Source organism: Streptomyces sp. ME19-01-6 (assembly GCF_033793745.1).
Lineage (GTDB): Bacteria > Actinomycetota > Actinomycetes > Streptomycetales > Streptomycetaceae > Streptomyces.
The window spans coordinates 288,358-400,386 of record NZ_JARAXF010000002.1 but is presented as its reverse complement, the minus strand read 5'-3'; the positions used below and the strand labels follow the sequence as shown (position 1 = coordinate 400,386).

General features: G+C 70.1%; 109 protein-coding genes and 6 pseudogenes (2 of these 115 cut by a window edge). 59 read left to right on the top strand and 56 right to left on the bottom strand.

What is annotated here, in order from left to right:
• From PV419_RS05520 to PV419_RS05505, 4 genes are all read left to right on the top strand, one after another.
• Positions 1-2,576: the 3' portion of a SpoIIE family protein phosphatase gene (locus PV419_RS05520; protein WP_319686517.1), read on the top strand. The gene continues 160 nt to the left of window position 1, outside the view; only the last 2,576 of its 2,736 coding nucleotides appear in the window; its start codon lies beyond the left edge, outside the window; the stop codon is at positions 2,574-2,576.
• Between the two features lie 124 nt (positions 2,577-2,700).
• The gene (locus PV419_RS05515; RefSeq protein WP_319686516.1) at positions 2,701-4,251 is read left to right on the top strand and encodes a sugar ABC transporter ATP-binding protein; all 1,551 of its coding nucleotides are present in this window, start codon (positions 2,701-2,703) and stop codon (positions 4,249-4,251) included.
• Positions 4,248-5,399 (top strand): ABC transporter permease, encoded by a 1,152-nt coding sequence (locus tag PV419_RS05510; RefSeq protein WP_319686515.1) that lies wholly within the window; start codon positions 4,248-4,250, stop codon positions 5,397-5,399. The genes PV419_RS05515 and PV419_RS05510 overlap by 4 nt, the downstream gene beginning before the upstream one ends.
• 83 nt (positions 5,400-5,482) lie before the next feature.
• Positions 5,483-6,640 (top strand): substrate-binding domain-containing protein, encoded by a 1,158-nt coding sequence (locus tag PV419_RS05505; protein WP_319686740.1) that lies wholly within the window; start codon positions 5,483-5,485, stop codon positions 6,638-6,640.
• Positions 6,641-7,086: 446 nt separating this feature from the next.
• On the opposite strand, the gene PV419_RS05500 is transcribed toward PV419_RS05505, so the two are convergent.
• A complete protein-coding gene (locus tag PV419_RS05500; protein WP_319686514.1) occupies positions 7,087-7,545 on the bottom strand; it encodes an SRPBCC family protein in 459 nt (152 codons plus the stop codon).
• Positions 7,546-7,664: 119 nt separating this feature from the next.
• On the opposite strand from PV419_RS05500, the pseudogene PV419_RS05495 reads away from it, so the two are divergent.
• Positions 7,665-7,796, top strand: a pseudogene (locus PV419_RS05495) (helix-turn-helix domain-containing protein); the annotation flags it as partial.
• 107 nt (positions 7,797-7,903) lie between these two features.
• On the opposite strand, the gene PV419_RS05490 reads toward PV419_RS05495, so the two are convergent.
• Positions 7,904-8,281 (bottom strand): hypothetical protein, encoded by a 378-nt coding sequence (locus tag PV419_RS05490; RefSeq protein WP_319686513.1) that lies wholly within the window; start codon positions 8,279-8,281, stop codon positions 7,904-7,906.
• A gap of 120 nt (positions 8,282-8,401) precedes the next feature.
• Here PV419_RS05490 and PV419_RS05485 point away from each other — a divergent pair, with 120 nt between their 5' ends.
• Complete coding sequence (locus PV419_RS05485) at positions 8,402-8,926, top strand: hypothetical protein (protein ID WP_319686512.1); 525 nt, start codon at positions 8,402-8,404, stop codon at positions 8,924-8,926.
• Positions 8,927-8,968: 42 nt separating this feature from the next.
• Here PV419_RS05485 and PV419_RS05480 read toward each other — a convergent pair whose 3' ends face one another.
• The 5 genes from PV419_RS05480 to PV419_RS05460 all read right to left on the bottom strand — a co-directional run bounded on the left by PV419_RS05480 (position 8,969) and on the right by PV419_RS05460 (position 15,194).
• Complete coding sequence (locus PV419_RS05480) at positions 8,969-9,517, bottom strand: hemerythrin domain-containing protein (protein ID WP_319686739.1); 549 nt, start codon at positions 9,515-9,517, stop codon at positions 8,969-8,971.
• A gap of 61 nt (positions 9,518-9,578) precedes the next feature.
• The gene (locus PV419_RS05475; protein WP_319686511.1) at positions 9,579-10,781 is read right to left on the bottom strand and encodes a hypothetical protein; all 1,203 of its coding nucleotides are present in this window, start codon (positions 10,779-10,781) and stop codon (positions 9,579-9,581) included.
• Positions 10,782-11,122: 341 nt separating this feature from the next.
• Entirely contained in the window at positions 11,123-11,416 is a 294-nt protein-coding gene (locus PV419_RS05470; protein ID WP_319686510.1) for an antibiotic biosynthesis monooxygenase family protein, read from the bottom strand.
• 37 nt (positions 11,417-11,453) lie between these two features.
• Positions 11,454-14,012, bottom strand: a complete 2,559-nt coding sequence (locus PV419_RS05465; protein ID WP_319686509.1) for a GH32 C-terminal domain-containing protein — start codon at positions 14,010-14,012, stop codon at positions 11,454-11,456.
• A 219-nt stretch (positions 14,013-14,231) separates the two neighbouring features.
• Positions 14,232-15,194, bottom strand: coding sequence for a carbohydrate kinase (locus tag PV419_RS05460; RefSeq protein ID WP_319686508.1), 963 nt, complete (start codon positions 15,192-15,194; stop codon positions 14,232-14,234).
• Between the two features lie 250 nt (positions 15,195-15,444).
• Between PV419_RS05460 and PV419_RS05455 the strand changes: the two genes are divergently transcribed.
• From PV419_RS05455 to PV419_RS05435, 5 genes are all read left to right on the top strand, one after another.
• Positions 15,445-16,464: a sugar ABC transporter substrate-binding protein gene (locus PV419_RS05455; protein WP_319686507.1), complete on the top strand. Its 1,020-nt coding sequence runs from the start codon at positions 15,445-15,447 to the stop codon at positions 16,462-16,464.
• Between the two features lie 106 nt (positions 16,465-16,570).
• Positions 16,571-17,566, top strand: coding sequence for an ABC transporter permease (locus PV419_RS05450; protein ID WP_319686506.1), 996 nt, complete (start codon positions 16,571-16,573; stop codon positions 17,564-17,566).
• Positions 17,563-18,396 (top strand): ATP-binding cassette domain-containing protein, encoded by an 834-nt coding sequence (locus PV419_RS05445; protein ID WP_319686505.1) that lies wholly within the window; start codon positions 17,563-17,565, stop codon positions 18,394-18,396. Before PV419_RS05450 ends, PV419_RS05445 begins: the two co-directional genes overlap by 4 nt.
• A 68-nt stretch (positions 18,397-18,464) precedes the next feature.
• Positions 18,465-19,496, top strand: a complete 1,032-nt coding sequence (locus PV419_RS05440; RefSeq protein ID WP_319686504.1) for a LacI family DNA-binding transcriptional regulator — start codon at positions 18,465-18,467, stop codon at positions 19,494-19,496.
• Positions 19,497-19,644: 148 nt separating this feature from the next.
• A complete protein-coding gene (locus PV419_RS05435) occupies positions 19,645-19,767 on the top strand; it encodes a hypothetical protein (protein WP_319686503.1) in 123 nt (40 codons plus the stop codon).
• An 83-nt stretch (positions 19,768-19,850) separates the two neighbouring features.
• Here PV419_RS05435 and PV419_RS05430 read toward each other — a convergent pair whose 3' ends face one another.
• From PV419_RS05430 to PV419_RS05420, 3 genes are all read right to left on the bottom strand, one after another.
• Positions 19,851-20,195 carry a helix-turn-helix transcriptional regulator gene (locus PV419_RS05430; RefSeq protein WP_319686502.1) on the bottom strand — a complete coding sequence of 115 codons (345 nt, stop codon included), beginning with the start codon at positions 20,193-20,195 and terminating at the stop codon, positions 19,851-19,853.
• A gap of 881 nt (positions 20,196-21,076) precedes the next feature.
• Entirely contained in the window at positions 21,077-21,391 is a 315-nt protein-coding gene (locus tag PV419_RS05425) for an AzlD domain-containing protein (RefSeq protein ID WP_319686738.1), read from the bottom strand.
• 14 nt (positions 21,392-21,405) lie between these two features.
• Entirely contained in the window at positions 21,406-22,089 is a 684-nt protein-coding gene (locus tag PV419_RS05420) for an AzlC family ABC transporter permease (RefSeq protein WP_319686501.1), read from the bottom strand.
• Between the two features lie 68 nt (positions 22,090-22,157).
• Between PV419_RS05420 and PV419_RS05415 the strand changes: the two genes are divergently transcribed.
• Positions 22,158-22,727: an XRE family transcriptional regulator gene (locus PV419_RS05415; protein WP_319686500.1), complete on the top strand. Its 570-nt coding sequence runs from the start codon at positions 22,158-22,160 to the stop codon at positions 22,725-22,727.
• Positions 22,728-22,764: 37 nt separating this feature from the next.
• Here PV419_RS05415 and fabG read toward each other — a convergent pair whose 3' ends face one another.
• From fabG to PV419_RS05370, 9 genes are read right to left on the bottom strand one after another with little or no spacing between them, the layout of a single operon-like run.
• A complete protein-coding gene (gene fabG / locus PV419_RS05410) occupies positions 22,765-23,481 on the bottom strand; it encodes a 3-oxoacyl-[acyl-carrier-protein] reductase (protein WP_319686499.1) in 717 nt (238 codons plus the stop codon).
• 52 nt (positions 23,482-23,533) lie between these two features.
• Positions 23,534-24,616 carry a branched-chain amino acid aminotransferase gene (locus PV419_RS05405; protein ID WP_319686498.1) on the bottom strand — a complete coding sequence of 361 codons (1,083 nt, stop codon included), beginning with the start codon at positions 24,614-24,616 and terminating at the stop codon, positions 23,534-23,536.
• A gap of 36 nt (positions 24,617-24,652) precedes the next feature.
• Positions 24,653-26,230 (bottom strand): acyl-CoA carboxylase subunit beta, encoded by a 1,578-nt coding sequence (locus PV419_RS05400; protein ID WP_319686497.1) that lies wholly within the window; start codon positions 26,228-26,230, stop codon positions 24,653-24,655.
• On the bottom strand, positions 26,227-27,117 hold the full coding sequence (locus tag PV419_RS05395) for a fumarylacetoacetate hydrolase family protein (RefSeq protein WP_319686496.1): 891 nt from the start codon (positions 27,115-27,117) through the stop codon (positions 26,227-26,229). The genes PV419_RS05400 and PV419_RS05395 overlap by 4 nt, the downstream gene beginning before the upstream one ends.
• A 1-nt stretch (position 27,118) precedes the next feature.
• Complete coding sequence (locus PV419_RS05390) at positions 27,119-27,541, bottom strand: thioesterase family protein (protein ID WP_319686495.1); 423 nt, start codon at positions 27,539-27,541, stop codon at positions 27,119-27,121.
• Positions 27,542-27,556: 15 nt separating this feature from the next.
• Complete coding sequence (locus tag PV419_RS05385; RefSeq protein WP_319686494.1) at positions 27,557-29,398, bottom strand: acyl-CoA dehydrogenase; 1,842 nt, start codon at positions 29,396-29,398, stop codon at positions 27,557-27,559.
• A gap of 60 nt (positions 29,399-29,458) precedes the next feature.
• Entirely contained in the window at positions 29,459-30,682 is a 1,224-nt protein-coding gene (locus PV419_RS05380; RefSeq protein ID WP_319686493.1) for a beta-ketoacyl-ACP synthase II, read from the bottom strand.
• Positions 30,682-30,921 carry an acyl carrier protein gene (locus PV419_RS05375; RefSeq protein ID WP_319686492.1) on the bottom strand — a complete coding sequence of 80 codons (240 nt, stop codon included), beginning with the start codon at positions 30,919-30,921 and terminating at the stop codon, positions 30,682-30,684. Before PV419_RS05375 ends, PV419_RS05380 begins: the two co-directional genes overlap by 1 nt.
• 34 nt (positions 30,922-30,955) lie before the next feature.
• On the bottom strand, positions 30,956-31,975 hold the full coding sequence (locus PV419_RS05370) for a beta-ketoacyl-ACP synthase III (RefSeq protein WP_319686491.1): 1,020 nt from the start codon (positions 31,973-31,975) through the stop codon (positions 30,956-30,958).
• Between the two features lie 157 nt (positions 31,976-32,132).
• Here PV419_RS05370 and PV419_RS05365 point away from each other — a divergent pair, with 157 nt between their 5' ends.
• Positions 32,133-33,509 carry an FAD-binding oxidoreductase gene (locus PV419_RS05365; protein ID WP_319686490.1) on the top strand — a complete coding sequence of 459 codons (1,377 nt, stop codon included), beginning with the start codon at positions 32,133-32,135 and terminating at the stop codon, positions 33,507-33,509.
• 167 nt (positions 33,510-33,676) lie between these two features.
• Here the strand turns inward: PV419_RS05365 and PV419_RS05360 are convergent, their stop codons facing one another.
• Positions 33,677-33,949 carry a hypothetical protein gene (locus PV419_RS05360; protein WP_319686489.1) on the bottom strand — a complete coding sequence of 91 codons (273 nt, stop codon included), beginning with the start codon at positions 33,947-33,949 and terminating at the stop codon, positions 33,677-33,679.
• Positions 33,942-34,274 (bottom strand): hypothetical protein, encoded by a 333-nt coding sequence (locus PV419_RS05355; RefSeq protein ID WP_319686488.1) that lies wholly within the window; start codon positions 34,272-34,274, stop codon positions 33,942-33,944. The genes PV419_RS05360 and PV419_RS05355 overlap by 8 nt, the downstream gene beginning before the upstream one ends.
• 197 nt (positions 34,275-34,471) lie before the next feature.
• Between PV419_RS05355 and PV419_RS05350 the strand changes: the two genes are divergently transcribed.
• A complete protein-coding gene (locus PV419_RS05350; RefSeq protein WP_319686487.1) occupies positions 34,472-35,104 on the top strand; it encodes a helix-turn-helix domain-containing protein in 633 nt (210 codons plus the stop codon).
• Here PV419_RS05350 and PV419_RS05345 read toward each other — a convergent pair.
• The 3 genes from PV419_RS05345 to eno form a co-directional block, all read right to left on the bottom strand.
• A complete protein-coding gene (locus PV419_RS05345) occupies positions 35,082-35,999 on the bottom strand; it encodes a LysR substrate-binding domain-containing protein (protein ID WP_319686486.1) in 918 nt (305 codons plus the stop codon). The two genes, PV419_RS05350 and PV419_RS05345, sit on opposite strands and share 23 nt — an antisense overlap.
• Before the next feature lie 104 nt (positions 36,000-36,103).
• Entirely contained in the window at positions 36,104-36,253 is a 150-nt protein-coding gene (locus tag PV419_RS05340; RefSeq protein ID WP_319686485.1) for a hypothetical protein, read from the bottom strand.
• A gap of 132 nt (positions 36,254-36,385) precedes the next feature.
• Positions 36,386-37,669, bottom strand: coding sequence for a phosphopyruvate hydratase (eno, locus tag PV419_RS05335; protein ID WP_319686484.1), 1,284 nt, complete (start codon positions 37,667-37,669; stop codon positions 36,386-36,388).
• A 102-nt stretch (positions 37,670-37,771) separates the two neighbouring features.
• On the opposite strand from eno, the gene PV419_RS05330 reads away from it, so the two are divergent.
• Positions 37,772-38,638, top strand: coding sequence for a winged helix-turn-helix transcriptional regulator (locus PV419_RS05330; protein WP_319686483.1), 867 nt, complete (start codon positions 37,772-37,774; stop codon positions 38,636-38,638).
• A gap of 41 nt (positions 38,639-38,679) precedes the next feature.
• Here PV419_RS05330 and PV419_RS05325 read toward each other — a convergent pair whose 3' ends face one another.
• Positions 38,680-39,633 (bottom strand): right-handed parallel beta-helix repeat-containing protein, encoded by a 954-nt coding sequence (locus PV419_RS05325; RefSeq protein WP_319686482.1) that lies wholly within the window; start codon positions 39,631-39,633, stop codon positions 38,680-38,682.
• 112 nt (positions 39,634-39,745) lie between these two features.
• Positions 39,746-40,846 (bottom strand): helix-turn-helix domain-containing protein, encoded by a 1,101-nt coding sequence (locus PV419_RS05320; RefSeq protein ID WP_319686481.1) that lies wholly within the window; start codon positions 40,844-40,846, stop codon positions 39,746-39,748.
• 86 nt (positions 40,847-40,932) lie between these two features.
• Between PV419_RS05320 and PV419_RS05315 the strand changes: the two genes are divergently transcribed.
• The 4 genes from PV419_RS05315 to PV419_RS05300 all read left to right on the top strand — a co-directional run bounded on the left by PV419_RS05315 (position 40,933) and on the right by PV419_RS05300 (position 44,216).
• The gene (locus tag PV419_RS05315) at positions 40,933-41,130 is read left to right on the top strand and encodes a hypothetical protein (protein WP_319686480.1); all 198 of its coding nucleotides are present in this window, start codon (positions 40,933-40,935) and stop codon (positions 41,128-41,130) included.
• A 184-nt stretch (positions 41,131-41,314) separates the two neighbouring features.
• On the top strand, positions 41,315-41,941 hold the full coding sequence (locus PV419_RS05310) for a transcriptional regulator (RefSeq protein WP_319686479.1): 627 nt from the start codon (positions 41,315-41,317) through the stop codon (positions 41,939-41,941).
• Complete coding sequence (locus PV419_RS05305) at positions 41,938-43,599, top strand: pyruvate, phosphate dikinase (protein WP_319686478.1); 1,662 nt, start codon at positions 41,938-41,940, stop codon at positions 43,597-43,599. Before PV419_RS05310 ends, PV419_RS05305 begins: the two co-directional genes overlap by 4 nt.
• A 29-nt stretch (positions 43,600-43,628) precedes the next feature.
• Positions 43,629-44,216: a histidine phosphatase family protein gene (locus PV419_RS05300; RefSeq protein ID WP_319686477.1), complete on the top strand. Its 588-nt coding sequence runs from the start codon at positions 43,629-43,631 to the stop codon at positions 44,214-44,216.
• A gap of 95 nt (positions 44,217-44,311) precedes the next feature.
• On the opposite strand, the gene PV419_RS05295 is transcribed toward PV419_RS05300, so the two are convergent.
• The 4 genes from PV419_RS05295 to PV419_RS05280 form a co-directional block, all read right to left on the bottom strand.
• Positions 44,312-45,859 (bottom strand): methionine--tRNA ligase, encoded by a 1,548-nt coding sequence (locus tag PV419_RS05295; protein ID WP_319686476.1) that lies wholly within the window; start codon positions 45,857-45,859, stop codon positions 44,312-44,314.
• Between the two features lie 208 nt (positions 45,860-46,067).
• Complete coding sequence (locus PV419_RS05290) at positions 46,068-46,514, bottom strand: MarR family transcriptional regulator (protein ID WP_319686475.1); 447 nt, start codon at positions 46,512-46,514, stop codon at positions 46,068-46,070.
• Entirely contained in the window at positions 46,511-46,993 is a 483-nt protein-coding gene (locus PV419_RS05285; protein WP_319686474.1) for a MarR family winged helix-turn-helix transcriptional regulator, read from the bottom strand. The genes PV419_RS05290 and PV419_RS05285 overlap by 4 nt, the downstream gene beginning before the upstream one ends.
• Positions 46,994-47,043: 50 nt before the next feature.
• On the bottom strand, positions 47,044-47,508 hold the full coding sequence (locus tag PV419_RS05280) for an SRPBCC family protein (protein ID WP_319686473.1): 465 nt from the start codon (positions 47,506-47,508) through the stop codon (positions 47,044-47,046).
• Between the two features lie 45 nt (positions 47,509-47,553).
• On the opposite strand from PV419_RS05280, the gene PV419_RS05275 reads away from it, so the two are divergent.
• Positions 47,554-48,180: a TetR/AcrR family transcriptional regulator gene (locus tag PV419_RS05275; RefSeq protein ID WP_319686472.1), complete on the top strand. Its 627-nt coding sequence runs from the start codon at positions 47,554-47,556 to the stop codon at positions 48,178-48,180.
• Between the two features lie 290 nt (positions 48,181-48,470).
• Here PV419_RS05275 and PV419_RS05270 read toward each other — a convergent pair whose 3' ends face one another.
• Genes PV419_RS05270 through PV419_RS05260 form a run of 3 tightly spaced genes read right to left on the bottom strand, consistent with a single transcriptional unit; the run spans position 48,471 to position 51,681 of the window.
• Positions 48,471-49,646 (bottom strand): MFS transporter, encoded by a 1,176-nt coding sequence (locus tag PV419_RS05270; protein WP_319686471.1) that lies wholly within the window; start codon positions 49,644-49,646, stop codon positions 48,471-48,473.
• The gene (locus tag PV419_RS05265; RefSeq protein ID WP_319686470.1) at positions 49,643-50,500 is read right to left on the bottom strand and encodes a carbohydrate kinase family protein; all 858 of its coding nucleotides are present in this window, start codon (positions 50,498-50,500) and stop codon (positions 49,643-49,645) included. Before PV419_RS05265 ends, PV419_RS05270 begins: the two co-directional genes overlap by 4 nt.
• Positions 50,497-51,681, bottom strand: coding sequence for a hypothetical protein (locus PV419_RS05260; RefSeq protein ID WP_319686469.1), 1,185 nt, complete (start codon positions 51,679-51,681; stop codon positions 50,497-50,499). The genes PV419_RS05265 and PV419_RS05260 overlap by 4 nt, the downstream gene beginning before the upstream one ends.
• 30 nt (positions 51,682-51,711) lie before the next feature.
• On the opposite strand from PV419_RS05260, the gene PV419_RS05255 reads away from it, so the two are divergent.
• A complete protein-coding gene (locus PV419_RS05255) occupies positions 51,712-52,137 on the top strand; it encodes a helix-turn-helix domain-containing protein (RefSeq protein ID WP_319686468.1) in 426 nt (141 codons plus the stop codon).
• 151 nt (positions 52,138-52,288) lie between these two features.
• Here PV419_RS05255 and PV419_RS05250 read toward each other — a convergent pair whose 3' ends face one another.
• Together PV419_RS05250 and PV419_RS05245 are read right to left on the bottom strand one after the other, a co-directional pair.
• Positions 52,289-52,552, bottom strand: coding sequence for a transcriptional regulator (locus PV419_RS05250; protein WP_319686467.1), 264 nt, complete (start codon positions 52,550-52,552; stop codon positions 52,289-52,291).
• 407 nt (positions 52,553-52,959) lie between these two features.
• Positions 52,960-53,970: a DMT family transporter gene (locus PV419_RS05245; RefSeq protein ID WP_319686466.1), complete on the bottom strand. Its 1,011-nt coding sequence runs from the start codon at positions 53,968-53,970 to the stop codon at positions 52,960-52,962.
• A gap of 142 nt (positions 53,971-54,112) precedes the next feature.
• Between PV419_RS05245 and PV419_RS05240 the strand changes: the two genes are divergently transcribed.
• From PV419_RS05240 to PV419_RS05210, 7 genes and pseudogenes are all read left to right on the top strand, one after another.
• A complete protein-coding gene (locus PV419_RS05240; RefSeq protein ID WP_319686465.1) occupies positions 54,113-54,565 on the top strand; it encodes an Lrp/AsnC family transcriptional regulator in 453 nt (150 codons plus the stop codon).
• 172 nt (positions 54,566-54,737) lie between these two features.
• Positions 54,738-55,346 carry a hypothetical protein gene (locus PV419_RS05235; protein ID WP_319686464.1) on the top strand — a complete coding sequence of 203 codons (609 nt, stop codon included), beginning with the start codon at positions 54,738-54,740 and terminating at the stop codon, positions 55,344-55,346.
• Between the two features lie 267 nt (positions 55,347-55,613).
• Positions 55,614-55,832: pseudogene (locus PV419_RS05230) on the top strand (MFS transporter); the annotation flags it as partial.
• A gap of 343 nt (positions 55,833-56,175) precedes the next feature.
• A complete protein-coding gene (locus PV419_RS05225; RefSeq protein ID WP_319686463.1) occupies positions 56,176-56,817 on the top strand; it encodes an MFS transporter in 642 nt (213 codons plus the stop codon).
• A gap of 74 nt (positions 56,818-56,891) precedes the next feature.
• Positions 56,892-58,343, top strand: a complete 1,452-nt coding sequence (locus PV419_RS05220; RefSeq protein WP_319686462.1) for a VCBS repeat-containing protein — start codon at positions 56,892-56,894, stop codon at positions 58,341-58,343.
• Between the two features lie 488 nt (positions 58,344-58,831).
• The gene (locus PV419_RS05215; protein WP_319686461.1) at positions 58,832-59,362 is read left to right on the top strand and encodes a GNAT family N-acetyltransferase; all 531 of its coding nucleotides are present in this window, start codon (positions 58,832-58,834) and stop codon (positions 59,360-59,362) included.
• A gap of 247 nt (positions 59,363-59,609) precedes the next feature.
• Positions 59,610-60,326, top strand: coding sequence for a phosphotransferase (locus tag PV419_RS05210; RefSeq protein WP_319686460.1), 717 nt, complete (start codon positions 59,610-59,612; stop codon positions 60,324-60,326).
• A gap of 948 nt (positions 60,327-61,274) precedes the next feature.
• Here PV419_RS05210 and PV419_RS05205 read toward each other — a convergent pair.
• From PV419_RS05205 to PV419_RS05190, 4 genes are all read right to left on the bottom strand, one after another.
• Positions 61,275-62,234, bottom strand: a complete 960-nt coding sequence (locus PV419_RS05205; protein ID WP_319686459.1) for a PDR/VanB family oxidoreductase — start codon at positions 62,232-62,234, stop codon at positions 61,275-61,277.
• A complete protein-coding gene (locus PV419_RS05200; protein ID WP_319686458.1) occupies positions 62,231-62,401 on the bottom strand; it encodes a hypothetical protein in 171 nt (56 codons plus the stop codon). The genes PV419_RS05205 and PV419_RS05200 overlap by 4 nt, the downstream gene beginning before the upstream one ends.
• On the bottom strand, positions 62,398-63,483 hold the full coding sequence (locus tag PV419_RS05195; RefSeq protein ID WP_319686457.1) for an aromatic ring-hydroxylating dioxygenase subunit alpha: 1,086 nt from the start codon (positions 63,481-63,483) through the stop codon (positions 62,398-62,400). The genes PV419_RS05200 and PV419_RS05195 overlap by 4 nt, the downstream gene beginning before the upstream one ends.
• 116 nt (positions 63,484-63,599) lie before the next feature.
• Positions 63,600-64,016, bottom strand: a complete 417-nt coding sequence (locus tag PV419_RS05190; protein WP_319686737.1) for a MarR family winged helix-turn-helix transcriptional regulator — start codon at positions 64,014-64,016, stop codon at positions 63,600-63,602.
• A gap of 224 nt (positions 64,017-64,240) precedes the next feature.
• Here PV419_RS05190 and PV419_RS05185 point away from each other — a divergent pair, with 224 nt between their 5' ends.
• Together PV419_RS05185 and PV419_RS05180 are read left to right on the top strand one after the other, a co-directional pair.
• Complete coding sequence (locus PV419_RS05185; RefSeq protein ID WP_415925230.1) at positions 64,241-65,719, top strand: aldehyde dehydrogenase family protein; 1,479 nt, start codon at positions 64,241-64,243, stop codon at positions 65,717-65,719.
• 48 nt (positions 65,720-65,767) lie between these two features.
• Positions 65,768-66,874, top strand: a complete 1,107-nt coding sequence (locus tag PV419_RS05180; protein ID WP_415925229.1) for an NAD(P)-dependent alcohol dehydrogenase — start codon at positions 65,768-65,770, stop codon at positions 66,872-66,874.
• Positions 66,875-66,902: 28 nt separating this feature from the next.
• Here PV419_RS05180 and PV419_RS05175 read toward each other — a convergent pair whose 3' ends face one another.
• A complete protein-coding gene (locus PV419_RS05175) occupies positions 66,903-67,709 on the bottom strand; it encodes an IclR family transcriptional regulator (RefSeq protein WP_415925240.1) in 807 nt (268 codons plus the stop codon).
• Positions 67,706-68,197, bottom strand: a complete 492-nt coding sequence (locus tag PV419_RS05170) for a MarR family winged helix-turn-helix transcriptional regulator (protein WP_319686455.1) — start codon at positions 68,195-68,197, stop codon at positions 67,706-67,708. Before PV419_RS05170 ends, PV419_RS05175 begins: the two co-directional genes overlap by 4 nt.
• Before the next feature lie 183 nt (positions 68,198-68,380).
• On the opposite strand from PV419_RS05170, the gene PV419_RS05165 reads away from it, so the two are divergent.
• The 5 genes from PV419_RS05165 (at position 68,381) to PV419_RS05145 (ending at position 72,739) form a co-directional block, all read left to right on the top strand.
• Positions 68,381-69,322, top strand: a complete 942-nt coding sequence (locus PV419_RS05165; protein ID WP_319686454.1) for an SDR family NAD(P)-dependent oxidoreductase — start codon at positions 68,381-68,383, stop codon at positions 69,320-69,322.
• A 5-nt stretch (positions 69,323-69,327) separates the two neighbouring features.
• A complete protein-coding gene (locus PV419_RS05160; protein ID WP_319686734.1) occupies positions 69,328-70,224 on the top strand; it encodes an amidohydrolase family protein in 897 nt (298 codons plus the stop codon).
• A 68-nt stretch (positions 70,225-70,292) separates the two neighbouring features.
• Positions 70,293-71,795 (top strand): long-chain fatty acid--CoA ligase, encoded by a 1,503-nt coding sequence (locus PV419_RS05155; protein WP_319686453.1) that lies wholly within the window; start codon positions 70,293-70,295, stop codon positions 71,793-71,795.
• 50 nt (positions 71,796-71,845) lie between these two features.
• Positions 71,846-72,301 carry a MaoC family dehydratase gene (locus PV419_RS05150; protein WP_319686452.1) on the top strand — a complete coding sequence of 152 codons (456 nt, stop codon included), beginning with the start codon at positions 71,846-71,848 and terminating at the stop codon, positions 72,299-72,301.
• 132 nt (positions 72,302-72,433) lie between these two features.
• A complete protein-coding gene (locus PV419_RS05145) occupies positions 72,434-72,739 on the top strand; it encodes a helix-turn-helix domain-containing protein (RefSeq protein ID WP_319686732.1) in 306 nt (101 codons plus the stop codon).
• Here the strand turns inward: PV419_RS05145 and PV419_RS05140 are convergent.
• The gene (locus PV419_RS05140; protein WP_319686451.1) at positions 72,736-73,614 is read right to left on the bottom strand and encodes a LysR family transcriptional regulator; all 879 of its coding nucleotides are present in this window, start codon (positions 73,612-73,614) and stop codon (positions 72,736-72,738) included. The genes PV419_RS05145 and PV419_RS05140 overlap by 4 nt on opposite strands.
• 50 nt (positions 73,615-73,664) lie before the next feature.
• Here PV419_RS05140 and PV419_RS05135 point away from each other — a divergent pair, with 50 nt between their 5' ends.
• On the top strand, positions 73,665-74,612 hold the full coding sequence (locus PV419_RS05135; protein WP_319686450.1) for a nitrilase-related carbon-nitrogen hydrolase: 948 nt from the start codon (positions 73,665-73,667) through the stop codon (positions 74,610-74,612).
• Between the two features lie 9 nt (positions 74,613-74,621).
• On the opposite strand, the gene PV419_RS05130 is transcribed toward PV419_RS05135, so the two are convergent.
• On the bottom strand, positions 74,622-75,923 hold the full coding sequence (locus PV419_RS05130; RefSeq protein ID WP_415925239.1) for a cytochrome P450: 1,302 nt from the start codon (positions 75,921-75,923) through the stop codon (positions 74,622-74,624).
• A gap of 405 nt (positions 75,924-76,328) precedes the next feature.
• Between PV419_RS05130 and PV419_RS05125 the strand changes: the two genes are divergently transcribed.
• The gene (locus tag PV419_RS05125) at positions 76,329-77,093 is read left to right on the top strand and encodes an SGNH/GDSL hydrolase family protein (RefSeq protein ID WP_319686448.1); all 765 of its coding nucleotides are present in this window, start codon (positions 76,329-76,331) and stop codon (positions 77,091-77,093) included.
• 14 nt (positions 77,094-77,107) lie between these two features.
• Here PV419_RS05125 and PV419_RS05120 read toward each other — a convergent pair whose 3' ends face one another.
• On the bottom strand, positions 77,108-77,311 hold the full coding sequence (locus PV419_RS05120; protein WP_319686447.1) for a hypothetical protein: 204 nt from the start codon (positions 77,309-77,311) through the stop codon (positions 77,108-77,110).
• A 711-nt stretch (positions 77,312-78,022) separates the two neighbouring features.
• Between PV419_RS05120 and PV419_RS05115 the strand changes: the two genes are divergently transcribed.
• Complete coding sequence (locus tag PV419_RS05115; RefSeq protein WP_319686446.1) at positions 78,023-78,211, top strand: hypothetical protein; 189 nt, start codon at positions 78,023-78,025, stop codon at positions 78,209-78,211.
• A complete protein-coding gene (locus PV419_RS05110) occupies positions 78,208-78,720 on the top strand; it encodes a hypothetical protein (RefSeq protein WP_319686445.1) in 513 nt (170 codons plus the stop codon). The genes PV419_RS05115 and PV419_RS05110 overlap by 4 nt, the downstream gene beginning before the upstream one ends.
• 81 nt (positions 78,721-78,801) lie before the next feature.
• Here the strand turns inward: PV419_RS05110 and PV419_RS05105 are convergent, their stop codons facing one another.
• A complete protein-coding gene (locus PV419_RS05105; protein ID WP_319686444.1) occupies positions 78,802-79,584 on the bottom strand; it encodes a TIGR03084 family metal-binding protein in 783 nt (260 codons plus the stop codon).
• Between the two features lie 220 nt (positions 79,585-79,804).
• Here PV419_RS05105 and PV419_RS05100 point away from each other — a divergent pair.
• Positions 79,805-80,218: pseudogene (locus PV419_RS05100) on the top strand (transposase); the annotation flags it as partial.
• Positions 80,219-80,312: 94 nt separating this feature from the next.
• The gene (locus PV419_RS05095; protein WP_319686762.1) at positions 80,313-80,816 is read left to right on the top strand and encodes a hypothetical protein; all 504 of its coding nucleotides are present in this window, start codon (positions 80,313-80,315) and stop codon (positions 80,814-80,816) included.
• Here the strand turns inward: PV419_RS05095 and PV419_RS05090 are convergent.
• The 3 genes from PV419_RS05090 to PV419_RS05080 all read right to left on the bottom strand — a co-directional run bounded on the left by PV419_RS05090 (position 80,813) and on the right by PV419_RS05080 (position 81,567).
• Entirely contained in the window at positions 80,813-80,998 is a 186-nt protein-coding gene (locus tag PV419_RS05090) for a hypothetical protein (protein WP_319686443.1), read from the bottom strand. The genes PV419_RS05095 and PV419_RS05090 overlap by 4 nt on opposite strands.
• A 114-nt stretch (positions 80,999-81,112) precedes the next feature.
• On the bottom strand, positions 81,113-81,469 hold the full coding sequence (locus PV419_RS05085) for a hypothetical protein (protein ID WP_319686760.1): 357 nt from the start codon (positions 81,467-81,469) through the stop codon (positions 81,113-81,115).
• Positions 81,424-81,567 (bottom strand): GrpB family protein, encoded by a 144-nt coding sequence (locus PV419_RS05080; protein ID WP_415925238.1) that lies wholly within the window; start codon positions 81,565-81,567, stop codon positions 81,424-81,426. Before PV419_RS05080 ends, PV419_RS05085 begins: the two co-directional genes overlap by 46 nt.
• Between PV419_RS05080 and PV419_RS05075 the strand changes: the two genes are divergently transcribed.
• Together PV419_RS05075 and PV419_RS05070 are read left to right on the top strand one after the other, a co-directional pair.
• Entirely contained in the window at positions 81,514-81,927 is a 414-nt protein-coding gene (locus PV419_RS05075; RefSeq protein ID WP_319686758.1) for a hypothetical protein, read from the top strand. The genes PV419_RS05080 and PV419_RS05075 overlap by 54 nt on opposite strands.
• 11 nt (positions 81,928-81,938) lie before the next feature.
• On the top strand, positions 81,939-83,012 hold the full coding sequence (locus PV419_RS05070) for a protein kinase family protein (protein ID WP_319686442.1): 1,074 nt from the start codon (positions 81,939-81,941) through the stop codon (positions 83,010-83,012).
• Between the two features lie 166 nt (positions 83,013-83,178).
• On the opposite strand, the gene PV419_RS05065 is transcribed toward PV419_RS05070, so the two are convergent.
• The 3 genes from PV419_RS05065 to PV419_RS05055 all read right to left on the bottom strand — a co-directional run bounded on the left by PV419_RS05065 (position 83,179) and on the right by PV419_RS05055 (position 84,687).
• Positions 83,179-83,607: a DUF4267 domain-containing protein gene (locus PV419_RS05065; RefSeq protein WP_319686441.1), complete on the bottom strand. Its 429-nt coding sequence runs from the start codon at positions 83,605-83,607 to the stop codon at positions 83,179-83,181.
• Positions 83,608-83,843: 236 nt separating this feature from the next.
• Positions 83,844-84,230, bottom strand: coding sequence for a VOC family protein (locus tag PV419_RS05060; protein ID WP_319686440.1), 387 nt, complete (start codon positions 84,228-84,230; stop codon positions 83,844-83,846).
• Between the two features lie 106 nt (positions 84,231-84,336).
• Entirely contained in the window at positions 84,337-84,687 is a 351-nt protein-coding gene (locus PV419_RS05055; protein WP_319686439.1) for an antibiotic biosynthesis monooxygenase family protein, read from the bottom strand.
• A 244-nt stretch (positions 84,688-84,931) separates the two neighbouring features.
• On the opposite strand from PV419_RS05055, the gene PV419_RS05050 reads away from it, so the two are divergent.
• Positions 84,932-85,513 (top strand): TetR family transcriptional regulator, encoded by a 582-nt coding sequence (locus tag PV419_RS05050; protein WP_319686438.1) that lies wholly within the window; start codon positions 84,932-84,934, stop codon positions 85,511-85,513.
• 158 nt (positions 85,514-85,671) lie between these two features.
• On the opposite strand, the pseudogene PV419_RS05040 reads toward PV419_RS05050, so the two are convergent.
• Positions 85,672-86,736: pseudogene (locus tag PV419_RS05040) on the bottom strand (DUF4158 domain-containing protein); the annotation flags it as partial.
• A gap of 451 nt (positions 86,737-87,187) precedes the next feature.
• Here PV419_RS05040 and icmF point away from each other — a divergent pair.
• Positions 87,188-90,445 carry a fused isobutyryl-CoA mutase/GTPase IcmF gene (gene icmF / locus PV419_RS05035; RefSeq protein ID WP_319686435.1) on the top strand — a complete coding sequence of 1,086 codons (3,258 nt, stop codon included), beginning with the start codon at positions 87,188-87,190 and terminating at the stop codon, positions 90,443-90,445.
• Positions 90,446-90,466: 21 nt separating this feature from the next.
• Here icmF and PV419_RS05030 read toward each other — a convergent pair whose 3' ends face one another.
• Complete coding sequence (locus tag PV419_RS05030; protein WP_319686434.1) at positions 90,467-91,234, bottom strand: FadR/GntR family transcriptional regulator; 768 nt, start codon at positions 91,232-91,234, stop codon at positions 90,467-90,469.
• Positions 91,231-92,691 (bottom strand): amidase, encoded by a 1,461-nt coding sequence (locus PV419_RS05025; RefSeq protein WP_319686433.1) that lies wholly within the window; start codon positions 92,689-92,691, stop codon positions 91,231-91,233. Before PV419_RS05025 ends, PV419_RS05030 begins: the two co-directional genes overlap by 4 nt.
• Before the next feature lie 150 nt (positions 92,692-92,841).
• Between PV419_RS05025 and PV419_RS05020 the strand changes: the two are divergent.
• From PV419_RS05020 to PV419_RS04980, 9 genes and pseudogenes are all read left to right on the top strand, one after another.
• Positions 92,842-93,540 (top strand): annotated as a pseudogene (locus tag PV419_RS05020) (isocitrate/isopropylmalate family dehydrogenase); the annotation flags it as partial.
• A gap of 28 nt (positions 93,541-93,568) precedes the next feature.
• Complete coding sequence (locus PV419_RS05015) at positions 93,569-93,835, top strand: isocitrate/isopropylmalate family dehydrogenase (protein ID WP_319686730.1); 267 nt, start codon at positions 93,569-93,571, stop codon at positions 93,833-93,835.
• Positions 93,823-95,343 (top strand): ABC transporter substrate-binding protein, encoded by a 1,521-nt coding sequence (locus PV419_RS05010; RefSeq protein WP_319686729.1) that lies wholly within the window; start codon positions 93,823-93,825, stop codon positions 95,341-95,343. The genes PV419_RS05015 and PV419_RS05010 overlap by 13 nt, the downstream gene beginning before the upstream one ends.
• A gap of 16 nt (positions 95,344-95,359) precedes the next feature.
• On the top strand, positions 95,360-96,310 hold the full coding sequence (locus PV419_RS05005; RefSeq protein ID WP_319686432.1) for an ABC transporter permease: 951 nt from the start codon (positions 95,360-95,362) through the stop codon (positions 96,308-96,310).
• A complete protein-coding gene (locus PV419_RS05000) occupies positions 96,307-97,185 on the top strand; it encodes an ABC transporter permease (RefSeq protein ID WP_319686431.1) in 879 nt (292 codons plus the stop codon). The genes PV419_RS05005 and PV419_RS05000 overlap by 4 nt, the downstream gene beginning before the upstream one ends.
• Complete coding sequence (locus tag PV419_RS04995) at positions 97,182-98,252, top strand: ABC transporter ATP-binding protein (RefSeq protein WP_319686430.1); 1,071 nt, start codon at positions 97,182-97,184, stop codon at positions 98,250-98,252. The genes PV419_RS05000 and PV419_RS04995 overlap by 4 nt, the downstream gene beginning before the upstream one ends.
• Positions 98,245-99,147, top strand: coding sequence for an ATP-binding cassette domain-containing protein (locus tag PV419_RS04990; protein WP_319686429.1), 903 nt, complete (start codon positions 98,245-98,247; stop codon positions 99,145-99,147). Before PV419_RS04995 ends, PV419_RS04990 begins: the two co-directional genes overlap by 8 nt.
• Positions 99,144-100,646 (top strand): aldehyde dehydrogenase family protein, encoded by a 1,503-nt coding sequence (locus tag PV419_RS04985; protein WP_319686428.1) that lies wholly within the window; start codon positions 99,144-99,146, stop codon positions 100,644-100,646. The genes PV419_RS04990 and PV419_RS04985 overlap by 4 nt, the downstream gene beginning before the upstream one ends.
• Before the next feature lie 5 nt (positions 100,647-100,651).
• The gene (locus tag PV419_RS04980; RefSeq protein WP_319686427.1) at positions 100,652-101,449 is read left to right on the top strand and encodes an SDR family oxidoreductase; all 798 of its coding nucleotides are present in this window, start codon (positions 100,652-100,654) and stop codon (positions 101,447-101,449) included.
• A gap of 293 nt (positions 101,450-101,742) precedes the next feature.
• On the opposite strand, the pseudogene PV419_RS04975 reads toward PV419_RS04980, so the two are convergent.
• Positions 101,743-101,892 (bottom strand): annotated as a pseudogene (locus PV419_RS04975) (hypothetical protein); the annotation flags it as partial.
• Positions 101,893-102,015: 123 nt separating this feature from the next.
• Between PV419_RS04975 and PV419_RS04970 the strand changes: the two are divergent.
• The 5 genes from PV419_RS04970 (at position 102,016) to PV419_RS04950 (ending at position 110,724) form a co-directional block, all read left to right on the top strand.
• Positions 102,016-103,830: an ABC transporter ATP-binding protein gene (locus PV419_RS04970; RefSeq protein WP_319686426.1), complete on the top strand. Its 1,815-nt coding sequence runs from the start codon at positions 102,016-102,018 to the stop codon at positions 103,828-103,830.
• 545 nt (positions 103,831-104,375) lie between these two features.
• On the top strand, positions 104,376-104,588 hold the full coding sequence (locus PV419_RS04965) for a type A2 lantipeptide (RefSeq protein WP_319686425.1): 213 nt from the start codon (positions 104,376-104,378) through the stop codon (positions 104,586-104,588).
• Between the two features lie 175 nt (positions 104,589-104,763).
• Positions 104,764-105,570 (top strand): HlyD family efflux transporter periplasmic adaptor subunit, encoded by an 807-nt coding sequence (locus tag PV419_RS04960; RefSeq protein ID WP_319686424.1) that lies wholly within the window; start codon positions 104,764-104,766, stop codon positions 105,568-105,570.
• Positions 105,571-105,704: 134 nt separating this feature from the next.
• Positions 105,705-107,849: an NHLP family bacteriocin export ABC transporter peptidase/permease/ATPase subunit gene (locus PV419_RS04955; RefSeq protein ID WP_319686423.1), complete on the top strand. Its 2,145-nt coding sequence runs from the start codon at positions 105,705-105,707 to the stop codon at positions 107,847-107,849.
• A gap of 1 nt (position 107,850) precedes the next feature.
• A complete protein-coding gene (locus PV419_RS04950) occupies positions 107,851-110,724 on the top strand; it encodes an NHLP bacteriocin export ABC transporter permease/ATPase subunit (RefSeq protein ID WP_319686422.1) in 2,874 nt (957 codons plus the stop codon).
• Between the two features lie 7 nt (positions 110,725-110,731).
• Here PV419_RS04950 and PV419_RS04945 read toward each other — a convergent pair whose 3' ends face one another.
• Positions 110,732-112,029, bottom strand: partial view of a short-chain fatty acid transporter gene (locus PV419_RS04945; RefSeq protein ID WP_319686421.1) — the 3' portion only. Its footprint extends 376 nt past the window's final position; 1,298 of the gene's 1,674 nt are visible here — the last part of the coding sequence; its start codon lies beyond the right edge, outside the window; it ends in the stop codon at positions 110,732-110,734.

The following is a 112,029-nucleotide window of genomic DNA, read 5'->3' as shown; positions in this document are numbered from 1 at the left end:
GGATCATCCGCGCAGCCGTGCCGGTGCTCGACCGGCTGCAGTCCAGGTTCGCCGGCAGCGCGGTGAACATCTCCGTCGCCGATGCGAACGGGACGGTTCTCCTGCGCCGTTTCGGTGAGGCGTCGCTGGCCAGAAGCCTCCCGGCGATCCAGAGCGTCCCGGGGTTCGTGTTCGCCGAGCAGGTCGCCGGTACCAACGGCATCGGCCTCGCCCTGGCGGAGCGGCAGCTCATCCGGGTTTACGGTGCCGAACACTTCGCCGAGCGCTCCCAGGCCAGCGCCTGCCGCGCGCTTCCCGTTCGCGACCCGCTCAGCGGCCGCATCGAGGGCGTCCTGTGCCTCGGCTATCCGCGCAGTGTCGACGACCCGGCGCTGGCCACCGTGGTGCGCAAGGCGGCCGGGGCCATCGAGCGGCGGCTGTTGGGGCAGAGTTCCGCGCGTGAGCGCGCTCTGCTGCGGGCGTATCTGGCCACCGGAGCCGAAGCCGCCGTCGGCCTTCGCTTCGGGGTCGACGGGCCGGCCCTCGAGTTGCACCCCCGTGACCGGGCCATCCTCATGGAGAAGGCCGCCGAGCTGATCTCCCGCGCGCAGCGGGCCGCGGTCGAGGTGCCCCTCTCCGACGGCCGGCAGGTCACGCTCGTGAGCCGCCCGATGACGAGTGCCTCCGGAGTGGAGGGCGTCGTCATCGAGGCCGTGCTGCACGGCCCCGCACCGCTCGAGCCCTTCGCCCTCCCGCGCCGGATCGAGCAGCCGTCGCAGCAGCCGCCGGAGCAGCCGCCGGGCTTCCCCGCCGAGCCCGCCGTCGTCCCCGTCTCCCCGCGGTCCGTGGCCACGACGGACGATCACCTCGACTCCCCACCGCCCGCCAGGGGGCTCGTCCTGGTGGGGGAGCCGCACGTCGGGACGTATGCCCTGGCCGCGCGGCGCCGCCTGGAGCTGCTGTCCGAGGCCAGCGCCCGCATAGGCACCACCCTGGACGTGGGCCGCACGGCCCAGGAGCTCGCTGAGACGGCGGTGCCGGGACTGGCCGACTACGTCACCATCGATCTGTCCGAGGCCGTACTGCGCGGCGAGGAGTCCGCCGATCCCCGCGGTGACCTGCGCCGTACGGTGGTCCACGGCATCCGGGACGACTGTCCCTTCATGCCGGTGGGCAAGCAGATGGACTATGGTCCGGCCACGCCCGCGCTGCGGAGTCTGATCAGCGGGCAGGCAGTGCTGGAGCCGGACCTGACGGCGGCCTCGGACTGGCTCGCGTACGACCCCGAGCACTGCGGACGGCTGCTGGACCTCGTCCACTCCCTCATCGCGGTGCCCTTGGTCGCCCGCGGCGTCGTCCTGGGCGTCGTCCTCTTTTACCGCGCGCGGGCGCAGAACCCCGCCCCCTTCGGGGACGACGACCGTTCGCTGGCCCAGGAGCTCGTCAGCCGCGCCGCGCTGTCCATCGACAACGCCCGGCGCTACACGCGCGAACGCGCCATGGTCCTGGCCCTGCAGCGCAGCCTGCTCCCGCACGGTCTGCCGGACCTGGACGCCGTGGAGGTCGCCCATCGCTACCTGCCCGCCGAATCCGACGTCGGGGGAGACTGGTACGACGTCATCCCCCTGTCCGGCACCCGTGTCGGCCTCTTCGTCGGCGATGTCGTCGGCCACGGCATGCTCTCCGCCGCCACCATGGGCCGGCTGCGCACCGCCGCACGCAGCTTCGCCGAACTCGACTTCCCTCCGGACGAAGTCCTCAGCCATCTCGACAACCTCGTGGGACGCCTGGACCGGGAGGACCCCACGTCCGACGGCGGAGGCATCATCGGCGCGACCTGTCTGTACGCCGTCTACGATCCGACCACGCAGCAGTGCACCATGGCCCGCGCCGGACACCCCCCACCCGCCCTGGTCCGTCCCGACGGCGCCGTGTCGTTCCCCGACCTGCCCGCCGGACCCCCTCTCGGCCTCGGATGCCTGCCTTTCGAGGCCGCCGAGATCCACCTCCCCCCAGGGAGCCAGCTGGTCCTCTACACCGACGGACTCATCGAGGACCGGCACCGCGATCTCGACCTGGCCCTCGACCAGCTCGCCCGCGCCCTGGCCCACCCGGAGCGCACACCCGAGGAGACCTGCCAGGTGGTGCTGGACACCGTGGCGCCCGCCCACCCCGGTGACGACATCGCCCTTCTCGTCGCCCGCACCCACGCCCTCGACCCCCAGCGGATCGCCACCTGGGACCTGCCCGCCGACCCCGCCCTGGTCAGCGAAGTCCGCGCCGCCGCCCTCCGGCAGGTGGCCGACTGGGGACTCGACGAGGCCGGGTTCGCCACGGAACTGATGCTCAGCGAGCTCGTCACCAATGCCATCCGGCACGGGGCCGGGCCCATCCGGGTGAGGCTCCTCCATGACCGCGCCCTGATCTGCGAGGTGTCCGACACCAGCAACACCGCCCCGCACCTGCGCCGCGCGGCGGCCACCGACGAGGGAGGACGCGGCCTGTTCCTCGTCGCGCAGCTGGCGCAGAGCTGGGGGACCCGTTACAACCCGCAGGGCAAGGTCATCTGGGCGGAATGCGGGCTCAGCGGCGTCTGAGGCGGTCCACTGATCCGTTGGGGTCACGGCGAGCGGCGGAATGTCTGAAATATTGTGATATCAGCCGCTAGTATCGCTGATGCCAGTCGGGAAGAGCTCGCCAGTCCGACCCCCGGAGATGTCCGTGCACGACGCTCACGACACCTCTGCTCAAGCGGTCCCGCCCGCCGCGGCGGAACCTCTGGTTCGTATCCGCGGGCTCGGCAAGCGGTTCGGCGGGACCCTCGCGCTGGCCGGGGTCGACCTCGATATCCACGCCGGCGGCGTCCTCGCCCTCCTCGGCCCCAACGGAGCCGGAAAGTCCACCCTCATCAAGGTGCTCGCCGGCGTCCACCACGCCGACTCGGGGCGGATCACGGTGGATGGGCACCCGCTCGGCACTCATGCCGCCTCCCGCCGCATGTCCTTCATCCACCAGGATCTCGGTCTGGTGGAGTGGATGACGGTCGCCGAGAACATCGCCCTGAGCACCGGATATCAGCGCCGCGCCGGACTCATCTCCTGGCGGCGGACCCGGGAGCGCTGCACCGAGACCCTGCGGACCGTCGCCGGACATCTCGATCCCGACACACCGATCGCCTACCTCGCACCGGCCGAGCGTTCCCTGGTCGCCATCGCCCGGGCGCTCGCGTCGCGGGCGAAGCTCATCGTCCTCGACGAGCCGACCGCCCGCCTCCCCGCCGCCGACTGCGCCCGGCTGTTCCGCGTCCTGCACGCCCTGCGCGACCGGGGACACGGCATCCTCTATGTCAGCCACCGCCTGGACGAGGTGTACGAGGTCGCCGACACCTTCGCCGTCCTGCGCGACGGCCACCTCGTCAGCCACGGCCCGCTGGCCGGCCACAGCCCTGCCCGCCTGGTGCACGACATCCTCGGTGAGGAGCCGGCCGGCCACCGCCGGGCCGCCGCGGCGACGCCCGGCGGCCCGGCCGTCCTGACCGTCGACCGCGTACGGACCACCGGCGCCGGACCGGTCAGCCTGGAAGCCGGGGCCGGCGAGGTCCTGGGCCTGGTCGGCCTCTCGGGTGCCGGACACATGGACCTGGGCCGAGCTCTCGCGGGTTCCGGGCCCCTCCTCGGCGGACGGGTCCTCCTCGGCGACCGCCCGTACCGTCCCCGTACGGTCGCCGACGCCGTCGGACTCGGTGTCGCCCTCGTGCCCGGCGACCGACAGCGGGAAGGCTGCCTGGCCGAACTGACCGTACGGGAGAACCTCCTGGCCAACCCCCGCGCGGGAGGCCGGCCGGCACTGCGCTGGATCAGCCCCCGCCGCGAACGCGCCGAGGCCGCCACCCTGATCGCACGGTTCTCGGTGCGTCCCCGCGACAGCGAGGCCCCCATCGCCACCCTCTCCGGCGGAAACCAGCAGAAGGTCGTGATCGGCCGGTGGCTCCGGGCAGGCCTGCGCCTGCTGATCCTCGAGGAGCCGACGGCGAGTGTGGACATCGGCGCCAAGGCCGCGATCCACCGCCTGCTCGACGAAGCGCTGACCGCCGGCCTCGCGGTCCTCCTCATCTCCACCGACTTCGAGGAGGTCGCGGGCGTGTGCCGGCGCGCCCTTGTCTTCGTCCGCGGATCCGTGACGACCGAGCTGAGCGGTCCGGACCTCACGGTCGCCGGGCTCACCCGGGCGGCTTCGGCCATGCCCCCCTCCGGAACCGCGACGAACCCGTGACCGCCTCGCCCTCCCCGTCCTCGCCCCGGCCACGGTCGCGTCGACGGGGCCCCCTGAGCCGACTCGGCCGACGGGCCGGGCCGGGCCGCCCGGCCCGACCGCGCGGCCCGGGCGGGCACCTCATCGGCGCTTACGGCCTCCTGGCCCTCACCGCCCTGCTCTTCCTGCTCTTCTCCGTCACCCTGCCGCGCACCTTTCCCACCCTGGCCACCGTCGACTCGATCCTGTCCACCCAGTCGATCCCGGCCGTCCTCGCGCTCGCCGCCATGGTCCCCATCGTGACCGGCGCGTTCGACCTCTCCCTCGGCTACGGCCTCGGCCTGGCACACGTCATGGTGATGCAGCTCGTCGTCAACAACGGGTGGCCCTGGCCGCTCGCCTGCCTCGCGGTGATCGTCGGAGGGGGCGTCGTCGGCGTCCTCAACGGTGTCATCGTCGAGTTCGGCCGGATCGACTCCTTCATCGCCACGCTCGGGACCGGCAGCATGCTGTACGCCGTGACAGGCTGGATCACCGGCGGCGGTCGGATCGTCCCCGGCCCGCGCGGCCTCCCCGACGCCTTCACCGACATCTACGACTCCACGTTCCTCGGCCTTCCGGTCCCCGCCTACTACGTGCTCGCGCTCGCGGTCGCCCTCTGGGTGGCGCTGGAGCGGATGCCGCTCGGCCGGTACCTGTACGTCATCGGGTCCAACCCGCGCGCCGCCGACCTCGTCGGCATCCCGACCCGCAGATACACCGTCTACGCCTTCGCCGCATCAGGGCTGATCGTCGGCTTCGCCGGAGTGCTGCTCGCGGCCCAGCAGCAGATCGGCAATCCGAGCGTCGGCCTCGACTACCTGCTGCCCGCCTTCGCGGGCGCCCTCCTCGGCTCCACCGCGATCAAACCCGGCCGGCCCAACGCCATGGGCACCCTCGTCGCCGTCGCCGTCCTCGCCGTCGGCCTCACCGGCATCGCCCAGATGGGCGCGGACTTCTGGACGGTCCCGTTGTTCTACGGCGGCACCCTGCTTCTGGCCGTCGGCCTGGCCGGCTACTCCGCTCGCCGCCGACTGCGCACCGGTGCCGTCGCGGCCCGCGACGCACCCGCCGCGTCAGCGGAGCCGCCGTCCTCCCAGGACGGCGGCACGGCGGGCAGCACTCCATGACCCAGCCGCGCGCGTCCCCACCGCGCCCAGCCGCGGCCGCGCCGTCGCGCTCACCCCCCCCGCGAGGAGCTTCTGTGCACCACATGCACCGCAAGGCCACCCCCGGCGTCCTGGGGCCCCGGTCCGCCGCCACCGCCCTGCTCGTCGCGGCAACCGTCATGGCAGGCTGTGAACGCGGCTCGTCGAGTGGCCCGGGGGCCTCCGCCTCGGCGCCGAGCGGCTGCCCCATGGCCCACGCGAGGGCCCAGGCCGCCATCAGCCGGGCGGAGCGGACCGACGTCCCCTGGAACGGACCGACCAGCGGCCCCACGGGGGTGGGAGGCAAGACCATCGTCTACGTCGCCCAGACCATGACCAATCCCGGGGTCGCGGGCGCCGCCGACGGCGTGCGGCAAGCGGCACGGGTCATCGGCTGGAAGGTCCGGGTGATCGATGGCGGCGGTACCCCCGCAGGCATCCAGGCGGCGATGAGCGAGGCCGTGGCCCTCAAGCCCTCGGGCATCGTCATCGGGGGCTTCGACCCCGGATCGACCTCGCAGCAGGTCGCGCGGGCCAACGCGGCACGCATCCCGCTCATCGGCTGGCACGCGGTCGCTTCCCCCGGCCCCAGCCGGCGGCCGAAGCTCTTCACCAACATCACCACCAGGGTCGAGGACGTTGCCAAGGCCAGCGCGCAATGGGTCATCTCGAGCTCCCACGGCAGAGCCGGGGTCGTGCTCTTCACCGACGCCTCGATCCCCTTCGCCAAGAACAAGTCCGAACTGATCAGGAAGGAACTCGCCACCTGCTCGGGCGTGAAGCTGCTGGCGTATGAGAACATCCCGATCCCGGACGCGAGCAGCCGCACACCCCGGGAGATCTCCTCGCTCCTCACCCGCTTCCCCAGCCAGTGGACGTATTCCGTCGCCATCAACGACCTGTACTTCGCCGATGCCGCCCCGGCCTTCCGCGCCGCGGGCAGGAAAGGCCCCGGGCCGCCCTTCAACATCGGCGCCGGGGACGGCGACCCGTCCGCCTTCCAGCGCATCAACGGCAAGCAGTACCAGGCGGCAACCGTCCCCGAGCCGCTGTCCCTGCAGGGCTGGCAGATCGTCGACGAGTTCAACCGCGCCTTCTCCGGCCGTCCCGCCAGCGGATATGTGGCCCCCGTCCACGTCACCACGGCTGACAACAGCCACGGTGCCACGACCTGGGACCCGTCGGGCTACCAGCAGGCGTACCGGAAGATCTGGGGCAAGTGACAGTCGCCCTGACGGCTCGCTGAACGGGCCGCAGACCACGCCGAATGATCCGATCCGATCACGAGAGACAAGGACACCCATCTCAGCACCCGCTCCCGCGGCAAGGACGTCTACTACCTCCACGGCGGCAAGCGCGAGACCTTCTGCCGCTTCGCCCGACGAGCCCACCCGCCCCGGGCCTGGGCGCCGCACCCGAGCGGGGCGGCGCCCATCCCGAGGATGGAACGCACCCTCGAGGAGCGCGCCCGCGCCGAAGGCCGAGACCGCCGCAATGCCGGGGTTCGCCCAGGTCGCAGCCAAGCCATGCCACTGCCCGGATCGCGCGGAGCGCCAGCCAACTTCTGCTTTGCGGTTCTCAAGATCCTTCTCAGCGCCGAGGCTGATCCGATCCGCGCTTCGCCCTCGACACAGTGGAGTTGGACACAGGCGGGTTATGCGCCGCCCGGTCAGCCGGGGGTGATCCGGCCCCGCCAGCCGCCCTCCTCCTCGCCGCGGTGTTCGATGAATTCCTTGAACCTGCGCAGGTCGCCCTTGACCCGCCGGTCGAGAACTCCCAGCATGTCGGCGGCCTTCTCCGCCACGCCCGTCGGCCGGAAGCCCATCGTCACGTCGACGCGCGTATGGGATTCGTCCAGGGGCTGGAAGGTCACCAGGCCCTTCTGCTCAATGTCACCCGAGGTCGTGCGCCATGCGACCCGCTCGTCCGGGAGCTGGTCAATGATCTCGGTATCGAACTCCCTGCGGGCGCCGGCGAGGCTGGTGATCCAGTGGCTGTGGCGGTCGTCCACCTGCTGGACTCGCTCCACGCCCTCCATGAACCGTGGAAATTCTTCGAAGAGCGTCCACTGGTTGTAGGCGGTTCGCACCGGTACCTCTACCTCGACGGACTCCTGCACCGTGCTCATCAGTGACTCCTCTCGACGTGTTGCCACGCCGGCGGGCTCCGGACGGACCGCACCGGCGCAGCGTCGGGTCCCCGTGCTCCACTGCGCCGAAACACTCCGGGTCGGCCCGGGCGACGCTCCCGTCGGCCACGGGGGAGCCGGAAACGGGCGCGGGCACACGCCGCGTACCAGGGCTGCGCCGCGAGGAGGTCGCTCAGCTCGCCGGCGTCAGCACCGACTACTACACCCGGCTGGAACAAGGCCGCCACCCGCACGTCACGTTCGGAGCGGCACCTGCACCGTCGGCGTCGCCCCAGCGTGAATTACGGTCAGGGTGGTGGGGCGGCGACCTGACACACCGCCCCATGAGATGCGCTCGTCATGGGCGGTGTCGGGAATGCTTCCACCAGGCGATGAGCCAACCGGCCTCGATGGCCGCATCGGCGATATGAGCACGACGAGCATGCCCTGTCGGGACGTGGATGACGTCGCCGAGTAGAAGTGTCACGGCCGTACCGACCCCTGTGCGGCGTGCCTGGGCCAGGCACTGGGGCGTCGAGGGGGTGCGCAGTTGATTCACGCCGTTGGAGACCAGCAGACCGGCTACTGTGCGCACCAGCCAGTCCTGCTCCCGCTTCTTCCGCTTGGGCCCGAAAACACATTCGAAGCTGGGCAGGTGCAGCAGCGGCCATGCGCCGCTCGCCACGTTGAACACTCCCTGCGCCCGGGCCAACGACAGCGCATTCATGGAGTTCATGACATAGACCACTTTACCTCTGCACGCATTGGGATATGTTGATTGCTCCTTTCTGTGTTCCGCCTCGGTCCCAGAGCCGGGCGGGCACCAGGCCGTACCGCTCGGGAGGAGCAGCTTCGTTTGTTCGTGTACCTGTCATCCATCATCGCCGCCACCGCTCAATGGCTGATACGGGCCTATCCGCCGGCCGGAGGAGCGATGAATGCCGCGCTCGCCGAGGCGCAGGCCCGGCAGGCCGTGACGGTGGCTGCCTGGCTTCGGTATCCGACGGCGACGGAGGCCGCACTCGTGGCGATGGCGGGACCGGGCGGCTCCGCCCGGCTGGAATGGATGCTGGGCGGAGATCTGCACGAGCTGGATGAGGAGGACTTCGCCTGGCGCACCTGGGTCGACGAGGTCGTGGCGAGCTGGGCGGCGGCGCTGCTCACCTCGCCCGCCCTGGCCGACGCGGCCGTGGCGGCGCTCGCCGCCTGCGAGCACACCGCCGCTTCGCCGGTCGACTTCCGGCGTCTGACGGCCCCCGACGACTACGACCGGAAGGCGACGCCGCTGCTGCGCCACCCGGATCTGCTGGCGCCGGTCGCGGACCTGCACCATGCGCAACTGCTCGAGCGTCTGCACAGCGATCATGTGGGCGCCGGCTGACGAGGCACTGAGGGGTCGCGCACGCCTTTGCGGTCCGCCTGGTCAGCCGTCCTTGCCCATGGTCTTGCGGATGGTGTCACGGGCGCGGTCGATCAACGCCGCCATCGGGCCGACCACGATGTTCTTCGTGGCGGTCTCCACCCCCGGATGCGGACGAGTGGGAGCCACGGCCTCGGCGGCCTTGACCGCCTTGGCGATGATGGCGAGCTGCCCGGCACCGGTGCGCCGCCGCAGCTGAACGAATTCATAGCGCTCCTCGGCGCGGGCGTGTGCCATGACCTCGGTGCGCAGCTCCCTCAGCAAAGGCAGGAACCGGGGGTCCGCGGTGTCCAGCCCATCGAGGCGGCTGAGCCTTTCCTTGGCCTGCCGCTCTTCCCGCAACCGGTCCTCGACCACACCTTCTCCGCCCTCGAAGGACCGGCGGACCACGGGGTGCACCACCTCCTCCTCAGCCGTCTCGTGGACGGCCAGCATCCTGACCAGGCGTCGAAAGGCATCCCGCCGGTCATCACCCGTGGCCCGTTCCACCTCGTCGAAGAGGCTGCGGATCTCGCCGTGCTGACGCGTCAGGAGCGCCACCACATCGTCCATGCCATCGGCAGCGTGGCGCTGAGCATCATCGGTCACCAGATCCTCCAGGGGGCGGGGCGGGTCAGTCACGGGAGCGCTGCGACTGCGCGGGGTGCTCGCCCTCGGTTTCCAGCCGGTACTCCCGGCCGAACATCTCGCGGTGCTGCGTCATCACTCGTTTGCTCGGCGGCGGGCCGCCGTCGTTGAGCCGGGCCTGCATGGCCTCGAAACGCTCATGGGCCTCGCGTACGTAGCCGGTGCCGAGAGTCGTGAGGTCCATCTGGGTGGCCAGCAGCTCACGGAGATATCCCTTGTTGGGTTCGAAGGTGAGCACGTTCGGCAGCTGTGGCGCGACGACCTCTTCGGGCTCGCGATTGTCGTTGCGGCGCATCAGATCGCAGGCGATGCGCAGGTGCTCCAGCTCCATGTTCAGGTGCAGTTCCCAGATGGCCTTCACCTTCGGGTCGGGCTCCTGCTCCATGAAGGAGTGATAGAGGTAGCACTCGTTGTACTCGTGGATGACGAGTCGTTCCCACCAGGTCTCGCCGGGATCGACCAGGGACTCGTAATGAGTGACGTGCTCTTCCTCGATGAGCCCGATTTCCTGGTAGAGCTGGCGTGCGATCGGCTCCATGTACTGCGGGCCGACGTTCATGTAGAAGTTCATGGTCTGCTGCTCCGCCGCCATAATCGTCAGGGCGTGGAGCTTGGAGAGCGGGCTGGCCTGAGTCCGGTCGTACGGCTCGCGGACGTTGTCCGCCGGATGGCGGTGATGGCGTTCCGTCGGGCGGCCCGGCATGACCTCGGTCAGCCCCTGGACGATCTCCTCGGCCTTGCGGTGTTCGATCATCTCGTACAGATTCGCGTACCGGTACAGATGATCGAAGTCCTCCAGCACACCGAACTGATACGCCTGCGTGAGATACGGATCGGGCTCCATGCGGGCCACCCAGGCCGTGAGGTCCACCGCCACCTGCTCGTAGGCGATCGTCGTCTCCAACACCGAGGCGACCCCCGGCAGCAGCCAGTTCACCGCCTTCTGCTGCTGCGCCTCGACGTAGCGGGTACGAGCCAGCTCGCGTTTCACGTCGAGGTCCGGGCAGTGGCGGGCCATCTGGTGGCTGAACAGGATTGCCTCGACCTCGATGCCGTTCATCGCGATGATGCGGCACCGGGTGTACGGATCGCAGTGATCCGGATCGATGGGGGTCATGTCCAGCTCACGCCAGGTGCGGACCTGACGGTCGAGGGGGATACCCCGCTGTTCCAACGGGTTGAACGACATACGGGCTCCTACAGGCGACGCGAATTCGTTCCGCACCCCGGCGGGGTTTCCGGACCACGAGCATCGCGTACGGATCGGCGAGGCGCCTTTCGGCCGTGTCGTCCGAGGGACAGTTATGTGTCGCAGACGTCGCTGTCGCAGGCGGTCCGGGTGTTGGAGCGTGATCTGGGGACCGAGCTGTTCCATACGACGCCGGCCCGTTCCTGCACCGCGCGTTCGATGCCTCCGGACCCGGTGACACCACCCCCCGGATCATGAACAACAAGGGGGGAAGTCATGCCGGACCCGAAGGCCGGAGGCCCCATTGCGGAGCCACGAAAAAGGTAACGGAGGGCCGGGGATCAGGCAGCCGGGTCGAGGAACGTCAGCACGGAGGCGTCTTCTTCGATCAGCGGCGCGAGAGCGGCGTTGAACGGGCCGCCGTACGGGGCGTTCAGGTGCGCTTGGAAGGCGTCCTCGTCCCGGTACACCTCGAAGATCCAGTAGGCGCGTGGGGCGGATGCCTTGGTGTAGACGTCGAAGGTGAGGTTGCCTTCTTCCTCGCGCACCTTCCGGGCGTAGTCCAGCAGCAGGCGGGCGACCTCGTCCTCCGATCCCTCGCGGGCGGTGAACTCGGCGAGCAGGGTCTTCTTCACGGTTTCCGTCCTTGCGTGGTGAGGTGTGGTCGGTTGGTCATTCGCGGTAGGAGCCGAGGTGCCAGACACGGGCCTGGTCCAGCTTCACCGATCCGTGTTCGGCGAAGACCCGCACTCCCTGGCTGTCGGGGTCGGGGAATATCTGGTCGGTGATCACGGCCTCGCCGCTGCCGCCGAAGACCTCGACGGATGACCAGTCGACCAGGATCCGCAGCTTCACCTTGCCGTTCCTGGCCTCCAGCGGTGCGGTCTGGACCCCGGGGAAGGTGCTGCCCAAGTCCACGGCGCCGGAGCGGGTGCGGTCGACGTACAGCTCCTGCGTGGTGGTGTCGTACCCGATGACGGTTTCCTGTCCGGCGCCGGTGCGCACCTTCAGGCCGAACCGTTCGGCGTCCTCGAGGGAGAAGGTGGCCTCGATGTCGAGTGTCCTGCCCTCTGCCGCGGGGCCGATCAAGGGCTGTGAGGTGTTCTTGACGGTGGCCCCGGCCGCCGTCTCCGGGCGCCGCTCCCGCAGGGATGTCAGGCTCTTCACCGGCTGGCTGGTCAGCCGGATCCGGCCGTCGATGGTGCGCAGGGCCATCTCCCGGGGGATGCTCTGCGCGCTCCGCCAGGGCGAGGTGGGGATGGCGCCCGCGTAGTCCCAGTTGTTCATCCAGCCGATCATGTACCGCTTGCCGCCCGGGGCGTTCTCCCAGGACACCGCCGCGTAGTAGTCCTTGCCGTAGTCGGCCCAGTCGGCGCGCTGTACGACGGACTTGGCGGGGGCGTCGGCGGCGGTGAACTGGTCGGCGAGGAGGTGGCCCCAGCCGGCGGTGTTCATGTCGACGATCTGGAGCTGGGCCTTCTGGCCGGCGTAGGGGCGCATGTCGAAGGAGGCCCAGTCCAGGGTCTCGCTGCCCGCGCCGGTGGCGCTGCGGACGACCTTGCCGTCGACGATCAGGTTGACGGACGTCTCCTGGGAGACGGGCTGGGCCTGGGTGTCGGAGAGCATGATGTGGTCGACGTTGAGGTGGCCCCAGCCGCCGGTGTTGTCGTCGACGATCTTTATCCGCGCCGTCTCGCCGGCGAGGTCTCGGACGTCCCAGGAGGCCCAGTTCAGTGCCTCGCCGTCCTGTCCGGTGGTGCTGCGGACCACCTTGCCGTCGACGAGGAGTTCCACGGCGGTCGGATTGTCGGAGCCGGCGGGGTGGTTGCCGCCGCCGATGAGGAAGTTGACGTGGTCCTTGTCGATGGTGAACTCGGGCGAGGTGAGGGTACCGGTGCTGGAGTCGCCGTTCAGGTACGTGTTGACCAGGCCTTCTCCCAGCCAGCCGGAGACCTCTTGCTGGTTGGGGAGGGTGCCGGTGGCCGGAGCGGTGCCGAAGGCGTCGCCGGTTGTCGTCCAGTCGCCGTAGGTGCCGCCTTCGAAGTCGGCGAGGACCGTGCCCTCGGGCGGAGGTCCTTGCTCCATGACGGTTCCGGGCACATGCGGGTGCCGTCCGCCGCCGATCTTGAAGTTCAGGTAACGGCTGTCGACGGTGAACTGGGGGGAGGTGAGGGTGCCGGTGGCGGCGTCGCCTGCGTGGAAACTGTTGGCGAGGCCCTTGCCGTCGAAACCGTCGACCGTGCCCTGACCGTCCACCGCCCCGGCTGCCGGCGCCTGGCCGAAGGCGGTGCCGGTGGTCGTCCACGAACCGAAGTCGCCGCCCTCGAAGTCCTGCATGACCTGGCCGGTCGGCGGGGTGTAGGTGCCCTTGCCCTCCGGGGTGAACTTCCTTCCGTCGAAGTCGCCGATGAAGTACTGGGCGGCCGAACCGCCCGCGATGCCCCCGGGGCTGATGTTGACGACCAGGACCCACTTGATGTTGTTCTCGTCGCCGTCGACCGCGAGGGGGAACAGATCGGGGCACTCCCATACGCCGCCCGTGGCGCCGGCCGGACCGAACTCGCTGAGCTGCTTCCAGTCCTTGAGGTTCTTGGACGAGTAGAACCGCACCTTGTGCTCGGTGGACAGCGATACCGTCATCAGCCAGCTCTTGGTGGGGGCGTACCACTGCACCTTGGGGTCGCGGAATTCCTTGGAACCGATGTCGATGACGGGATTGCCCTGGTACTTGGTCCAGGTGCGCCCTCGGTCGGTGCTGTAGGCGAGCGATTGGGCCTGTTTGCCGCCGTCCTTGTAGGCACTGGTGTAGACCGCCACCATGGGCGGGTTCTTCTTGGTACCGAAGCCGGTGGTGTTGTTCCAGTCGACGACGGCGCTGCCGGAGAAGACCATCTCCTTGTCGTCGTGCGACAGGGCGAGCGGCAGCTGCTTCCAGTGCACGAGGTCCGTGCTCACCGCGTGTCCCCAGGACATGTCGCCCCAGGAGTTGCCGCCCGGGTTGTACTGGTAGAAGAGGTGGTATTCGCCCTTGTAGTACACGAGGCCGTTGGGGTCGTTCATCCAGTTCTTCTCCGGTGTGAAGTGGAACTGGGGGCGGTAGGTCTCGGAGTACGGCGGGGTATCGGCAGCGACGGCCTGGGGAGCGAGCGGGGCGGCGGACAGGGCGCAGACGGTCGCCACCGCCGCGATCAGCCGTGTGTGGGCATGCCGGGGTACACGTCCAGAGCTCATGGTGTCTCCTGTGCTGCGGCCGTCCACGCGGCGGAGTCTGCCGCTCGGCATGGACGGACCAAAGAGTGACACCTTGCGGTGCCGTCGTCCACGGCGCCGACGAGGAGTGTCGGCGTCGACTTATGTCATCGATGACATCGGGTGGCCCGATGATGAGCGCAATCCGGCCAACACGTCAACGGTCCGGGCGCGATTGCTGCGGCGTGGCAGGTCTGCCACTCAGGCGCCGCCGACTGCCGCGAACTGGGCCAACTCGCTCTGCCACGGCGGGTTGGGACCGGCGACCGAGCAGGTCAGGGCCGCGACCTGGGTGGCGAACAGACACGCTTGGGCGACCTCGCCGAGGCCGAGGCCGGTCAGCCTGCCGCCGAGAAATCCGCGGGCGCCGAGGTAGTGCAGCAGGCCGGCGGTGAAGGAGTCCCCTGCCCCCACCGTGTCGACCACCCGCGTCGCCACCGCGGGCACCCGCAGCCGTTCACCGTCGAGGGAGGCCAGGGCGCCGTCGGCGCCGCGCGTGATCACCACAAGCCGCGCTCCGGCGGTATGCCAGATATCGCACGCGCGCTCGGGTGATGTTCCGGGCAGCAGGAGTTCCAGGTCGTCCTCGCTCAGCCGCAGCACGTCGGCAAGGCCACACCAGTGCTCCAGTCGGGCGCGGTAGACCTCGGGGCGCACCAGCAGCGGCCGGACGTTGGGATCGATGCTGATGGTGGCCTGAGGAGTGGCCGTTGCCAGGAACTCCTCCACCACCGCCGCCCCGGGCTCCTTGACCAGGGCGAGCGATCCGGTGTGCACACAGTCGGTGGTGGACAGGTCCACTCCGGCCAGTTCCGCGTGTGTCCACTGCCAGTCGGCGGTGGCTTGCGCGTGGAAGGAGAACGCGGCCTGGCCCTGGGCGTCCAGCTCGGCCACGGCCAGCGTGCTGGGCTCGGCGGCCGCGACAGAGTCCGCCAGATCCACGCCGGACGCCTCCAGGCGGGCCCGGAAGAGGCGGCCGAAGACGTCACCGGACAGCCGCGCGAGGAAGCGGGCCGGGGTGCCCAGCCGGGCCAGCGCCACCGCCGTGTTCGCGGGGCCGCCACCGGGCAGCACGCGCAGGGCCAGCTCATGCGGGTCGCGTGCGGGTTCGGTGAAGGCGTCCGCGACGCACTCTCCCAGGACGGTGATCTTGCGCAGGCTCATGAGCTGCTCTTCTCTCCGGACGGTATGGGGGAACGAAGCACGTCGCGGCGCGGGCCGCTGATGGGCGGCGGGTCGGCGGCGGCCGCGGACGTTGCCGATTTGTGACGAGGGCAAGGCATTGACGTTGCCGGGAAACGGAGTCCATCATCCTCGGCAAGCAGTGTCAACGATGACATAAGTCAACGATGTCACCAGGAGACGGCATGCTCCGATCCCGGCCGCGCCGCCCGCAATCCCGCAGGAGTCGTTCATGTCCCGCACCACTCGTCTGACCCCCTCCGTCCTCCGAGTCGCCGCATGCACGGGCATCGCAGCCCTCACCCTGACCGCTTGCGGATCCGGATCGGGCTCCGCGAGCACCGGGTCGGGCAAGGGCGTCAAGGTCGGTCTGATCACCAAGACCGACACCAACCCGTTCTTCGTGAAGATGAAGGAAGGCGCCGAGAAGGCCGCAAAAGAAAACGGCGTCCAACTGACCACCGCTGCGGGCAAGTTCGACGGTGACAACGCCGGGCAGATCACCGCCATCGAGAACATGGTGGCCTCCGGGGTGAAGGGCATCCTGATCACCCCGAGCGACTCCAAGGCGATCGTGCCCGCGATCGAGAAGGCCCGTGCCAAGGGGGTCCTGGTCATCGCCCTGGACAGCCCGACCGAGCCGCAGAGCGCGGTCGACGCCCTCTTCGCCACCAACAACTTCAAGGCCGGCCAGCTGATCGGCGAGTACGCCAAGGCTGCCATGAAGGGCAAGCAGGCCAAGATAGCCACCCTCGACCTCGCGCCGGGCGTCGCGGTCGGCGTCCAGCGGCACGACGGTTTCCTGAAGGGCTTCGGCGTCGGCGAGAAGGACCCGTCCGTCGTCTGCTCCCAGGACACCGGTGGTGACCAGGCCAAGGGGCAGACCGCCATGGAGAACTGCCTGCAGAAGGCGCCCGGCATCAACGTCGTCTACACCATCAACGAACCGGCGGCCCTGGGCGCCTACACCGCGCTGAAGGCCAAGGGCCGGGAGAAGGACGTTCTGATCGTCTCCGTCGACGGCGGCTGCACCGGCACCAAGGCGGTCAAGGACGGCAAGATCGCCGCCACGTCCCAGCAGTACCCGCTGAAGATGGCCGCAGAGGGCGTCAAGGCCGTCGCGACGTACGCCAAGGACGGCAAGAAGGCATCCGGCTATACGGACACCGGCGTCACCCTGATCACCGACAAGGCGCAGGCAGGGGCCGCGTCCAAGGACACCGCGTTCGGCCTGGAGAACTGCTGGGGCTGACCCCCGGATGACCGTTTGACACCGCCTCCCCTCAGCGGGGCGGCCGGCCCCGGATCCTCCCCGGCCAGGGGCCGGCCGTCCCCTTGTCTTCCGACGAGGATTTCGTATGACTGCCACGTCCACGCCGTACGCCGAGCTCAAGGGACCGACCACGGCCCGCAGACTGCTCACGGCACCGACCACCGGCCCGCTGGTCGCCCTGCTTCTGGCCTGTGTGTTCTTCTCCCTGTCGTCCGATCAGTTCCTGACCGGCGGGAACTTCTCCCTGATCGTCCAGCAGGTCATGGTCGTCGGCACCCTCGCCATCGGTCAGACCCTGATCATCCTCACGGCGGGCATCGACCTGTCGTGCGGGGCCGTAATGGCGTTCGGCAGCATCGTGATCGCCAAGATGGCCGCCGAGGGCTCCCTGCCACCGCTCCTCGCCATCGCTGTGGGTGTGGTCGTCTGTGGCGGCTTCGGAATGGTCAACGGGCTGCTGGTGGAGAAGATCCCGCTGCCGCCGTTCATCGTGACCCTCGGCATGCTCAACGTGGCGTTCGCCCTGACCCACATCTACTCCGAAGAGCAGACCATCACCACCCTGCCCGCACCGCTGACGGCGCTCGGGCGGACCTTCCCGCTCGGCCACACCGACATCACCTACGGCTCTCTGGTCACCATCGGCCTGTTCCTCCTGCTCGCCTATGCGCTGAGCAACACATCCTGGGGCCGTCACGTCTACGCCCTGGGCAACAGCGCCGAGGCCGCCCGGCTCAACGGCATCCGGAACTCCCGGCTGACCATCGGCATCTACACCACCGCCGGCCTCCTGTACGGAATCGCCGCCCTGCTGCTCATCTCCCGCACCGGAGTCGGTGACCCCCAGGCGGGGCAGACCGACAACCTCGACAGCATCACCGCCGTGGTCCTCGGCGGCACCAGCCTCTTCGGCGGACGCGGATCGGTCCTGGGCACCTTTATCGGCGTGCTCATCGTCGGCGTCTTCCGCAACGGCCTGCAGCTGATGGGCGTCGCCTCCATCTACCAGACCCTGATCACCGGAATTCTGGTGATCCTCGCGGTGACCGTCGACCAGATCTCCCGGAAGAAGGCCCGATGACCACCACCTCCGCCACCCCCGTTCTGCAGGCCCGCGGTCTGGTCAAGCGCTACGGCCACGTCACCGCCATCGACGGCGCCGACTTCGACCTGCTCCCCGGCGAAGTCCTCGCCGTCATCGGCGACAACGGAGCCGGCAAGACCAGCCTCATCAAGGCCCTCACCGGCGCCCTGGCCCCCGACGCGGGCGAGATACGCCTCAATGGCGAACCCATCCAGTTCTCCGGGCCGCAGAGCGCTCGCAGCCACGGCATCGAAACGGTCTACCAGGACCTCGCCGTGGCCGCCTCCATGGACATCGCCTCCAATGTGTTCCTCGGCCGCGAGCTGCGCCGCCCCGGCATCCTCGGCAGCGCCTTCCGCATGCTCGACAAGAAGCGCATGCGTCAGGAGGCCGCCGAGCACATGGCCGACCTGAAGATCGGCCTGCGTTCGCTCACCCAGGCCGTCGAGACCCTCTCCGGCGGACAGCGCCAGGCCGTCGCGGTCGCCCGCGCCGTGGCCTGGGCCCGTACCGTCGTCGTCATGGACGAGCCCACCGCCGCCCTCGGCGTCAAGGAATCCGGCCAAGTCCTGGACCTCATCCGCCGCGTCCGCGACAGAGGCATGCCGGTCGTGCTGATCAGCCACAACATGCCCCACGTCTTCGAGATCGCCGACCGGATCCACGTCCACCGGCTGGGCCGGCGCGCCGCCCTGATCAAGCCCTCCGACTTCTCCATGGCGGAGGTCGTCTCCATCATGACCGGCGCGCTCACCCTCGATGAGGCCGGAGGTACTGTCGTAGCGGACTCCGAGGCCGCGAAGGCCGCCGGAGTCCAAGCCAACTGACAGCACTCGCGGGTTCCGGCCGGTGTCACGGCCGGAACCCGCGAGCACACAGGAAGCGGTTTTCCTCCATGGCAGCGAGCCGCCGCCCCACCCTGGCCGACGTCGCCCGAGAGGTGGGCGTCAGCGCCAAGACGGTCTCCCGTGTCCTCAACGAGGACGGACCCGTCTCCGCACAGACCAGGGAACAGGTTCTCGCCGCCGTGGCCGAACTCGGCTTCCAGCCGAACCTCATGGCGCGCAACATCCGCGTCGGTGGACCCGACACCACCATCGGCCTGGTCGTCCCCGACCTCGCCAACCCCTTCTTCGGAGCCGTGGCCAGCGGCATAGAGGACACGGTGCGCGACCGCGGCCTGACCCTGCTCATGGGCTCATCCGCGGACGACCCCGAACGCGAGCGCGCGCTGACGGAGAAGTTCCTCGCCCGCCGCGTCAGCATTCTCATGGTCGTGCCGTCCGTCGGCGCCGACCACTCCCCGCTGAAAGCACATCGCGCCGCGGGGCTGCCCGTGGTCTTCGTCGACCGTCCGGGAGTCGGTCTGTCCACGGACAGCGTCGTCAGCTCCAACCGCGCGGGTGCCCACGACGGTGTCGCGCATCTGGTCGCCCACGGCCACCGGCGCATCGGGTTCATCGGCGACCTGCCCGTCAAGTTGTACACACGCCGCGAACGCCTGGCCGGATACCGCTCGGCCCTGCAGGAAGCCGACCTCCCCTACGACCGCTCCCTGGTCACCAGCGCCCACGACCCGCGCGCTGCCGCCACCGCGACCTCCCAGCTGCTCAACCAGGCGGACCCGCCTACGGCCCTGTTCGCCGGCAACAACATCATCGCGCTGGGAATCGTCGCCGAACTCTCCCGCAGCAAGCGGAAGGACATCGCCGTCGTCTCCTTCGATGACCTGCCGCTCGCCGAGGCGCTCGAACCGGCCCTGACCGTCGTCGCCCAGTACCCCGAAGAAATCGGCAGGACAGCCGCGACCACCGCCCTGGCACGCCTCGACGGCGACCGCACCCGCACCCGCACCATCACCGTCCCCACCCGGCTGATCGTCCGTGGCTCGGGCGAGCACCCCGCCCCTGCGACGCAGAAGGCCTGAGTCTGGACGGGGCGCCCGCGGCCACATCGCTACCGCCCGGGTTGCCGACGCGCTCATCGAGGGAAATCCGCCCACCCCGGAGCAACGTGCGAAGGGCGAGCAGCGGGTCGTCCAGGCGGGCCGCGACCACGCCGCCGGGTCGACGGCGATGATCCCGATCAACCGCACGCGGGACAACCGCCTCCTCGACCACCTGGAGCGCGGCGACCTCGTGGAGTTCGACTGGATCGCGGCGTACGCCTCCTGGCGGCCACCGGGACGTACGAGATGACCTCCCGCTTCTACGAGGCGATCCCCGCTTGGATCGCCGGGTTCGCGGTGACCACGGCGGAAGGGCGGTGAGGAGCCGCGTCGTCAACGAGTACCGCTATGTCGCTCGACCAGGAGCGATGACTTTTCGAGAACGACAGGTCGGGGGTGCGGCGGGTTGTGACCCGCTCTCGTGAAGATCTGCCAGGCGAAGCCGGTGATCCCGGCCTGGAGCCGTGATTCCACGCCTAATTTGGCTAATATCCGTGCCACATGGGCCTTGGCAGTGCGCTCGGTAATGGCGAGCCGGGTCGCGATGGTCCGGTTCGACGCTCCTTTCGCAAGTAGCTGGAAGACGTCGAGCTCGCGCTCGGACAGCAGTGGCACGCGTGCCATGGCCGCGCCCCAGGCATCGTGCGGGGCCAGGGACTCCACCTCTACGATATTCATACCAGTATCTCAGAGCTCCTTGGGTTATTCCGTGGGCTGTGCCGCAAGCGCGGTGCGATGAGAGGGGAAGGAGCCCACCGGGACGAAGTTCCGGGGCAATATGTTCCGGAGCAGGGCTGCGGCAGCTCCGCGCGCAGCGTCCGCACGTCCAGCTCCGCTGACGGTTCCGTCCCGGCGAACGAGGTACGCAACCGGCGCCGTCTGCCCGTTGGCACCATCCGCGTCCAGGACAGCCATCACCGCGTCGGCAATGGGCAGGTTGACGCGCGGTCCGTGTTCGCCGTCCCTGAGCCCGATCCAGATCCTGTGGATCTTCACTTGGGCATCCGCCTGACGCGCCACGGCCGACCGGTTCCCCGCAGTGTGCGAAGGAATATCAAGGGCAAGCGCGGGTCATAATTTTTTCGGGCGCTCGCAGAATGTTCCCGTGAGTATCCCGCCAGGTCACTTATGGACGCCAACGGAATTACGGCGGGTGAATTTTCCGGAAGTCCAGCTTCCCGCGGAGCGGGTGTGCTGCAAGTCGGTCAGAGGAAAGGATGCAACGCTCTCATTCACGATACGCCCCCGAACATCTCGACAGAACGAACATCCGAACGAAGGTCAGCCGTCGTGCGCGAGCTGACTACCTTTCGAAGTCACTCACCTCGGCCCACGCTACGTGACTCATTCTGGGGCGAGCAATCCCGGGTCCATTATTTGAGATGGTTTTGGCTCAAACTTGCCAAAGCGGCCCGAATTCCTTGCTTGTGTCGTTGTGTAATATCAAGAGGAAACGGAGTGTCCGGTAAGTGAAGTAATCGGGGGCCGGAAAGAAGTCGGGCGACTGAAGCGGAACGCCCGCTCGGAGGGATCGGCGGGGCGCGGCGCGTCCGGCCGCGTCATGGAACGCCGGCGAGTCTCAGTAGCGCCGCGGTGCCCGCTGCCGCGAGCACCACCACAAGGAACGGTGCCTTGCGCCAGGCGAGAACTCCGCCGACCAGGACCCCGATCGGCCGGGCGGGGCCGACGAAGTCGTCCCCCTCGGTGAGTGCGGCTGTGGCTGTCAGTGCGGCGAGCAGGACCACCGCCGAGACCTCCAGCAGCTTCTCGACCCGCTCCGGGAAGGTGATCTTGGTCCGCAGGAAAGGCCCCGAGAGGCGCAGCAGGAAGGTCCCGACCGCCAGGGCCAGCATCGCCGCCAGCGTCGGCAGCATCGGCACGGCGTCGCTCAACGCGCGGCTCCTTCCGCCGCCTTGGCGGTGAACAGCGGCAGCGCGGCCAGGGCGGCCAGTACCGGCAGCCCGGTCGGCAGGAACGTGGTGGCGGCCAGCGCCAGCGCGGTGCCGGCCAGCGCGGTCCGCCGCAGTGCCCGCTCCTTCATCGCGGGCAGGATCAGCGCCAGGATCACCGCGGGGAACATGGCGTCCAGGCCGAGACTCGCGGTGTCCTCCACGACGCTGCCGAGCAGCGCGCCCAGCGCGGCGCCGGCGGGCCAGCAGAGCAGGATGCCCAGACCGCAGGTCCAGTACGCGGCCCGCTTGTTCGACAGTTCGTCCTGGGCGATGGCGAAGACGACCGTCTCGTCGTTCATCAGGTGGGTGCCGAGCAGTCTGCGCCAGCCTCGCCCGAGCACATCGGGAACCGCCAGGCCGAACGGCAGGTGACGGGCATTGACCAGGAGTCCGGCCAGCAGGGCGGCGATCGGGCTGCCCCCGGCGGCGAGGATCCCGATGAACAGGAACTCGGACGACGCGGCCAGGACGAGCGCCCCCATCAGGACCGGGAACCACCATGCGAAGCCCGAGGTGACCGCGACGGCGCCGTACGACAGGCCGATGACCCCGACGGCCAGGCAGACGAGCGCGATGTCGCGCAGCAGCCCTCCATCCAGGGATCTCCATAACGAACGCATGGAGTTTATGATGAACGGAGCCTGAATGTTCGTCAAGCCGAACGATCGACCATTGGAGCGAACGATCCGTGTCCGACGCCGACCCCGCACTCAAGCCACCGCTCGAAGTGATCGCCGCGTCCCTGCGGGCGGAACGCATCCGGGCGGAACTCTCCATTACCGAGGTCGCCCGCCGGGCCGGGCTTGCCAAGTCCACGCTCTCCCAACTGGAGTCCGGCACCGGAAACCCCAGCCTGGAGACGCTGTGGGCGCTCTGCGTGGCCCTGGAGATCCCGTTCTCCCGGCTGCTGGCCGTCTCCCGGCCGCAGGTCCAGGTGATCCGGGCGGGGGAGGGGCCGGCCATCGGATCCGCCCAGAGCGATTACCGGGCCACCCTCCTCGCCGCCTCCCCGCCCAGGGCCCGACGGGACGTGTACAGCATCGCCGCCGAGCCCGGTCCGCAGCGCTCCTCGGCGCCGCACTTGCCCGGAGTCGTGGAGCACGTCGTGATCAGCGCGGGCCGGGCCCTGGTGGGCACCGCCGACGAGCCGGTGGAACTCCACCCGGGCGACTACATCTGCTATCCGGCCGACGTCCCGCACGTCTTCCAGGCGCAGGAGCCCGGCACTCGCGCGGTGCTCGTCTCGGAGCATCACTGAGCGCCGGGCTCCGTCCGTACGTCCGGTGGTGGTGGCTTCAGTGCCCCATGCCCAGGCCGCCGTCCACCGGCAGGACGGCCCCGGTGATGTAGGCGGCGTCCTCGGAGGCGAGGAACCGCACCGCCGCCGCCACCTCCTCCGCCTGGGCGCTGCGCCCCAGGGGCACCTTGCCCAGCAGGGCGGCCCGCTGTTTGTCGTTCAGCGCCCTGGTCATGTCCGTCTCGACGAACCCCGGCGCCACCACGTTGCAGGTGATGTCCCGTGAGCCGAACTCGCGCGCCACGGACCGGGCGAAGCCGATCAGTCCGGCCTTCGAGGCCGCGTAGTTGGTCTGCCCGGCCGCGCCGAGCAGACCGACCACCGAGGAGATCAGCACGATCCGCCCCCGCCGCGCCCCGACCATCTCCTCAGCGGCCTGCTTGACCACCCGGAAGACCCCCATCACGTTGGTGTCCAGCACCTCCGAGAAGTCCTTTTCGGTCATCCTCAGCAGCAGCTGGTCCCGGGTGATGCCGGCATTCGCCACCAGCACCTCCACCGGTCCGTGTGCTGCCTCCACCTCCTTGTACGCCCGCTCCACCTGCGCGGCATCGGTGACGTCGCAGGGGACGGCGAGGCAGCCGAGCCGGGTCGCGGCCCGCGGATCGCCCGTTCGGTAGGTCAGCGCGACCCTGTCGCCGGCCTCCGCGAAGGCACGGGCGACCGCGAGGCCGATGCCCCGGTTCCCCCCAGTCACGAGGACCGAACGGCTCATGATTCTTAACGCTCCCTTCTCCACAGTGAATCCGGACCTGGTCCTACGCCGGTCAGGCGATCTTGTGTACCCAGCCGAACGGGTCCGGCCGCACCCCCGCCTGAATGCCCGACAGCTCCACTTGCAGCCGCGAGGTGACCGGGCCGGGCGCCCCGCCGCCCATCGTCCACTCGCCGTCCGCGCTGTTGACGAAGCCGACCGGCGTGATCATCGACGAGGTGCCGCAGGAGAACACCTCGGTCAGCGCCCCCGACTCGGCGTCGGCCCGCCACTGTTCCGCGCTGATCTTCCCTTCCTCGGCCTGGTAGCCGAGTTCGGCCGCCAAGGCCAGCACCGAGTCCCGGGTGACGCCGGCGAGCAGGGTCCCCGACAGCTCCGGGGTGACCAGACTTGTGCCGTAGACGAAGAACAGGTTGCTGGTGCCCATCTCGTCCACCCAGCGGCGTTCCGCGGAGTCCAGCCACACCACCTGGTCGCAGCCCTTCTCCCGGGCCTGCGCCTGGGCCACCAGGGTGCCCGCGTAGTTGCCGCCGCACTTGGCCTCGCCGGTGCCTCCGGGAGCCGCCCGCGTGTAGTCCTGCGAGAGCCACACCGTGAGCGGTTTCGCCCCGGCGTTGAAGTAGGAGGCCGCCGGTGAGGCGATCACCATGAACCGGTAGGCGCCGGAGGGCCCGTAGAACCCGATGGTGTGCTGAGTGGCAATCATGAACGGGCGCAGGTACAGGCTGTGGCCGGGCCGGTCCGGGACCCAGTCCCGGTCGGTCGTGACCAGCAGTTCCAGGGACTCCACGAAGGTCTCCTCGGGCAACTGCGGCATCGCCATCCGTGCGCAGGAGCGGTTCAACCGGGCCGCGTTGGCGTACGGGCGGAAGGTCACCACCGAGCCGTCGGGGCGCCGGTACGCCTTCATGCCCTCGAACACCTCCTGACCGTAGTGGAAGACCTGAGCCGAGGGGTCGAGCACCAGCGGCCCGTACGGATGCAGCCGGGCGTCGTGCCAGCCCCGCTCCCGGTCCCAGTCGATGCTGATCATGTGGTCGGTGAACACCTCGCCGAAGGCAGGCGCCTCCAGCAACGCCGCCCGCTCCGCGGCGGGCAGCGGGACGGCGGTCTCGGTGGTGAAGGTGATGGCCATGAGCGCGCTCCAAGGCAGGGGATACCGGGCTACAGGTCACAGGGGGGTGTTGGCGTGCTTGCGGGACGGCTGCTCCGCATGCTTGTCCCGCAGCATGCGGAAGGCGCGTGCCAGCACCGACCGGGTCTCGGCGGGATCGATCACGTCGTCGACCAGCCCGCGCTCGGCCGCGTAATAGGGGTGCATCAGCTCCGATCGATAGTCCTTGACCATCCGGGCCCGCACGGCTTCCGGGTCGGCCGCCTCTGCGATCTGCTTACGGAAGATGACGTTCGCGGCGCCCTCGGCACCCATCACCGCGATCTCGTTGGTCGGCCAGGCGTAGGACAGATCGGTGCCGATCGAGCGGGAGTCCATCACGATGTACGCACCGCCATATGCCTTGCGCAGGATCATCTGTACCCGGGGCACCGTGGCCTCGCAGTACGCGTACAGCAGTTTCGCCCCGTGCCGGATCACCCCGCCGTGCTCCTGGTCCACCCCGGGCAGGAAGCCCGGCACGTCCACCAGGGACAGCAGCGGAATGCTGAAGGCATCGCACATCCGCACGAATCGGGCCGCCTTTTCGCTGGCCCTGATGTCCAGCACCCCGGCCAGGGCGATCGGCTGGTTGGCGACTGTGCCGATCACTTGGCCGCCGAGCCGGGCCAGCCCGCACAGGATGTTGGGGGCCCACCGTTCATGGACCTCCAGAAAGTCGCCGTGGTCGACGATCTCCTCGATCACCCGGCGCATGTCGTACGGCAGCCTGCCCTCCGCCGGGACCAGGCCGAGCAACGCCTCGGTACGCCGGTCGGTCGGGTCCGTGGTCTGCGCGAAGGGCGGGTTCTGCTGGTTGTTGGACGGCAGCAGGGACAGCAGGTAACGAACCTCGCTCAGGCAGGTCCACTCATCCTCGTACACGAAGTGCGACACACCCGACAACTCCGCATGCATGTCGGCGCCGCCGAGCCGCTCCTGGGTGACGTCCTCGCCGGTGACGGCCTTCACCACGTCCGGGCCGGTGATGAACATCTGCGAGGTACCGCGCACCATGAACACGAAGTCGGTCAGCGCGGGGGAATACGCCGCACCGCCTGCGCACGGCCCCAGGATGACCGATATCTGCGGAATCACCCCGGAGGCCCGCACATTGCGCTGGAAGATCCCGCCGTAGCCGGCCAGGGCCGAGACGCCCTCCTGGATCCGGGCACCGGCCCCGTCGTTGAGCGAAACCAGTGGCGCACCGGCCGCGATGGCCATGTCCATGATCTTGTGGATCTTCTCGGCGTGCGCCTCCCCGAGCGCCCCGCCGAAGATCCGGAAGTCATGCGCGTAGACGAACACGGTGCGGCCCTCGACCGTGCCCCAGCCCGTGATCACACCATCCGTGTGCGGTTTGCGCTCCTCGATCCCGAAACCGACCGCCCGGTGCCGGCGCAACTGCTCCACCTCGGCGAACGATCCCGCGTCCAGCAGCAGGTCGATGCGCTCGCGGGCGGTCAGCTTGCCCTTGGCGTGCTGCGTCCGGGTCGCGCGGTCGCTCGGACCGTGGCGGGCCGACTCCTTGGTCGCGTGCAGTTCGGTCACCCGCGCCCGAGTGTCGCCCCCGATGAGGTCCCGCTGGACGGTCATCTGCTCCTGCTCCCCTGGATCTCTGCCGGGACCGCCGCGCGGCAGCGCTGCCGGTGCGCGCCCAGCCCCGCCACCTCCGCCTCCACCACGTCACCGGCCCGCAGGTACGGCTGGTCGGGGCGGCCCAGCGCGACCCCGCCGGGCGTCCCGGTCAGCACCACGTCACCGGGGTGCAGCACCATGAACTGGCTCAGATACCAGATCAGATGGGCCACGTCGAAGACCATGTCGGCGGTCGACCCGTCCTGCATCAGCCGGCCGTTGACCCGGCAGGTCAGCCGTAGCCGCTGTGGGTCGCCGGCCTCCTTTGGGGTGACCAGGTACGGCCCCAGCGGACTGAAGGACTCGAACGACTTGCCCTTCACCCACTGACCGCCGCGCTCCAGCAGCCAGCTCCGCTCGGACACGTCGTTGCCCGTGGCGAAGCCCGCGACATGGGCCCGCGCGGCGGCGCGGTCCGGCAGATACTGGGCGCGCCGCCCGATCACCACAGCCAGCTCGACCTCCCAGTCGGTCTTCTCCCCGCCCGGCGGCAGCAGCAGGTCGTCGTGCGGGCCGACCAGAGTGGACGGTGCCTTGCTGGAGACGATCGGCTCGTCCGGCAGCGCCAGACCCGCCTCGGCGGCGTGCATACGGTAGTTGAGCCCGATCGACAGCAGGTGCCCGCCGGGACGGACGGGCGGCCCGACCCGCTCGGCGGCCGGGTCGACCGCCGGCAGCCCGACGGCCTCCCGCTCCAGCCGTGCCCGCAGCTCCCGCAGCGCGTCCGGGTCCAGGGCCGCGTCCGTCCAGTCGGGAACCCACGCCGACAGGTCCCGGACGACCCCTCCGGGGCCCACGGCGCAGGGCCGCTCCCCGCCCGGCGTACCGATCCGCAGCAGCCGCATGTCAGCCGACCGCCGGGGTGTTTTCGAGGTACTTCTCGAAGAAGCGGGCTTCTTCGTCGGTCAGCCGTCGGGGCCGACCCGCCGTGTAGTCGAACGGCGCCATCGTGGTCGAGGCGGTGGCGTACACGGTGTTGCCATCCCTGACCAGGTAGTCGATGGCCACCGTCGCCGACTGCAGGTCGGAGACCCACATCTCGATCTCGACCGGCTCGTGCCGGTGCACCAGCTGCCGCCGGTAGCGGATCCTGTGCTCCACCACCACCGAGCCGTCCCGGAAGAAGGCATCGCCCTCGGTCGGCGCCATCCGGAAGATGAAGTCGACCCGGGCTTCCTCCAAGTAGCGCAGGAACGAGACGTTGTTGACAATCCCGTAGATGTCCATGTCCGACCAGCGGATCGGGCAGAAGTAGCTGTGTCGTGCCACCCCGCTCAGCTCCCCTCAGCTTCCGTTGGCGGACCGGGCGGCGGCCGGGCCGAAGGCGCCGGTCCGCCGCTGGAAGGCGGCCACGTAGTCGTCCGCCGCGATCGGCGCCCGCAGCAGTTCCGGAGACAGGTTGAACCCACTGATCAGCGTGTCGGCGTACGGTCGGATCTCCGCGCACAGCGCGTCTGCCTCCAGCGGTAGCCGCTCCACCTGCTCGGCCGTCAGCGCGCCGCGCGCCAGGAACCAGTCGGCGGCCCGCCGCACCTCGGTCAGCCCGTACAGAGCGGCCAGCAGGCCGAGCGCCGCCCGCGCCGTCTCGTCCCGCGCCGCGTCCACCGCGGCCGTGAAGCACTCCAGCGCGGTCCGCACGCCGCGCGCCCGGGCCATCTCGAGACCGGCGTTGATGGTTCCGTTCCACGCCTCGAAGTACGTCCGGTCCTGGGAGTCGTCTGTCATGGCCGCCCGAGCCGCTCGGAGCAGCTCCCGCTCCCGGTGGCGCAGAGCCGCCACCAAGAACGCCGGATCACGCAGGCTCCGGCCCCGCGGATCGGGGACGGCGTCCGGCTCCACGCCGTCGCCGCCCTGCGCGATGATCTGCCCCGCCGTGGTGGCCAGCAGCACCTGGTTGTCGCCCTCCGCGGTGACCAGGCCCTGCAGCAGCGACCCGTAGTCCGCGATCCGGTTGACACTGAAAATGCCCTGGGCCCCGCAGCGCTCCCGACAGGTGGCGACCACCTCGGTCATCTCCCAGGTGGACAGCGCCTTGGTGATCGACACCAGGTGGTTGAGCTCGGTCGGCGCGGAGTCCCGCGGCGTCTTGGTGAACTCCCGCTTGGCGTGGTTGAGCAGCAGCGTCATCGCGTACGTCTTGGCCAGCGCGGTGAACAGCGCGAGCTGGTGGCTGCGGTACTCGATAACCGGCAGATCGTTGCGGCCGGGCGCGTTGGTGAGCCGCTGCGCCGCGTACCGCAGGGCGATGTACACGCCGGCCCGGCCCGCACCTGTCGCCGCGCTGGAGACGCACAGCCGACCGGGCAGGATCCGGCTCATCGCGCGCAGGAACCGCTTGCGCTGGTTGCCGGAGGCCGGGCGGAACACGCCGTTCTCGTCGAAGCCGCCCATGTCGCCGTGGAGCAGGTTGCGGCGCGGGACACGTACGTGGTCGAACCAGGTGAGGCCGTTGTCCAGGCCCTGCACCGGCTTCTGGGGGCACGGCGCCGCGTGCACACCCTCGCACAGCCCGCCCCGGTCGCTGATCCGGACCAGGAACGGGAACACGCCGTGGTCCTTGCCGTCCGCCTTCAGCCGGGCCATGACCACGGCCAGCTTCGGGATGTCCTGGAACCCGCTGTACGACATGTACTTCTGCGCGAGCGCGTCGGGGGTGTTCAGTACGAACGTCCCGGTCTCGGCGTCGTACACGGCCTCGGTGCGCAGCGCGGCCACGTTGTTGCCGTAGCCCAGCTCGGTGGCCATGTACGGGCTGAACGAGTCCAACCGGTCCAGCTCGTCGAACAGGTCCTTCAGGTCGTCCCGCGCTCCGTGCTCCACGACCGTGCCGAAGGCCAGGTTGTAGTGCACCATCAGCAGGGAGAACGTGGAGACGTCCACCAGCGACGGCCACTCGGCCAGCGCGAACAGCCGCCACGGGTCCGCCAAGATCTCCCGTGGGCGCTCAAGACCGGCGTGCACGGCCCGCGACCGCTCGTAGGCCAGCTTCCCGGACTCGGCCATGTTCAGCCCCTCACGGGGGTCGAACACGGGGTCCAGCAGCAGCTCATGGAGGTCCTGGTGCGTCTGCTCGTACCTGCCGTCGAAGAGCAACCGGGACAGGTCGGCGGAGACCGACGGGGTCATCTATGGGTCCTTTCCTGCGGTTCGGTTCGTGATGACCGGCAGAAGGGCGGGCCACTACGGTCAGGCGGACGCGATCAGCAAGGCGGCGTTCTGGCCGCCGAAGCCGAAGGAGTTGCTCAGGGCCACGTCCACGCGGCCGCTGCGGGCCGCACCGTGTACGACGTCCACCCGCACCCTCGGGTCGACCTCGGTGGTGCTCGCCGTCGGCGGTATCACACCGTGCTGCACGGTGAGCGCCGCGAACGCGGCCTCGATGGACCCGGCCGCGCCGAGCGGATGTCCGGTGACCCCCTTGGTGGAGCTGATTTGGACATCCGGTCCGGCCACACGGTGGATCACCCCGGCCTCGATGACGTCGTTGAGCGGAGTGGAAGTGCCGTGGGCGTTGACGTACCCGATGTCCCGGCCGGTCAGCCCGGCATCCGTGAGAGCCGCTCGGACGGCCAGCTCGGCGCCCTTGCCCTCGGGGTGAGGGGACGTCACATGGTGCGCGTCCGCGGAGGCGCCGTACCCGATCACCCGGGCCACCGGCCGCACGCCCCGGGCCCGCGCGCGCTCCTCGGACTCCAGGACGACGACCCCGGCGCCCTCACCGAGCACGAACCCGTCGCGGCCCGCGTCGAACGGACGGGACGCGGTCCCGGGGGCGTCCAGCCGCCGCGACAGCGCCCGCATCCTGGCGAACGAGGACATGTACAGCGGAGTGATCGGCGCCTCGGCGCCGCCGGCTACGACGACGTCGGCCAACCCCGACCGGATCAGCTCCCGGCCCAGGCCGATCGCGCTCGCCCCGGCGGCACACGCCGTACACGGCGCCATGCAGGGTCCGTTGGCGCCGATGTCGATCGCCACCTGGCCCGCCGCCATGTTCAGCAGCCCCATCGGCAGGGTCATCGCGGATACCTCTGACGGCCCCTCCTCGATCATCACCCGGTGCTGCTCCTCCAGCGTCGCGGTGCCGCCGGCGCCCGAGCCGAGGATCACGGCCACCCGCGAGCTGTCCGCCCACGCGCCGGGGCTGAGCCCGGCCTGTTCCAGGGCCTCGCGCGCGGCGACGATGGCGAACTGGGAGTAGCGGTCCCACTGCCAGGCGCCGCGCAGCCCAAGACCGGCCGGATCGAAGTCGGGCACCTTGCAGGCCATGGTCACCGGCAGGCCGTCCAGGTCGGCGTGGTGCGCCGCCGTCGGTCTCCCCTCGACCACACGGTCCCAGTTCTCCTTGACCCCGATACCGGCGGGCGTGATGAGCCCGATTCCGGTGATGGCGGCGGCGAAACCGGTCATCAGACCGCGGCGCCCTTCCGCTCGGCGATGGCGATGATGTCCCCGACGACGGCGATCTCGGACAGTTCTTCGTCGGTGATCACTATGCCCAGGCGTTTCTTCAGCGCGGTCGCCAGCTCGATCTGCGACAGCGAGTCGAGGCCGAGGTCGTCGAAGGTGGCCTCGGGCACCACCGTCTCGGGGTCGAGATCGAAGCGGGCGACGAAGACCTCGACGACAGAGTCGTGCAGGGAACTCATGGCGTTTCCTCCTGGAACAGTTGAAGGACGAAGATCAGCTGACGGGTTCGGCCGTGATGTCCGGCCAGAGCAACGTGGTCGAGCCCCAGGACAGGCCGGCCCCGAAAGCGGACAGCAGCACCCGCTGACCCACCTGAAGGTCACCGCGGGCGGCATAGTCGTTCAGCAACAGGGGCACTGACGCCGACAGGGCGTTGCCCACCCGGTCGATGTTCACCGCGACCCGCTCCTCGGGGAGCTCCAGCTCCTCGGCGACCGCCCGCACGATGCGGAGGTTGGCCTGGTGACCGACGAACCAGTCGACATCCGCCACCGACCGGTCCGCGCGCTTGAGGACCGTCTGCGCCGACTGCGTCATCCGCGCGACGGCCTGCGTGTACAGCGGACGGCCCTCCATCCGCAGGTACCAGTCACCCGTCGCCACCGTGCCGTGTCCGAGCCCGCCGTCCGCGGAACGCTGCCGCGAGCCGCCGGCCGGAATCGCCAGCAGGTCGGCCAGCGCGCCGTCGCTGCCGAGGTCGAACGGGCCCAGCGCGCCCGGCTCGTCCGGCTCGCCACGGCGCAGCACCACCGCGCCCGCCCCGTCGCCGAAGATCGGCGCCGTGGTCCGGTCCGCCTGGTTCACCAGCGTGGTGAACGCCTCCGACCCGATGAGCAGCACGGTGTCGGCGGTGCCGGAGCCGATCAGGCCGGACGCGGTGGCGAGCCCGTACAGGAACCCGCTGCACGCCGAGGTCAGATCGAAGGCGGCCACCGTGCCGAGGCCCAGCCGGGACGCGACCTCCGGCGCCACCGCCGGGCAGAGCCGCTCGGGCGAGGTGGTCGCCACGACCACCGCGTCAACCCCGGTCACCCCCGCCGACCGCATGGCCCGAGCGCCGGCCGCCACGGCCAGCCCCCCGGTCGACAGGCCGTCGGCGACGACCCGGCGCTCCCGGATCCCGGTCCGGGTGCGGATCCACTCGTCCGTGGTGTCCAGAGTGCGCGAGAGGTCGTCGTTCGTGACCACCCTGGGCGGGAGAAAGCCCCCGATTCCCGTGAGCACCGCCGTCATCGACTCACCCTCCTGATCGCCGCGTGCACGGCCTGGCCTGGCGTTGGACCAGGCTTGCCGACGCCTGGACAGGGGGCAATTGGCCCTTGGTACACCCGGCGGAGCGTGTACCAAGGGCCAATTGCCCCACTCCCGGCCCGGTGCGAATCTCGCGGACATGACCACGACACCCTTTGATCTCGGAGGGCTCCTCCCGGTCGAACGTTTGATCACCGACCCGGCCCGGCTGGCCTCCTTCGCCCACGACGAGGCCGCCGGTGCGCCGTACGCCCTCCCGGTGGCCGTCGTGCGACCCCGCGACACCGGCGAGGTCGCGGCCGTCGTGGCGTACTGCGCCGAACGAGGAGTGCCCGTGGTCGCCCGCGGTGCCGGCACCGGCCTGTCCGGCGGCGCCAACGCCGTCGACGGCTGTGTGGTTGTCTCGTTCGCCACGATGGACCGCATCCTGCGCATCGACCCGGACGAGCGCCTGGCCGTGGTGCAGCCCGGCGTCGTGAACGACGACCTCCGGGCCGCATGTGCGGCCAAGGGCCTTTGGTACCCGCCCGACCCCGCCAGCGCCCCGTGGTCCACCATCGGTGGGAACGTCGCCACCAACGCGGGCGGCGTGTGCTGCGTGAAGTACGGCGTGACCCGCGACTACGTGCTCGGCCTGGAGGCGGTCACCGGCCGCGGCGAGGTGGTCCGGCTGGGGCGGCGAACCGCCAAGAGCTCGGCCGGCTTCGAACTGGCCGGCCTGCTGGTGGGCTCCGAGGGCACCCTGGGCCTGGTCACCGAGATCACCCTGCGGCTGCGCGGCGAGCGCGCCCCGGAGCACACCGTCGTCGGCTACTTCGACGACCTGCCCAGCGCCGGTCGGGCCGTCGCCCACGTGGTGGCCTCCGGCGTTGTCCCCAGCGCCCTCGAACTCGTCGACCGCTACTGTCTGCGCGCCGTCGACGAGTGGAAGAACATGGGCCTCACCGACGGCGGCAACGTGCTGCTGTTGGCCCGCTGCGACGCGCCCGGAGCGGCCGGCGTCCAGGAGGCCGACACGGTGCTGGCCTGCTTCGAGGCCGCCGACGCCGCCTGGAGCGCCCGGTCCGGCGACCCGGCCGAGGCGGACGCCCTGTTCGCCGCCCGCCGCTTGGTCTACCCCGCACTGGAACGCCTGGGCATGGTACTCAGCGAGGACATCTGCGTCCCCCGCACCCTCGTCCCCGAGATGCTCGCCCGCCTGGAGCGCACCGCTGAGCGGAACGGCGTACGCATGGCCGGCCTCGCCCACGCCGGGGACGGCAACCTGCACCCCATGCTGGTCGTGCCGCGTGGCGACGAGCGGGAACTGGCCCGGGGCCGGGAGGTGTTCGAGGAGGTCGTCGACCAGGCGATCGCACTGGGCGGTACGGTCACCGGCGAACACGGGGTGGGCCTGCTGAAGATGCGCGGCCTGGCCAGGGAGCTCAGCCCGGCCGTGTTGGACCTGCACCGCGGCATCAAGCAGGTGTGGGATCCGGTGGGGATACTCAACCCGGGCAAGGTCTTCACCGCATGACTACTGCCACCGCTGACCTGCCGACGACGAGCCACCGTCGCTGCCGCTCCGTGAGCAACGGCAGCGCCGTGTCAAAGTCCCCTTCATCCTTGGGCTCAGGCGGGTCCCGCCGTGGTCGATCGCCAGGGCCTCGGAGTCGAGTGAGCCTGGGCCCGGTCCAGGGACCGTCAACGGCAACGCGCAGTGAGCAACCACGCGAGATCGATCACCGCGATCACGCCCCAGATCCAGCAGACTACGGTGCCTCCGGTCGGCGCCAGCACCGTGGCGAGGGTGCCCAACCCGATCGTGCCCAGCACTACCCCGGCGCTGCGCCTCGATGCAAGTGATGTGCGCAGTGGCCCGGGTTCGGCCAGCCGGTCGGCCAGATAGGCGTCAAATGCCTCCGCGACCTGGTCGTCGATCTCGTCCCGCATCCGGGCATCCAGCGAGTCAGACATGGACGGCCCCCCGTCGAGCAGCGGCCGCCCGGGCGGAAACCACCACCAGCGGCCGCAGCGCGACAACAGCGCACAGCGCTGCCAAAGGCAGCTCCAGAGTGCAGGCCAGTACCAGTGAGAAGACCACGTCACGCCCGGCCGTCATGACGTCGAACCAGGCGTCGACCAGCAACAACACAGCCGTCGCGATCGACGCCAGCGGCGCCCGGTGGTCACCGCGCCGCAGCAGGACCGCCGACGTCAGCAGACCGGCGATCTCCAGCATGTCGAGACCGACCCAGGCGACCCGCCAGTGCTGTGCCGGATAGGAGTCCGGCAATGTCATCCAGAGGATTGCGAGCCAGGGCACCAGCGCCATCCCCGCGGCTGGCAACAGCCTCCCGGCCAGGTCTCTCCGCATCTCAAACCCCCATGTGTCCCGGCACCCGCCGGCGCCGTTCAAAACCAAGGTAGTGATTGCAGAGATATTCTGCAAATACTCTCTGCGGTACTGCAGAGAGTCTCTGCAGTACGCTGATCGGCATGGTTGAGCGCCCCGAGACGAGAGTGCTCACCGGCCAGGACCTCAAGGCCTTCTACAAGGCACTGTCCAACCCGGTGCGCCGCGACATCCTGAGCTACCTCGGAGAGCATGGCGAAGCGAACTCCACCAGCGTCGCCAAAGCGCTCGGCGAGAGCACCGGCACCACCAGCTACCACCTGCGCAAGCTCGCCGCCCTCAAGCTGATCGCCGAGATCGAGGAGCGGTCCACGGGCCGGGAGCGCTGGTGGAGATCGCTGATGACGGACATCTTCACGCCGCCGGGCCTGGAGATGACGGCAGACGAACGCGAGGCTGCAACAAAGATCGGCGCGCTCAAGATGACCCATGACCTGAACCTGGTCGTGAGCGCATACGCCGGATACGACACCTCGGCAGGCTGGAATCAGATCTACCGCTCCGGGCTGCGGATGACGAAGGAACAGGTCGCCTCATTCGTCGAGGAGTACCAGACGCTGCTGCGCAAATACGTGACCGAGCCCGGCGACCACCCACCCGACTCACGGCACATGGCCGTACGCCTGGTGGTGCTGCCCGACGAAGGCCCCCGGCCTACCCTGCCGACCGAGCCGGACGACGATCAGCGCCGCGTCAGGCAACAGAACCCTGGCTGACCGCCCGCTGGAGGGCGTTCCGGCATGCCTGGATGGCGGGGTGCCGGCTGCGGCCGCGGCGAACGACGGTGAAGATGCGGCGCGTGCGTTGACCGCGGGGGAGTTGTCGCAGGGTGACGGTCGGGGGTTGTCCGCTCCAGACGAGGCCGGGCAGGAATGCCGCGGCGTGCTTCTGCTCGACGAGGCGGAGGTGGAGCAGGAGGTCGGTGGTCTCGAACCGTACGTCGGGTTCGAAGCCGACGTTGCGGCACAGGGTCATGGCCCAGTGCCGCGCGGCTGTGCCTTCTGGCTCCATCACCCACGGGTGGTCCGCCAGTGAGCGCAGCGCCGCCATCGAACCCGCGGTGTCCGATCCGTCGGCCGGCCTCGGCAGTGCTAGGTGGAGGGCGTCGTCGAGCAGGTCTTCCTGTTCGAGTTCGACGGGCCGCGGGTTGGGGTTGCCGGGGTATTCCTCGGCGAGGACCAGGTCGAAGTCGCGGGCTTGCAGGGCGGGAAGGGCCTTTTCCGGCTCCGCGTGCGTGACGTGGACGCGCAGCTGCGGGTGCAGCTCGCGCAGCAGGCCGAGCGCGGTCGGGACCAGGGCCAGGGCGGCCGTCTGGAAGGAGGCGATGCGCAGCGTGCCGGTCAGATCGGTCAGGGAGGCGGCGATCTCCGCTTCCGCGCGCTCCAGCCGCTCGAGGACCGCTTCGGTGTGGGCGACGAGGATCTCGGCCTGCTCGGTCAGCCGCACCCGCCGTCCGACCGGTTCCAGCAGCGGGACGCCGACTTCGGTTTCCAGCTGCGAGAGCTGCTGGGAGACGGAGGAGGGGGCGTAGGACAGGGCTGCGGCGACGGCCGCCAGGGTGCCGCGGTGCTTGAGTTCGCGCAGCAGGCGCAGTCGGTGCAGATCGAACATCGCCAGATCGCTCTTCTCGCCATAGCGGAGGGACCGCGGAATAGTCGGTTTCTTCGATGAGTGTAGGTCGAAAGCATTCGTGCGACCGATCGTCGCACGTCCGGTCAGGCTGTCGTCATGACGGATTCGATGCTGCGGTGCCTGGCGGCGGCGCCCTGCGCGCAATCGGGTACGGCTGACGTGCCGCCCTCGCGCAGGGCGTCCAGGAACTGCCGGTAGGCGTGAGCGACCGCGTAGGCCGACGCGTGCGACACCGGACGCCAGGCCATCACCACCGTGCGCCCCGGCCTGGACGCCGCGGTGCGCCGCCACCTCACCGACAAGCTCTCCGCGCAGGAGTGGAGCCGGGCGAACCGGCCGCGCGACCCACCTGGACGGGGCCGGTGTCAGCGGCGCAGCCCCAGGGCTTCCCGGCCCGCGTAGCGGGCCTGGGTGCCCAGGTCCTCCTCGATGCGGACGAGCTGGTTGTACTTGGCGGTGCGGTCGGCGCGGGAGAGGGAGCCGGTCTTGATCTGGCCGCAGCCGGTGGCGACGGCGAGGTCGGCGATGGTGGTGTCCTCGGTCTCGCCGGAGCGGTGGGACATGACGACGGTGTAGCCGGCGCGGTGGGCGGTGGCGACGGTGGCCAGGGTCTCCGTGAGGGTGCCGATCTGGTTGACCTTCACCAGGATGGAGTTGCCGATGCCGTCGCGGATACCGGCGCGCAGCAGCGTCTCGTTGGTGCAGAAGACGTCATCGCCGGTGAGCTGGCAGCGGTCGCCGAGCCGGGCGGTCAGCGCGCGCCAGCCGTCATGGTCGTCCTCGGCCATCGGGTCCTCGATGGAGGCGACGGGGTAGCGGTCGACGAGGGTGGCGAGGTAGTCGGTGTGTTCGGCGGGGGTGCGGCGGATGCCCTCGCCGGTGTAGTCGTAGACGCCGTCGCGGAAGAACTCGGAGGTGGCCGGGTCCATGACGAGGGTGATGTCGGTGCCGGGCTTGTAGCCGGTCTGTTCGATGGCCTGTACGACGAAGTCCAGGGCCTCCTCGGCGGTGCGCAGGTCGGGCGCGAAGCCGCCCTCGTCGCCGACGTTCACGCTGTGGCCGGCGGCGATCAGGTGGCCGCGGAGGGTGTGGAAGACCTCCGAGCCCATCCGGACCGCCTCGGCGAAGGTGGCCGCGCCGATGGGGGCGATCATGAATTCCTGGAAATCGAGCGGGTTGTCGGCGTGGGCGCCGCCGTTGACGATGTTCATCATCGGCACCGGCAGCAGGCGGGCGTCGACTCCGCCGACGTAGCGGTACAGCGGCAGGCGGTGGGCGGCCGCGGCGGCCTTGGCGGTGGCCAGGGAGACACCGAGCAGGGCATTGGCGCCCAGCCGTGACTTGGTGCTCGTACCATCCAGCTCGATCATGGTGCGGTCGACGGTCGCCTGGTCCTCGGCGTCGAGTCCGATCACGGCGTCCGCGATGGTCTCGTTCACGGCGTCCACGGCCCGCCGTACGCCCTTGCCGTGGAAGCGGGCGGGGTCCTCGTCGCGCAGCTCGACCGCCTCGCGGGCGCCGGTGGAAGCGCCCGACGGGACGGCCGCGCGGCCGAGCGAGCCGTCCTTGAGCTCTACGTCCACTTCGACGGTCGGGTTGCCCCGGCTGTCGATGATCTCCCGTGCGACGACCCGGCTGATGGCGGTCACGGTGCACTCCTCATGCTGGGCCCGCGTCACGGCGGGCGGTAAGTTCCAGTAAGTTCCATCGAGAAACAAAGTGAGTCCCGAAAGGGAACTTACTATGGGCGTATGAGGATGCACAACGCTGACGAGACCTGTGGCATCGCCCAGGCGGCCCTGGTCCTGGGGGACTGGTGGAACGTGCTGGTCCTGCGGGAAGTCGCCCGCGGGTACGTCCGTTTCGACGCGCTGGCCGCCGAGATCGGCCTGTCCCGCAAGGTGCTCACCGAGCGGTTCGGCCGGCTCGTGGCCCAGGGCGTCCTGCGACGCAGCCTCTACCAGCGGCGTCCGGTGCGTTACGAATACCTGCTCACCGACGCGGGGGTCGCGCTGCTGCCCCTGCTCGTCGCGATGCAGGACTGGGGCGACCGGTGGGTGCTGGGTGACGGCAGTGTCACCGCGACGGCCGCCGAGGACGGCGCCGAGCACGCCCGGGTGCACGCCCTGGCCGGCACCCGCCTGCCGGACGACCTCGACCTGCCCGGCACGCAGGGCACCGGCCTCCCCGTCGTCTCGCGGGACGCCGCCGCGACCGTGCTGTTCACCTACCCCGGCACGGGGATCGAATGGGGCGAGCAGATTCCCGGAGCCGTCGGCTGCACGCTGGAGAACCGGCTCTTCAGGGACGCCTGGCCCGACTTCCGGCGGGCGGGCGTGGACGTACGGGGTGCCAGCACCCAGCTCACCCATGAGCAGGTAGAGTTCGCCCGCGTGGAGCAGGTCCCGTACCCCCTGCTCTCCGACGCCCGCCACCAACTGGCCGCAGCCCTGAGGCTGCCCACCTTCCGCGGCGCGGGCCGATTGCGGCACAAGCGCCTGATCCTCGTCGTCGACGCCGAACGGACCGTACGACACGCGCTGTTCCCGGTCGTCGACATCCCGCACGCGGTCAACGAGAGCCTGCGTCTGGCCGCGGACTGCGTCCGGATGGCTTGAACATGCGGGCGCTCGGGTGCCCTCGTCGGCAGATGGCCGGATCAGGGGTTCTTGCGTACAACGGCACGCGGAGTGCACGGGGGCTTCGTCCTGTCGTCGGCTCCGTCCAGCACGGTGGGGATGGTCGTGTTCTTGTAGCTCTTGGAAAACCTGACCGTGGTGTAGAAGACATTGCCGTGCGAACACCTGGTGTTGCGCCGGAGCCGCCACGCGGAGAAGACCGCCTTGGTGCCGGTCCTGCTGTAGCGGCCACCCCGTACTTTGTTGCCGTTGCTGTAGTCGGCCGCCCGGATCGCGTCCCCGCTGATCTTGGAGAACGTTCCGCCGCTGACGGTGTTGTTGTTGCTCTGTTCGGCGAAGTACACCGCGTGCATACAGCCGGGGCAGTCCCTGTTCACGAGATTGCTGAAGGTGTTCCCCGTGATCGTGGTGTTCCGGGCGTAGTTGAGATGGACCGCCGCGTAACCGGACTTGGCGCCGCCGATGTTCGTAAACCGCATTGCCTTGATGGTGGCGCCGATGACCCTTCGGCTGTCGGCCGTACCGGTGCCGCGGAGCATGATCCCGCCCGTGGTGTACCGGCTGAGCCTCAACCCGGTGAAGGTGAGCTTCGTCCTCGTCGGATCGACGACGAGCCAGTACTTCTGCTTCTTCGCGCCGTCGAAGACCGGGGCTCCGGTGCCGGGCTGCGGCTTGAACGTGACGCTCTGCGCCGACCAGTCCCCCCACCTGTACTGGGGGAGCTTGTAGGTGCCTCCCTTGAAAAGCACCGTCACCGTCGGTGGGTTCTGCCGTGCGGCGAGGACTTTGCGCACGTCAGCGAGGGTTCTCACGGGCTTGCTCTGTGTACCGGGATTACCGCTCTTGCCCGTGGGGCTTACGTAGACCACACCGCTTCCGGCGGCGGTGGCCGGTACGGCGAGGATGCCGCCCGCGGCGACGAGGGCTCCGGTGACCAGGGTGCCGCAGACTCCGGTGGTGAGGGTGTGACGCATGGCCGGCTGCCTTTCGGATCGTCGATTTCTCCGAGCGTGCGCCGCCGGGGTTGGGTAAACCTTGTAGGAACCTTGCCGGGCTGATGTGGTGTCGCGAGGCGATGACTCGACCTCACGCGCGGTGCAGCGCCCTGGCGCGCTGTGGCCGGATGCCTGCCACGGCGTGGCCGGCGCCGCGTCCGTCCGCGTGCGCCACGATCAGCCCGCCACGCACCCGGATCGCGACCTCGGTGAGGTCGTCGACCGAGGTCCGGCCGAGGGCTGCGGGAACCGTGCCACCGTCGTCGAAGACGATGCGCGGCCGCGGTAGTCCCTCGGCTGAGAACACCCGTCGCAGGCAGCCGACGAGATCGACGATGCGGAGGCGGGCCAGCCGACCGGTCTCGGCCGGGTCGCTCGTGACGACGACGATCGTCACCGCGTCGCGTGGCCGCGCCGCGCGAACCGCCTCCTCGGCCGCGGACAGACGGCTCACGCCCAGCACGACGACCACACCGTCGTCAGCGAGGTCGACCGCGCGGCCGGTGATCTCGTCGGCGAGTCCTCGGGGTGCCGCCCACGGGTCTTCCGCCGGCTGTGCCGGGGCGATGAAGGGCAGGTGCGGCGGCTCCGCGTCGTCGATGCGGGCGATGTCGGCCAGGTGCTCGGCGGCGCGGGCCAGGTCGAACGGATCGCCGACCCCGGGGGCGTTCTCCGCGAGACCGGCCGCTCCGTGGAGGAGAGTCAGCGCCAGCTCGGCCGGTCGCACCATCCGGCCGCGCACCGCAGGGCGCGACTCGAGTGCCAGAGCGAGCAGCAGGGCTTCGAACCGGACGAGTTCGGCCAGCGCGGTCCTGGCCGGCTCGGTGTCGAGTACTCCGGACAGCGACCGCAGCTGAAGATGCCCGCTCCCCGGTGTGTCGCCGGCCAAGGGCAGTCGTTCGAGCCAGACCCGGGCGAACGAGCCGAGCGCTCGCCCGACGGAGTCGGGCGATTCCACCGGCGGTTCGGCGAAGGCCCTGGCCCGTTCGGCGGCGTCGGCGAGCACCGCGAGATAGAGCGCGCGTTTGCCGGTGAAGTTGGAGTAGACCGCGCCCCTGGTCAGTTCGGCCCGCTCGGCGATCCGGTCGACCTTGGCCTCGGCGTAGCCGTGCTCGGCGAACTCCTCCCGAGCCGCGACCAGCACCGCCGCGCGGGTCCGCTCCTGCTGCTGCGCGCGCGTCAGCCTCGCCATCGTGTCCCCTTCCGCTCCCGTGTCATGATACAACCAACATCCAGATGATGACGTCATCGGGAAAATGCGAGCATTGGAGATTCGTCGTGGCTGACAAAGGGTTCGAGGTCGACGAACTGGTCAGGAGATTCGGCCGGACGACCGCGGTTGACGGAGTGAGTCCGTCGGCTCGGCGCGGGCACGTGCTGGGACTGCTGGGGCCCAGCGGCGCCGGAGAGACGACCGTCGTCCGCATGCCGGCGACCCTGCTGCGTCCCGTGCCCGCCTACGGTCGACAGGAGTGACGATGCCGACGGACGGCACCCAGCCGGAGCGCATCAGTACCACGAGAGCGCACGCCGCGAAGGAAGAGCGTGGACTGCGATCGCGACAGTCCTGGGCGTGTCGAAGCAGTCCGTACACAAGAGATTCGCGCCGCGAGTCACTGACAGCCTTCCCGCGACCGAACCGCAACCCAGGGGACATGACATGACCTGGTCCGAAACTCCCGCGACGGACACCAACCTGCTGGTGCTGCACGCCCTGCGTTGCGCCGGCGCCGCCAGCCTCGCCCGCCTCCACGCGGTCACGGGACTCGACGAGCCCAACGTCGAGTCCGAGCTCATCGATCTCGGGGCCGAGGGCCTCGTCACGCGGATGTCAGGCGACATGCCCTTCTGGCTGCTCACGGACGTCGGCCGCGCCGCGGACGCCGAGCGAATCACCGACGAACTCAAGTCGGCCAACGCCCGCGGAGCCATTGAGGCGGCATTCGACCGGTTTCTCGTTCTCAACCCGGAGCTGCTCGACCTCTGCACGGCATGGCAACTCCGAACCGTCGACGGCGTCGTGAACGCCAACGACCACAGCGACCCTGCCTACGACTCCCGGGTCCTCGACCGATTCGCCGATCTCGACCGGCGCGCCGCCCCTGTCTGCGCCGAGCTGTCCGCGGCACTGCCGCGATTCGGTCGTTACCGCGACCGCCTCGCCGGAGCCCTCGATCGCGCCGCCTCCGGCGCGCTGGAGTACGTGACCGACAGCACCGCCTCGTACCACACCATATGGGCGGAGCTGCACGAAGACCTGCTCGCCACCCTCGGGATGCGGCGATGAGATGGATTCGCGCGATCTCCGCCCAGGTCGAGGAGGCGGCGGACACGCTGGGTGGCAAGGCACTCGGCCTGGTCCTCCTGCACCGTCTCGGGTTGCCGGTGCCGGCCGGGTTCGTCGTCACCACGGAGGCATGCCGTGCCTTCCTACGGGAAGGACGTCTGCCTGACGGACTCGACGACGAGCTCGCGACGGCCATCGCCGCCCTCGAACTCTCCACCGGGCGCGCCTTCGGCGGACCGAGGAGGCCGCTGGCGGTCTCCGTGCGCTCCGGGGCCGGCGTGTCGATGCCCGGCATGATGAGCACGATCCTCAACCTTGGCCTTACGACCGAAGCCACGGCGGGCCTTGCCGTCGAGACGGGCGACCGGCCGTTCGCCCTGAACTCGCGGCTGCGCTTCCTGTCGAGCTTCGCCTCCGCGGTTACGAACGCGGTCACGAACGCGGTCACGAACGCGGACGCGGGCGTCGTGGGAGCCGTCCACGGAGGAACTCCCGGGCGAGGAACCAGGGACGAGGAGGCGCGCCTCACCGATGCGATGAAGGCGGTCGAGGACTTCGTTCGAGATCAGTGCGGACAGCCGATCCCTGATGACGCCACCCGCCAGTTGACGTGGGCGGTCGAGGCCGTGTTCTCGTCCTGGGACGCACCACGCGCACGAACCTACCGCGCGTTGCACGACATCCCGCACGACCTCGGAACGGCCGTGATCGTCCAGATGATGGTGTTCGGGAACCGCGACGACCACAGCGGCACCGGAGTCGCGTTCAGCCGCGATCCCAACACCGGCGAGAACCGCCCATTCGGCGACGTCCTGTTCGGACACCAAGGAGAAGACGTCGTCTCCGGCCGATCGATGATCCGGCCGCTGCGCGAACTCGCCGAGCGGGAGCCGGCGGTGTGGGCGGAGCTCCTCGACGCCCTGAGCCGGGTCGAAGGACACTACCGCGACGCCTGCTACGTCGAGTTCACGTTCCAGGCCGGCGAGCTGTGGCTCCTGCAGGTCCGACCCGGCCGGTTCGTCGGAGGTGCCGCGGTGCGCGTGGCCACCGAACTCGCTGACGAGCGGGTCATCGAACGGCACGAAGCGCTGCTCAGGGTCTCGCCGAGACATCTGCGGCATGTCCGCACGCCACGCATAGCGTCATCCGAGGAGGCCGACATCCTCGCCCGGGGCCTCGGCGCCTGCCCCGGTGTCGCGGTCGGCCAGGTGGCGACCACGCCGGACCGAGCGGTACGCATGGCAAAAGGCGCCCCGGTCATCCTGGTGCGGCCGGAGACCTCTCCCCATGACATGCACGGCCTCGCCGCAGCCACGGGAATCGTCACCGCCCGTGGCGGGCCGGCCAGCCACGCCGCGGTCATCGCACGAGCCATGGGAAAGCCCGCGGTCGTGGGCGTCGCCGACCTGAGCGTCGATGTCGGCCACGGCACCGTGACGGCCGGCGGGCGCACCATCGGCGACGGCAGCCTCATCACCATCGACGGGACCAGTGGCGAGGTCGCCCTCGGCAGTCCCCGCGTCGTGGCGAACGCGGCCGAGGAGCACCTTTACCGACTGCTCGCATGGGCCGACGACATCGCGGGGGACCACTCCGAACGCGACGAATCCCAGCGGCTCGAAGCGGCCCATGCCGCACTGCGGTCCTCTGGCACCTGACGACAAGGCGAACTGAAAGGAGATCGGCGATGCCGACGCGACACGTGTACGTGGTACGGCACGGAGCGGCGGACCCGTTCGGCGAGCTGACCGATGTCGGGCAGCGGCAGTCGGAGCTGCTCGGGCGGCGCCTGGCCGCGCTTCCGATCGACGCGGTATGGCATTCCCCTCTACCCAGGGCGGTGCGGTCCGCGCGGATCATCGGCAGGCACCTTCCGCACGCCACCGTGCGGGAAGCGGCCGAGCCGGTCGATCACGTACCGCGCGTACCGGACGACGCGCCACCGGCGTGGGCGGCGTTCTTCGACGGGTACGACGCCGAAGAGGCCGCGGCGGGAGCACGCCTTGCCGATGCCCTCACCGGCAGGTTCGCGCGCCCCGCCGAATCCGAGACTCACGAGGTCCTGGTCACCCATGCCTATCAGGTGGCCTGGCTGCTCCGGCACGCACTCGACGCGCCACCGGTGCGATGGCTGGGGCTGAACTGTGGGAACACGGCACTGACGGCGATCGAGTACCGCGACGGCATGGCGCCGACGGTGCTGCTGTACAACGACATGGGCCACCTGCCGGCCGATTTGCGGTGGACGGGGTTCGGGAACGGCACGCGGCCATGAGCGGTTGCGTGCCATGACGCACGCGTGACAGGCACGTTCGTGATCGCCGCGCGGAGATCGAGAGGTGGGCGACCGGGTTCATGGAGCACCGGATGTCACGCCGGCTGCGTCTCCTCCGTGTTCTCCGTGTCCTCCTGAAGGCGAGGGAAGAGCGGCTGTGCTGCGGGCAGACGGCCCTCGACCGGTGTCAGCTGTCCGGTGATGCGCGCGGCGGCATCGGGGATGAAGGGGCGTAGTTCGTCGGCCAGCACGTGGCATGCGGTGACCAGTGTGCCGAGGGCGGTGTCGAGACGCCGCGCCGCTTCGCTGTCGCCCTGCCGCTCTGCTCGGGCCAGTTCCCAGGGCCGGGTGGCGTCAACGTATCGGTTGGCTTCCTCCACGATGTTCCAGACGGCGCGGGTGGCGCGCCGGAAGTCGAAGTCGGCCAGCCCGGCATCGACGAGGCCGGGAGTTTTCCGGTAGACGTCCACCAGCGTCGGCACACTGGAAGGCTCGGGGGCGGCGGTGGGGATGGTTCCGCCGCGAAACCGGTGGACCATGGTGACGATGCGGTGGACGAGGTTGCCCAGTCCTTTGGCGAAGTCCGCATCCGCGCGGGCGGTCAGGCGGTCGGGAGTGAAGTCCGCGTCCCCGACCCGGGGCACGTCGCGCAGGAGCCACCAGCGCACCGCGTCGGTGCCGTAGGCCGCGGCCAGTGCGGTCGGGTCGACGGTGGTTCCGGCGGACTTGCTGATCTTGCGGCCGTCGACGGTGAGGTAGTCGTGGACCAGGATGTCGGTGGGCAGCGGGAGTCCGGCTGACAGGAGCATGGCCGGCCAGTACACGGCGTGAAAGCGCACGACTCCCTTGCCGACCAGGTGGACGCGGCGCTCGCTGGTTGCCCACCACTGGGCGTACGCGGTGTCATCGGTGCCGTATCCGAGGCTGGTGACGTAGTTGCCGAGCGCGTCCCACCACACGTAGACGACCTGGCCCGGGTCGTCCGGCACGGGGATTCCCCACCCGCGGGCGCGGCTGTGGGAGCGGGAGACGGAGAAGTCGTGCAGGCCGCCTTCGACGAGAGCGAGGACCTCGTTGCGGCGGGCGAAGGGCTCGATGCGCAGGTCGCCGCTCGAGATCAGCTGATGGAGGCGGTCGGCGTAGCGGGACAGCCGGAAGAACCAGTTCTCCTCCGCGACGAGCTGCGGTTGGGTGCCGTGCTCGCGACACCGTCCATCGACCAGTTCGCCAGGGGTGTAGAACTGCTCGCAGCCGACGCAGTACAGGCCTTCGTACTCTTTGCGGTAGAGGTCGCCGGACGCGGCGCACTGGCGCCACAGCCGTTCGACTCCGACGCGGTGACGCGGATCGCTGCTGGTGCGGATGAAGTCGTCGAGTGAGAGCGCCAGTGGACCGCGCAAGGCGGCGAACGCGTCGGCGTTGCGGTCGACGAACGACTGCACGTCGACGCCGGCCGCTTCGGCGGCCAGGACGTTCTTCAGGGAGTTGTCGTCGGTTCCGCTGAGCAGCCGGACCTGCTCGCCTCGGTGGCGGTGGTGACGGGCCAACGTGTCCGCCTGGACGAGCTCCAGGGCGAAGCCCAGGTGCGGGCGGGCGTTGACGTAGGGAATGGTCGTGGTGATGTAGCGGCGTCGTGCGGTCATCGGTCCTCCTACCGGGTAGCGAGGCCTGATCGCACACCATCCGAGGCCCCGTCCCGGGGCCTCGGATTCGGTACGCGTCCGTTCTCAGCAGCCCCGTCGGCGGGGCATCATCCTGTGCTGAGGCGAAAGCGTGATCATGCGCCCGAGCGTAGCAACAGAGCGTCGTCGCAGCACGCCATTTCCGCCCCTTCACGACCCAGCTGCAGCCTCAGGCGCCGGCCAACTCAGCGTTTGCCCGCTCCGTGACCAGTGCCAACACGCGGCCCCCGATCGCCAGGTCCTCGGCCGGAATGCCGGCGTACAGCCGGGCGGAGATCTCGGCGGTCTCAGCGACGGTGCTCTCGTACAGCTCCCGTCCGGCGTCCGTGAGCCGCATCCGGGACGCCTCCGCCGGGTCCTCTTCCAGCAGCTTCGCGGCCGCCAGCTCCTCGATTACGCCGCGAACGACCGACTCGTCCGTCTTCAGCGAGCCGGTGACGTCGGCGACGAGCTCGTCGCGACCGATGGAATCGCCCGCGACCACGACGGCCCGGAGCGTCACGCTCTGGTGGAACGTAGCGCCGCGGCGGGTCAGCACGCCCTCCAGGAGAGCGCGCCCGGCATAGTGCGCCAAGGCGATGGCCCGGCCATTGACCGTGGGTGCGGTGGTGGTCATGACTGCTCCTTCTCGTTCTCGGTGTGTGGATCAAGAGGTGCGTCGAGCAAGGTCGCCAGCTCGCGGGTGAACTGCCGTGTGCGCGCGCTGTCCTGCCCCCCGAGCGGCTCCAGCAACTGGTCCAGTAGCCCCTGGATCACCTCGATCGCGCGGCGGGTGACGTCGCGCCCTTGCTCGGTGAGTGACAGTTGCATGGCGCGCGGGTCGTTCGGGTCCCGGGCGCGGGCGATGAGTCCGGCGCCCTCCAGGGCGCGGGCGAGCTTGGAGACGTACAGTGGTTCGAGCCCTGTGTGGTCGGCGAGCTGACGCTGGCTGGGCCGCAGTCCGGAGCGCCGCATGCCGTACAGCGACGCCATCAACGCGTACTGGGCATGGGTCAGGCCCAGCGGCGCGACCGCCCGGTCGACGGCTACCCGCCACTTCGTCGACAAGCGCCAGACCAGAAACCCCGCCGTGGCGCTCTCAGCTGCTGAACTCATGGCGAATACAGTACATGGCTACTGTGTATATGGCTACTATTTTGGGGCTGTCAGGAATCGGCGGTGGACACGTGGCGAGCCAACTCGGTGGCCAGACGTCGCATGACCGTGCGGTTGGCGCGCCGCATCGTGACCCGGACGACGGGTGCCAGCAGGCGGTCGGCGAGAGGGGCGCGTACCCAGGTGTACGTGAACGAGATGTGGCTCCCGCCGGTTCGTAGCGGTTCGATGGCGTAGGTGCCGTGGGCCAGGCGTCGGCCGGCCGCGCTGACGTTGCGTTCGACGATGCGCCGCGGTGCGTCGGCCTCGACGACCTCGATGGTGACGTCGGTCTTCGTGCCGCCCAGCGCGGCGGTGACCGTGGCGCGCGACCCGATGCCGTGGCCGGGGCCGCTGTAGCGCCAGTCGGTCAGGTAGTGGTTGGTGAATCGCTCGTGGTGAGCCATGACATCGAGGAAGTCGTAGACCTGCTCGGGTGTCTGCGGTACGTCGATCGACACGGTGACAGACTTCATGTACCACACGGTACATGCTCATGTACCAGTTGGTACACTCGCGATGTGGTGAAGGTGAATACGGGCGACTCGCATCCCGAGGACGAGGACGAGGGCGAGGCCGGGCACGGCACGGAGGGCGACCGGCGCACACAACTGCTGGACGCGGCTGCCGACCACGTCGCGGCGCACGGCATCGCGGATCTGAGCCTGCGCCGCCTGGGCGCCGCGATCGGCGTCAGTCACCGCATGCTGATCCATTACTTCGGTTCCAAGGAACAGCTGCTCATCGAGATCGTCAGGACGTCGGAGCGGCGCCAGCGCGATCTGCTGTCCCGGCTCCGCCTGGAGCCCGGCCTCGCGCCTGCCGAAGTCGCGCGGATGCTGTGGCAGCAGCTGACGGATCCTCGGCTGGCCGGTCAGGAGCGGCTCTTCTTCGAAGTCTGCGGGCACGCTCTGCGGGGCCGCCCCGAGGCCGTCCCGGTCCTCGAAGGGCTTGTGACGGACTGGCTGGAGCCGCTCGTGGCCGCCGAGATCGGCGCAGGGGCGGACCCTGCCGTGGCCCGGAATCGCGCCAGGCTGGGACTTGCCACCGTCCGCGGTCTGTTGCTCGACCTGCTCGCCACCGGTGACCGCGCCGGCGTCGACGCGGCGATGGAGGAGTTCCTGCGGCTGTATTACGGCTCGGAGTGACGGAGCCGCCGATCGTTTGCCCGGGGCCCGGCCGAGCTGGCCGAGCTGGAGTCATCCGGGGCCGGGTGGTGGTGGCCGAGTTGCGCTGCGCCGGGTGGCTTGAGTGGCTGGAGGACTGGGCGCGCAGCGGGCGGCAGGAGTATAAGGACCCGAAGCAGTCGGCGGCGTTCGCCGAATTCCTCCCCCGTCAACCCCCGGTCGGCGAGCAGTAAAGGGCTGGTTCGCCGCCAGAGATGGCGGAGCGAAGGGCCGCGGCCGGGGCGGCCCGGGGCGGCTTCCCGGCTGACGGCTCAGGGTGGGGCGGGGCGGCGGCGCAGGAGGAGCGCGGCCAGCGCGGCACCGGCCAGGACCAGCGCCCCTGCCGTGGCGTAGGCGCTGTGGACGCCCAGCACCCCGGCCAGGGGCGGCAGCGCCCCCTTCGCCCCGCCCAGGGAGACGCGGTTGGCCGTGGTCAGCAGGGTCTTCATCCGGCCGCGCATGCGCTCGGCCGCCAGCAGTGACACGAAGGTCACGGCCAGCACTCCGACCACGTTCGTCGCCGCTCCCTCCAGCACCTTGGCGGCGAAGGCCACCGGCGGCGAAGTCGTCGCGGCGGCCGTCAGCAGGCAGCCGCCCAGCAGCAGCACCGCGCCGGTGGCCACGGCGGGAATGCGCTCGGGCCGGCCCAGGCGGCCGGAGGCGATGAGGGCCGCGGCGGCGGTCTCCCCGGCGAGGGCCGCGGCCCCGTACGGGCCGGCCCACACGTGTGCCGGCAGGCCCAGGCGTTCGTCGACGTAGGCGACGTAGAGGGTGTCCTTGGCCCCCCAGGCGATGCCCGCGACGGTGTACAGCGCGGCCGTGTAGAGGGCCAGCGGCCGCCCGTGCAGGTAGCGCAGGCCCTCGCGGAACTGGCGGGCCACGCTGGATCCGGTGCGCAGGGCGGTGGCCGGGGCCGGCAGGCGCAGCCTGCGGAAGGCGACGGCGGTGACGGCGAAGGTGGCCGCGTCGGCCACAAAGACGGCCGGTCCCAGCGTCTCGGCGAGGAAGGGGCCGGCGGCGACTCCGGCGGCGGTGGCCAGCCGGCCGGTGAGCGACATCGTCCCGCCAGCCTTGGCCACGGGCACGGCGGCGCGGGCGGCGGCGGCCGGCAGGAGGCGGGTCAGGGCCCCGGAGAGGGCGACCTCCCACGGGGTGCGGACGGCCAGGATCAGGGCGTACCACCAGGCTCCGTAGTGGAGCATGAGGGCGGTGAGGGCCGCCAGCACTGTCGAGGAGGCGATCAGGGCACGGCGGGCGTCGTGGCGGTCCACCAGGACGCCGATCCACGGGGCGCACGCGACGGTGGCGGCCAGCGGGATTCCCTGCACCAGGCCGAGGGCGGGGACACCGGAGCGGACCGTCACCAGGTAGGCCACCGCTGCCGCGTTGATCCCCGAGCCGGCCAGCGACACCGCCTGGGCCGCCACCAGCACACGCAGCCCCGTCATCGCTGCGGCTCGTCGCGGGTGAGGTGGGAGGCCGCGTAGGCGGTGGCGGCGCGGACGGCTTGCCGGGCGGGCAGGCGCAGGCCGTGGAGCGCATGGGTGAGGGCGGCGGTGAAGGCGTCGCCCGCCCCGGTGGTGTCGGGAACCGGGCCGACGTCCATGGCCGGGGTGCGCCAGCAGTCGGTGTCGTCGGGCGTAAGGGCGAGGCTGCCGTCGGCACCGAGGGTGAGGACGAGCAGTAAGGCGCGGGAGCGGGAGCGCAGCGCACGCAGGAAGCCGGGCAGGTCCTGGCCCGAGAGGCGCTCGTGGCTCATGACCAGGGTGTCGGCGGCGAGGAAATCCTGATCGTAGGGGTTGTCAGGGCCGCGTACATCCTGCAAATCCACCACCACCGGCACACCCAGCCCCCGGGCGGCGGGCAGCAGTGGGCGGGAGAAGTCGAGGTTGCCCAGGACGCACACGTCCGCCCCAGCGGCGGTGGCGCGGAACGCGGCTGGGTCGAAGGAGACGGCCAGGGCCCCGCCGAGGTCGGTGTTGACCTGGCGACGGCCCGCGGCGTCCACGAGGATGACGGACCGCGGGGTGCGCTCCAGGGACCGGGTGCACAGGCCGGTGCCGACGCCCAGGCGGCGTGCTGCGGCCAGCACCGCCTGCCCTGGCGCGTCGTCGGCCAACGGGGCGACGAGGTCGACGGCGGCCCCCAGCTGCGCGAGGGCCGCGGCGACGTTGAAGCCCACCCCGCCGACCGCGTCCTCGATCCGGCCGGGCAGGTGACGCGCGGGGCTGTAAGGGTGGGGGAAGCCGTTCACCGGCAGCCGGGTCTGCTGGTTGGCGATGCCTGCGACGACGGCCCTCATCCGCTCGCCTCCAGCTCCCTTTCTTTCGTCGCCCCCTCCTCCCCTTCTCCCTCCTGCGGACCCGGTACGGCCAGGTCGAGCAGCTCGTACAGCGCGCCGCGGGTGCGGGGCGCGGCCTGACCGGGGTGGCTGACGAACTGGGGCGCGAGGTCGGCAAGTCCCGGCGGCACCCCTGTCTCCAGGGCGAGTTCGAGCGCCTGCGGCAGCGAGGGCTCGGCCAGCACGGGCGTCATGGCGCGCAGCGCGTCCATCGGGGAGCCGGGGGTGACGGCACTCGGTCCGGCGGGAACGGCGACCATCGGCCTGGGCCGCAGGGCGAAGCGCAGGGCGAGTGAGCCGAAGTCGTACACCGCCAGGTCGGCGGCGGCGTACGCGCCCATCCAGGACTGCCACTGCGGGACCAGGCAGACCGTCTCCGGGGCCGCGGCGAGGGCGCGGGCGAGGTGGGGACGGGGGCGTCCGCGCTGGTCCCAGTTGTGGGGGTGTGGCTTGAGAACGACCCGGACGTGCCCGGGCAGCCGACGGGCGCTCTTCAGCAGGCCGGGACCGTGCCAAGCGAGCATTCCGGCATCGCCCCAGGTAGCCGAGAGCAGAACCAGGAGGTCCTCGGGGCCGGCACCCAGCAGGGCGCGGGCGGTGGCGCGGCGCGCAAGGATGGCGAGGAACTCGTCGGTCTCCAGGTCACCGACGACCCGTATCCGCCCGGCGAGCCGAGGGGTGGTGTCTTCGGCCCGCTCCCGCCCTTCCTCGCTCGCTTCGAACATGGCGGTGTAGATCGGCTCTCCCGAGCGCAGGACGAAATCTGGGCCGTAGGTGAAGTCCTGGCCCATGACCTGCTTGCCCGCGCCCACCCCGTGCGGGACGAACACCCGGGCCCCGGCCCGGGTGAACAGGTGGGCTCCGCCGTGGTTGGCGAAGATCGCCAGATCCCACGGCTCGGCGGTCGCGGCCTCGAACGGCACCAGGGGCAGGCCCCAGCGGCCCACCTCCGCCTCGCAGCCCCGCCCGAAGTGGTCCGGGGCGAGCGTCGCGGCGAAGGACAGGCGGCCGTCGCCTGCCAGGAGCCGGTGCACCCGGCGCAGCGTCTGCAGGGAAACCCGGTTGTGGACGATGTAGAGGACGGCACGTGCCTTCCCCGCGGCGCGGACGGACGGGGGTCTGGCTCCGGGGAGTAAACCCACGCGTGTTCCTCTCAGCGACAGGGCGGTCAGATGAGAAGGAAGAGATTACAACAATCGCTCGATACGGGTTCAACTCCGTTGCCATTTTTGGAATTTCCGGTGGCAGAACACCGGGGATGCGGCGCTCGGCGAATCTCGCAAACAGGTCATCATTGGGGCACCGGTGTCGAAGGCTTGAAGGCGTTTGAAAAGCCTGCAAATCGGGCTGATCTTGCCTGGTGGTGCAGGAGAAGCAGCGTCTGCGCGCACTTTCGGATTACATCACTCACCCGCGACGGCCTGATCACGCGAACGGCCTACGCCGAAGTGCCGCCTCGAGTCGAATACGAGCTCACCCCGCTGGGCCGATCGCTCAGCGACACCGTCGCGCATGTCGTGCGCTGGGTGCAGGAACACCAGGTGGAGATCGTCCGAAACCGCGAGGTGTTCGAAGGAGCCGATCCCACGGCACGGTGAGGGGTTCGTACCGGCGGGCGCGGCGACGGAGGCACCTCCGACCAGGCCGCCGTCGAGGCGGTCGCGGAAGGCATCAAGTTCGCGGCGCGAGTGGCGCGAAAGCCAGGAAAATTTCGAGCGGTAACCTACCCGGCGCGGCGGAAGTGGTTTTTCAAGTCTTGGCAGACGAGAGTGAAGAGTCCGGGAAAGCGCGCTTCGAGATCACCGGCGCGCAAATGCGGTAATTTCTGTGACCTTCGTGGCGCAGGCGGAAGACACCGCTTTCGCGTAGGACCCTCCGGCGGTGGGGCAGGGTGGACTTCGGAGCGCCGGTCTCGATAGCGCCGCAGTAAGTTTCCTGCCCCGAGGCGGGTGCGCGGACGATCTTCATCAGCACCGGATGTCCGGGTGCGGCCAACACATTCTCGAGCGTCATCTGCCCGCGGGTCGGATGCATTCGTGCATTCGTGCATTCGTGCATGACCAGGGGGAGGGCGTTGTGCCTGGCGCAGTGTCCGACGCCGAGCCGGCACGTTCGCTGGAGGGCGGCTTCGTCAGCTGCCACGCCGAGGTCGACGGGGTTCGCCTGCATGACGAGGCGGGCGGCGACGGCGGTCCGCTGCTGCTGTTGGGCGGGTGGCCGCAGACGCGGTGGCGGTTCCACAAGGTCATGCCCTCGCTGACCAGCACTTCCGTGTCATCGCCGTCGACCTGCGCGGTATGGGCGGCTCGGACAAACCCGCCGACGGGTTCGACAAGAAGACCATGGCCGCGGCCGCTGGTACGCCGAGCGGACACGGCTGCTGTGTTTCAGCGCCGCCGGCTTCCACGTGGCTCCGTCGACTACGCCCTGGGGGTCGGTACAGCGACTTCGGACTCGTCCGGCACAGGCCCGGCCTCTGCCGCGGCATGTGCGGTCGCGGTCCCGGAAGGCCCGCTTTCCCCCGCGCCCGGCTTCGCCGTAGCTCCCTGCCCCCGCTCGATCATGCCCAGCGCCACCCCGACGATGATGATGACGCCGCCCGTCGCCTGAGCCGGCCGGATCGACTCCCCATTGATCACGACGGCCCCGATGACACCGAAGACCGGGACCAGGTTGAGGATGTTCACAGCGACGCTCGACGTCATCCTGCGCAGGCCGTAGTTGTAGAGCAGGAAGCCGCCGACCGAGCACGCCACGGCCAGGTAGACCAGCAGCGACGAGGCGGTCGCGCCCGGCATCCGCCAGTCGCCGATCTCCAGCAGGGAGGCAAGGAGGAATCCGGCCGCACCCGCCAGGGTCTGGTAGTAGGTGACGCTCACGGCGTTCTGGCCGGCACTCGCGCGCTTGCCGAGCACGTTGTAGCCGGCCCAGGCCAACCCACCGAACAGCAGCAGGATGTCTCCCATCCACCGCGCACTTCCGCCGACCTGGGCTCCGTTGCGTACGACGAGGAAGGCGCCGACGGCGGCCAGCAGCACGCCGGTCACACGCAGCAGCGGCATCCGGGTACGGAAGACCATCAGTTCCAGCAGCATCGTCATCAGCGGGTACGTGGCCACGATCAGTGACGCGTCGGACGCCGTGGACAGATCGACGCCGATGTTCTCCAGCACGAAGTAGACGGTGATGCCGAGGAATCCGCTCACGTAGAGCAGCCGCCGCTGCCGCGCGTCCGGCCGGGCCGGGCGGAGCCGGTTCAGCCTTACCATCACGCAGAGGAGCAAGGCCGCGAGGGTGAACCTGATGGCGCCGATGCTGAGCGGGCCGACATCCTCCAGCACCTGCTTGGTCACCGCGTATGAACTGCTCCAGAACAGCGAGGCCGCCACAACCGCGCACACCGCCCCTATGCCGGGGCCTCGTTCACGCATCCGAAGTCGCCTCTCTCCGCACTACCGCCGAACACTTCGTGGCCGAACGAACGTCAGCCAACGAGGGGGGAGGCTAACAAGACCATCGAAGGTGATGCGTAAAATCCGAATTACCTTCGGAATCCTGCAGGGTGAGGCAAGCGTGGACGAACTAGATTCGGCGTTGGTGCGAATGCTCCAGGAGAACGGTCGGCGCACCAACCGGGACATGGCCCAGGCACTCGGTATCGCCCCGTCCACCTGCCTGGAGCGGATCCGATCGCTACGCCAGCGCGGCATCCTGACCGGGTTTCACGCGGAGGCCGACCTCGCGGCGATCGGCCGCGGGCTGCAGGCTGTGATCGCCGTGAGGGTCCGCCCGCCGACGCGTGCGGTGATCGAGGCGTTCCAGGCCTTCCTCGAGCGGATGCCCGAGGTGATCTCGATCTTCGTCCTCACCGGAAACGACGACTTCCTGGTGCACGTCGCCGTCCGCGACACCGACCATCTGCACGCGGTGGTCCTGGACAAGCTGACGAAGCGTCCGGAGCTCGCCGACGTACGGACGTCGGTGGTCTACGGGCACATGCGCAGGAAGGTCATCGGGCCGACGTGACATCGGTGCGGCCTCCTGGCGGGCGGGTCACCGAGCCGGCTCGACGCCCTGGCGTACAACGAGTCGCGCGGGGGGTGTCGGCCACCATCCCCCGAAGGTACGGTGAAAAGCCGCCCGCACACGGCCCTGGCCGCGCTGCGCACCCGGCTCCACGAGACGGAGGTGGTCCACGGTGGCCGAACCGGCCGAGACTGAGCAGGCCCGGCTGCGGCGGGCGCTCGCGCTGACCGGGGAAGAGGCCGGTCGCCCCGGCCCCGCCGCGGCCCCCACGCCGCCGCCCCGTGCGGCCACCGCGGCTCACCCGCCGCGCCCGCGGCGGCGTATCCGGGCAGCATCCGCCGTTGCGGCGGCCGCCTGCGCCGCGGCCATCGCCATGGCGGTGGCCATCGCCGCCGACAGCGGGTCCGAGACCGGTTCCGGAGCCATGGACCGAGGGCAGACCTTCCCGGAGGCGCTGGCCTGCGCGACCGCGATCGTGGAAGGCGACCTCACCTCGGTGCGCCCGGCCGGCCAGGATCGGTTACAGGTGACCGTGTCCGTGGACCGATGGTTCAAGCCCGGCACGGGGCCCAGCACGGCACGGTTCGACCTTGCCGATCCCACCATCGCGGACCCCGCTGAGGCATACGCCTCCGGCGACCACCTCCTGCTCCTCGTCCCCCGGCGAGCAGGGCAGATCGCCGACGCCTACCAAGGCAAGGAGGTACGCCCAATGCGTGACCGGATCACCCGCACCCTGCCGGAAGCCGCCCGCGCTACCTGCCCCGCCGCGTTCCGCTGAGGGGCGTGGGGCAACTGTCGGTGGCGCGGCTCCACGCCCCTCAGCCAACCGCCAACCGCTCCGACGTCTCACTGGGCGATCCGGCGTGATGTCGCAGCCCTGAGGCGCCCCGCCATGGCCCTGATCCAACACCAGGTCCGTATGAGCAGCCTGACTCCTGCGACGCGGGGCATATGTCCATTAATGTGGCGTTTCGTGTAGCGCCTCCGTGGACGGGATGGAGTTGGGGCCGTGGCGTTCGCGCAGTCGGCCGGTGGCGGTGAGCCCATGCCCTCTCCCGAGTCGGCCCCGCAGCCCGAGGGACAGTCCTGGGCGCCGCTGCTGGCGGTGTGCGCCGGGTACTTCATGGTGATCCTGGATGTGACGGTCATCAACGTCGCCGTTCCGGTGATCGGCCGGGAACTGTCGGCCTCGCTCACCGGCATCCAGTGGATCACCGATGGGTACACCCTGGTCTTCGCTGGGTTTCTGCTGACCGGTGGCGCGCTGGGCGACCGGCTGGGCAACCGTCGGATCTTCTGCTCGGGCGTGGCGGTGTTCACGCCCGCGCGCCCCCTTCCTGGTTGCGGCCCGGCTGGTGGAAGGGCTCGGCGCGGCGCTGATCGTGCCCTGACGCTGCGGCACCTGGCACGCTCGCCCCGGCGCGCCGACCGGGCCCTGGACTGGCCGGCGCAGTGCGCGGTCGTGGCGGCGGTGGCGCTGCTGACCGCGGCGCTCAACGAGGCCGGGCGGCGGGGCTGGTCCGATCCGGCGGTACTCGCCGGGGTGGGCCTGGCCATGCTGGCCGCCACGGCGTTCGCGGTGCGCGAGCGCCGCCACGGCGTTCGCGGTGCGCGAGCGGCTGGCCCGCTCTCCTGCCCTCCCGCTGAGCCTGCTGCGCTCTCGTGCGATGAGCGGCGGAGCCGCCATCGGCCTGCTGTTCAACTTCGGCTTCTACGGCATGGTGTTCACCGCCAGCCTGGAATTCCAGCACCAGCGCGGCTTCAGCGCCCTCGGCACCGGGCTGGCGCTGTTCCCGGCGGTGGCGATGACCATGTTCGCCTCCGCCCTGTCCGGGCGGCTGACCCGCCGCACCGGCGATCGTCCACTGGTGATCTCCGGCATGCTCCTGGCCGGACTGGGGCTGGCGGGCTGGGCCGCGGCGGGATCCGACCCCGCCTACCCGCTGCTGGTAGCCCCGATGATGGCCGCGGGATTCGGTACCTCCTTCGCCCTCACCGGCGGGGCCGCCACCGTGATGGGTGCGGCACCCCCGGCGTACTCAGGGGCCGCCTCCGCCCTGTTCAACACCACCCGCCAGATCGGCAGCGCCACCGGCGTCGCGCTCGGCGGCAGCCTGCTCGCCACAGCCACCGACTACAACACCGGGCTGCGCACCAGCATGGCCATCGGCGCGGTGGCGTACCTGACCGCCGCAGGCATCGCGTGGCTGTGTGTGCCGGCGAAGTCCAAGGGGCGTCCGAAAGCTTAATCAAGATCACGATCGCAATCCGGCTCTGACCCGGCCGTTACGGGTTTGTGAGCTGTGTCTCGCAGACTTGCGCCATGCACCGTCGCCCCCGCCACCTTGCTGCTCTGGTCTGCCTCTGTGCAGCCACGCAGCTGTTCACGGCCTGCTCGGGCGAGGACGGGAAGGCGGCGCCATCGTCCCATTCTGCTTCGCATCCCGCCTCGAAGCGGAAGGGCGGCGCGGTCAACCGGGACGATGTCAATGGTGACGGGCACGCTGACGTGGTCGTCAATGGCTGGTACAGGGTCTTCCCGAAACTTGGGGTGGAGTGGCACCGCAAGCGTTTCGTCGCTCTCGCCGCGCCCGGTGGGCCGGAGCCGGGCACGGCATTCCGCCTCCCGGAGCGCTTGCCCAGGGTGGACCAGAGGATCAGCAGCGGGCCGGTCGGGCACGACCAGTCGACTCAGTTCACCGGAGATCTGGACGACGACGGCTACGCCGACGTCGTGGCAGGCGACGTGGTGCCTGATTCCAGCGGGAAGTACGCGCCCGATCAGCGCATCGTCTGGGGTGGCCCCGACGGCCCCAGGGGCGACACCAAACTGCCCGCCGGCGTCCTCGGGGCCACCGCCTGCGGGGACTTCGACGGCGATGGCGCCCTGGACCTGCTGACCCTCGCGACGCCTTCCTTCAGCGAGTCCGCCACGGAGCCGCAGCCCGCCACCGTCCTGTACGGCCCGCTCCGCCGCGACGGCGCGGTGCCCCGCACCACCTCGACCACCGACGTGGGCTACCAGGGCAAGGTGTCGGTGGCCCACACGGTCGTCGGCGATTTCGATGGCGACGGCCGGGACGATGTGGTGACGAAGGGCGAGTACGACGAGGAGGACGCGCGCATCGAGGAGGGCCTGCCCGAAGGCGTCACCGACGCCACGTTCTACCGGGGAACGGCCAAAGGACTGAAGCCCGCCGGGTCCGTACCCGGCATCACGGGCACGGCCGGCTCCATCCCTGTTGCCTCCGGGGACTTCGACGGCGATGACAAGCAGGACCTCCTCGCCAGGGGCCAGGGCCACGATCGGGCCGTTGCCGTCTACGGGAGCAGCAAGGGACCTGGCCGGGGCAAGGCGCGCGCCGGCGGACTCGGGACGCTGAAGGTGGGCCTCGATGTCGCGGTCGGCGATATCAACGGCGACGGCTACGACGACACCGCAACCCAGTCCCGTGGCGACGACGACCGGGTCGGCCAGGTGATGGTGGTGTTCGGCGGCAAGGGCGGGCTCAGCGCGGCCCGTGCGGTAACGATCGACCGGTACGCGATCGGCCTCGGCGGCTCCCCCCGGAGCCCGGGGGACCGTGACTACTTCGGGTGGGACCTGTACCTGGCCGACCTCGACACCGATGGCCGCGACGAGCTGCTCATCGGCACGTTCGGCTTCAAGAAGCCCCGCAAGGACGCCGGCTACTGGATCCTGCGCGGAACGGAGGACGGCCCGTCGAAGACCGACCGCCGCTTCATCAAGACCACGGACGTCGGCACGAGCTGACCACTGACGCCCGGCACCGGCCCCCCGGGGAGTTCGGCGAGCACGGACAGCATCCCGAACATGGCCCTCCCTCCTTGGCGGCGGTGTCGAGCTGGTCCCACAGGACCCTGCCATCGGCGCCCAGCACGAGGGTCGACATCACCAGGGCCGGTGTTCACCTTCCAGCCCGGACCGACGACCACGCTTTCGAGTGGTGATCGAGAGATCTCCTCGCCTGATTGACCCCGAGGGGGTGTGGGCGACACCCTCATGGCGTTCAGGGATGATCACCAGTCTGGTCGTGACTCGTGGCGGTTTGGGCTGCGGAGGGTGTTCGGGAGGCTGCGGGGGGCGCGGAGGCGAACTTCGGCACCGTGATCGAAGCCGCTCGGTAGCGCGGCGAGATGGCCAGCGGCTACCGGCTGGCGGATCAGAGAGGGATGAGAAGTGGGAGCGGCTGGAGCCGTTACTACGCCCGTGATCCGCCCGACGCTGTCTAAGCTTCCGCCGTGAACGACACCACATATGGCATACGGATCAGACCGGGCAACCTGGCCGACACACCAGCCGTGCTGGACATGCTCGACTCCGCGGTGGTCTGGATGAACGATCGCGGCAACACCGAACAATGGGGCACGACACCGTATTCGCAGAAGCGCGGCGGGGTAGCGCGGGTCGAGCGGTACATGACCGAGAACGCCCCATACATCGCGGAGTTGGGCGGAACACCTGTCGGGGCCCTGGTGCTGGACTCCGGGCCCAGCCCCCAGATGCCGATCGCGCCGGCCGAGGAACCTGAGCGGTACGTCCGGCTGCTGGTCTCCGACCGACGGCACGCCGGTCGTGGCATCGGGGCGGCGCTGCTGGCCCATGCCGTCGAGGAGACCCGGCGGGCCGGCGTGGAGCTGCTGCGGGTCGACTGCTGGGCAGGCGGCGGGGGCGAACTGGTCGCGTTCTACGAGCGCAACGGTTTCACTCCCACCGATCGTTTCCTGTCCGAGGCATGGCCCGGACAGGTGTTGGCCCGGCGGGTCGGCTGACGGTGAGGGCACGCGCCCAGGATGACTCTCAGGTAGGCGCCGGCCTCCGAGCCCTTGACCGACGCCACCTCGAAGGTGGCCACTGCGGCTTTGACCTCGCCCCGCAGGGCTTGAGCGCGGCCCTTGGCCACGAGTTCGTCGGCGACCTCGGGATGCACCCCGCGCCCGTCGTGGCCCTTCAGCGTCTCGAAGGACGCGTGCCGGTCGCCCCGCGGGGCGGGCCGCCGGGGTGCCTATGCTGACGCGCATGGAGCAGGAGGAGGAGATTCTGTTGACCGGGGGCCGGATCACGAAGGGAGTGGTCCGTGTCGGGGACACGGTGCGGCGGCCGGTCGGGCCGCACTCGCCGTTTGTGCACCGGCTGCTCCGGCATCTGGAGGACGTCGGCTCCGACGCCGCGCCGAGGCTGCTCGGGACCGATGCCAAGGGCCGGGAGGTCCTCAGCTTCCAGCACGGTGAAGTCGTGACCGCCTTCCGGGCCCGTGACTGGTCGCCCGCCCAGATCACCGCCGCGGCGCAGCTGCTGCGCCGGCTGCACGACGCGACCGCCGGCACGCCGATCGCGGATGGCGCGGAGACGGTGTGCCACAACGATTTCTCCCCGCTCAACGTGGCCTTCGTCGACGGCCTTCCCGCCTCCGCCTTCGACTTCGACCAGGCCGCCCCCGGCCCCCGCGCGCGTGACCTCGCCTACGCCGCCTGGCTGTGGCTGCTCGGCGCCGAGATCACCGGCCATCTCGACCACCAGCTGGCCCTCTTGCGCACCTTCCTCGACGTGTACGGGCTCGAGGACGAGTACCGTCGGGGCTTCGGCGGGCGCATCGTTGCCCGGGTCGAGGCCGAGCGCGCCATGCATGAACGTGCCGGACGCGTGGCCGGCCCCGGGTCCTGGCTGCACCGTGAGATCGCCTGGCTGAGGGAACACGCCGACGCCATCGACCTGGGCTTGGCAAGCAGCAGCTGAAGGGATGACCAAAAGCGGCCCTCAAAGCCTGGATACCGCTCGCCAGGGCTGCGGTTTCTCACAGCACCGGGCGGTCGTGCCGGCAGCGCCGGATCATCTCCTCGGCCTCTTCGATGGTGCGCTGGATGTTCTCGACCCGCTCGGGTATCGAGCCCCTCACAGTCCAGGCCAAGCCGGGCCGCGAGGGTTGCGAACCGCTCGGCCACGGTCACCGGGACAGCCGTCGGTACCGGGCTGGGGTGCGTCCTCGTGGACGCTGCTGAACTTGGCCGCCGGGCCCGCTCCTCGCCGATGTGCTGGTCGAGGTGAGCGCCGTTCTGGGCCGGGAACGACGAGGTCGCCGCGCTCCTGGCCGCGCGCGTCGCGGCAGGGACGGGTCGACGAGGCGATCGCCCTCCTGCGCACGCGAGAGGTCACATCCGTCAACGGCCGTGACCACCTGGCCGATTTGCTGGCCCGGCATGACCGGATCGCGGAGCTGCGGGAGTACGCGGCGACCGAGCCCCTCGGGGACGCCGCCCGTTGTCTCGCAGAGCGCCTGGAGCAATGTGGGGACGCGGCGGGTGCGATCGAAACCTACCGGGCGCTCGCTTGGGACGATTCACCGAATACGGCGGTGTTGCTTGCGGAGCTTCTCGCCCGGCAGCGATGAGGACTGGGTCGTCGGTGTGCTGTGCGAGCTGTACGCCGACCAGGGACGGACCGGGAAAGGTCTGGCGTGTCCCGATGGCCGCAAGGCCCGATTCGGCTCCGCGGAAGGCGAGCTTTTGACGCTGGACGACCGGAGGCTCTCCCCTGGAGCAGTGACCATCCCCCGTTCTGGCCGACGGGCGACGCCAGGCAGGCGACGCCAGGCAGGCGACGCCAGGCAGGCGACGCCAGGCACGAGCTCGGCCCCGAGGCCGGCAGTTGCACCCCTCCATGGCGGCAGAGGCGCGCGCCGCGGTGTCAGAGGTCCAGCACCAACCGGCCTCCCGCGCACCGCGATACGCAGATCATCATGGTCTCGTTCGCGGCCTGCTCCTGCGGCGTCAGAACCGAGTCGCGGTGGGCCGCCTCGCCCTCGATGATGTCCGTCTCGCACGTGCCGCAGGTGCCCTCGGCGCAGGAGTAGAGGACCTGCACCCCGGCCTCCTCCACCGCCCGCAGGATGCTGCGGTCCGGCGGGACGGTCACCGTCAGCCCGGACTGCTGGAGCACCACGTCGAACGAGCCGGAGGGGGCGTCGGCGTCGATCTCCTTCGCCTTGAACCGCTCGACGCGCAGCGCCCCGGCGGGCCAGCTGTCGGCACACCGCTCCTCCACCGCCTTGAGCAGCGGCTCCGGACCGCAGCAGTAGACCAGGGTGCCGGGGGAAGGTGCGGCGAGGTGGGAGGCCAGGTCCAGCAGCCCGTACTCGTCCTCAGGTGTGACGCGCACCCGGTCCCCGTAGGAGGCGGTGAGCCGGTCGGCGAACGCCATCGACGTGCGGCTGCGCCCGCCGTACAGCAGTGTCCATCCGGTGCCCGCCGCCTCGGCGGCGGCGACCATCGGAAGGATCGGGGTGATGCCGATGCCGCCCGCCACGAACAGGTAGCGGTCGGCCGGGACCAGCGCGAAGTTGTTGCGCGGCCCCCGGACCCGTACGGACGTGCCCTCGGTCAGCTGGTCGTGGACGTACGCGGACCCGCCGCGCCCGGCGGGTTCGCGGAGCACCGCGATCTGCCAGGCGCCGCGGTCGCCCGGGTCGCCGCACAGCGAGTACTGCCGGACCAGCCCGTCCTCCAGCAGGAGGTCGATGTGGGCGCCGGGCTCCCACGTCGGCAGCTCCTCGCCGTCCGGGTGGCGGAGCGTCAGGGAGATGACGCCCGCCGCCTCGTCGACGCGGTGGCCGATGACGAGGCGGCTCTCGTACTCGGGGCTGTTCACCGGGACTCCTTGCGCTCGTGGCCCTGTGGGTGGGACAGCATCCACTCCCACATCTCGACCGGGTCCTGCGCGGTGTGCTCGGCGCCGCAGTGGCATATGCCGTGCAGGGTGTCGGTGCCCGGGGCCCAGTCGATGCGGTAGACCTCGGCGGTGGGGGAGCCGCTCATCGCGTGGCGGCCGGGGTGGCGGCGGGGGCGGCCGGGGCGGGCCGGCCGCCCCCGGCGGCGAGCCGGGCCAGGATGCGGCGGGCGGCCAGACCGCCGGTGTCGATGTTGATGCTCAGCTCCTGGTAGCCGGCCGACTCCTGGTCCAGGGCCTGCTGCAGCAGGTTGAGGGCGGTGACGTCCTGCATGACGACCGTGTGGTTGTTGTCGTGCAGGAAGGCGGTGACCTCGTCGTCGTCCTGGGCGAAGTCCCGGGAGACCGCCCAGAAGTCGTACACGTGCTTGTCGGTGGACGGCGTGATCGCGTACGTCACCTCGACGTGGAAGGCGTCCGGGTCGGTGCCGTCGGCGTGGGGTAGCACGCCGACCGGGGCGATCCGACTGTGCAGCAGATACAGGCACGGGGCGTGGTATTCGATGTCCTGCCAGCGGGTGATGCGGCCCTCGATGCCGGTGGACCGGGAGTAGAACGGCGGGCAGGCCGCGTCGTCCATGTGGCGGCTGACCCGTACGATGCCGGCGCCCTCGTCGACCTCGGTGCTGATCGGGGTCTCGGCGACCTCGGGGGTGCCGATGTAGCCGCCGTGCAGGTATGTCTCGTGGGACAGGTCGAGCAGGTTGTCGACCAGCAGTCCGTAGTCGCAGTCGATCGGCTCCATGCCGGAGACGGTCTTCCAGCGCGGGTCGGCCATGTGTGGGGCCCGGGGGATGGCGGCGGCGTCGGCGAGGTCCGGGGCGCCGATCCACACCCACACGAACGAGTCCTGCTCCACCACCGGGTAGGAGCTGATCCGTGCGGTGCGCGGGATGCGCTTCTGGCCGGGCACGTACACACAGGTGCCGGAGGTGCCGTAGGTGAAGCCGTGGTAGCCGCACACCAGGTTGTCGCCGTCGAGCCGGCTCGGGGCGGCCGACAGCGGGTAGCGGCGGTGCACACAGCGGTCCGCGAGGGCCACGACCTCGCCGGTCTCCTCCGTGCGGTAGAAGACGACCGGCTCGTTGAGGATGGTGCGGCCGAGCAGCTCGCGCCCCACCTCATGGCCGTAGGCGGCGACGTACCACTGGTTCCTGGCGAATTCGGTCATGACAGGTCCCGTCCGTCGTTGGAGGGTGCGGTGTGACAACACCATCGGGACCGGCGTCATCCCCTGGCAACACCCCTTCCGCCTGACGGAAGGATGGGCCTCGGGGCTGTGCGGCATCAGTGCGGCGGGCGGTCGGACAGGGCGGCTCGGCAGCGGTTGAGGTAGTCCTCCAGGTCGTTGCGCTGCCGGTGGGTCAGGCCGGAGAGCATGCGCTCCTCCAGCGCCTCGACCGCCTCGTCGAGGGCGGCGAGCAGCTCGCGGCCCGCGTTGGTGAGGCTGATCAGGAGCACCCGGCGGTTGCGCGGGTCGCGGCGGCGGACGATCAGGCCCCGCTTCTCCAGGGCGGTGACCATGTCCGCCATCGACTGCGCGGTGACGAAGGAGTTGCGGGCCAGCTGCGCCGAGCTCAGCCCGTCGCGGCGGCGGAGCACGGTGAGCGCGGTGTACTGCAGGGCGGTGATCCCGGCGGGCTTGACCAGTTCCTCGATGTGCGAGCGCGCCGCGAGCTCGACCTGTTTGACGGCGTACAGCAGCGAGGGGCGCGGTACTTCCGCCGCGCTGGTGGGGGTGGGGTCACTGCCGGTTTCCGCTGCGCGCGTCACCTGGTCCTCCGCTTCCGTGCGTTTCAGGTTTCCTGATTATGCCCAACCCCTTGCTTTCCTGCGGGAGAGGGCGTAACCATCAGGAAACCTGTTGGTCGCATGGGTGTGACCGGCATCAGCGCGGTGCGCGACCGCACCGGGAAGGCGAGCGGGCCATGTCCGAATCCGGGGAGCGATACGTCTCCGCCGTGACCCGGCCGCACATCGAGCCGGGCAGGCTCTTCATCGGCGGCCAGTGGCGGGTGGCCGAGTCGAAGGGGCGTCGGGACGTCGTCGATCCGTCGACCGGCACGGTGATCACCACCGTCGCCGAGGCGGACGCCGCCGACCTCGACGCGGCCGTCGACGCGGCCCGCGGGGCGTTCGAGGGCTGGGCGCGGACCCCGGGGCGGGTACGGGCCCGCATTCTGCACCGGGTCGCCGACGTCATCCGCGAGCGCGAGGACGAGCTGGTCGCGGTCGAGAGCGTGGACGTCGGCAAGCCGGTCACGCTGTCGCGCGCGGTGGACGTGGCGACGGCGGCCGAGGAGTACGAGTACTACTCGGCGCTGGCGCAGAGCGTCGACGGCGCGACCCGGCAGATCCCGGTCCCGTCGCACGCCTATACCCGCCGTGAGCCGCTCGGCGTGGTCGGCGCGATCACCCCCTTCAACTTCCCGCTGATCCTCAGCAGTTCGAAGATCGCCCCGGCGCTCGCGGCCGGCAACACGGTGGTTCACAAGCCCGCCGAGGACACCCCGCTCAGCGCCCTGCTGATGGCGGAGATCCTCGCCGAGGCCGGGGTTCCGGACGGGGTGGTCAACGTCGTCACCGGCGGCGGCGCGGTCGGCGAGGCGCTGCTGCGGCACCCCGGAGTCGACAAGATCGCGTTCACCGGCTCCACCCGGGTCGGCAAGCTCGCCGCCGCCGTGGCGAGTCAGAGCCTGAAGCCGGTGACCATGGAGCTGGGCGGCAACGCGGCCCAGATCGTGTTCGAGGACGCCGACCTGGACAAGGCGATCGGCTCCGTCATCAAGGGCTTCGTCTTCAACACCGGCCAGTTCTGCATGGGCGGCCCGCGGCTGCTCGTCCACCGCTCCCTCCACGACACCGTCCTGGAGATCCTCTCCCAAGCGGTCGCGGGGGTCCCGCTCGGCGACCCGTTCGACCCGGCGACGGTCATCGGGCCGATGACGGCGGCGCGGCACCTGGAGAACGTCGAGACGTACGTGGCCATCGCCCGCGAGGACGGCGGCCGGATCGTCACCGGCGGCGAGCGGCTGGAGCTGGGCGGCGGCTACTACTACAAGCCGACCGTCATCGCCGGCCTGGCCAACGACTCCCGTGCCGTCCAGGAGGAGATCTTCGGCCCGGTGCTGACCGTGCAGTCCTTCGACACCGAGGACGAGGCGGTCGAGCTGGCCAACAGCACCGCGTACGGGCTCGCCTCGGGCCTGTGCACCAACGACCTCGCGCGCGCACACCGGGTGGCGGCCCGGCTCCAGGCGGGCATCGTCTGGGTCAACGACTGGGCCATGCTCGACCCGGCGGTCCCGTTCGGCGGCGTCAAGCAGTCGGGTTACGGGCGCGAGTACGGCCCCGAGGGTCTGGAGCCGTACACCAAGGTCAAGTCGGTCGTCATCTCCCTCGCCTGACGCCCCCCGCACGTCGCCCGAACCGCGCTCTCAAGGAGTCCACTCATCATGACCACCACCACTGCCGCCGTCGTCGAGTCCGCGGGCGCCGGCTTCTCCCTGACCGAGGTGGACCTCGCCGAGCCCCGCCCGGACGAGGTGCTCGTCCGCATGGTGGCCGCCGGGGTGTGCCACACCGACCTCGGCGCCGCCGCGGGCGCGCTGCCCTTCCCGCTGCCCGGAGTGCTCGGCCACGAGGGCGCCGGCGTGGTGGAGGCGGTCGGCGCCTCGGTCACCCGGGTCGTCCCCGGCGACCAGGTGCTGCTGTCGTTCACCTCCTGCGGCAGATGCGGCGGCTGCCGCGGCGGCCACCCCGCCTACTGCGACGCCTGGCTGCCGCTCAACCTGCTCGGCGGCGCCCGCGCCGACGGCTCGCCCACCATCACCCGGGGCGGCGAGGGCCTCGGCGGCCACTTCTTCGGCCAGTCCTCCTTCGCCCGCCACGCCCTGGTGGACGAGCGCAGCCTGGTCAAGGTCCCTGCCGACGCGCCGCTTGACCTGCTGGCCCCGCTCGGCTGCGGCGTGCAGACCGGCGCGGGCGCCATCTGGAACGTCCTGAAGCCCGCGCCCGGCGCCGACATCGTGGTCACCGGCGCCGGCGCGGTCGGTCTGTCGGCCGTCATGGCCGCCACCCTCACCCCGGCCACCCGCATCATCGCGGTCGACCGCGTCCCCGACCGGCTGGAGCTGGCCCGCGAGCTCGGTGCCACGCACACCGTCGACACCACGGGCAGTACGGACCTGAACGAGGCGATCGCCGAGATCACCGGCGGTACGGGCGCGGACGGCGTCGTCGAGACCACCGGGAACACCGGCGTGGCCGGTGCCGCCATCGGCGCCCTGGCCGCCCGGGGCACCGCGGTGCTGGTCGGCGCCCCGGCGTTCGGCTCCACCGTCCCGGTGGATGTCAACTTCATGCTGCCCGGCCGCCATGTGGTGGGCCTGACCCTCGGCGACAGCGAGAGCGAGACCCTCCTCCCGGTCCTGGTGGACCTGGTCGCCTCCGGCCGCATGCCGGTCCAGAAGCTGGTCAGGCACTACAAGTTCGAGGAGATCCAGCGGGCGGTCGGCGACGCCGTCTCCGGCGAGACGATCAAGCCGGTGTTGCGGTTCTGAGGCCGGCAGCGTGTCCGGACATGGCCCCTCAGCGGCGGACCGGGGCGGTCGGCGACGCCGCTTCGGTGTCCGGCTTCCAGCCGAGGGCCAGCGAGATGCCGCGCGCCGCGACCCGCACGACGGGGACCAGCGTCTGCGTGCGGCAGTCCTCGGCGTGCACCACCACGGACACCGCCGCCGCCACCTCGCCGCGCGGGCCGCGCACGGGGGCGGCCACCGAGAGGGCGTCGGTGGTGATCTGCCGGTCGCTGACGGCGAATCCGGTCTGCCGGATCTGCGCCAGCATCCGGCGCAGCCGCGCCGGGTCGGTGACGGTGTGCGGGGTGAACGCCCGCATCGGCCAGTCGCAGACGCGGTCCTGCAACTCGGCGTCGGCGTGGGCGAGCAGCACCAGGCCCACCCCGGTGGCGTGCAGCGGCCAGCGGGAGCCCACTTGGCTGCGCACCTTCACCGCCGTACGTCCCGAGATGCGTTCGATATAGACGACTTCCACGCCGTCGCGCACCGCGAAGTGGACGTTCTCGTGGGTCAGTTCGTAGAGGTCCTCCAGGAACGGCATCGCCGCCTCCCGCAGGCCCACCCCGCGTGGGGCGAGCGAGGCCAGCTCCCACAGCCGCAGCCCGATGTGGTAGTCGCCATCTTCGTCGCGCTCCAGCGCGCCCCAGCGGGCGAGGGTGCCCACCAGGCGGTGCGCGGTGGCCAGCGGCAGGTCGGCGCGGCGGCTGATCTCGGTGAGCGACAGTGCCAGGTTGCGCTGGTCGAACGCCGCCAGGACATCCAGCAGCCGGTCGGCGGCGGAGCGCGGGGCGGGTCCGGGTGCGGTCGGCACGGTCAGCCCCGCTCCGGCTCGGCCACCCGCAGCAGCAGGGCGTGCAGGGCGGCGCGCTCGTCCTCGTCCAGCGGCCCCAGCAGGTCATCGGTGACGCGCCGGCTCGCCTTCTCGGTGGCCCGCAGCGCCTCGCGGCCCTGGTCGGTCAGGACGACGACCCGGCTGCGCCGGTCGCCGGGGGAGGGGCGCCGCTCGGCGAAGTCCAGCTTCTGCAGATCGTCGACGAGGCTGACGATGGCGCTCGGGTCGTACCCCAGCCGGTCGCTCAGCTCGCGCTGCAGGGCGCCGTCGACGGTGGCCAGGTAGCGCAGGAGCGCGTAGTGCCGCAGCCGCAGGCCGGACTCCTCCAGGGTGGCGTTGAACAGTCGCCCCGACCGCAGTCCCAGCCGGTAGAAGAGGTAACCCGTGTCGGCGTTCAGACCGCGCATCCAGGGCGCGGCCGTCACCGTGTCAGCCGTGTCAGCGATGTCCTGCTCCAAGGTCCGGGCCGTCATGAGGGCCAACAGCGTATTGCGTACCAGCCGCTCCAGCATGACGTGCGTTCAGGATTTCAACAACTATTGACGTCAACAATGATTGGTCATAGCTTCTTTTCACGGCGTCGGTCCGGGGCGAGCCGACGGGCGGCGCGAAGAGCGTCGAGTACTGGCTCCCGGGCCACCTAGACCCTCGTACCCATGAAGGGACACCCAGCCGTGTCGAACACCCGCACCGATCTGACCGGCAAGGTCGCCGTCGTCACCGGCAGCGGCCGGGGCCTCGGCCTCGCCTACGCCACGGCCCTGGCCAAGGCTGGCGCCTCCGTGGTCGTCAACGACCTCGACGAGGCGGTCGCCGGGCAGGCAGCCACGTCCATCACCGAGGCCGGCGGCACGGCCGTCGCCGAGGCGGTCGCGGTCGGCACCACCGAGGCCGCCGAGCGTCTGGTCGACCGGGCCGTCTCCGAGTTCGGCCGACTGGACATCATCGTCACCAACGCGGGCATCCTCCGCGACAAGGTGCTGTGGAAGATGTCCGACGACGACTTCGACGCCGTCATCACCACGCATCTGAAGGGCACCTTCACCCTGGCCCGCGCCGCCGCCGTGCGGATGCGCGAGCAGGGCGAGGGCGGGAGTCTGATCCTGGTCGGCTCCCCGGCCGGACAGCGGGGCAACTTCGGCCAGACGAACTACGCCGCTGCCAAGGCGGGCATCGCCGCCTTCGTCCGCACCTGGGCCATGGAACTCGGCCGGGCGGGCATCACCGTCAACGCGATCGTCCCGGTCGCCGCCACCGCCATGACCGAGACCATCCCCGCCTTCGCCCCCTATATCGAGGCGAACCGGGGCGGCGAGCCGCTGCCGGACTTCCTGCGCAAGGGCGAGGGCTTCGGCACCCCCGAGGACTGCGCCGCCCTCATCCCGTTCCTCGCCTCCGAGGCGGCCCGCGATGTCACCGGCCAGTGCATCGGCATCGGCGGCGACAAGCTCGCCCTCTGGTCGCACCCACAGGAGGTCGCGGTCGCCTACGCCGATGGCGGCTGGACCCCGGAGACCATCGCGGCCACCTGGCACTCCTCGGTCGGCGCCGACCCGCAGAGCTTCGGCATCCCGGCCCCGAAGATCCCGGGGGCGTGAGCGCCATGTACCGGCCGTCCATCAACCCCGACAAACTCGTCGCGATCGACGTCCACACCCATGCGGAAGTGTCGTCGAAGGGGCGGGCCTCGCTCTCCGAGGACCTGCACGAGGCGTCCAGCGCGTACTTCAAGGTCGAAGGCAAGCGCAAGCCCACCCTGGAGGAGACCGCCGCCTACTACCGCGAGCGGAAGATGGCGGCCGTCATCTTCACCGTGGACGCCGAACACGCCACCGGCACCGAGCCGGTCCCCAACGAGGAGGTCGCCGAGGCCGCCGCCGCCAACGCCGACGTCCTCATCCCGTTCGCCAGCATCGACCCCTTCCGGGGCCGCGCGGGCGTACGGCAGGCCCGCCGGCTGGTGGAGGAGTACGGGGTGCGGGGCTTCAAGTTCCACCCCAGCATCCAGGGGTTCTTCCCCAACGACCGGATCGCCTACGAGCTGTACGAGGTGATCGAGGAGACCGGGACCATCGCGCTGTTCCACACCGGCCAGACCGGCATCGGCGCCGGTGTGCCGGGCGGCGGCGGCATCCGCCTCAAGTACAGCAACCCACTGCACATCGACGACGTCTCAGCCGACTTCCCGCACCTGAAGATCATCCTTGCGCACCCGTCCTTCCCCTGGCAGGACGAGGCACTCGCGGTGGCCACCCACAAGCCGGGCGTGCACATCGACCTGTCCGGCTGGTCGCCCAAGTACTTCCCGCCGCAGCTGGTGCAGTACGCCAACAGCCTGCTGAAGGACAAGGTCCTCTTCGGCTCCGACTACCCCGTCCTCACCCCCGACCGGTGGCTCGCCGACTTCGAGAAGCTGCCGATCAAGGACGAGGTGAAGCCGAAGATCCTCAAGGAGAACGCGGCCCGCCTGCTCGGGCTGGCCACGTCCCAGGACGCGTGAGCGTCGAGACGCGCAAGCGTCAAGTCTCGTAGCCGTAGGACTCGCAGAACTCGCGAAGGGGCGTAACGATGCGCAACGAGGGACTGGGATCCTGGCCCGTACGCCGGGCCCGCAAGACCCCGCACCGCACGGCCCTGGTCCACCAGGACCGGACCATCAGCTACGCCGAACTGTACGAGCGCACCACCCGCCTCGCCCACGCCCTGCGCACGGCCGGCATCCGGCACGGCGACCGGATCGCCTACCTGGGCGCAAACCACCCGAGCTTCCTGGAGACGATGTTCGCCTCCGGGATGCTCGGCGCCGTCTTCGTCCCGCTCAACACCAGGCTGGCGGCGCCCGAGATCGCCTTCCAGCTGGAGGACGCGGGGGCCAAGGCGCTGATCCACGCCCCGTCGCACAGCGGCATGGTGGAGGGCCTGCGCGGCCGGACGGACGTCATGACGCACATCGCCGTGGGACCCGATTACGAGACCCTGCTCCAGGAGGCCCCGGCCGACCCGATCGACCAGCCGGTCGGCCTGGACGACCTCTGCATCATCATGTACACCTCCGGCACCACCGGCCGCCCCAAGGGCGCGATGCTCACCCACGCCAACCTCACCTGGAACGCCGTGAACGTCCTGATCGACCAGGACATCGCGTCCGACGAGGTGGCCCTCGTCTCGGCGCCCCTGTTCCACACCGCCGGGCTGAACATGCTGGCCCTCCCCGTACTGCTCAAGGGCGGCGCCTGTGTCCTGGCCGACGCCTTCGACCCGGGCGGCACCCTCGACCTGATCGAGCGGCGCCGCATCACCTTCATGTTCGGCGTCCCGGCGATGTTCGACCAGGTCGCCCGCCACCCGCGCTGGGCCGACGCGGACCTGTCGTCGGTGCGCATGCTCTCCTGCGGCGGCTCGCCCGTGCCGATCTCCCTGATCGCCACCTACCAGCAGCGGGGCCTGACCTTCATGCAGGGCTACGGCATGACCGAGGCGTCCCCGGGCGTCCTGTTCCTGGACGCCGAGCACGCGGTCAGCAAGGTCGGCTCGGCCGGCGTGCAGCACTTCTTCAGTGACGTGCGCGTGGTACTCCCCGACCTCACCCCGGTGGCGCCCGGCGAGACCGGCGAGGTGATCGTGTGCGGCCCGCACGTCATGCAGGGCTACTGGGGTCTGCCCGAGGAGACCGCCGCCTCCTTCGCCGACGGCTGGTTCCGCTCCGGCGACGCCGCCCGGGTGGACGAGGACGGCTACGCCACCATCGTCGACCGGCTGGGGGACACGATCATCTCGGGCGGGGAGAACATCTACCCCGCCGAGGTCGAGAACGCCCTGCTCACCCACCCCGACATCGTCGAGTGCGCCGTCATCGGCGTCCCCGACGACAAGTGGGGCGAGGTCCCCAGGGCCGTCGTCGTCGCCCGGGAGGGCGCGGCGCTCGACCCCGACGAGGTCCTGGCCTCCCTGGCCGGTCGGCTCGCCAAGTACAAGACCCCCAAGTCGGTCGTCATCGTGGACACCCTGCCCCGCACGGCCTCCGGCAAGCTCCTCAAGGCCCGCGTGCGCAGCATGCACGGCGCCGACTGAGCACCCCCTCCAGCCACCCCGGCGAACCCTCAGCGAGCGGAGAGACATCCATGGGCACCACCGTCAACGGCCTGGACGAGCTGAAGAAGCTGGCCGGAACCGACCTGGGCACCAGCGACTGGACCGAGGTCACCCAGGAGCGCGTCAACACCTTCGCCGACGCCACCGGTGACCACCAGTGGATCCACGTCGACGTCGAGAAGGCCAAGGAGGGCCCCTTCGGCGCCCCCATCGCCCACGGCTACCTGACACTGTCGCTGTTCATCCCGATGTTCACGGAGCTGCTGGAGGTCGAGGGCGTCACCACCAAGGTCAACTACGGCCTCAACAAGGTCCGTTTCCCTTCCCCGGTCAAGGTCGGCTCCCGCATCCGCCTGATCGCCCGCCTCGCGGAGGTCGAAGAGGTCGCGGGCGGCGTCCAGATCACCGTCGACGGCACCGTGGAGATCGAGGATGCGCCGAAGCCGGCCTGCGTGCTGCAGAGCGTCTCCCGGTTCTACGCGTAGTCGCAGTACGGCCGCGGACGGGACCCGGTGCTTGTTCGACCGCGGTCGTACGATGGGTGCCTGCAGCCCATGCCTCAAGGAGTCAGCGTGCCCCGTCCCCGAACCTCTCGACGGACCATCGAGCACCCAGCCATGGAGGAGGTGTCCTTGCAGCAGGTGCTGGAGGCACTGACCGACCCCGTGCGGCGTGCTGTGGTGTGCCAACTGGCCCGGGTCGGCGAGGGCATGAGCTGCGGCACGTTCGACGTACGGGTCTCGACGTCGACCCTGACCCACCACTTCAACGTGTTGCGAGAGGCCGGCGTGATCCGGCAGCACTACGTGGGCACGACGAAGATGAACGCGTTGCGCACGGACGAGATGGAAGAGCGCTTTCCCGGCCTGCTGTCGGCGCTGGTGGCCGCATCCGCGCTGGAAACGGACACGACGGTGCGTTAGCCGTACGCGGGGTCGTCCGTCGTCGTGGTGTGCCACAGAGCGGCTCCCGCGTACTCGGGCATGGGCAGCGGCGGATCGGTGGTCGCCAGGTCCAGGGCCGCGGCGTAGACAGTGGCCGCGTGGGTGGGCAGGGTGGCGAGGGCGGGCGCGGTCCTGAGGTGGACGGCCGCGCCGGCGAAATGGGTGGTGGAGGCGGTCACTCGCCGGGTCAGTCCGCGCGCCTCCAAGAGGTCGTCGACGACGCCGCGGCGGCCGTCGTAGGAGATCAGCAGGTGAGGGTGGGCCAGGTAGTCGTCCAGGCCGAGGGGGAGCGTCAGCGGGAGCAGCCGCGGATTGAACAGCCACCTGTATCCGGAGGCGAGCAGGGTTCGGCTGCGGTGGTCGGCCCCGCGGGCGGGTGAGGCGGCGATGGCCAGGTCGATCTCGCCGCGGTCGAGCATGTCCGCGACCGTGTTGCGGTTGGCCTGCCGTACGGCGAGGCGGATGCCCGGCAGGATCGCCGTCGCGGCCAGCATGCGCGGGAGCAGCGCCGCCTCCAGGCCGTCGGACATCCCCCGGGTGAAGGTGCGCACCGCGGTGGCCGGGCCGAAGCGGTCCTGAGCGGTGACGGCGCCGTGGATGAGGCCGAGGGCCGGTTCGATGCGGCGGGCCAACTCGATGGCGCGCGGGGTGGGCTCGACCCCGGTGCGGGTGCGGGTGAACAAGTCGTCGTCGAAGAGCCTGCGCAGCCGACCGAGGGCGGCGCTGACCGCACCCTGGCTCAGGTGCAGTGCGGCGGCGCCCCGGGTGACGCTGCGCTCCCGCAGCAAGGCGGCGAAGACCACCAGCGGATTCAGGTCGGCCTTCCTGAATTCGGCCTCATAGATATCGATCATTGTGGACATTAGTTTGTTCAATGAAGCCCGGGATTCCTAGCCTCAAGGGCATGACCACCCTGACTGCCGCCGTCGTCCAGGCGGCCGCCCCGTTGTTCGACACACCCACCGCCCTCGCCCGTGCCGAGGAACTGATCCGTGAGGCCGTCCTGGTCGGCCGGGCGGAGGTCGTCGTGCTGCCCGAGGCGTTCCTCGGCGGCTACCCCAAGGGGCTGGACTTCGGCATCACCGTCGGCAGCCGCACTCCGGCCGGCCGTGAGCTGTTCCGCCGCTATCACGCCGCCGCCATCGACATTCCCGGCCCGGAGGTCGACACCCTGGCCGACCTCACCCGGGAACTCGGCTGTCACGCCGTCGTCGGCGCGGTCGAGCGCCAGGGCGGAACCCTGTACTGCGCAGCGCTCTTCTTCGGCCCGGACGGCTATCTGGGCCTGCACCGCAAGCTGATGCCGACCGCCGCCGAACGCTACCTGTGGGGCCAGGGCGACGGCTCGACCCTCCAGGTCGTCGACACGGGCGTGGCGCGCCTGGGCGCGGGCATCTGCTGGGAGAACTACATGCCCCTGTTCCGTACGGCGATGTACGCCAAGGGGGTCGACCTGTGGTGCGCGCCGACCGTGGACGATCGCGACGCCTGGCAGGCCACCATGCGGCACATCGCCCTGGAGGGCCGCTGCTTCGTCCTCAGCGCCAACCAGTACCTACGGCGTGACGCCCTGCCCGCCGACCTCCACCCCGTCCAGGGCGACGCGCCCGACACCGTGCTGATCAGCGGCGGCTCCGTCATCGTCTCCCCGCTCGGCGAGGTCCTGGCCGGTCCACTGCGCGACGGCGAGGGCATCCTGACGGCCGAACTCGACCTCGACGACCTGGCCCGTGCCCGCTTCGACTTCGACCCCACCGGCCACTACGCCCGCCCCGACGTCTTCACGCTCCACGTCGACGAAACCGCCCGCGCAGGCGTCGCGGGAACCGGCGGTCCACCCGCTCGCAGGTGACCGGGGGCCCTATGGGGCGTCCGGAGTAGGGGTGATGGTGGCGGGCGTCGGACCGTCGGGGCGGATGGTGAACCCGAAGACGGCCGAGGTCGGGGTGGCGTGGAAGGAGGGGGTGAAGGCGGGCAGCAGATGTTCCAGGAGTACGGCCATCTCGCGCATGGCGAACTGCGCGCCCAGGCAGGCTCGTGCGCCGATGCCGAAGGGGTAGTACGCGCCGTGCCGGGAGGAGGGGCGGTCCTCGTCCGCGGCGGTGAACCGTTCGGGGGCGAACCGCTCGGGTTCGGGCCACAGTTCCGGGTCGCGGTGGGTGAGGTACGGGCAGACGAAGATGTCGGTGCCGGCCGCGACGCGGTAGCCGGCAAGGGTGTCGTCCTCGGTGGCGTGACGGGGGATCAGCCACGCCGCCGGATAGAGCCGCAGGGTCTCCGAGGCGAGAGCCCGGATGGCCCTCTCGCGCTCGGGTGAGCCCGCGGGTCCCGCGCCCAGGGCCCAGCGACGGGCTTCGGGGTGGCGGTCGAGCAGGAGATACAGCCAGGACAGCGTCTTGGCAGTGGTCTCGTGACCGGCGGCAAGCAGGGTGACCAGCTCATCGCGGATCAGCTGGTCGGTGTATTCCGGGCGGGTCTTCCCGGCGTCCACCAGGACACGCAGCAGGCCGGGACCGTCCGGTCCGGCCTCTCCTCGGCGGGCGGCCGCGATCGCGTGTTCGGCGACCGCGTCGATCCTCGCGAGGTCCGCGGCCACGGCGGCTCGCAGCTCGGCCGCGTCGGTCGACGCGGAGGGGGTGGACGGAAGGGCGGCCCCCACCGCCTCGACTGCGGCGAGCTCGCGGTTCGTGGTCTCGTCGAGGGGGTGGCCGGTGAGGGAGCGCCAGATGGTGTCCAGGGCGAAGAAGCGCATGTCCTCGCCGACGTCGGTCGGCGTGCCGGTACGGGCGCACGTGGCCCAGTGGTCGGCGGCGCGACGCGCGGCGGCGACGATCCGCTGCTCGTAGCGGCGGGTTCCGGCTCCGGTGAACTGGGCCTGGAGGAGGCGGCGCTGACGCTTCCACGGCTCCCCGGTGGCCGAGAGCACCCCGTCTCCGACCAGCACGCGGGCCCGGTGGGAGCGCTTGACGTAACGGTCGGGATGGAGAGCGAGGACGTGCTGCACCGCCTGCGGATCGGTGACCAACACCGTGGGGCGCGGGCCGAGGCGTACCGCGCTGACCCCACCGAGCTCGCGCGCCTGGGCCAGCAGATCGACCACCGCCCCCGAGGAGGCTCGCCACCGCTGGACGGCCGCCGGGGCGAGCTCCGGAGGCAGGGGCATCGCACCGGGCCCGGGTGACGGGTGGGGGACGCCTTGTGGGGCTGTGGTGGCCAAGGTGCACTCCTGCTCGATGACTGCGTGCGCGGACACGGGGGACAACGAGGGGCAGGCCCCGTCCGATGACTTCCCGCCCGGCTCCCCGGCAAGCCAGAGGCCAGCAGGATAGTGCGAACGCCGGCAGCGGCGTGCCGGCCCCACGCCGGGATGGCAGTACTCGCGGGGGCGGCGGCCGCCTGTGCCGCTGCCATCCCGCAGCCGTCTGTGCTCCCAGCCCCGCTATGGCGCGTCTTGACTCTTGCCGACTGAAAAAGTTCGGAACACACTCCGGAATGTTTCATCACCGTTGCCCGGAGTCATCAGAGATCGAGCGGCGGCACCGGGGTCTCTCCACCAAGGAAGGCGATCATGACAAGAATAAGACGCCTCATCACCAGCTCCATCGCTCTCGCGTCCCTGATCATCGCGCTGATCACCACAACTGGCGCCGCCCACGCCGCATCCGCCGGCGGAGTGCGCGTCATGCCGCTCGGCGACTCGATCACCGACGGTTACAACGTACCGGGCGGCTACCGCGTCGATCTCTGGCAGAAGTTCGTGGCAGGGGGCCGCAACGTCGACTTCGTCGGTTCCATGTCCAACGGTCCGAGCAGTCTCGGCGACCGAGATCACGAAGGCCACTCCGGGTGGACGATCAGTCAGATCGACAACAACGTCGTGAACTGGCTCCGCACATACACCCCGCGCACCGTACTCCTGCACATCGGCACCAATGACATGTACGGTAACGACCCCGCCGGAGCACCGGCCCGGCTCTCCACCCTGCTCGATCACATCACCGCCACGGCCCCCAATGCGGATGTCTTCGTGGCCACGATCGTCCCCATATCCTTCGCCGACTCGACCGTCCGTACCTTCAACGCGGCGATCCCCGCGATCGTGCAGAGCAAGGTAAACGCCGGCAAGCACGTCCATCTGGTTGACATGTACCGGGCACTTACGACCGCCGACCTGGCAGACGGAGTGCACCCGAACGCGGGCGGCTACAGCAAGATGGCCAACGTCTGGTACAGCGCGCTCCTCTCGGTGCCCGGCAGCATGGGCGCCAGGGGCCCGGCGCAAGCGGAAGGGGCACATCACCGCACAGCTGTCGCTGTCCGGCCGAGCCGCTGACAGGAAGGGGACCTTCATACCGTCAGCAGCTGCGCCCCCTTTTCGGCCAACGGCTGCTCACCCGCCAGAGCGTCAAGGGCGAACGAAATGTCCCGGGGCCGCTCCCAGATGAAGCAGGAGCCTTCTGCCTCATACCCGTCGACGAAGTTGTTGCCGTGGTGGTCGACAGCGGCGACCCGGAACCCTGCCTCGGTCAGCGGGCCGACCAGCCACTCCATGCCGCCCCCTGGGCCCCCGGCGCCGTGCGAGACGACAACAAGCGGAGCGGGGACGGCCACCGGACGCCGCGGTTCTCTGGCGCGACGTCCGGCGGCCCTGCAACGAACTCGCGCTCACGCACCCGGAGTGCAAGTGCGTGAAGTTTGCCGCCCCGACGCGCCCCCACCAGGCTCGGTAAACCCGGTCACGGGGAAGGCCGCGCCCGGCGAGAACCATGCCGCTCGGACCAGGCGGCACGCTCGCGCGGTGATCCGGTCGTTCTATGAGTACCGCCGCGAGACGCACGGCCGACCGCTGATCAATCCGTTCCCTCAGGGCGGTACCGCCGAGGAAAGTAGCCCGAATGCGCATCACAACCCGATGCAGCCCTTCCGGCGCCCCGCCCGCCGGGGCACGTATCAGCCCAAGGAACCCAAGCCGACCCCTCGGACCATTCCTGACCAGGCGTTCAACGACCTGTTCGCCGCGTTGAAGTGCAACCGGGACAGAGCCCTGATCGCGTTCTACATCTCCACCGGCGCCCGCGCCTCTGAGCTGCCCGGCGTCGAGCAGGGCCTGGTCACGCCCGAGGACCAGACGATCGGCGTGGTCCGCAAGGGCAGCCAGACCCTCCAGCACCTTCCGGCCTCCGCGGACGCATTCGTGTGGTTGCGGCTCTACCAGCAGGAGCTCCGCGGCACGGTCCCCAAGGGCACCTCGGAGCCGTTGTGGTGGACGCTTCGCCGGCGGAGATCTATATCGCTCCCACTCCCGACGAGGTCGTTGCCCACGTCCTGGCCCACCATGAACGGCAGCGCACCGAGCTGGCCAAGCCGCCGGCCCCGCCGGCGCCCGGCTACCGCCCTGAAGTGCTGGCAGCATTGTTCGGCACATCGACCGCCAACGAGGATCGCCGGTGAACCCGATCGCGCAGGCCGCTGCCCCCACGCCCGTCGAGTCGCCGGAGGAGGACAAGCCTCTGGAGTGGGAACCGCGAGTCTGTGAAGTGAGCTGGTGGCAGACCGGTCAGAGCCGGGAGAGCCTGGTCGAACGGCTGCTGGGATTGTTCACCGACCCTGCTGCGGGCCTCACTCGCGACAAGGCGCGGCGGCGGGGCCTGAGCAAGCTGTTGGACTGGCTCGAAGGTCAGCCGGGAGAGACCTGGCAGGATCGCTGGATGGCCAGCGGAGCGGACGCCGCCGGCTTCGAGTGGAGCGATTTGCCCCTGAAGGGACGCGGCGTAATCAACCGCCACCAGCGCGATGAGCCGGCCACGGGCCTGGTGCTCCTGGTCGCCGGGCAGGCGATCCGGCCCAGCTACCAGTGGCTGCTACGGCAACGCCTGAGAGCCTGTCGGGTGGCGAGTTGCGTACGCCGAACATGGGCCGTTGACGGCCTCGGAGTTGTCACACTGGCACACACCGCATGATCATTCCGGGGCCGTCGCCGTGCCTGGAGGACAGATCGCAACCGTCACGCGTCTCGCATGACCAGGCACCCCGACACGCTTTCAGAGGAAGACGCGCGCCACCTCCAGCCACTTCTGAGCGTCCTCGCCGGTCGCCGTCATGTTGGTCTCGGACCAGGGGCGACGCCGGGTGACACACAGGCAGAAGTCGATAGCGCCGCCCTGTACCCGTTGCGCGGCAGCCTCGGGGCCCCACACCCAGGTCCGTCCGTCAGGTGCTGTCAGCTCGACGCGGAAGGGGCCCCCCGGCTCAGGCAGCCCGACGGCGGCGAAGGACAGCGCCCGTCCCAACACCCCCAGCGACGCCACGTGCTGCAGTCGATCCGTCGGGCGGCGCGCCACGCCCACAGCATCGAAGACGTCCTGCCCGTGTGCCCAGGTTTCCATCAGACGAAGGGGCGTCATCAGGGCCGGGGTCACCTTCGACATGTACCAGGGGAATGCGTGGTCCCATGGCGTGTCGCGCAGTGCCGCCGCCAGTTCCGCTCGACCGGCCCGCCACTCGTCCAGGAGTACCGACCGCGGTTTGGCCGCTCCCGCGGCGGCGGCCTCGTCTGCGTACCCGCTGCCTTCGGCTTCCGCCCGCCTGAGCTCGGCGCCGAACGCGTCCGGAGTGCGTAAGGCGCTGAGTGCGTTCGCGTCCGCCCACGCGAGGTGGGCTATCTGGTGGGCGACCGTCCAGCCCGGTGCCGGTGTCGGTATGGACCAGTCGTCCACTGCCCTGACCAGGACGTCGAGCTCGTCGCCCTCAGCCACCAGCGCGGACAGGACACCGGCGTCATCTGCATCGGGGACAGCGAGGTTGTAGTTCAACATGTGCGCCATGGTGCCACTCCTTCCTGACCAACGGCGGAGACGAAGTGTGCGGGCGGACTCCGATGTCGCCGGAGTCTGCCCACTCGGTGGTGGGGCCCGAGGCACCACGGGACCACCGTGCTTCCTCGACGGCGGCGCAGAGCGTGTCGGGCAGGCTGGTCATGCGAGACGCGTGACGGTTGCGATCTGCCTTCCAGGCACGGCGACGGCCCCGTAATGATCATGTGGTGTGTGCCAGTGTGACAACTCCGAGGCCGGCAGCGGCCCATGCTATCCGTCCAGCCTGACCGATGAGATATGGGAGGTCATCCGGCCGCTCCTTCCCGTGCCTAACCCGCGGAAAGGCGGCGGGATGCGTAAGTACGGAGACCGATTGGTGCTCGACTCGATCTTCTATGTACTGCGCTCGGGCTGCCAGTGGCGGATGCTCCCGCGCGACCTGATGCCTTGGGACGCGGCGCACCGCTGGTTCACCAAGTGGCGCCGGGACCGCAGCTGGGACCGTATCCACGATGAGCTACGCCGCCGGCTCCGGATCGGGGCCGGACGCGACCCTGAGCCGTCGGCCGCCGTGATCGACGCCCAGTCGATCAAGACCAGCGAGGGCGGCGAGGCGCGTGGATTCGATGCGGGGAAGCGAACGACTAATCAACCGGCCACCCGACAGGCTCTGACGGTGATGCTCACCGAAGCCCGGGCCGCCAGCGACCCCGACGCCTTCCAGCGGCTCGACCATCGTGATCCACAAGGGCGGCCTGGTCAGCAACATCACCGTTGGCGACTGCATCGAGCTGACAGCCGCGCTGAAAGGAACACCACTTCCGCGGCAGCGCGGGCCGGCCGCTGTTGTACGCCCTACTCAAGGAGACCGGCGTGCTCCCGGCCAGCGCACCACTGCGGCTGCGGGTGCTTCGCATCGAGGGCCGCGCAGCATCGAGCAGATCGTCGACGGGTACGGCATCGAGTGCCGGGCCGTCCGTGATCTGCTGGTCGAGTACTTCACCGAGCGGGCTCCCGAGCTCGACCACGTCTCGCTGCGTTCCATCGCCCGCAACGTGTGCCGGTTGTTCTGGCGCGACCTGGAGATCCATCATCCGGGCATCGACTCGCTGCGACTGCCGCGGGAGGTCGCGCAGGCGTGGAAAGAACATCTGGCTCACATGCGTAACGCCGAGGGCCACCCGGTGCGGCCGCGGGTGAACTTCCGCAGCGAGCTGGTGTTCGTCCGGGCGTTTTATTAGGACATCGCCCGCTGGGCCGCCGACGATCCGGCGCGGTGGAAGCCCTGGGTGACGGCGTGTCCGATCAAGGCGAGCGAGTGCGCGACGAAGAAGTCCAGGTCCGGGGTGAGTCCCGGATGGACCAGCGGACCAGGACCCAGTTGCCGCTGCTGCCTGCCCTGCTTCGCGCGGTCGATCGGCATCGCAAGGACGCCGAGAACCGCATCACCGCGGCTCGCACGACAGGGGCCGGTGGCCGGTTCGTCGTTTCCGGGGGAGGAGTTCGACCGCTGCGGATCCGGGCAGGCCGGCCGCATCTACGCCACCGAGGTGGTCACCGGCAAACGGTGGAACCTGACCCACGAGGAGGAAGCGGCCTTCTGGTCCTGGGCGACGGTGAAGGTGCTGCGGCACACCGGCATCCGGATCGAGGAGCTGGAGCTCACCCACCACAGCTTCATCGCCTCCACCCTGCCCACCACCGGCGAGGTGGTACCGATGACGCCGGTCGCCTCGTCCAAGACCGACGCGGAGCGTCTGCTGCTGGTCTCCCCGGAGCCGGCGGAGGTGCTGACGGCGTCATCTTCCGGGTCCGGGCCGGGAACGCCGCCCTGCCGCTGGTGTCGGCCTACGACGTGTTCGAGCAGACCCGGAGCCCGCCCATGCCGTTCCACCGTGGCCGGTTGGCCGGCAGACCCGGGACCGAGGTCGACCCCACGTGGTCGATGGCCACCGGCAGGTCACCCAGCGCGTCGCTCAACTGCTCGGCCAACCGCTCAAACTCCTTCGACCACTCCGGCCGGTGATCGACCACTGCAACCTGACGACGCTCATCGGGAAACGGCATGTTGACGCACGCTACCCCAACCCTCCCCGGAGCCCTGAGGAAGAAGCCATCGGCGGTCACACGGTCCCCGGTCACGCCGCCCGCTTGAGCTCGTGCCCGGAAGGGGTGGTGTGCCGGCCGTCAGCCTTCGTCGTCTTCGACGGCGTCCGGGTTTCGGAGTCACTCGCGGGGCTCTTCCGCGAGCGGATCATCGCCCTCGACGTGAGAGGGTGGCGAACAGCTCCTGCCCGGTGTTCGTTGAAGTGGCTGCATGAGAGGCGGGTGGCCGGCTGGAGGCATGAGTGAAGAGCCCAGACATGTCCCGCGGTGCTCGCCTGGCCGCCCACGGTGCCGTTTCCACATCGCTGGCGCTATGCAGTGATCGCAGACTGCACGAGCTCGTGGACGCCGCCACACCGATCGGTTCCGGCATCGGCGGGAAGACCGTACTGCTGGAGGTCGACGGAATCCCGGTCTTCGTCAAGCAGGTACCCCTGACCGACCTGGAGCGACGGCCGGAGAACGTTCACTCCACGGCGAATTTGTTCGGAGTGCCCTCCTTCTGCCAGTACAGTATCGGCAGCCCGGGCTTCGGCGCCTGGCGAGAGCTGGCCGTGCACGCCATGACAACGAACTGGGTGATCGCGGGAGACTACGAGGGTTTCCCCCTGATGTACCACTGGCGGGTGATACCAGGCCCTGGCCAGCCACTTCCCGAGGAGCTGGCCGACGTGGAACGAGCCGTCGCCTACTGGGGAGGCGGGTCGGGGGTACGCGGCCGGATCGAGGCCCTCCAGCAGTCCACGGCGAGCCTCATGCTGTTCCTGGAGTACATTCCGCAGAACCTGCACGACTGGTTGGGTGTCCAGATCGGAGCCGGTGACGAGGTGGCCGAGCGGGCCTGCGCCATGGTGGACAACGAGCTGAAAGCCGGCACCTCGTTCATGAACGCCCGCGGGCTGCTGCACTTCGACGCTCACTTCAAGAACATCCTGACCGACGGCCGCCGCCTGTACTTCGCGGACTACGGCCTCGCGCTCTCTTCCCGCTTCGACCTGTCCCGGGACGAGGCTGGTTTCCATGACCGGCACCGGAGCCACGACCGCTGCTACACGGCCTCGTATCTGGTGTACTGGCTGGTCACCGCCCTGTACGGGTACGGGTGGGACGAGCGCTACGCGCTGGTGCGCGCGTGCGCCGAGGGCGAACGCCCCACGGGAATCCCGGAGGCGGCCGCGGCGATCATCGCCCGCCATGCGTCGCTCGCCGCGGTGATGTGGGACTTCTTCCGCAAGCTCCAGGAGGAGAGCCGGGAGACCCCCTACCCGCTGGAGGCGATCCGCCGGATCGGACAGCAGGACAGCCCGCTTGATGCGGCGCCGGGGTCATAGGGCCCCTGCGGCAGCAGCACACTCCACGGGCAAAGGACCGTTTATGAGAATCGGGGCAGGGGGCTGGTTCGGCTCGACCAGTCCCCCTCAGCCGTCGGGCCGTCGCTTGACAGATAAGGGGCGGTCCGGCCACGGGACCGGGCCACCCCCTTCAGGCACGCAACTGTCAGGCGGGCTGCGCGGCGGGCGCTGGGGCGGGGGCCTTGTGGGCCTTGCTGGTCTCGCGGAGGGTCAACAGGCCGGTGATCGCGATCAGCGCCGAGGTCAGTCCGTGTATGCCGAACGCGGCGGCGATGGAGCCGTGGTGGGCCAAAACGTTGATCATGTCGCCGAATGGGGCGACGGCCTCCATCAGCAGGACCCAGCCCAGGGCACGACGGTGGCCTGTCACGAGCAGGATGGCGATGACCAGGCCCATCGAGAATTCGCGGGTACCCTTCATGATGAGGAAGCCGTCGCCGTTGCCGGCGGGCCAGTTCGGCAGGCCAACGCCCTGAGTGGACGCCGCAGGGGCCAGGATGAAGGACAGCCCGAGGTAGAGGACGAACAGGGCGCAGACGGCGGCCAGGACGGTGTTGACGTTCTTCAGCGACATGACGCTTCTCCTTTGACGTTCAGGTTGGAGTGGGGCAGGGTTCGGCGGCGGGCGTGGCCGGGGCGGACAAGACCGCCTTACTCGGGGGCATCCGCGGACCCGCGGACCAGAAGTGCTTCGCAGTGCTGCCCTGCAGATGGGGGGAACGGACACTGACACGGCTGACCGGCATCGCCTGGGCTACGAACGCGATACCGCTGTCGCCAGCGAGGGCGTGATCCGCTGGGCCGCCGGTCTCACGATCCGGCACCGCCCGGGGTGAGGATTTCCATGAGATGTCCGTCGGGGTCGCGGAAGTAGGTACCCCTGCGGCCTTTGGTGCGCTCGCTGCGATAGATCTGCCCGGCCTCCCGGCATGCGGGATCGGCGTAGTGGGTGATGCCACCGCGCTGGATGCGGGCGAGGGCGGCGTCGAACTCCTGCTCGCCGACCAGGAACGCGTAGTGGTGCGGCTCGAAGTCGTCCAGCTGGTCGCAGTCCAGGCTGACCTGGTTGGCCAGCGTGACCGGAGTGAAGTGTGCCAGCGGCGGATCGACACTCAGGCCGAGGATGTCGGCCAGGAACTGCGCCGAGGCTTGCGGGTCACGGGCGGGGACGATGGTGTGGTTCAGCTCCACGGTCATAGTGACTCCTGTTCAGGGACGGGCTGCGCGAGGTGGGGTCCGCCTGCCCGGGGGAGGGCAGGGCGTGTCTCCGGCCGCCCTGTCCTCCCCGGCTACGGCTGCCGTGTCACACGTCGATCTGCTCAAAGATGTGCGGGTGCGACACGATGTCGTCGGGGGACTCGGCCACCATGCGCTGGAACTCCGGGCTGCCGAACGCCGTGGCGAGCGCCTCGGTCGACTCCCAGACCGCGACGTTCATCAGAAGCTGACTGTCCGCCGTTCCCTTGTGCATCTGCAGGGAGACGAATCCCGGCTGAGCCTTCATGAACTCGGCCTGCCGGCGAAAGAGGGCCAGGAACGCTTCAGTCCTCTCCTTCGGGACGAAGAAGGTGTTGGCCAGGACGATGGGCCCGGTCTTCTCCTTGAACTGCGCGAACATCGGGGTATTCGGGTCGAGACTCTGCAGCCTGGCCATTTTCGGTACGTCCTCTCATTAACGGTTGCTACCTGTGGCACGAGGGGGTCTGACGGGTACTCAAGGGCCATCGCTGGTGCCGGCCTCCAACGACTGCGACCTTGCCAACGCTTGTTGGTCAACTCGTGTTGGCGAACTTAGGGCCGCGTCTTCGAACTGTCAACGCTTGTTGGCCAACTTGTGTTGGCGAGCTTCAGGCCGTGACTCTGGACTCGTCAACGCGCGTTGGCCTATGTTTGTTGGCATGACCGGCACCACGGAGAACGAGCAGGCCGCACGGCGTTCCGACGCCACCCGCGCCACGATCCTCGCCGCGGCCCGCGAGCGGTTCGCGGCGGACGGCTACGAGAAGGCGACCATCCGGGCCATCGCGCGCGACGCCAGGATCGACCCGTCGATGGTGATGCGCTACTACGGCAACAAGGCGGGCCTGTTCGCGGCGGCCGTCGCGATCGACCCCGGGCTGCCCGGCCTGCCCGTCGAACCGCGCGAGGAGATCGGCCGTACGCTGGTGCGCCGCTTCCTCACCCTGTGGGAGGAGAACGGTGAGCTCACCGCGCTGATGCGGGTCGGCGCCACCGACGCGGCCGCCGCCGATCGTATGCAGAGCGTGCTGCGCGAGCAGTTGATCCCGCTGGCACGCCAGCTAGGCCCTGATCCGGAGCAGGCGCCGGCGCGGGCGGCGCTGTGCGCGTCGACCGTGCTGGGGCTCGCGCTGACGCGCTACGTGCTGCGGTTCCCGGCGAGCGTGGCGCTCGGACGCGAGGAGATCGTGGACTGGCTCGGACCCACGATCCAGCGGTACCTCACCGCGCCCACGCCCTGAACAACGCGTGGAGGGCACTAACCACCGCGACCTCGGTCACGGCGGGTGCCTTCCAAGGGAAAGGAGACTCGTCGCCGGGCAGCACGATGCCGGCGGGCACGAGCCCATACGGTGCAGCCGCAGCTTCCGGGCCCCGTACCCCAGACCGGCATCCGCCCCGGAAGCTGCCTTGCCAGCACCTTGCGCCCGCCCGATGCGGCGCCCAGCGCCCTCGACTCCCCGAGCAGCGTCAGGAACGGGCGGACCGTGTTGTACCGGGTGGCCGCCACAGCGCGGCCACATCCAGACCGGTGCCGTGCTCCTCGACCAGCTCCATCTCCTTGCCGAGCACCCGCCAGACCGCCGTCACCAGCCGCGACGCCTTCTCCAGCCGGGGCAGCAGTGTCGACAGCCGGTCGCTGTTCGTGGCCCGCTTCGCCGAGCTGATCAGCTTGACCTGCATCAGGAGCACGAACAGGTCCAAGGCGTCATCGATCGCCGCAGCCTCCAGCGACCGGACCACCGCGGTTCACCTTCCCCAGGCGGAAGGCCGCGATCTCGTCGACCCTCTCCAGGGCGCCCTTCATCGCGTTGCCGGTGGTCCGGGTCGGCGGCCGGCGCATCCGTTCCAGCTCCGAAAGCCGTTTTCCTTCCGGCACGTCCAGGAGCGCGACCAGGTCCCCGGGCAGCGAAGCATCCGCCCGTCGGGCCGCGTTCGCCACCGTCGCGTACAGCCGCTGCTCGGCGATCCCGCGCACCTCCGCGACCTGCCGGGCCGGCACGCTCACCCCGGGCAGCAGCACCCGGTTCCGCCGCAGCCAGTGCACGGACTGGTTGAACAGCGCCACCGGCCCCTCGGCGTTCGTCCACGCCCGGCCGTGCAGGAACGTACGGAACAACCGCCCCCACTCCGGGTCTTCGTGCTGGTGGTAGCCGTACGCGTCCCGGATCTCCCACGCGTGCTCGTACGCCGTCTTCAACCGCTCGGTGTACTGCTTGATGCACAAGACGCCCTCGATGCCCAGCTCCTGGCCGAGGTGCTCGATGACCGACCACGGCACCGCGAGCGGGTCCTCCAGGAACAGCCCGACGTAGCGCACCGTGCACATCTGGAGCGCGAACCCGAGCCGGTTCTGATCCCCACGCCGCTTGCCGATCAGCGCACGGTCGACGTCGTCGAGGTAGAAGAACCGCTCCAGCTCGGGCCTCGTCGGCTCCTCGGCGAACTTCCCGTACGCCTCGGCTAGGCTGTTCCGGGACCGGTGATCTCGGCCTTGACGTCGCCGTCCTCTCGGAGTCCTGGCCATCCGTGGCCGCGTCAAACGCTGACGGCGAGCGCCAGGAAGATCAGCGCAAAAGACCGGGACCGGTGCGCGGGCCGCCTGTTGGTACTGCGAACGGAGGGAGTTGACGGCTTCCTCCCGGCGGGCCAGGCCGTTGACGCTCGCCATGTACGCCTCGTCGGTCGGTAGTCCGGCGGCGTGTTCGGGCGCGGGCGGGGCAGTGTGTTCGGCACTGCCCAGGCGGTGTGTGGCGTGGGTCTCGTTCCAGATCAAGCGGGAGATTCCCTGGAGGAGTGGGATCACTCGCGCACTCTCTGTGCTTCTCTTCACACCGTCCTCACCTTCAGTAATTTACTAGGACGTCCTACTATCTATGAGGTCGGCGCCCCCTGATTTATCCGGAAAGGCCCTCATGAGCGATCTGCACCGTCCCGTGCACCCCGTCCGCCTGGTTACGGCTTCGGCGCTGTTCGATGGGCATGACGCGTCGATCAACATCATGCGGCGGATCTTCCAGTCCCAGGGCGCCGAGGTGATCCACCTCGGACACAACCGTTCGGTGCGTGAGGTCGTGGACGCGGCACTGGAGGAGGACGCACACGGCGTGGCGGTCTCGTCCTACCAGGGCGGACATGTCGAGTACTTCGAGTATCTGGTCCAGTCGCTGCGCGCGGAGGGCGCGGAGCACGTCCGGGTGGTGGGTGGCGGCGGTGGCGTGATCGTGCCGGGGGAGATCGCCCGGTTGCGCGAGAGCGGGGTGACCATCTTCTCTCCCGAGGACGGGCAGCGGATGGGCCTGGCCGGGATGGTCAACTCGGTGATCCGCGACTGTGACTTCGACCTGTGGGACGGCAAACCGGCCGACGCCGCCGCCGTCCTCGCGGGTGACCGGTTCGCGATCGCCCGCGCCATCACCGGCGCGGAGCTCGGCAAGCTCCCCCTGGACTTCCTGACACAGTTGCGTGCTGAGGCCGCGGCGCGGGTCGTTCCGGTGCTGGGCATCACCGGCACCGGCGGTTCGGGAAAGTCGTCGCTCACCGATGAACTGGTGCGCCGGTTCTGCGTCGACCAGCGGGACAATCTCCCAGCTGCCGCTGCGGGGCGCCCCCTGCGGATCGCGGTGGTCGCGGTCGACCCGACCCGTCGCCGTGGCGGTGGTGCGCTGCTCGGTGACCGGATCCGGATGAACTCCCTGGACGGGCGCCGGGTGTTCTTCCGGAGCCTGGCCACGCGGGGCAGCCGTGAGCTGCCCGAGCACCTGCCCGATGTGATCGACGTGGTCAAGGCCGCCGGGTTCGATCTGGTGGTCGTGGAGACGCCGGGCATCGGCCAGGGGGACGCGGCGATCGTGCCGTTTGTCGACACCTCGCTGTATGTGATGACGCCGGAGTTCGGCGCCGCCTCACAGCTGGAGAAGATCGACATGCTCGACTTCGCCGACGTGGTGGCGATCAACAAGTTCGAGCGGCGTGGCGCCAAGGACGCGCTGCGTGATGTGGGCCGCCAGCTGGTCCGCAACCGCGAGGCGTTCGGCCAGCGGCCCGAGGACATGCCGGTGTTCGGCACCTCGGCGGCCACGTTCAATGACGACGGTGTCACCGCGCTCTACCAGCACCTGAAGGCCGTCCTGGCCGGGCAGGGCCTGCCGCTGTCCGAGGGCACGCTGGCGCCGGTCGACGTGCGCCACTCCTCGGGCATCCGGCAGGTGGTGCCGGCGGACCGGGTGCGCTACCTCGCCGAGATCACCGACACCGTCCGCGCCTACCACGCCGAGACCGACCAACTGGCCGAAGCGGCCCGCAGGGTGCAGCACCTGGACGCGGTCGAGGCCGAGCTGGTCGAGGCCGGCTCCGACGCCGGGAACGTCCAGTCGCTGCTCGAGAACGCCCGCAAGCAACTCCCGGACGACATCACGGGACAGATCGAGAACTGGCCGGCGGTCGTGGCCTCGTATTCCGGTGACGAGCAGGTGGTGAAGGTCCGTGACAGGGAGATCCGCACGAAGCTGACCCGCGAGTCCCTGTCAGGCAGCAAGGTTCCCCGTGTCGCTCTGCCCAAGTTCACCGACCACGGGGAACTGGTGCGGTTCTGGCGCCGGGAGAACCTGCCCGGATACTTCCCCTTCACGGCCGGGGTGTTCCCGTTCAAACGTGACGGGGAGGACCCGGCGCGGATGTTCGCCGGCGAGGGCGACCCGTTCCGCACCAATCGGCGCTTCAAGCTGCTCTCCGAGGGCCAGCCGGCCACGCGGCTGTCCACCGCCTTCGACTCGGTCACCCTCTACGGCCGTGACCCGGACGAGCGCCCCGACATCTACGGGAAGGTCGGGACCTCGGGAGTGTCGGTGGCCACGCTGGAGGACATGAAGGCCCTCTACGACGGCTTCGACCTGGTCGCGCCGACGACCTCGGTCTCCATGACGATCAACGGACCCGCACCCACCCTCCTGGCGTTCTTCCTCAACACCGCCATCGACCAGCAGATCGAAAGGTTCCGTACCGCCGAGGGCCGCGACCCGTCACCTGAGGAGGCGGCCGACCTGCGGGCATACGCGTTGAGAAGTGTGCGCGGGACGGTGCAGGCCGACATCCTCAAGGAGGACCAGGGCCAGAACACCTGCCTGTTCTCCACCGAGTTCAGCCTGCGGATGATGGCCGACATCCAGGAGTGGTTCATCGCGCACCAGGTCCGCAACTTCTACTCGGTGTCCATCTCCGGCTACCACATCGCCGAAGCCGGGGCGAACCCCGTCAGCCAGCTGGCCTTCACCCTGGCCAACGGGTTCACCTACGTCGAGGCCTACCTCGCCCGGGGCATGCACATCAACGACTTCGCCCCGAACCTGTCGTTCTTCTTCTCCAACGGCATGGACCCCGAGTACTCGGTCCTGGGCCGGGTCGCCCGCCGCATCTGGGCGGTCGCGATGAAGGAGAAGTACGGGGCGAACGAGCGCAGCCAGAAGCTGAAGTACCACGTCCAGACCTCCGGCCGCTCCCTGCATGCCCAGGAAATGGACTTCAATGACATCCGCACCACCCTGCAGGCGCTCATTGCGATCTATGACAACTGCAACAGCCTGCACACCAACGCCTACGACGAAGCGGTGACCACCCCCACCGAGGACTCGGTCCGCAGGGCCCTGGCCATCCAGTTGATCATCAACCGGGAATGGGGCCTGGCGATGAACGAGAACCCGCTGCAGGGCTCGTTCATCATCGATGAACTCACCGACCTGGTCGAGGAGGCCGTCCTCCAGGAGTTCGAGCGGATCAGCGAGCGCGGCGGTGTGCTCGGCGCGATGGAGACCGGCTACCAGCGCGGGCGTATCCAGGACGAGTCGATGCTCTACGAGCAGCGCAAACACGACGGCACCCTGCCCATCATCGGCGTCAACACCTTCCGCAACCCGCACGCGGACACCGCCGAACCCGCCGCCATCGAGCTGGCCCGCGCCACCGAGGAGGAGAAGAAGTCGCAGCTGGAGCGCGTGCGAGACTTCCAGACCCGCCGCCAGGAGCCGGCCAACGCCGCCCTGGCCGCCCTCAAACACGCGGCGGTGAGCGGCGACAACGTCTTCGCCGTCCTCATGGACGCCGCCCGTGTCTGCTCGCTCCAGCAGATCACCGACGCCTTCTTCGAGGTCGGCGGCCAATACCGCCGCAACGTCTGACCGGCCCTGCGGCGGCAGCCTTCAGGCCTCTTCGTCGTCCACGAGCGCGAGCAGCGGCCCCTGCTCGTCCTCGGGGACACAGCCGGCGTAGTAGTCGTAGAGTTTGCGCCGCGAGATGCGCGCTGCCGCCAGGCCGTCCCGTGCCCGGATCGCCTCGAGCACTTGCTGGTGGTGCTGGAGCGACTCCCGCATGAGCGCCGTGCTGTTGCGCGCATGGGCGACCTTGTCCGAGATCAGCGAGAGGACAGCGCCCCGGACCACCTGGTTGCAGACCTCGATGAGGGAGTTGCGGCTGGCCACGGCCACCGCCTCATGGAATGCGACGTCTGCCTTGCCGAACTCCTCGTACCCGGCCTCGATCGCGTCCGACATCACGGCAAGCGTCCGTTCCATGGCGGACAGCTCCTCCTCGGACCGCAGCCGGGCTGCCAACAAGCTCGCCGACCCGTCGAGGATCATGCGGAACGAGATCAACTCGGCCATCGACACGTTGTCGAACTGGACGAGCCGGGTCATCTCCTTGGTCAGGCCGGCCGACGAGAACGGCAGGATCTCCGGGCCGTTCGGGTCACCCGGGCGCGAGCGGATGAGGCCGTTGCTCTCCAGTACGCGCAAGGCCTCCCGCACCGTGGGCCGGCTCGCCCCGAATTGCGTCACCAGCTCTCGCTCGCTCGGAAGACGTTGACCCGGCTTCAGGTCACCTCGCGTGATCGCTTCCTCGATCTGCTCGACGATGCGCTGGTAGAGCCGTACCGGTGAGACCTGCCGGAACTGTGCCCCGTCACTCACGACTTCTTCCCTTCGAGTGTGGTCCATGCCGTCTTCTCCCCGGCGGGGGTCCCGGGGGCGCTGTCCGGCCAGCGCGGAACCGCCTCGGCAGGCCGGTTCCGTTCGTACCACGCCGCCGCCCGCAAGACACCGAGGTCGTCGAAACGGCGGCCCGCGATCTGCACCCCGATGGGCCGGCGGTCCGCCGTAAAGCCGCAGTTGACGGTGGCCGCGGGCTGGCCCGACATGTTGTACGGCGCGGTGAAGCCGATGTGGGACATGGTCTTGGCGTCCTCCGTGAACGGCATCGGCTGCTCAGCGGGGAACGCCGCCACCGGAGCCACCGGCGAGAGCACCAGATCGTACGGGACCGTCGCCGCCACGGTCTGCGCCTGCATGCGCATGATCTGCTGGTAGCACTGGAGTACCCGTGTGCCCGGCACGTCCGCGCCTCCCTGACACCATCGGATGATGTGGGGGTGGACGCGCAGCCCGGCCTCGGGCGCCAGTTCGCGGAAGTCGTTCCAGGACCGTACCCGCCAGAACAGGTCCAGGTCGTCCAGGAGATCTTGGCTCAGATACGGCTCGACCGGCTCCACGACGGCTCCCGCGGCCTCGAAGACCGCGGCGGCACGGTTCACCGCGGCGAGGATCTCGGCGTCGCACGGCTCCCCGCAGCCGGCGTCCAGATGCACCCCCACCCGCAGTCCGCGTACCTCGCCGTCCAGCGCCGACCAGTCGATGTCCTGCGGCGGCAGACTTGACCAGTCCCGGGGATCCGGTCGGCTCAGGACACGCATGAACAGGGCGGCGTCCGCCACGGTGCGCGTCATGGGGCCGGCGGCGCGCCCCAGGTACGGGGTGTCCAGCGGGATCCTCCCGTGGCTGGGCTTGAGCGTGGCGAGGCCCAGCCAGGTGCCCGGCAGCCGGATCGATCCTCCGATGTCGGTGCCGACGTGGAGCGGACCGTAACCCCCGGCGGCCGCGGCCCCCGCCCCGGAGCTGGAGCCGCCCGTGGTCCAGGCGGCGTTCCAGGGGCTGCGCGAGATGCCGTGCCGGCTGGAGACTCCTGAGGAGAGCATGCCCCAGTCCGGCATCACGGTCGATCCGAGTATCACCCCGCCGGATTCGACGACCCGCGCGGTGATGGGCGCGTCCGTCTCGGGGACGACCGGCTCGGCCCCCGCGTTGCCCGAGGGCATGGGGACGCCCCTGCGGGCGACGTTCTCCTTCAGCGTCACGGGTACGCCGTCGATGGGCCCGAGCGGTTCCCCCGCCGCCCATCGGGCCTCGCTGGCCAGGGCTGCCTTACGGGACTCGTCCGGATCCCGCACCCAGAACGCGTTGAGCACACTCTCGCGCGCCTCGATCACCGACTGGACGGCGTCGTGGACCTGGACCGGCGACAACGTGCGGTCAGCGAATCCGGCCACCATCTCGACGGCCGGCATGGCGGCCAGGCCCTGTTCCGTGAGCACTCGCACTCTCCTTCTCCCCCAGTTGCCGCTGGGCGGTGCTTCCTCGCGATACCCGGGGCATTCGAACCCTTGACAAGTACAGCCTCAGTCGTCACGGTACCTGGCAAGTGAGCTTACTGGTCAGGCCAGTCAGAGCGAAAGGTGGCGTTCATGGCGGGGGACACCAAGGTCGTGCGGCTCGCCGTCATACCGGGTGACGGAATCGGCCCCGAGGTCGTCGCGGCGACCGTGCCCGTCCTCCGGACCGCGCTGGAGGCCGATGGCCACCGGCTTGACGTGACCTCGTTCGACTGGGGAGGCGAGCGGTTCCTCCGGCAGGGCGCGGCGATGCCGGCCGATGCGGCCGACCTCGTCAAGAAGACGGACGCCGTGTTGTTGAACCTCCGCCCGGTGCGCGCGTTCCCCGGCGTTCCCACCAAGGTGCGCGACACCGATGGCGTGGACCTGGTCATCGTCCGCGAGAACACCGAGGGCGAGTACGTCGGCGCCGGCGGGGTGGCGCACGCGGGCAGCGGACACGATCTCGGCATTGAGGTCGCGGTGCACTCCCGTCGCGTCATCGAGCGGGCGGCGCACCATGCCTTCGCCCTGGCCGGTCGGCGGTCGGGGCACCTGTGCCTGGTGACCAAGTCCAACGCGATGCGGTACGGCTATCCGCTGTGGGACCGGGTGGTGCGCGAGGTCGGCGAGCACTACCCGGAGGTCCGGCTGGAAACCGTGCTGGTCGATGCCATGGCCGCCCGCATGATCCAGGCTCCGCGATCCCTTGACGTTCTGCTCGCCGGCAACCTGTTCGGCGACATCCTGTCCGACCTCGCCGCGGTGCTCGCCGGCGGTATGGGCATGGCCCCCAGCGCCAACATCCTTCCGGGCGCCGATGTGCCGGGTATCTACGAGCCGGTCCATGGCTTCACCCGACATCGCCGGGAAGGGCGTAGCGAATCCGGTGGCATGCATGCTCTCCGGTGCGCTGCTGCTCGACGACCTCGGACACACCGGCGCGGCTCGCCACATCCGCGACGCGGTGGCGGCCACCTTGCGAGATGCCAGGCACCACACGGCCGACCTCGGCGGCAACGCCACCACAGCGGACGTGTCATCCGCCGTCCTGCACGCCATGGAAAGCCAGGAATGGGACATATGAGATATAAACAGCTGACGCGGCACCCCGGGACGGTCGCGGCCACGCTCGTATGCCTGCTGCTGTCAGCCTGTTCGGCCGGGTCCACGGCAGCCGGCAGCCCCGGAAAGAACACCCTGGCGATCGGCCTCACCGCCGAGCCGGCCAACTTCGACTTCACCAAGACCGAAGGTGCCGCCATTCCGCAGGCGCTGCTCTACAACGTCTACGAGAACCTGGTGAAGCTGGACCAGTTGGGGAAGATACGGCCCGGTCTGGCCACGTCGTGGAGCCTGTCCAAGGACCGCAAGACATACACGTTCCAGCTGGTGAAGGACGCCAGGTTCAGCAACGGCGCACGGTTCACGGCCGAGGACGCCAAGTTCTCCATCGAACGCGTCACGTCCGACTGGGCGGTGGCGCAGAAGGCCCAGATGGACGTCGTCGACACGGCGCGGGCGGTGTCGCCCACCGAACTCAAGGTCACCCTGAGAAGGCCGAGCAACGACTGGCTGTACCGGATGACCACCCGCCTCGGCGCGATGTTCAGCCGGACCGGCGTGAGCAGGCTGGCCACCGAGCCGGTGGGCACCGGCCCGTATGTGGTGAAGAAGTGGAACCGCGGCGACTCGATCACACTGGCCCGTCGTACCGGCTACTGGGGGCGCAAACCGCACTTCGCGTCGGTCACCCTCAAGTACTTCAAGGACCCGACGGCCATGAACAACGCGCTGCTCACCGGCACCATCAACGTGATCGGCACGATGCAGTCCCCGGATTCTCTGTTCCGGTTCGAGAACAACCCGAAGTACAAGGTCATCGAGGGCTCGACCAACGGCGAGGTGGTCCTCTCCCTCAACAACGGCTCGGGCCCGCTGCGGAATCCGAAGGCACGCCAGGCAGTCCGCTACGCCATCGACCACAGAGCCCTGATGGACACCTGCTGGGGAGGCCGCGGCACACTCATCGGCAGCATGGTCCCTCCGACCGACCCGTGGTACCAGGACCTCACGAACCAGTATCCGTACGACCGCGACAAGGCCAAGAAGCTTCTCGAGGAGTCCGGGCAGGCCGGCCATACGCTGCGGCTGCGCATTCCGACGCTGCCTTATGCCACCGCGTGCGGCACCGTGGTCAAGAGCCAGCTGGAACAGGCCGGGTTCAAGGTCAAGCTCGATCAACTGGAGTTCCCCGCCGCCTGGCTGACCACCGTGTTCAAGAACGCCGACTACGACATGTCCATCATCGGCCATGTGGAGCCCCGCGACATGCAGACGGTGTTCGGGAACAAGACCTCCTACACCCGCTATGACAACCCTGAATTCCGCGCACTGCTGAAGAAGGCGGACCAGGGCACCCAGAAGGAGCAGATCACCTCCATGCGGGCCGCCGCCCGGCTGCTGTCCAAGGACGCCGCGGCCGACTGGCTGTTCCTGCTGCCGAACCTGATGGTGGCGGACGAGGACATCACGGGCCTGCCCGTGAACTACGTCTCCGAGTCACTGGATCTCACCGGCTTGGGCCGGTCATGAAAGGCGGCCTCAACCGATGATCGTCCGTCTCATCCAGCGGATCGCGATCCTCCTGGCCAGCCTTGCCGTGAGCTCCGTATTGGTGTTCGCGTTCATGGCGGTGCTGCCAGGGGATCCGGCCCGTGTCGCCCTCGGCACCAGCGCGTCGGACACGGCGGTGGCGCAACTGCGCGAGGAGTTCGGGCTCGACCGGCCGCTCGTGGCCCAGTACCTCAGCTGGGTGCACGGCCTGGTGACCTTCGACCCGGGGAACTCCTACATCTCCCACACGCCGATCGGCCCGCAGCTCGCCGACCGCCTCCAGGTCACCCTGTGGCTCGTCGGCACCGGGATGGCGCTCGCCTGCATCCTGGCGGTCCCCATGGGCACGCTCATGGCTGTGCGGCACCGCAAGCCGTCCGGGCTCATTCTCTCGGCCCTGTCCCAGGTCGGCGTGGCCATCCCGGCCTTCCTCGCGGGCATCCTCCTGATCACCGTGTTCGCGGTGGGACTCGGGTGGGTGCCGGCGAACGGCTGGACACCTCCGGTGCAGGATCCGGTCCTGTTCCTCAAACAGCTGGTGCTGCCCGCGCTGTCCCTCGGACTCGTGCAGGCGGCCGTGCTCACCCGCTATGTCCGCAGCGCCGTGCTCGACGTCCTCCGGGAGGACTATCTGCGTACCGCTCGCGCCAAAGGACTTCGCCCGACGCAGGCGCTGCTGCGGCACGGCCTGCGGAACGCGGCGGTGCCCGTGGTCACCGTCCTGGCGTTGCAGCTCGCCACACTGCTGGTGGGCTCCGTCGTCATCGAACGGGTCTTCGTCATCCCCGGGCTCGGGAGCCTGCTGCTGGACAGCGTCTCCAACCGGGACCTCATCGTGGTGCAGGACGTGGTCATGATCATCGCAGTGGCGGTGCTGCTCGTGAACTTCCTGGTGGACATGGTCTATCTGCTGATCGACCCGCGGCTCAGGGGAGGTGTGGCATGAGTGCTCCGGACACGGAAGCCACCGTGGAGTCCGCGGTGTCCGACGGCCGTCGGCGGCGGCGCCCGGTGACGGGCAGCCTCCTGGTGGGCGGTCTCATCGTCTTGGTCGTGATCGGCATGGCGCTGCTGTCCTTCGTGTGGACCCCACACGATCCGACGCTGGTGAACCCCGCGGCGCGGCTGGAGGAGCCGTCGCTCGAGTACTGGTTCGGCACGGACAAATTCGGCCGTGACGTGTTCAGCCAGATCCTGATCGGCTCGCGCACCACGCTGTTCGTCGGCTTCGTGGCGGTGGGGGTCGCCGCCCTGGTCGGAGTGCCCCTCGGCATCGTCGCCGGAATGGCGCCCCGCTGGTTCGGTGAGCTGCTGATGCGCGGCAACGACCTGCTTCTCGCGTTCCCGGCGCTCCTGCTGGCCATCATGTTCGCCGCCGTGTACGGCGCCGGCACGCTGGTCGCGATGGTCGCCATCGGCATCGCGTCCATCCCCAATTTCGCCCGGCTGATCCGCGGCGGCACGCTGCAGGTCATGAAGACCGAATACGTCATCGCCGCGCGCGCGGCCGGCCGCAGGCCGTTCGCGATCGCCCTGCGGCATGTCCTGCCCAACGTCAGCAGTCTCGTCATCGTGCAGGCGTCGGTCGGCTTCGCCATCGCCGTACTCGCCGAAGCCGCGCTCTCCTTCCTGGGCTTCGGCACCCCGCCCCCCACACCGTCCTGGGGCCGGATGCTGCAGGAGAGCCAGGAGCTGCTGTCGTTGGCCCCCCGGCTCGCCGTGTTCCCGGGCATCGCGATCGCGGTGGCGGTGCTCGGGTTCAACCTGCTCGGTGACGGCCTGCGTGACCGTTTCGACCCCAAGCTGGAGGACCACCGATGACCGCGGAACCTGACACGGCATCGGCTTTCGGGCCGGGCTCCCGCGACCCCGGCCCCGATGACGTATTGGCCGTGCGGAAACTCAATGTGGCGGTGGGCGGCCGCAAGCTCATCGAAGATGTCGACTTCACCATCCGGGCCGGCGAGCGGGTCGGCCTGATCGGTGAGTCGGGGTCGGGCAAGTCACTGACCGCGCTGAGCGTCATGGGCCTGCTCCCCGAGGAGCTCCGGGCCACGGGTTCGGTGCGGCTCGCCGGAGTCGACCACGACCTGGTGGGTGCCGACGAGGCGCGGATGTCCCGGGTACGGGGCAAGGAGATCGCCATGGTCTTCCAGGAGCCCATGACCGCTCTGAACCCCACGATGAGGGTCGGGCGGCAGATCGCCGAGGTGCTGCTGGTCCACCGGACCAGGCCCGACCGCGCGTCCGCTCGAGCCGCCGCCGTGGAACTGCTCGCCCAGGTGGGGCTTCCCGACCCCGCGGCCGCCGCGCAGGCCTACCCGCACCAGTTCTCCGGAGGCCAGCGGCAGCGGGTGGTACTGGCCATCGCCCTCGCGAACGACCCCGCGCTCCTGGTCTGCGACGAACCCACCACCGCGCTGGATGTCACGGTGCAGGCGCGGGTGCTCGACCTGATCGTGCGAGGTGTCCGGGACCGCAGGTCGGCCATGCTCTTCATCACCCATGACCTGGCCGTGGTGGCCACCGCCTGCGAGCGGGTCATGGTCATGTACGGCGGGCGGCTGGTCGAATCCGGCCCGGTCCGGGAGGTGTTCACGCGCCCCCGGCACCGCTACACCCAGGGCCTGATCGGCGCGTCGGACCTGACCGTGGTCGACGACCGCGGTCGGCTGGCCACGATCCCCGGATCGGTACCGCCGGCGGGCCGGTTCCCCGCCGGATGCGTCTTCAGAAACAGGTGCGCATCTGCGACCGAGGTGTGCGCCACCAGGCCGGAATGGGTCCCGACCGGGCCGGACTCCGGCTACGCCTGCTTCCACCCGGTATCCGAGAGCGGCGCACCCGGGACCGGCACCCCCACGAACCAGGAGGCCGGCCGTGGCTGAGCAGCCGACCAGCGCCCCCCTCGCATCCGGGTCGCAGACCGGTGATCCCGTTGGCGCAGCCGCAGCCGCCGCCGCCATCAGCGTCCGCGACGTCACGCGCGTCTACCAACGGCCTCGTACGTCGCTGCGCCGCCCCAGCCCGCCGGTGCACGCCCTGCGCGGTGTCAGCGTCGACGTCCCCCAGGGGCAACGGTTCGGCATCGTGGGCGAGTCGGGATGCGGCAAGTCGACCCTGCTGCGGATTCTGGCCGGGCTCGACCGTCCTACCAGGGGCAGCGTCGCGATCGACGGCCGGGACATCACCGGGCTCCGGGAGAGACAGCTGCGGTTCGTCCGTGAGCGGCTCCAACTCGTGTTCCAGGACCCGATGAGTTCGCTGGACCCGCGCATGCGCGTCGGTGACATCGTGGCCGAGCCGCTCGTCGCCCAGGGGCACCGGAACCGCCGGGAGCGGGTGGCCGAGTTGCTCGAGGCCGTCGGCCTGCGAGCCGACGCGGCGGACCGGTATCCGCACCAGTTCTCCGGCGGCCAGCGGCAGCGCATCTCGATCGCGCGCGCTCTCGCCCCCCGTCCGAAGGTCATCGTGGCCGACGAGCCGGTGAGCGCCCTGGACGTGTCCGTACGGGCCCAAGTGCTCAACCTCATCGCCGACCTCGTCGAGGAGCTGTCCCTCACGCTGGTCTTCGTCTCCCACGACCTGTCCGTGGTCCGTCATGTGTGCGACCGGGTCGCGGTCATGCACGACGGACAGATCGTGGAGACCGGGTCCACGGAGCAGGTGTACGAGGAACCGCGACATTCCTACACACGCAGGCTGATCGCCGCCGTGCCGACTCTGAGCAAGGCACTGTCCGGAGTGTCGGCGGCCGACCTCAACCGGGAGTACCGACCGTGACTACCCACGTCGACCCCGCCGACGACGAAAGCCCCCTGATGAAGGAGTTTCACCGGTTCCCGACGGGGCTACCCATCGGCGACAGCTGGGTGGAGGCACCCGCCGCCGAGGAGGTCCGCTTTCCCTACGACGGGACGCTCGTCGCGCGCGCCCCGGTCGGGGACACCGGCCTCGCACGCCGCGCGGTGGACGCGGCCCTCGCCGTCCGCGAGCGGGTCGGCCGACTCCCCTCGCACACACGCAGGGCGGCGCTGCTCGCGACGCACGAGGCGGTCGCGTCCCGGCGCGCGGACTTCGAGCGGCTCCTGGTCCTGGAGACCGGCAAGCCGCTGGTCGACTGCCGTGTCGAGGTGGATCGCACCCTGCTGACCCTGCTGACCGCGGCCGAGGAAGTGGCCCGGCTGCACGGGGAGACGGTGCCGCTGGACCTGCTGCCGTCGGGGGAGGGGCTGCTCGGCTTCTGGACCCGCAAGCCGATCGGCGTGGTGGTGGGCATCGCGGGCTTCAACTACCCGCTGCTGCTCGCCGCGCACAAGATCGCGCCCTCGCTGGCCGCCGGCTGCCCGGTCATCGCCAAGCCCGCCCCGCAGACGCCGCTGGCCACCCTGTGGCTGGTGCACCTCCTCCGCGAGGCCCTTCGCGCCGTCGGCGCGCCGCAGGCCGCGGTGCAGCTGGTGACCGGGGGCCCCGAGGTGGGCGTCGCGCTGACCCGCGACCGACGGATCGGGGCGGTGTCCTTCACCGGTTCCGCCGCCGTGGGCCACCAGATCGCCCGGGACGCGGCACCCACCAAAGTGCTGCTCGAACTCGGCTCCAACGCCGCCTTGGTGGTCGCCGCCGACGCCGACCTCGACGCCGCCGCCGACGCGGTGGTACGCGGCGGGTACTACGCGTCGGGCCAGGCGTGCATCAGCGTGCAGCGGGTCATCGTGGTGGACGCCGTACGGAAGGAGTTCGTGGCGCGCTTGACGGAGCGAGTGGCCCAGGTGGTCGTGGGCGATCCCCGCGATCCGGCGACGAGGGTCTCGGCACTCATCGACAAGCGGTCGACCGAGCGGGTCTGCGCGTGGCTGGAAGAGGCGGTGGAGGCGGGGGCGTCGCTGGCGGCCGGAGGCAAGGTCACCGACGGGGTGATCGAGCCCACCGTACTGCTCGACGCGGACCGCGCCCTCGCCGTCTGGAATGAGGAAGTCTTCGGCCCTGTGGTCGCGGTACGGTCCGTCCCCGATCTGGAGACGGCCTTCGCCCTGGTCAACGACTCGCGCTACGGACTGCACGCGGCCGTCTACACCAGCGCCCTCGACACGGCGTTCACCGCTCTCGACCGCCTGGAGGTGGGCGGAGTGGTCGTCAACGAGGTGCCCGGCTTCCGTTCCGACGTCATGCCGTACGGCGGTGTGAAGGACTCCGGGGCCGGGCGGGAGGGACCGAGGTTCGCCATCGAAGAGCTCACCGTCACCCGTATGGCAGTGATCCGTCCGACGACAACGAAACCGTGAGGACCATGCAAGCACAGGACCGCACCGATGCGGTGGAGGCGTATTCCCGCCTGTTCAGGCTCGACGGCCGCAAGGCTGTCGTGGTGGGCGCGGGCAGCGGAATAGGCCGCGAGAGCGCCCTGGCGCTGGCCGCGCACGGCGCCACGGTGGTGTGCGCCGACCGCGACCTGACGGCGGCCACGGAGTCGGCGTCGATGGGGCCGGGCCTTGTCGCGTACGCCCTCGACGTGCTCGACGGCGAGGCGGTCGAGCGCGCCGCCGAGGAGCTCGGCCCCGTCGACGTGCTCGTCTTCACCGCCGCGACGAATGTGCGCAAGCGCCTGCTCGATTACACGGCGGAGGAATTCGAGCGGGTCGTGGCGCTCAATCTGCGCGCGTCCTTCGACCTGGTGCGGGCGTTCGGGCGTGGCATGGCCGAACGCGGCAGGGGAAGCATCATCGGCTTCAGCTCGATTCGCGCGGTGGCCGTCGAGCCGGGCCAGGGGGTGTACGCGGCCACGAAGGCGGGCCTGGTCCAGTTGGCGCGGACCGCGGCGGCCGAACTGGGCCCGTCGGGCGTGCGGGTGAACACCATCGCCCCGGGCATCGTGGACACACCGCTGACCACGCAGATCAGGGCTGTGCCGGAATGGTCGGAGGCCTACGCGAGCAAGAGTGCCCTGGGCCGCTGGTCCCGGCCCGAGGAGTTGGCCGGCGCCGTGGTCTACCTCGCGTCGGACGCGTCGTCCTTCGTCACGGGGAGCCAGCTTTTCGTGGACGGAGGCTGGACGGCGATCGATGGACGCTATACGCCGCCCAGTTGACCGGACAGCTCACGACGTTGTCACCGCCGCCGACCAGCGCGATCAGCGCGATGGCCGGCGGCGGTGGCGTGCGCATCACCAGGGTGGCCCGGCGGCATCAGTCGATGCGCTCGAAGGGTTCCGTAATGTCGTCGCCAGGCCCTTGGCGCTCGCTCGAGTCGCGTCGACCCCGTCGTCAAGGTCGTTCGTCTGATGACGGTAGGGGTGTCGGAGGAGGTGGCCCCGGTGACCGTCGCCCCGCGTACGGGGACGTAAGCGCGTCCGTTCCGGCGGGGAGCAGCGCGGTGGCCGCCTGGCCCGGCTTTGGTGTCGGAGCGGACGATGGCCAGGGCCTTGCCGTGAAAGGCGGTGCGGGAGCTCGCCCCATAGCGCTCCGCGCTCTCCTGACGTCCGCTGTCGACACCGGCCAGTGAGCCTCCGGTGACGTTGAAGGAGATCGGGTGGGCCTGTGTGCGACGCGCCGATGGCTGAGAAAAACGCTTGGACGCCATGAGCGTCGTCACGGGACACTGCGACTTCGTGCCTGTCCGTAGTCGCACGTTGCCATACGACAACACAGGGGTGGGATGAAATCGCCTGAATCGCGCGAGGTCCCGCAAGGCAGGGGCTCGGTGCTCCTCGCGCTTCGTTACTACGGACGGGAGTTGTCCCGGCTCCGACGGGTGACGATGCCCGCGATGCTCCTCCCGGCGCTGGGCAACATCGGCATCAACTACATCGCGCCGCTGATCGTCGCGAAGCTCGTTGGCCGAATCGCCGGCGACGCCGGTGTCTCGATCGGCTCGACGCTGCCCTACATTCTCGGCTTCGTCGGCGTCCTGGTGCTGGCGGAGACACTGTGGCGCCTCGGCATCCACTGTCTGAACCGCCTTGACGCGCAGGGCATCGAGCACCTGTACGTGATCGGCATGGACGAGCTGTTCGCCAAGGACGCGGCGTTCTTCCACGACAACTTCGCCGGGTCGCTGACCAAACGGGTACTGAGCTTCGCCTCCCGCTTCGAACAGTTCGTCGACACGCTGACGTTCTCGGTGGTGGGCAGCTTCGTGCCGCTGGTGTTCGGGTCGGTGGTGCTCTGGACCTACGAACCGCTGCTCGTTGTCGGGCTTTTGGTGATGATCGCACTGACGGCGCTGTGTGTGACGCCCCTCATCCGTCGCCGCCAGAGGCTCGTTGATCAGCGCGAGGAGGCGATCGCCCGGGTGGCGGGCCACGTCGCTGACAGTCTGATGAACATGGACACGGTCCGGGCGTTCGCCGCCGAGGAACGGGAGGCCGCGGAGCATCGGTCCCGCGTCGCGGAGTCACGGCGACTCTCACTGAGGTCGTGGGACTACGGCAATCTGCGCATCGACACGCTGGTCGCGCCGATGTCCGTGTTGACCAACACGCTGGGCCTGCTGCTCGCGGTCGCGCTCGGCGGGGGCAGTCACGGTGTGGAGGCGGTCGTGGTCGCCTTCACGTACTACACCAACGCGACGCGGATCATGTTCGAGTTCAACCAGATCTACCGCCGTCTGGAGAGCTCGATGACGGAGGCCGCGCAGTTCACCGAACTGCTGCTGACGTCGCCGACCGTGCTCGACCCGGCCTCGCCGGAGCCGCTGCTGGGCCGGGCCGCCGACGTCCGCTTCGAGCAGGTGACCTTTGCCCACGCGGGCGCGGGGGCACTCTTCGAGGGCCTCGACCTGGCTGTGCCCAGCGGGACGAAGGTCGGTCTCGTCGGCCGGTCGGGCGGGGGCAAGACCACGCTCACCCAGCTGCTGCTGCGGATGACGGACATCGACGCCGGCCGAATCCTGATCGGGGGGCAGGACATCAGCAGGCTGCGCCAGGCCGACCTGCGCAGCCTGATCGCGTACGTGCCACAGGACCCGGCGATGTTCCACCGCACCCTGCGGGACAACATCGCGTTCGCCCGACCGGACGCCACCGACGCCGACATCCGCCGCGCGGCGGAGGCGGCGCATGTCACGGAGTTCGCCGATGCGCTGCCGGACGGCTTCAACACCATGGTGGGCGAGCGCGGTGTGAAGCTGTCCGGCGGACAGCGCCAGCGGGTCGCTCTGGCCAGGGCGATACTGCGCGACGCGCCGATCCTGCTGCTCGACGAGGCGACCAGCGCCCTGGACTCCGAGAGCGAGGTCCTCGTCCAGGAGGCGCTGTGGCGGCTCATGGAGGGGCGGACGGCGCTTGTGGTGGCGCACCGACTGAGCACGGTCGCCGCCATGGACCAGGTCGTCGTGCTCGACCGCGGACGGCTCGTCGAGCAGGGCACGCACCAGGAACTGCTCGCGTCGGACGGCACCTACGCGAAGCTGTGGCAGCACCAGGTGGGCGGCTTCCTCGATGACAGCCCCGCAGCGGCCGATCTGCACTGAGCCTCGCTTCGGAAGGGCGCCCGGGCCTGTGGGTGCCGGAAACCTGCGGTCAGTCGGCCGCGCGGTGTGGGTCGGCAGGCGGAAGTCGCACATGTCGCATTCCCGTGCCACGCGGACCCGGCTGTGGTCCTCGTTCGCCTGGTCTTCAAGCGATCGGCACACCTGTTACACAGACGCCATGCGTAACCCCCAGCCGTCGTGCGAACCTTCGCCCCGGTCATGGTGGTCGTGGCCGAAATGACGCGCATCACTTCGAGAAAGTGGCGTGATGTCCAGCGATAAGAGTGACCTTCCTGTGAGGAAAGAGCACCGATGGCGTGCCCGAATGAACCTGTCACATGATCGGAAAGTTGCGGAATGCCCGGTTCCGGAGGTTGGCTGATTCGCGGTGTCCCGGGCCTCGTGGTTACATCCCTTCCGCGCTCAGGCATTCACGAATCCCGGGTCCTCCCGGGATCCCGCGACCATGTCGAGGGGGCCGATTTCCGTCGGCACCCATGCGCTGTCACAAGCTCAACGAGACAGTTACTAAGGGAGACGCAACAATGAACAACGCGCCCAAGGTCACGACCCAGGAGATCTCCGACGCCGAGCTGGACAACGTGGCCGGCGGCCTCGGCGTGGTGGGCGACGCCCTCGGCACCGTCGACTCCCTCACCGGCGCCGTCGGCATCGCCGCCACCGCCACCAGCACGGTCGACGGTGTCACCGGCCTGAACACCACCGGCATCATCGGTGGGGCCGTCAACACCCTCTGAGGCCGGCACACCGCCTTCCCTGTGCCCCGGGCCTGCCTGGTCCGGGGCACTCGGCGGTCCGCGGCCGCAGCACACGCACCGCATCACACCCGCCGTGCCACTTCGCCCGCGCCACGGTGCCCCTCCCGGAGCCCGGGCATCCAACCAGTTCTCTCGCGGTTGAGGAAAGACTTTCGTGCAGTTCCGCCAGCAGGCCCTTTCCAAGCTGCAGTCGGCAGAGGAGATCGATCTGCCGGTGCGCTACGCCCGCCCCCAGGGATGGCTGGCGCTGGTGGTCACGCTGGTGGTGATGGCCGGCGCCGCCGTATGGGCCGTCACGGGCACCGTGTCGAACACCCTGGAGACCACCGGCATCCTCACCCACGGGCAGGGCAGCTATGTGCTGCAGAGCCCCATCGCGGGCCAGGTGACCTCGGTCCTCGCACAGGAGGGCAGCACCCTCCGGGCGGGCGCACCGCTGCTGAAGGTCCGCACCACCCGCGGCACCTCGGTGGTGCGCACCATCGCCGCCGGCCGGCTCACCACCCTCTCCGTCTCGATCGGCTCCGTCCTCGACACCGGTGCGAACGTCGCCTCCGTGGAACGCCTCCGCCACTCCGGTGACCCGCTGGTCGCGACCCTGTACGTACCGGCGGACCGGGCGGCCTCGGTGCGGCCTGGGGCGTCGGTCGACCTCAGCGTGCAGTCCGTGCCGACGCAGACCTACGGTGTGCTGCGCGGTGAGGTCCAGGCCGTGGGCCGGACCGCCCTGTCGCGCCAGCAGATCGGCTCCTACCTCGGAGCCGAGCAACTCGGTGAGGAGTTCTCGAAACACGGCCCGCCGGTCGCGGTCCAGGTGCGCCTCGACCGCACCTCCGCCACTCGCTCCGGCTACCGCTGGTCGTCCCCCGAGGGCCCGCCGTTCACCCTCGGCTCCATGACCTTGGCCAGCGGCACCATTCATCTGGCCGCCCACCACCCCATCGATTGGCTTCTCCCGTGACCGCGAGATACGAGGGCGGACCGCCCCGGCCCGCACCCGCCGGTAGCAGCGGGGCGCGCCGCCCCCAGCCGGCCCGCGGACGGCGGCGCGCCCCGCGTGGCGGATCCGGGCCGAGGAAACCAGGGCGCCGGACGGTGCGCACCCCCACCGTGCTGCAGATGGAGGCCCTGGAGTGCGGTGCGGCGTCGCTCGCCATGGTGCTCGGACACTACGGACGCCATGTGCCGCTGGAGGAGCTGCGGATCGCCTGCGGTGTCTCCCGGGACGGGTCGCGCGCCAGCAATCTGCTCAAGGCCGCCCGGAGCTACGGTCTGCGCGCCAAGGGCATGCAGATGGAGCCCGAGGCCCTGGCGGAGGTCCAGGCCCCGGCGATCCTGTTCTGGAAGTTCAACCACTACGTCGTCTACGACGGCATGGGACGGCGGTTCGGCAAGCGCGGCGTCCACATCAACGACCCCGACAAGGGGCGCCGCTTCGTCCCCGTCGAGGAGTTCGACACCAGCTTCACCGGTGTGGTCCTGGTCTTCGAACCCGAGGAGTCCTTCCGCCGGGGCGGCCGTCGCCCCGGCGTGCTGGGCGCCCTGCCCGCGCGCATGCGGGGCACCACGGGCACCCTGCTGACCTCGCTGCTGGCCAGCGTGCTGCTGGTGGCGGTGGGGGCCGCGGTCCCGGCGCTCAGCCGCACCTTCATCGACACCTTCCTGATCGGCGGCCAGGACTCGACGCTGGGCCCGCTGTTCGCGTCCATGGCCGTGGTGGTGGTGCTCACCGCCGTACTGACCGGTGTCCAGCAGGCGAATCTGCTGCGCGGACGCATTATCTCCTCCACCCTCGGCAGCGCGCGTTTTCTGCGGCATCTGCTGCGGCTGCCCGTCACCTTCTTCGCCCAGCGCAGCCCGGCGGACCTGGTCCAGCGGCTGCGCTCCAACGACACCGTCGCCGAGACGCTCGCCCGCGATCTGGCCGCCGCGGCCGTCGACGGGGTCGTGGTAGTCCTCTACGCCTTCCTGCTGTGGACCTACGACCCCCAACTCACCCTGGTAGGCGTCGGGTTGGCGCTGCTCAACGTGGTGGCGATGCGGGTGGTGATACGGCTGCGGGCCACCAGGACCCAGAAGCTGCGGGCCGACATCGCGCGGCTGACCACCACGTCGTACACCGGTCTCCAGCTCATCGAGACGGTGAAGGCCACCGGCGGGGAGGCGGGCTACTTCCGCCGTTGGGCAGGTCAGCACGCCATCACCCTGGAGGAGCAGCAGCGCCTCGGGGTGCCGAGCGCCGCACTGGCCGTGGTCGCCCCCACCCTCGCCACGCTCAACAGCGCCCTCATCCTCTGGATCGGTGGGCTGCGGGCCGTCGAGGGCCATATCTCGATCGGTCTGCTGGTGGCCTTTCAGGCGCTGGTGGCCCGCTTCACCGCGCCCATCACCCGGCTCAACGGCGTGGCCGGCCGCATCCAGGACTTCTCCGCCGATGTGACCCGGCTCAAGGACGTGGAGAACTTCCCAGTGGACTCCCTCTACACCCGCGACGAGCCGCGCGAGGACACCCGCCGGCTGACCGGGCAGGTGACGCTGGAGAACATCACCTTCGGCTACAGCCCGCTGGACGAACCGCTGCTGCGCGACCTCTCGCTGTCCGTCGGCCCCGGCCGGCAGGTGGCGCTGGTCGGCGCCTCCGGCAGCGGCAAGTCCACCGTCTCCCGGCTCGTCTCCGGTCTCTACACCCCCTGGGAGGGGGTCATCCGCATCGACGGACAGCGGCTGGAGGACATCCCCCGCGGGGCGCTGGCCGCCTCGGTGTCCTTCGTCGACCAGGACGTCTTCCTGTTCGAGGGAACGGTCCGGGACAACGTGGCGCTGTGGGACCCGTCCATCCCGGACGACGCGGTGGTGGACGCCCTGCGGGACGCCGCGCTCTACGACGAGGTGATCGCACGGCGCCCGGAGGGGATCCACTGCCGGGTGGAGCAGGACGGCCGCAACTTCTCCGGCGGCCAGCGGCAGCGGCTGGAGATCGCCCGCGCCCTGGTCCGCCGCCCCAGCGTGCTGGTGCTGGACGAGGTCACCAGCGCCCTGGACGCGCGGACCGAGCAGATCGTCATGGACAATCTGCGCCGCCGCGGCTGTGCGTGTGTGGTGATCGCCCACCGGCTCAGCACCGTGCGGGACAGCGACGAGATCCTCGTCCTGAACCGCGGCACGGTCGTCGAACGCGGAGGTCACGAGGACCTCGCCGCCGCCGGCGGTCCCTACGCCGAGCTGATGAAGGAGCACTGACATGGCGTCCGTTCACCCGGCCGCGTCGGTGGCCGCGGACGGTGGCGACGCGGTGGTCCAGGCGCTCGGCGCCCTCGGCACCCCCGTCGACTGTGCCGGACTGCGCAGCCTTCCGCTGGAGGGCCCGCAGGTGCTCTGGCTCGTGGCCGGCGGTGCCCTGGACCTGTTCGCGGTCGACGCGGCCGAGGAGGGGCAGTGGCACTTCCTCGGCCGGCTGGAGACGGGCGCGGCGCTCCCGGGCCCGACCGACGGGCCGCTCCACACCCTGCTGGGCCGCCCCTCGCAGGACTGCGTGGTGCGCCGCATCCCGCTGCGCGAGCTGTACCGGCCGGAGGCGTACGACGCGTACGGGACGGGTCACGCCGACGATCCGTACGGCCCATACGGGGGCGGCGGATTCCAGGACACCCCGCCCACCCCGCTGGAGCACGCCGTGGCGCTCGGGGTGAGCCGCAGCCTCGGCGTCCTCTTCCAGGCCCCGCTGGACGGCGGGGCCGCGCCCGACGCGGAGGCGGCCGACGAGGACCTGCTCTGGCTTCCGGTGCCGCCCGGCAGTGTGCGCTACGGCGCCGAGTACAGCGCCCAGGCCGCCGGTGATCTGCTGATCGACGGCGCGCTGTGGCAGCGGATGGTCAATCAGCAGTACCGGCTCGGCACCGCCGTGGACCGGTGGATCGAGACCATGGAGCGGGCCCACGCGGACCGCACGGCGGCCGGGATCCGGGCCGGTGAGGCCATGCGCTCCCGCGCCGACCAGGCGCTGATCGCCTCCATCGGACGGCCGCGGCGCGACCGGCGGCCGTCGGAGGAGAGCACCGACGACGCCGTTCACGCGGTGTGCCGCGCAGTGGCGGAGGCCACCGGGATCACCCTGCCGGAACCGCCGAGGGGCCGCGCCGCCGACGACCGTACGGACCCGGTGGAGCGCATCGCCGCACACGCCCGGATCCGCACCCGCGCCGTCCGGCTGGAGGGCCGCTGGTGGCGGGAGGACACCGGACCGCTGGTGGGCTACCGCGCCAAGTCCGGGGCCCCGGTGGCGCTGCTGTGGCGGCGCGGCGGGTACGAGGCGCTCAACCCCGTCTCCGGGCTGCGGATCCGCGTCGGCGGGGCCAACGCGGAGGAGTTCGAACCGCGGGCCGTGATGTTCTACCGTCCGCTGCCCGACCGGCCGATGACGCTGTGGCGGCTGATGCGCTTCAGCGCCCGGGGCGCCGGCGGGGACGTCCGCCACCTCCTGATCAGCGGGCTGGTGACGGTGGCGCTCGGCGCGCTGGTGCCCCTCGCCACCGGACAGGTGCTCGGCGGATTCGTGCCCCGCGCCGAGAAGAGCCCCATCGTCCAGATCTCCCTGGCTCTGATCGTCGCCGGCGTCGTCGCGGCCGCCTTCATGCTGCTGCAGAACCTCACCCTGCTGCGGCTGGAGGGGCGGCTGGAGAGCACCCTCCAGCCCGCGGTGTGGGACCGGCTGCTGCGGCTGCCCACCACCTTCTTCGCCCGGCGCTCCACCGGAGAGCTGGCCAGTGCGGCGCTGGGCATCAGCGCCATGCGCCGAGTGCTGTCCGGGATCGCGCCGACGGTCCTCCAGGCCGGCACCGTGGGTGCGATGAACCTCGCCCTGCTGCTGTACTACAGCGCCTCCCTGGCGCTCGCGGTGGTCGCCATGCTGCTGGTGGTCTCCGGGGTCTTCCTGGGGATGGGACTGTGGCAGGTGCGCTGGCAGCGGCGGCTGGTGGAGAGCGAGAACAAGCTCAACAACCAGGCGTTCCAGACCCTGCGCGGCCTTCCCAAGCTGCGGGTCGCCGCGGCCGAGAACTTCGCGTACGCGGCGTGGGCCCGTGGCTTTGCCCACACCCGCGACCTGCATCAGCGCACCGGGCGGATCAAGAACCTCACCCAGGTGCTGGACGCGGTCTACCTTCCGCTGGTCTCGCTCATCGTGTTCATGCTGCTGGCCGGTCCGGCGCGGGGGAGCATGTCGGCGGGGGCGTTCCTGACGTTCAACACCTCCGTGACCATGCTGCTCACCTCGCTCACCCAGCTCACCAACTCCCTGGTCTCGGTGGTCGCCGTGCTGCCCCTGTTCGAGCAGGTCAAGCCGATCCTGGACGAGCCGCCCGAGGTCCGTGGCGGCAGCGCCCCGCCGGGGGTGCTCTCCGGTGACCTCAGGGCCAGGAACCTCACCTTCCGCTACGGCGACGACGGGCCACTGGTGCTCGACGATGTCTCACTGGAGATCCGGCCGGGCGAGTTCGTGGCGGTCGTCGGCCCCAGCGGCTGCGGAAAGTCGACGCTGCTGCGGCTGCTCATCGGCTTCGAACGGCCGGTGTCCGGCAGCGTGCTCTACGACGGCCAGGACCTCGCCGCCCTCGACCAGGCGGCGGTGCGCCGCCAGTGCGGGGTGGTCCTGCAGAACGCCCAGCCCCTGGGCGGAACGGTGCTCGAATGCATCCGCGGCGCCGAGCCGTACACCCCGGAGGAGGCCATGGCGGCCGCCGAACTGGCGGGTCTGGCCGAGGACATCGGCCAGATGCCCATGGGACTCCAGACCATGATCTCCGGCAGCGGCGTCATCTCCGGCGGCCAGCGGCAGCGGCTGATGATCGCCCAGGCCCTGATCCGCCGTCCGCGCGTCCTCTTCTTCGACGAGGCCACCAGCGCCCTGGACAACGAGACCCAGCGCATCGTCATCGACAGCACCCGCCGCCTCAACGCCAGCCGGCTGGTGATCGCGCACCGGCTGTCCACCGTCATGGACGCCGACCGCGTCCTGGTCATGGAGGGCGGCCGGATCGTGGAACAGGGCACCCCGGCCGAACTGATGGCCCTCCCGGGCGGAAAGCTGCACGAACTGGTGCGGCGCCAGATGCGATAGCCATCCGTCAGGGAAAGGTCAGGGTCTGGGCGAGCAACGTCACCAGGACGAGCACCGTGGGAAACAACGCGAGGAACATGGCGAAGGTGTAACCCATGATGTCGCGCGCCTTCAGGCCGAGAATGGCGAGGGTGGGAAGCATCCAGAACGGCTGGAGCAGATTGGCGCTGGCTTCGCCGAGGTCGTACACCACGACCATCCATCCCTGGTTCACATGGAGTTCGTTGGCCGCCCCGAGGACATAGGGCGCCTCGACCACCCACTTGCCACCGCCGCTCGGTACGAACACCCCGAGCACACAGCTGTAGACACCGATGAGGGCCGGGTAGAGGTGCTCGTTCGACACCGACACCAGCCAGTCGGCGATGGTCCGGTGCAGTCCGGTGAAGGCGATCATTCCGAAGATGCCGCCGTACAGCGGGAACTGCAGCAACACGCCGGAGGCGGCCGGAGCTCCCTCCCGGAAGGCGCGGGCGAGGTGCACGGGCCGCCAGTGCAGGATGAGGGCCAGCAGGATGAGAATCAGGTTGATGGTGTTCAGATCGAGCGCGTTGAGCGGGTTGCCCTGGGCCTGGGCGAAGTGGCGGGCGAGATACCACACGCCCAGAACGAAGAGCGCGATCGTGAAGGTCGGACTGAACTCGACCCACTCGCCGGGGCGGCCGCGCCGGGAGTTCGGGCTCTTCGTGCGGAGCGCGGGCCCGAGATCGATACCGAGGCGCTCCGCGGTCATCGCGCGCTCCGGTGACGGAGCCAGGAACCACGCCATGGTGAGCGCGACCGCGAAGACGACCACCGTGGCCACGATGCCCTGCCAGAGGAAGATGGTGTCGGTCAGGGGAATGACCCCGCTGCCACGCTCCTCGGCGATGATCTTCTGCACGGCGGCGGGGCTGGAGACCGCGCTGGCCACCTGCAACGCGGCCGATCCCGACAGGCCCTGGGCCCACACGGTGCCGAGGCCGAGGAAGGCCATGGCTCCGATGGCGCGGTAGTCGACTCCGGGCAATCGGCGGGCGATCTCCTTGGCGAGAATGGCGGTGAAGACGAGGCTGAAGGCCCAGTTCACATAGGAAGTGGCCATGGCGACGGCGGCGGTGAACGTGATGGCGCCGCGCGGACTTCGGGGCAGGACTGCGAGCCGGGCGATGAGGCGGGCCACCGGCGGCGAGACCGCGACCGCGTAGCCCGCGATGACGATGATCGCCATCTGCAGGGTGAATTCTATGAGTGACCAGAACCCTTTGCCCCATGCGTCCACGAGGCCGAAGCCGCTGGTGGCTTCCGGGTCGCTCGGCTTGCCGA

Bases quoted from the DNA above. Each gene is read 5' to 3' on its own strand.
- PV419_RS05505 (WP_319686740.1), top strand. From the start codon at position 5,483: ATGCACCGCAAGGCCACCCCCGGCGTCCTGGGGCCCCGGTCCGCCGCC.
- PV419_RS05500 (WP_319686514.1), bottom strand. From the start codon at position 7,545: ATGAGCACGGTGCAGGAGTCCGTCGAGGTAGAGGTACCGGTGCGAACC.
- PV419_RS05490 (WP_319686513.1), bottom strand. From the start codon at position 8,281: ATGAACTCCATGAATGCGCTGTCGTTGGCCCGGGCGCAGGGAGTGTTC.
- PV419_RS05480 (WP_319686739.1), bottom strand. From the start codon at position 9,517: ATGGACGATGTGGTGGCGCTCCTGACGCGTCAGCACGGCGAGATCCGC.
- PV419_RS05475 (WP_319686511.1), bottom strand. From the start codon at position 10,781: ATGTCGTTCAACCCGTTGGAACAGCGGGGTATCCCCCTCGACCGTCAG.
- PV419_RS05465 (WP_319686509.1), bottom strand. From the start codon at position 14,012: ATGAGCTCTGGACGTGTACCCCGGCATGCCCACACACGGCTGATCGCG.
- PV419_RS05460 (WP_319686508.1), bottom strand. From the start codon at position 15,194: ATGAGCCTGCGCAAGATCACCGTCCTGGGAGAGTGCGTCGCGGACGCC.
- PV419_RS05455 (WP_319686507.1), top strand. From the start codon at position 15,445: ATGTCCCGCACCACTCGTCTGACCCCCTCCGTCCTCCGAGTCGCCGCA.
- PV419_RS05450 (WP_319686506.1), top strand. From the start codon at position 16,571: ATGACTGCCACGTCCACGCCGTACGCCGAGCTCAAGGGACCGACCACG.
- PV419_RS05445 (WP_319686505.1), top strand. From the start codon at position 17,563: ATGACCACCACCTCCGCCACCCCCGTTCTGCAGGCCCGCGGTCTGGTC.
- PV419_RS05440 (WP_319686504.1), top strand. From the start codon at position 18,465: ATGGCAGCGAGCCGCCGCCCCACCCTGGCCGACGTCGCCCGAGAGGTG.
- PV419_RS05435 (WP_319686503.1), top strand. From the start codon at position 19,645: ATGATCCCGATCAACCGCACGCGGGACAACCGCCTCCTCGACCACCTG.
- PV419_RS05430 (WP_319686502.1), bottom strand. From the start codon at position 20,195: ATGAATATCGTAGAGGTGGAGTCCCTGGCCCCGCACGATGCCTGGGGC.
- PV419_RS05425 (WP_319686738.1), bottom strand. From the start codon at position 21,391: ATGCTGCCGACGCTGGCGGCGATGCTGGCCCTGGCGGTCGGGACCTTC.
- PV419_RS05420 (WP_319686501.1), bottom strand. From the start codon at position 22,089: ATGCGTTCGTTATGGAGATCCCTGGATGGAGGGCTGCTGCGCGACATC.
- fabG (WP_319686499.1), bottom strand. From the start codon at position 23,481: ATGAGCCGTTCGGTCCTCGTGACTGGGGGGAACCGGGGCATCGGCCTC.
- PV419_RS05405 (WP_319686498.1), bottom strand. From the start codon at position 24,616: ATGGCCATCACCTTCACCACCGAGACCGCCGTCCCGCTGCCCGCCGCG.
- PV419_RS05400 (WP_319686497.1), bottom strand. From the start codon at position 26,230: ATGACCGTCCAGCGGGACCTCATCGGGGGCGACACTCGGGCGCGGGTG.
- PV419_RS05395 (WP_319686496.1), bottom strand. From the start codon at position 27,117: ATGCGGCTGCTGCGGATCGGTACGCCGGGCGGGGAGCGGCCCTGCGCC.
- PV419_RS05385 (WP_319686494.1), bottom strand. From the start codon at position 29,398: ATGACCCCGTCGGTCTCCGCCGACCTGTCCCGGTTGCTCTTCGACGGC.
- PV419_RS05380 (WP_319686493.1), bottom strand. From the start codon at position 30,682: ATGACCGGTTTCGCCGCCGCCATCACCGGAATCGGGCTCATCACGCCC.
- PV419_RS05375 (WP_319686492.1), bottom strand. From the start codon at position 30,921: ATGAGTTCCCTGCACGACTCTGTCGTCGAGGTCTTCGTCGCCCGCTTC.
- PV419_RS05370 (WP_319686491.1), bottom strand. From the start codon at position 31,975: ATGACGGCGGTGCTCACGGGAATCGGGGGCTTTCTCCCGCCCAGGGTG.
- PV419_RS05365 (WP_319686490.1), top strand. From the start codon at position 32,133: ATGACCACGACACCCTTTGATCTCGGAGGGCTCCTCCCGGTCGAACGT.
- PV419_RS05360 (WP_319686489.1), bottom strand. From the start codon at position 33,949: ATGTCTGACTCGCTGGATGCCCGGATGCGGGACGAGATCGACGACCAG.
- PV419_RS05355 (WP_319686488.1), bottom strand. From the start codon at position 34,274: ATGACATTGCCGGACTCCTATCCGGCACAGCACTGGCGGGTCGCCTGG.
- PV419_RS05350 (WP_319686487.1), top strand. From the start codon at position 34,472: ATGGTTGAGCGCCCCGAGACGAGAGTGCTCACCGGCCAGGACCTCAAG.
- PV419_RS05345 (WP_319686486.1), bottom strand. From the start codon at position 35,999: ATGTTCGATCTGCACCGACTGCGCCTGCTGCGCGAACTCAAGCACCGC.
- PV419_RS05330 (WP_319686483.1), top strand. From the start codon at position 37,772: ATGAGGATGCACAACGCTGACGAGACCTGTGGCATCGCCCAGGCGGCC.
- PV419_RS05325 (WP_319686482.1), bottom strand. From the start codon at position 39,633: ATGCGTCACACCCTCACCACCGGAGTCTGCGGCACCCTGGTCACCGGA.
- PV419_RS05320 (WP_319686481.1), bottom strand. From the start codon at position 40,846: ATGGCGAGGCTGACGCGCGCGCAGCAGCAGGAGCGGACCCGCGCGGCG.
- PV419_RS05310 (WP_319686479.1), top strand. From the start codon at position 41,315: ATGACCTGGTCCGAAACTCCCGCGACGGACACCAACCTGCTGGTGCTG.
- PV419_RS05305 (WP_319686478.1), top strand. From the start codon at position 41,938: ATGAGATGGATTCGCGCGATCTCCGCCCAGGTCGAGGAGGCGGCGGAC.
- PV419_RS05300 (WP_319686477.1), top strand. From the start codon at position 43,629: ATGCCGACGCGACACGTGTACGTGGTACGGCACGGAGCGGCGGACCCG.
- PV419_RS05295 (WP_319686476.1), bottom strand. From the start codon at position 45,859: ATGACCGCACGACGCCGCTACATCACCACGACCATTCCCTACGTCAAC.
- PV419_RS05290 (WP_319686475.1), bottom strand. From the start codon at position 46,514: ATGACCACCACCGCACCCACGGTCAATGGCCGGGCCATCGCCTTGGCG.
- PV419_RS05285 (WP_319686474.1), bottom strand. From the start codon at position 46,993: ATGAGTTCAGCAGCTGAGAGCGCCACGGCGGGGTTTCTGGTCTGGCGC.
- PV419_RS05280 (WP_319686473.1), bottom strand. From the start codon at position 47,508: ATGAAGTCTGTCACCGTGTCGATCGACGTACCGCAGACACCCGAGCAG.
- PV419_RS05270 (WP_319686471.1), bottom strand. From the start codon at position 49,646: ATGACGGGGCTGCGTGTGCTGGTGGCGGCCCAGGCGGTGTCGCTGGCC.
- PV419_RS05265 (WP_319686470.1), bottom strand. From the start codon at position 50,500: ATGAGGGCCGTCGTCGCAGGCATCGCCAACCAGCAGACCCGGCTGCCG.
- PV419_RS05255 (WP_319686468.1), top strand. From the start codon at position 51,712: ATGAGAAGGAAGAGATTACAACAATCGCTCGATACGGGTTCAACTCCG.
- PV419_RS05250 (WP_319686467.1), bottom strand. From the start codon at position 52,552: ATGACGCTCGAGAATGTGTTGGCCGCACCCGGACATCCGGTGCTGATG.
- PV419_RS05245 (WP_319686466.1), bottom strand. From the start codon at position 53,970: ATGCGTGAACGAGGCCCCGGCATAGGGGCGGTGTGCGCGGTTGTGGCG.
- PV419_RS05220 (WP_319686462.1), top strand. From the start codon at position 56,892: ATGCACCGTCGCCCCCGCCACCTTGCTGCTCTGGTCTGCCTCTGTGCA.
- PV419_RS05210 (WP_319686460.1), top strand. From the start codon at position 59,610: ATGGAGCAGGAGGAGGAGATTCTGTTGACCGGGGGCCGGATCACGAAG.
- PV419_RS05200 (WP_319686458.1), bottom strand. From the start codon at position 62,401: ATGAGCGGCTCCCCCACCGCCGAGGTCTACCGCATCGACTGGGCCCCG.
- PV419_RS05195 (WP_319686457.1), bottom strand. From the start codon at position 63,483: ATGACCGAATTCGCCAGGAACCAGTGGTACGTCGCCGCCTACGGCCAT.
- PV419_RS05185 (WP_415925230.1), top strand. From the start codon at position 64,241: ATGTCCGAATCCGGGGAGCGATACGTCTCCGCCGTGACCCGGCCGCAC.
- PV419_RS05180 (WP_415925229.1), top strand. From the start codon at position 65,768: ATGACCACCACCACTGCCGCCGTCGTCGAGTCCGCGGGCGCCGGCTTC.
- PV419_RS05170 (WP_319686455.1), bottom strand. From the start codon at position 68,197: ATGACGGCCCGGACCTTGGAGCAGGACATCGCTGACACGGCTGACACG.
- PV419_RS05165 (WP_319686454.1), top strand. From the start codon at position 68,381: ATGAAGGGACACCCAGCCGTGTCGAACACCCGCACCGATCTGACCGGC.
- PV419_RS05160 (WP_319686734.1), top strand. From the start codon at position 69,328: ATGTACCGGCCGTCCATCAACCCCGACAAACTCGTCGCGATCGACGTC.
- PV419_RS05155 (WP_319686453.1), top strand. From the start codon at position 70,293: ATGCGCAACGAGGGACTGGGATCCTGGCCCGTACGCCGGGCCCGCAAG.
- PV419_RS05150 (WP_319686452.1), top strand. From the start codon at position 71,846: ATGGGCACCACCGTCAACGGCCTGGACGAGCTGAAGAAGCTGGCCGGA.
- PV419_RS05145 (WP_319686732.1), top strand. From the start codon at position 72,434: ATGGAGGAGGTGTCCTTGCAGCAGGTGCTGGAGGCACTGACCGACCCC.
- PV419_RS05140 (WP_319686451.1), bottom strand. From the start codon at position 73,614: ATGATCGATATCTATGAGGCCGAATTCAGGAAGGCCGACCTGAATCCG.
- PV419_RS05135 (WP_319686450.1), top strand. From the start codon at position 73,665: ATGACCACCCTGACTGCCGCCGTCGTCCAGGCGGCCGCCCCGTTGTTC.
- PV419_RS05130 (WP_415925239.1), bottom strand. From the start codon at position 75,923: ATGCCCCTGCCTCCGGAGCTCGCCCCGGCGGCCGTCCAGCGGTGGCGA.
- PV419_RS05125 (WP_319686448.1), top strand. From the start codon at position 76,329: ATGACAAGAATAAGACGCCTCATCACCAGCTCCATCGCTCTCGCGTCC.
- PV419_RS05120 (WP_319686447.1), bottom strand. From the start codon at position 77,311: ATGGAGTGGCTGGTCGGCCCGCTGACCGAGGCAGGGTTCCGGGTCGCC.
- PV419_RS05105 (WP_319686444.1), bottom strand. From the start codon at position 79,584: ATGGCGCACATGTTGAACTACAACCTCGCTGTCCCCGATGCAGATGAC.
- PV419_RS05090 (WP_319686443.1), bottom strand. From the start codon at position 80,998: ATGCCGATCGACCGCGCGAAGCAGGGCAGGCAGCAGCGGCAACTGGGT.
- PV419_RS05070 (WP_319686442.1), top strand. From the start codon at position 81,939: ATGTCCCGCGGTGCTCGCCTGGCCGCCCACGGTGCCGTTTCCACATCG.
- PV419_RS05065 (WP_319686441.1), bottom strand. From the start codon at position 83,607: ATGTCGCTGAAGAACGTCAACACCGTCCTGGCCGCCGTCTGCGCCCTG.
- PV419_RS05060 (WP_319686440.1), bottom strand. From the start codon at position 84,230: ATGACCGTGGAGCTGAACCACACCATCGTCCCCGCCCGTGACCCGCAA.
- PV419_RS05055 (WP_319686439.1), bottom strand. From the start codon at position 84,687: ATGGCCAGGCTGCAGAGTCTCGACCCGAATACCCCGATGTTCGCGCAG.
- PV419_RS05050 (WP_319686438.1), top strand. From the start codon at position 84,932: ATGACCGGCACCACGGAGAACGAGCAGGCCGCACGGCGTTCCGACGCC.
- icmF (WP_319686435.1), top strand. From the start codon at position 87,188: ATGAGCGATCTGCACCGTCCCGTGCACCCCGTCCGCCTGGTTACGGCT.
- PV419_RS05015 (WP_319686730.1), top strand. From the start codon at position 93,569: ATGTGCCGGGTATCTACGAGCCGGTCCATGGCTTCACCCGACATCGCC.
- PV419_RS05010 (WP_319686729.1), top strand. From the start codon at position 93,823: ATGGGACATATGAGATATAAACAGCTGACGCGGCACCCCGGGACGGTC.
- PV419_RS05005 (WP_319686432.1), top strand. From the start codon at position 95,360: ATGATCGTCCGTCTCATCCAGCGGATCGCGATCCTCCTGGCCAGCCTT.
- PV419_RS05000 (WP_319686431.1), top strand. From the start codon at position 96,307: ATGAGTGCTCCGGACACGGAAGCCACCGTGGAGTCCGCGGTGTCCGAC.
- PV419_RS04995 (WP_319686430.1), top strand. From the start codon at position 97,182: ATGACCGCGGAACCTGACACGGCATCGGCTTTCGGGCCGGGCTCCCGC.
- PV419_RS04980 (WP_319686427.1), top strand. From the start codon at position 100,652: ATGCAAGCACAGGACCGCACCGATGCGGTGGAGGCGTATTCCCGCCTG.
- PV419_RS04970 (WP_319686426.1), top strand. From the start codon at position 102,016: ATGAAATCGCCTGAATCGCGCGAGGTCCCGCAAGGCAGGGGCTCGGTG.
- PV419_RS04965 (WP_319686425.1), top strand. From the start codon at position 104,376: ATGAACAACGCGCCCAAGGTCACGACCCAGGAGATCTCCGACGCCGAG.
- PV419_RS04950 (WP_319686422.1), top strand. From the start codon at position 107,851: ATGGCGTCCGTTCACCCGGCCGCGTCGGTGGCCGCGGACGGTGGCGAC.